The organism is Allomesorhizobium aridi, from assembly GCF_043769475.1.
Taxonomy (GTDB): domain Bacteria; phylum Pseudomonadota; class Alphaproteobacteria; order Rhizobiales; family Rhizobiaceae; genus Allomesorhizobium.
Map to the genome: position 1 here is coordinate 5493568 of NZ_CP171729.1, position 115343 is coordinate 5608910.

The 115343-nt window shown below is 63.6% G+C and carries 98 protein-coding genes, 1 tRNA gene, 6 pseudogenes and 1 riboswitch (1 of these 106 running past the window's edge); of the genes and pseudogenes, 59 read left to right on the forward strand and 46 right to left on the reverse strand.

From position 1 onward, the window contains the following. Positions 1-54: 54 nt before the first annotated feature. The gene (locus ACG873_RS29220) at positions 55-1053 is read left to right on the forward strand and encodes an ABC transporter ATP-binding protein (protein ID WP_394889325.1); all 999 of its coding nucleotides are present in this window, start codon (positions 55-57) and stop codon (positions 1051-1053) included. 155 nt (positions 1054-1208) lie between these two features. Here ACG873_RS29220 and ACG873_RS29225 read toward each other — a convergent pair whose 3' ends face one another. After that, positions 1209-2138 (reverse strand): IS110 family transposase, encoded by a 930-nt coding sequence (locus ACG873_RS29225; protein ID WP_394886544.1) that lies wholly within the window; start codon positions 2136-2138, stop codon positions 1209-1211. Between the two features lie 440 nt (positions 2139-2578). On the opposite strand from ACG873_RS29225, the gene ACG873_RS29230 reads away from it, so the two are divergent. The 4 genes from ACG873_RS29230 to ACG873_RS29245 all read left to right on the forward strand — a co-directional run bounded on the left by ACG873_RS29230 (position 2579) and on the right by ACG873_RS29245 (position 7176). Continuing rightward, positions 2579-3544 carry an ABC transporter permease gene (locus ACG873_RS29230; protein WP_394889326.1) on the forward strand — a complete coding sequence of 322 codons (966 nt, stop codon included), beginning with the start codon at positions 2579-2581 and terminating at the stop codon, positions 3542-3544. Positions 3545-3705: 161 nt separating this feature from the next. Next, positions 3706-4521, forward strand: a complete 816-nt coding sequence (locus tag ACG873_RS29235; RefSeq protein WP_394889327.1) for an ABC transporter permease — start codon at positions 3706-3708, stop codon at positions 4519-4521. A gap of 107 nt (positions 4522-4628) precedes the next feature. Next, entirely contained in the window at positions 4629-6056 is a 1428-nt protein-coding gene (locus ACG873_RS29240) for a gamma-aminobutyraldehyde dehydrogenase (protein WP_394889328.1), read from the forward strand. Positions 6057-6324: 268 nt separating this feature from the next. After that, complete coding sequence (locus tag ACG873_RS29245) at positions 6325-7176, forward strand: sugar phosphate isomerase/epimerase family protein (RefSeq protein WP_394889329.1); 852 nt, start codon at positions 6325-6327, stop codon at positions 7174-7176. Positions 7177-7203: 27 nt separating this feature from the next. On the opposite strand, the gene ACG873_RS29250 is transcribed toward ACG873_RS29245, so the two are convergent. From ACG873_RS29250 to ACG873_RS29275, 6 genes and pseudogenes are all read right to left on the reverse strand, one after another. Then, a complete protein-coding gene (locus tag ACG873_RS29250) occupies positions 7204-7497 on the reverse strand; it encodes a formate dehydrogenase subunit delta (protein ID WP_394889330.1) in 294 nt (97 codons plus the stop codon). Then, positions 7487-8323: a formate dehydrogenase accessory sulfurtransferase FdhD gene (gene fdhD / locus ACG873_RS29255; protein ID WP_394889331.1), complete on the reverse strand. Its 837-nt coding sequence runs from the start codon at positions 8321-8323 to the stop codon at positions 7487-7489. The genes ACG873_RS29250 and fdhD overlap by 11 nt, the downstream gene beginning before the upstream one ends. 3 nt (positions 8324-8326) lie before the next feature. After that, a complete protein-coding gene (gene fdhF / locus ACG873_RS29260) occupies positions 8327-11215 on the reverse strand; it encodes a formate dehydrogenase subunit alpha (protein ID WP_394893762.1) in 2889 nt (962 codons plus the stop codon). 18 nt (positions 11216-11233) lie between these two features. Beyond that, complete coding sequence (locus ACG873_RS29265) at positions 11234-12790, reverse strand: formate dehydrogenase beta subunit (protein ID WP_394889332.1); 1557 nt, start codon at positions 12788-12790, stop codon at positions 11234-11236. Further along, positions 12787-13266, reverse strand: coding sequence for a formate dehydrogenase subunit gamma (locus ACG873_RS29270; protein WP_394889333.1), 480 nt, complete (start codon positions 13264-13266; stop codon positions 12787-12789). The genes ACG873_RS29265 and ACG873_RS29270 overlap by 4 nt, the downstream gene beginning before the upstream one ends. Positions 13267-13404: 138 nt before the next feature. Next, positions 13405-14303, reverse strand: a pseudogene (locus ACG873_RS29275) (LysR family transcriptional regulator). 201 nt (positions 14304-14504) lie between these two features. Here ACG873_RS29275 and ACG873_RS29280 point away from each other — a divergent pair. Then, positions 14505-14795, forward strand: a complete 291-nt coding sequence (locus ACG873_RS29280) for a type II toxin-antitoxin system RelE/ParE family toxin (RefSeq protein ID WP_394889334.1) — start codon at positions 14505-14507, stop codon at positions 14793-14795. Then, positions 14792-15091, forward strand: coding sequence for a helix-turn-helix domain-containing protein (locus tag ACG873_RS29285; protein WP_394889335.1), 300 nt, complete (start codon positions 14792-14794; stop codon positions 15089-15091). Before ACG873_RS29280 ends, ACG873_RS29285 begins: the two co-directional genes overlap by 4 nt. A gap of 7 nt (positions 15092-15098) precedes the next feature. On the opposite strand, the gene ACG873_RS29290 is transcribed toward ACG873_RS29285, so the two are convergent. Both ACG873_RS29290 and ACG873_RS29295 read right to left on the reverse strand, forming a co-directional pair. After that, on the reverse strand, positions 15099-15476 hold the full coding sequence (locus tag ACG873_RS29290) for a VOC family protein (protein ID WP_394889336.1): 378 nt from the start codon (positions 15474-15476) through the stop codon (positions 15099-15101). Positions 15477-15583: 107 nt separating this feature from the next. Then, positions 15584-15829, reverse strand: coding sequence for a hypothetical protein (locus ACG873_RS29295; protein WP_394889337.1), 246 nt, complete (start codon positions 15827-15829; stop codon positions 15584-15586). Between the two features lie 185 nt (positions 15830-16014). Here ACG873_RS29295 and ACG873_RS29300 point away from each other — a divergent pair, with 185 nt between their 5' ends. After that, positions 16015-17205 carry an Mrp/NBP35 family ATP-binding protein gene (locus ACG873_RS29300; protein ID WP_394893763.1) on the forward strand — a complete coding sequence of 397 codons (1191 nt, stop codon included), beginning with the start codon at positions 16015-16017 and terminating at the stop codon, positions 17203-17205. Between the two features lie 36 nt (positions 17206-17241). On the opposite strand, the gene ACG873_RS29305 is transcribed toward ACG873_RS29300, so the two are convergent. Next, the gene (locus tag ACG873_RS29305) at positions 17242-17694 is read right to left on the reverse strand and encodes an SRPBCC family protein (RefSeq protein ID WP_394889338.1); all 453 of its coding nucleotides are present in this window, start codon (positions 17692-17694) and stop codon (positions 17242-17244) included. 146 nt (positions 17695-17840) lie between these two features. On the opposite strand from ACG873_RS29305, the gene ACG873_RS29310 reads away from it, so the two are divergent. Next, positions 17841-19643 (forward strand): IlvD/Edd family dehydratase, encoded by a 1803-nt coding sequence (locus ACG873_RS29310; RefSeq protein ID WP_394889339.1) that lies wholly within the window; start codon positions 17841-17843, stop codon positions 19641-19643. An 81-nt stretch (positions 19644-19724) separates the two neighbouring features. On the opposite strand, the gene ACG873_RS29315 is transcribed toward ACG873_RS29310, so the two are convergent. The 3 genes from ACG873_RS29315 to pgi form a co-directional block, all read right to left on the reverse strand. Beyond that, positions 19725-20087: an endonuclease domain-containing protein gene (locus ACG873_RS29315; RefSeq protein WP_394889340.1), complete on the reverse strand. Its 363-nt coding sequence runs from the start codon at positions 20085-20087 to the stop codon at positions 19725-19727. A gap of 767 nt (positions 20088-20854) precedes the next feature. Next, positions 20855-21571, reverse strand: a complete 717-nt coding sequence (locus ACG873_RS29320) for an HAD family hydrolase (protein WP_394889341.1) — start codon at positions 21569-21571, stop codon at positions 20855-20857. A gap of 6 nt (positions 21572-21577) precedes the next feature. Further along, on the reverse strand, positions 21578-23152 hold the full coding sequence (gene pgi, locus ACG873_RS29325) for a glucose-6-phosphate isomerase (protein WP_394893764.1): 1575 nt from the start codon (positions 23150-23152) through the stop codon (positions 21578-21580). 325 nt (positions 23153-23477) lie between these two features. On the opposite strand from pgi, the gene ACG873_RS29330 reads away from it, so the two are divergent. Both ACG873_RS29330 and ACG873_RS29335 read left to right on the forward strand, forming a co-directional pair. Next, positions 23478-24971: a PLP-dependent aminotransferase family protein gene (locus tag ACG873_RS29330; RefSeq protein WP_394889343.1), complete on the forward strand. Its 1494-nt coding sequence runs from the start codon at positions 23478-23480 to the stop codon at positions 24969-24971. 176 nt (positions 24972-25147) lie between these two features. After that, positions 25148-26749, forward strand: coding sequence for a trimethylamine methyltransferase family protein (locus ACG873_RS29335; RefSeq protein ID WP_394889344.1), 1602 nt, complete (start codon positions 25148-25150; stop codon positions 26747-26749). A 14-nt stretch (positions 26750-26763) separates the two neighbouring features. Here the strand turns inward: ACG873_RS29335 and ACG873_RS29340 are convergent, their stop codons facing one another. Next, positions 26764-27300, reverse strand: coding sequence for a winged helix-turn-helix transcriptional regulator (locus tag ACG873_RS29340; protein WP_394889345.1), 537 nt, complete (start codon positions 27298-27300; stop codon positions 26764-26766). Positions 27301-27497: 197 nt separating this feature from the next. On the opposite strand from ACG873_RS29340, the gene ACG873_RS29345 reads away from it, so the two are divergent. From ACG873_RS29345 to ACG873_RS29365, 5 genes are read left to right on the forward strand one after another with little or no spacing between them, the layout of a single operon-like run. Then, positions 27498-28157 carry a glutathione S-transferase family protein gene (locus ACG873_RS29345; protein WP_394889346.1) on the forward strand — a complete coding sequence of 220 codons (660 nt, stop codon included), beginning with the start codon at positions 27498-27500 and terminating at the stop codon, positions 28155-28157. 13 nt (positions 28158-28170) lie between these two features. Further along, a complete protein-coding gene (locus tag ACG873_RS29350) occupies positions 28171-28512 on the forward strand; it encodes an ArsR/SmtB family transcription factor (RefSeq protein WP_394889347.1) in 342 nt (113 codons plus the stop codon). Positions 28513-28523: 11 nt separating this feature from the next. After that, positions 28524-28994 carry an SRPBCC family protein gene (locus ACG873_RS29355; RefSeq protein ID WP_394889348.1) on the forward strand — a complete coding sequence of 157 codons (471 nt, stop codon included), beginning with the start codon at positions 28524-28526 and terminating at the stop codon, positions 28992-28994. Positions 28995-29009: 15 nt separating this feature from the next. After that, on the forward strand, positions 29010-29636 hold the full coding sequence (locus ACG873_RS29360; RefSeq protein WP_394889349.1) for a glutathione S-transferase family protein: 627 nt from the start codon (positions 29010-29012) through the stop codon (positions 29634-29636). Between the two features lie 51 nt (positions 29637-29687). Next, positions 29688-30170, forward strand: a complete 483-nt coding sequence (locus ACG873_RS29365; RefSeq protein ID WP_394889350.1) for an SRPBCC family protein — start codon at positions 29688-29690, stop codon at positions 30168-30170. An 834-nt stretch (positions 30171-31004) separates the two neighbouring features. On the opposite strand, the gene ACG873_RS29370 is transcribed toward ACG873_RS29365, so the two are convergent. After that, positions 31005-31589, reverse strand: coding sequence for a TetR/AcrR family transcriptional regulator (locus ACG873_RS29370; protein WP_394889351.1), 585 nt, complete (start codon positions 31587-31589; stop codon positions 31005-31007). A 103-nt stretch (positions 31590-31692) separates the two neighbouring features. Here ACG873_RS29370 and ACG873_RS29375 point away from each other — a divergent pair, with 103 nt between their 5' ends. From ACG873_RS29375 to ACG873_RS29385, 3 genes are all read left to right on the forward strand, one after another. Then, the gene (locus ACG873_RS29375; protein WP_394889353.1) at positions 31693-32508 is read left to right on the forward strand and encodes an oxidoreductase; all 816 of its coding nucleotides are present in this window, start codon (positions 31693-31695) and stop codon (positions 32506-32508) included. A gap of 82 nt (positions 32509-32590) precedes the next feature. Then, entirely contained in the window at positions 32591-33526 is a 936-nt protein-coding gene (locus ACG873_RS29380; RefSeq protein ID WP_394889354.1) for an alpha/beta fold hydrolase, read from the forward strand. Positions 33527-33538: 12 nt separating this feature from the next. Next, positions 33539-34540 carry an NADP-dependent oxidoreductase gene (locus tag ACG873_RS29385; protein ID WP_394889356.1) on the forward strand — a complete coding sequence of 334 codons (1002 nt, stop codon included), beginning with the start codon at positions 33539-33541 and terminating at the stop codon, positions 34538-34540. Between the two features lie 197 nt (positions 34541-34737). Here the strand turns inward: ACG873_RS29385 and ACG873_RS29390 are convergent, their stop codons facing one another. Both ACG873_RS29390 and ACG873_RS29395 read right to left on the reverse strand, forming a co-directional pair. Further along, positions 34738-34956 carry a DUF6500 family protein gene (locus ACG873_RS29390; RefSeq protein WP_394889357.1) on the reverse strand — a complete coding sequence of 73 codons (219 nt, stop codon included), beginning with the start codon at positions 34954-34956 and terminating at the stop codon, positions 34738-34740. Positions 34957-35066: 110 nt separating this feature from the next. Then, complete coding sequence (locus tag ACG873_RS29395; protein WP_394889358.1) at positions 35067-36839, reverse strand: long-chain fatty acid--CoA ligase; 1773 nt, start codon at positions 36837-36839, stop codon at positions 35067-35069. On the opposite strand from ACG873_RS29395, the gene ACG873_RS29400 reads away from it, so the two are divergent. The 6 genes from ACG873_RS29400 to ACG873_RS29425 all read left to right on the forward strand — a co-directional run bounded on the left by ACG873_RS29400 (position 36799) and on the right by ACG873_RS29425 (position 43093). Continuing rightward, on the forward strand, positions 36799-37467 hold the full coding sequence (locus ACG873_RS29400; protein WP_394889359.1) for a hypothetical protein: 669 nt from the start codon (positions 36799-36801) through the stop codon (positions 37465-37467). The two genes, ACG873_RS29395 and ACG873_RS29400, sit on opposite strands and share 41 nt — an antisense overlap. A gap of 351 nt (positions 37468-37818) precedes the next feature. Further along, positions 37819-39381 carry an ABC transporter substrate-binding protein gene (locus ACG873_RS29405; RefSeq protein WP_394889361.1) on the forward strand — a complete coding sequence of 521 codons (1563 nt, stop codon included), beginning with the start codon at positions 37819-37821 and terminating at the stop codon, positions 39379-39381. A 106-nt stretch (positions 39382-39487) separates the two neighbouring features. Continuing rightward, positions 39488-40492 carry an ABC transporter permease subunit gene (locus tag ACG873_RS29410; protein ID WP_008840656.1) on the forward strand — a complete coding sequence of 335 codons (1005 nt, stop codon included), beginning with the start codon at positions 39488-39490 and terminating at the stop codon, positions 40490-40492. A gap of 13 nt (positions 40493-40505) precedes the next feature. Beyond that, on the forward strand, positions 40506-41414 hold the full coding sequence (locus tag ACG873_RS29415) for an ABC transporter permease subunit (protein WP_394889362.1): 909 nt from the start codon (positions 40506-40508) through the stop codon (positions 41412-41414). Positions 41415-41417: 3 nt separating this feature from the next. Continuing rightward, positions 41418-42269, forward strand: a complete 852-nt coding sequence (locus tag ACG873_RS29420; RefSeq protein ID WP_394889364.1) for an ABC transporter ATP-binding protein — start codon at positions 41418-41420, stop codon at positions 42267-42269. After that, the gene (locus tag ACG873_RS29425; RefSeq protein ID WP_394889365.1) at positions 42266-43093 is read left to right on the forward strand and encodes an ABC transporter ATP-binding protein; all 828 of its coding nucleotides are present in this window, start codon (positions 42266-42268) and stop codon (positions 43091-43093) included. Before ACG873_RS29420 ends, ACG873_RS29425 begins: the two co-directional genes overlap by 4 nt. A gap of 27 nt (positions 43094-43120) precedes the next feature. On the opposite strand, the gene ACG873_RS29430 is transcribed toward ACG873_RS29425, so the two are convergent. The 3 genes from ACG873_RS29430 to ACG873_RS29440 form a co-directional block, all read right to left on the reverse strand. After that, entirely contained in the window at positions 43121-44755 is a 1635-nt protein-coding gene (locus ACG873_RS29430; protein ID WP_394889366.1) for an MFS transporter, read from the reverse strand. A 193-nt stretch (positions 44756-44948) separates the two neighbouring features. Further along, positions 44949-45233, reverse strand: coding sequence for a hypothetical protein (locus tag ACG873_RS29435; protein WP_394889367.1), 285 nt, complete (start codon positions 45231-45233; stop codon positions 44949-44951). Between the two features lie 286 nt (positions 45234-45519). Beyond that, a tRNA-Thr gene (locus tag ACG873_RS29440) sits at positions 45520-45595 on the reverse strand. Positions 45596-45809: 214 nt separating this feature from the next. On the opposite strand from ACG873_RS29440, the gene ACG873_RS29445 reads away from it, so the two are divergent. Further along, positions 45810-47051, forward strand: a complete 1242-nt coding sequence (locus ACG873_RS29445) for a hypothetical protein (protein WP_394889368.1) — start codon at positions 45810-45812, stop codon at positions 47049-47051. Positions 47052-47404: 353 nt separating this feature from the next. Here the strand turns inward: ACG873_RS29445 and ACG873_RS29450 are convergent, their stop codons facing one another. Together ACG873_RS29450 and ACG873_RS29455 are read right to left on the reverse strand one after the other, a co-directional pair. Then, positions 47405-49006, reverse strand: a complete 1602-nt coding sequence (locus ACG873_RS29450) for a cisplatin damage response ATP-dependent DNA ligase (protein WP_394889369.1) — start codon at positions 49004-49006, stop codon at positions 47405-47407. Beyond that, positions 49006-50016, reverse strand: coding sequence for a ligase-associated DNA damage response exonuclease (locus ACG873_RS29455; protein WP_394889370.1), 1011 nt, complete (start codon positions 50014-50016; stop codon positions 49006-49008). The genes ACG873_RS29450 and ACG873_RS29455 overlap by 1 nt, the downstream gene beginning before the upstream one ends. A gap of 114 nt (positions 50017-50130) precedes the next feature. Between ACG873_RS29455 and ACG873_RS29460 the strand changes: the two genes are divergently transcribed. From ACG873_RS29460 to pdeM, 4 genes are all read left to right on the forward strand, one after another. Continuing rightward, positions 50131-50685, forward strand: a complete 555-nt coding sequence (locus ACG873_RS29460; RefSeq protein WP_394889372.1) for a hypothetical protein — start codon at positions 50131-50133, stop codon at positions 50683-50685. Between the two features lie 19 nt (positions 50686-50704). Continuing rightward, positions 50705-51637 carry a methyltransferase domain-containing protein gene (locus ACG873_RS29465; protein WP_394889373.1) on the forward strand — a complete coding sequence of 311 codons (933 nt, stop codon included), beginning with the start codon at positions 50705-50707 and terminating at the stop codon, positions 51635-51637. Between the two features lie 82 nt (positions 51638-51719). After that, positions 51720-54215, forward strand: a complete 2496-nt coding sequence (locus tag ACG873_RS29470) for a ligase-associated DNA damage response DEXH box helicase (protein ID WP_394893765.1) — start codon at positions 51720-51722, stop codon at positions 54213-54215. 1 nt (position 54216) lies between these two features. Continuing rightward, complete coding sequence (pdeM, locus tag ACG873_RS29475) at positions 54217-54930, forward strand: ligase-associated DNA damage response endonuclease PdeM (RefSeq protein ID WP_394889374.1); 714 nt, start codon at positions 54217-54219, stop codon at positions 54928-54930. On the opposite strand, the gene ACG873_RS29480 is transcribed toward pdeM, so the two are convergent. The 3 genes from ACG873_RS29480 to ACG873_RS29490 form a co-directional block, all read right to left on the reverse strand. After that, positions 54927-55715, reverse strand: coding sequence for a TIGR02186 family protein (locus ACG873_RS29480; protein WP_394889375.1), 789 nt, complete (start codon positions 55713-55715; stop codon positions 54927-54929). The genes pdeM and ACG873_RS29480 overlap by 4 nt on opposite strands. Next, a complete protein-coding gene (locus ACG873_RS29485) occupies positions 55712-56638 on the reverse strand; it encodes a sulfite exporter TauE/SafE family protein (RefSeq protein ID WP_394889376.1) in 927 nt (308 codons plus the stop codon). The genes ACG873_RS29480 and ACG873_RS29485 overlap by 4 nt, the downstream gene beginning before the upstream one ends. A gap of 179 nt (positions 56639-56817) precedes the next feature. Continuing rightward, positions 56818-60603, reverse strand: a complete 3786-nt coding sequence (locus ACG873_RS29490; RefSeq protein WP_394893766.1) for a peptidoglycan-binding protein — start codon at positions 60601-60603, stop codon at positions 56818-56820. A gap of 446 nt (positions 60604-61049) precedes the next feature. Between ACG873_RS29490 and ACG873_RS29495 the strand changes: the two genes are divergently transcribed. From ACG873_RS29495 to ACG873_RS29520, 6 genes and pseudogenes are all read left to right on the forward strand, one after another. Further along, positions 61050-61523, forward strand: a complete 474-nt coding sequence (locus ACG873_RS29495) for a MerR family transcriptional regulator (RefSeq protein ID WP_394889377.1) — start codon at positions 61050-61052, stop codon at positions 61521-61523. 304 nt (positions 61524-61827) lie between these two features. Then, complete coding sequence (locus ACG873_RS29500; protein WP_394889378.1) at positions 61828-63621, forward strand: acyl-CoA dehydrogenase C-terminal domain-containing protein; 1794 nt, start codon at positions 61828-61830, stop codon at positions 63619-63621. A 124-nt stretch (positions 63622-63745) separates the two neighbouring features. Then, positions 63746-64851: pseudogene (locus tag ACG873_RS29505) on the forward strand (acyl-CoA dehydrogenase family protein). Positions 64852-64883: 32 nt separating this feature from the next. Further along, positions 64884-66092 (forward strand): acetyl-CoA C-acetyltransferase, encoded by a 1209-nt coding sequence (locus ACG873_RS29510; protein WP_394889379.1) that lies wholly within the window; start codon positions 64884-64886, stop codon positions 66090-66092. A gap of 16 nt (positions 66093-66108) precedes the next feature. Next, entirely contained in the window at positions 66109-68328 is a 2220-nt protein-coding gene (locus ACG873_RS29515; protein ID WP_394889380.1) for a 3-hydroxyacyl-CoA dehydrogenase NAD-binding domain-containing protein, read from the forward strand. Positions 68329-68342: 14 nt separating this feature from the next. Further along, entirely contained in the window at positions 68343-68894 is a 552-nt protein-coding gene (locus ACG873_RS29520) for a thioesterase family protein (protein WP_394889381.1), read from the forward strand. A 154-nt stretch (positions 68895-69048) separates the two neighbouring features. Here ACG873_RS29520 and ACG873_RS29525 read toward each other — a convergent pair whose 3' ends face one another. Both ACG873_RS29525 and ACG873_RS29530 read right to left on the reverse strand, forming a co-directional pair. Further along, a complete protein-coding gene (locus ACG873_RS29525) occupies positions 69049-69444 on the reverse strand; it encodes a DUF2019 domain-containing protein (RefSeq protein ID WP_394889382.1) in 396 nt (131 codons plus the stop codon). Next, positions 69441-70115 (reverse strand): hypothetical protein, encoded by a 675-nt coding sequence (locus tag ACG873_RS29530; RefSeq protein WP_394889383.1) that lies wholly within the window; start codon positions 70113-70115, stop codon positions 69441-69443. The genes ACG873_RS29525 and ACG873_RS29530 overlap by 4 nt, the downstream gene beginning before the upstream one ends. 281 nt (positions 70116-70396) lie before the next feature. Here ACG873_RS29530 and ACG873_RS29535 point away from each other — a divergent pair. Both ACG873_RS29535 and ACG873_RS29540 read left to right on the forward strand, forming a co-directional pair. Further along, positions 70397-71048 (forward strand): annotated as a pseudogene (locus ACG873_RS29535) (S24 family peptidase). Between the two features lie 8 nt (positions 71049-71056). After that, positions 71057-71827, forward strand: a complete 771-nt coding sequence (locus ACG873_RS29540; protein WP_394889384.1) for a thermonuclease family protein — start codon at positions 71057-71059, stop codon at positions 71825-71827. Here ACG873_RS29540 and ACG873_RS29545 read toward each other — a convergent pair. After that, positions 71790-73442 (reverse strand): lysine--tRNA ligase, encoded by a 1653-nt coding sequence (locus ACG873_RS29545; protein WP_394893767.1) that lies wholly within the window; start codon positions 73440-73442, stop codon positions 71790-71792. The two genes, ACG873_RS29540 and ACG873_RS29545, sit on opposite strands and share 38 nt — an antisense overlap. A gap of 226 nt (positions 73443-73668) precedes the next feature. Between ACG873_RS29545 and ACG873_RS29550 the strand changes: the two genes are divergently transcribed. After that, positions 73669-74082, forward strand: a complete 414-nt coding sequence (locus ACG873_RS29550; protein ID WP_394889385.1) for a tellurite resistance TerB family protein — start codon at positions 73669-73671, stop codon at positions 74080-74082. 7 nt (positions 74083-74089) lie between these two features. Next, a complete protein-coding gene (locus ACG873_RS29555; protein ID WP_394889386.1) occupies positions 74090-74932 on the forward strand; it encodes a sterol desaturase family protein in 843 nt (280 codons plus the stop codon). Here ACG873_RS29555 and ACG873_RS29560 read toward each other — a convergent pair. Then, on the reverse strand, positions 74919-75755 hold the full coding sequence (locus tag ACG873_RS29560) for a transporter substrate-binding domain-containing protein (protein WP_394889387.1): 837 nt from the start codon (positions 75753-75755) through the stop codon (positions 74919-74921). The two genes, ACG873_RS29555 and ACG873_RS29560, sit on opposite strands and share 14 nt — an antisense overlap. Before the next feature lie 390 nt (positions 75756-76145). Between ACG873_RS29560 and ACG873_RS29565 the strand changes: the two genes are divergently transcribed. Then, positions 76146-78137, forward strand: coding sequence for a glycosyltransferase family 2 protein (locus tag ACG873_RS29565; protein ID WP_394889388.1), 1992 nt, complete (start codon positions 76146-76148; stop codon positions 78135-78137). Here ACG873_RS29565 and ACG873_RS29570 read toward each other — a convergent pair. The 3 genes from ACG873_RS29570 to ACG873_RS29580 all read right to left on the reverse strand — a co-directional run bounded on the left by ACG873_RS29570 (position 78134) and on the right by ACG873_RS29580 (position 80313). Then, positions 78134-78565, reverse strand: a complete 432-nt coding sequence (locus ACG873_RS29570; protein ID WP_394889389.1) for a VOC family protein — start codon at positions 78563-78565, stop codon at positions 78134-78136. The two genes, ACG873_RS29565 and ACG873_RS29570, sit on opposite strands and share 4 nt — an antisense overlap. A 105-nt stretch (positions 78566-78670) precedes the next feature. Next, positions 78671-79942, reverse strand: coding sequence for an RNA polymerase sigma factor (locus tag ACG873_RS29575; RefSeq protein WP_394893768.1), 1272 nt, complete (start codon positions 79940-79942; stop codon positions 78671-78673). Positions 79943-79947: 5 nt separating this feature from the next. Continuing rightward, on the reverse strand, positions 79948-80313 hold the full coding sequence (locus ACG873_RS29580) for a YciI family protein (protein WP_394889390.1): 366 nt from the start codon (positions 80311-80313) through the stop codon (positions 79948-79950). Between the two features lie 386 nt (positions 80314-80699). Here ACG873_RS29580 and ACG873_RS29585 point away from each other — a divergent pair, with 386 nt between their 5' ends. Further along, the gene (locus ACG873_RS29585; RefSeq protein WP_394889391.1) at positions 80700-81506 is read left to right on the forward strand and encodes a class I SAM-dependent methyltransferase; all 807 of its coding nucleotides are present in this window, start codon (positions 80700-80702) and stop codon (positions 81504-81506) included. A gap of 107 nt (positions 81507-81613) precedes the next feature. Here the strand turns inward: ACG873_RS29585 and ppk2 are convergent, their stop codons facing one another. Then, a complete protein-coding gene (ppk2, locus tag ACG873_RS29590) occupies positions 81614-82540 on the reverse strand; it encodes a polyphosphate kinase 2 (protein WP_394889392.1) in 927 nt (308 codons plus the stop codon). 84 nt (positions 82541-82624) lie between these two features. On the opposite strand from ppk2, the pseudogene ACG873_RS29595 reads away from it, so the two are divergent. The 3 genes and pseudogenes from ACG873_RS29595 to phoU all read left to right on the forward strand — a co-directional run bounded on the left by ACG873_RS29595 (position 82625) and on the right by phoU (position 86765). Then, positions 82625-83904 (forward strand): annotated as a pseudogene (locus ACG873_RS29595) (sensor histidine kinase). A 163-nt stretch (positions 83905-84067) separates the two neighbouring features. Then, positions 84068-85831, forward strand: coding sequence for an adenylate/guanylate cyclase domain-containing protein (locus ACG873_RS29600; protein WP_394889393.1), 1764 nt, complete (start codon positions 84068-84070; stop codon positions 85829-85831). Between the two features lie 208 nt (positions 85832-86039). After that, the gene (gene phoU, locus ACG873_RS29605) at positions 86040-86765 is read left to right on the forward strand and encodes a phosphate signaling complex protein PhoU (protein ID WP_394889394.1); all 726 of its coding nucleotides are present in this window, start codon (positions 86040-86042) and stop codon (positions 86763-86765) included. A 140-nt stretch (positions 86766-86905) separates the two neighbouring features. On the opposite strand, the gene ACG873_RS29610 is transcribed toward phoU, so the two are convergent. Further along, complete coding sequence (locus tag ACG873_RS29610) at positions 86906-87424, reverse strand: GcrA family cell cycle regulator (protein ID WP_394889396.1); 519 nt, start codon at positions 87422-87424, stop codon at positions 86906-86908. A 344-nt stretch (positions 87425-87768) separates the two neighbouring features. Between ACG873_RS29610 and ACG873_RS29615 the strand changes: the two genes are divergently transcribed. The 3 genes and pseudogenes from ACG873_RS29615 to ACG873_RS29625 all read left to right on the forward strand — a co-directional run bounded on the left by ACG873_RS29615 (position 87769) and on the right by ACG873_RS29625 (position 90997). Beyond that, the gene (locus ACG873_RS29615; protein WP_394889397.1) at positions 87769-88959 is read left to right on the forward strand and encodes an aspartate aminotransferase family protein; all 1191 of its coding nucleotides are present in this window, start codon (positions 87769-87771) and stop codon (positions 88957-88959) included. A gap of 17 nt (positions 88960-88976) precedes the next feature. Then, complete coding sequence (gene argF, locus ACG873_RS29620) at positions 88977-89888, forward strand: ornithine carbamoyltransferase (protein ID WP_394889398.1); 912 nt, start codon at positions 88977-88979, stop codon at positions 89886-89888. A gap of 115 nt (positions 89889-90003) precedes the next feature. Next, positions 90004-90997, forward strand: a pseudogene (locus ACG873_RS29625) (Hsp33 family molecular chaperone). Positions 90998-91325: 328 nt separating this feature from the next. Here the strand turns inward: ACG873_RS29625 and apaG are convergent. Beyond that, the gene (gene apaG / locus ACG873_RS29630) at positions 91326-91715 is read right to left on the reverse strand and encodes a Co2+/Mg2+ efflux protein ApaG (RefSeq protein ID WP_394889400.1); all 390 of its coding nucleotides are present in this window, start codon (positions 91713-91715) and stop codon (positions 91326-91328) included. Between the two features lie 140 nt (positions 91716-91855). Here apaG and ACG873_RS29635 point away from each other — a divergent pair, with 140 nt between their 5' ends. Continuing rightward, positions 91856-92461 carry a CDP-alcohol phosphatidyltransferase family protein gene (locus tag ACG873_RS29635; RefSeq protein WP_394889401.1) on the forward strand — a complete coding sequence of 202 codons (606 nt, stop codon included), beginning with the start codon at positions 91856-91858 and terminating at the stop codon, positions 92459-92461. A gap of 49 nt (positions 92462-92510) precedes the next feature. Here ACG873_RS29635 and ACG873_RS29640 read toward each other — a convergent pair whose 3' ends face one another. Continuing rightward, positions 92511-93950, reverse strand: a complete 1440-nt coding sequence (locus tag ACG873_RS29640; protein WP_394889402.1) for a hypothetical protein — start codon at positions 93948-93950, stop codon at positions 92511-92513. A 163-nt stretch (positions 93951-94113) separates the two neighbouring features. Here ACG873_RS29640 and ACG873_RS29645 point away from each other — a divergent pair, with 163 nt between their 5' ends. Continuing rightward, on the forward strand, positions 94114-94437 hold the full coding sequence (locus tag ACG873_RS29645; protein ID WP_394889403.1) for an MmcQ/YjbR family DNA-binding protein: 324 nt from the start codon (positions 94114-94116) through the stop codon (positions 94435-94437). 965 nt (positions 94438-95402) lie between these two features. On the opposite strand, the gene ACG873_RS29650 is transcribed toward ACG873_RS29645, so the two are convergent. Beyond that, positions 95403-96596, reverse strand: coding sequence for an O-succinylhomoserine sulfhydrylase (locus tag ACG873_RS29650; RefSeq protein ID WP_394889404.1), 1194 nt, complete (start codon positions 96594-96596; stop codon positions 95403-95405). A gap of 58 nt (positions 96597-96654) precedes the next feature. After that, a riboswitch (SAM riboswitch) is annotated at positions 96655-96732 on the reverse strand. A 73-nt stretch (positions 96733-96805) separates the two neighbouring features. Between ACG873_RS29650 and ACG873_RS29655 the strand changes: the two genes are divergently transcribed. Then, entirely contained in the window at positions 96806-97909 is a 1104-nt protein-coding gene (locus tag ACG873_RS29655) for a 2'-deoxycytidine 5'-triphosphate deaminase (RefSeq protein ID WP_394889405.1), read from the forward strand. Between the two features lie 6 nt (positions 97910-97915). Here ACG873_RS29655 and ACG873_RS29660 read toward each other — a convergent pair whose 3' ends face one another. Further along, the gene (locus tag ACG873_RS29660) at positions 97916-98611 is read right to left on the reverse strand and encodes a GntR family transcriptional regulator (RefSeq protein WP_394889406.1); all 696 of its coding nucleotides are present in this window, start codon (positions 98609-98611) and stop codon (positions 97916-97918) included. Positions 98612-98771: 160 nt separating this feature from the next. On the opposite strand from ACG873_RS29660, the gene ACG873_RS29665 reads away from it, so the two are divergent. Genes ACG873_RS29665 through ACG873_RS29700 form a run of 8 tightly spaced genes read left to right on the forward strand, consistent with a single transcriptional unit; the run spans position 98772 to position 105747 of the window. Then, positions 98772-99581 carry an FAD binding domain-containing protein gene (locus ACG873_RS29665; protein WP_394889408.1) on the forward strand — a complete coding sequence of 270 codons (810 nt, stop codon included), beginning with the start codon at positions 98772-98774 and terminating at the stop codon, positions 99579-99581. A 33-nt stretch (positions 99582-99614) separates the two neighbouring features. Then, entirely contained in the window at positions 99615-100109 is a 495-nt protein-coding gene (locus ACG873_RS29670; protein WP_394889409.1) for a (2Fe-2S)-binding protein, read from the forward strand. 9 nt (positions 100110-100118) lie between these two features. Then, positions 100119-101495, forward strand: coding sequence for a xanthine dehydrogenase family protein molybdopterin-binding subunit (locus ACG873_RS29675; RefSeq protein WP_394889411.1), 1377 nt, complete (start codon positions 100119-100121; stop codon positions 101493-101495). Next, positions 101482-102492: a xanthine dehydrogenase family protein molybdopterin-binding subunit gene (locus tag ACG873_RS29680; RefSeq protein ID WP_394889413.1), complete on the forward strand. Its 1011-nt coding sequence runs from the start codon at positions 101482-101484 to the stop codon at positions 102490-102492. The genes ACG873_RS29675 and ACG873_RS29680 overlap by 14 nt, the downstream gene beginning before the upstream one ends. A 20-nt stretch (positions 102493-102512) precedes the next feature. Continuing rightward, positions 102513-102821 (forward strand): EthD family reductase, encoded by a 309-nt coding sequence (locus ACG873_RS29685; RefSeq protein WP_165028342.1) that lies wholly within the window; start codon positions 102513-102515, stop codon positions 102819-102821. A gap of 12 nt (positions 102822-102833) precedes the next feature. Next, positions 102834-103688, forward strand: a complete 855-nt coding sequence (locus ACG873_RS29690) for an AAA family ATPase (protein WP_394889414.1) — start codon at positions 102834-102836, stop codon at positions 103686-103688. Then, entirely contained in the window at positions 103685-104866 is a 1182-nt protein-coding gene (locus ACG873_RS29695; protein WP_394889415.1) for a vWA domain-containing protein, read from the forward strand. Before ACG873_RS29690 ends, ACG873_RS29695 begins: the two co-directional genes overlap by 4 nt. Next, complete coding sequence (locus ACG873_RS29700; protein WP_394889416.1) at positions 104863-105747, forward strand: amidohydrolase family protein; 885 nt, start codon at positions 104863-104865, stop codon at positions 105745-105747. Before ACG873_RS29695 ends, ACG873_RS29700 begins: the two co-directional genes overlap by 4 nt. 137 nt (positions 105748-105884) lie before the next feature. Here ACG873_RS29700 and ACG873_RS29705 read toward each other — a convergent pair whose 3' ends face one another. From ACG873_RS29705 to ACG873_RS29740, 8 genes and pseudogenes are all read right to left on the reverse strand, one after another. Then, a complete protein-coding gene (locus ACG873_RS29705; RefSeq protein WP_394889417.1) occupies positions 105885-107531 on the reverse strand; it encodes a GMC family oxidoreductase in 1647 nt (548 codons plus the stop codon). Then, the gene (locus tag ACG873_RS29710; RefSeq protein WP_394889418.1) at positions 107528-109042 is read right to left on the reverse strand and encodes an FGGY-family carbohydrate kinase; all 1515 of its coding nucleotides are present in this window, start codon (positions 109040-109042) and stop codon (positions 107528-107530) included. The genes ACG873_RS29705 and ACG873_RS29710 overlap by 4 nt, the downstream gene beginning before the upstream one ends. A gap of 26 nt (positions 109043-109068) precedes the next feature. Then, entirely contained in the window at positions 109069-109911 is an 843-nt protein-coding gene (locus ACG873_RS29715; RefSeq protein ID WP_394889419.1) for a class I fructose-bisphosphate aldolase, read from the reverse strand. After that, complete coding sequence (locus ACG873_RS29720) at positions 109884-111620, reverse strand: glycerol-3-phosphate dehydrogenase/oxidase (protein WP_394889420.1); 1737 nt, start codon at positions 111618-111620, stop codon at positions 109884-109886. Before ACG873_RS29720 ends, ACG873_RS29715 begins: the two co-directional genes overlap by 28 nt. A gap of 18 nt (positions 111621-111638) precedes the next feature. Continuing rightward, positions 111639-112634: an aldo/keto reductase gene (locus ACG873_RS29725; protein WP_394889421.1), complete on the reverse strand. Its 996-nt coding sequence runs from the start codon at positions 112632-112634 to the stop codon at positions 111639-111641. After that, complete coding sequence (locus tag ACG873_RS29730) at positions 112631-113611, reverse strand: sugar-binding transcriptional regulator (RefSeq protein WP_394889422.1); 981 nt, start codon at positions 113609-113611, stop codon at positions 112631-112633. The genes ACG873_RS29725 and ACG873_RS29730 overlap by 4 nt, the downstream gene beginning before the upstream one ends. Before the next feature lie 28 nt (positions 113612-113639). Beyond that, positions 113640-114628: pseudogene (locus tag ACG873_RS29735) on the reverse strand (ABC transporter permease). A gap of 19 nt (positions 114629-114647) precedes the next feature. After that, positions 114648-115343, reverse strand: partial view of a sugar ABC transporter ATP-binding protein gene (locus ACG873_RS29740; RefSeq protein ID WP_394889423.1) — the end only. It continues 846 nt past the right edge of the window; the window shows 696 of its 1542 coding nt (coding positions 847-1542); its start codon lies off the right edge, out of view — the gene reads right to left on this strand; the stop codon is at positions 114648-114650.

The window sequence follows — 115343 nt, forward strand, 5'->3', positions numbered from 1 at the left end:
TGAGGGGCAGCGCTAATAGTTCAAGGTAGCGAACTTGAAATTCCGAGACCGCCAATGACCACCGCCGTCTCCTTCCGACAAGTTTCCCGCCACTTCGGCTCCGTGAAGGCCGTCGATGCGGTCGATCTCGACATCAGGCCGGGCGAATTCTTCGCCATGCTCGGCCCGTCCGGTTCGGGCAAGACCACCTGCCTTCGCCTCATCGCCGGCTTCGAGCAGCCGACCTCGGGCAGCATCGAGATTTTCGGCGAGCGGGCCGAAGGCGTCCCGCCCTATCGCCGCAACGTCAACACCGTGTTCCAGGACTACGCGCTGTTTCCGCATCTGAACGTGCTGGACAATGTCGCCTATGGGCTGATGGTCCGCGGAGTCGGCAAGGCCGAGCGTGCATCCGCCGCCGAGGATGCGCTGCGGCTGGTACAACTCCCCGGCTATGGCGGCCGCCGTCCGGGCCAGCTCTCCGGCGGCCAGCGCCAGCGCGTCGCGCTCGCCCGTGCGCTGGTCAACAAGCCCAAGGTGCTGCTGCTGGACGAACCGCTCGGAGCGCTCGATCTGAAGCTGCGCGAAAACATGCAGGAAGAGCTGAAATCCCTGCAGAAGGCGCTCGGCATTACCTTCGTCTTCGTCACTCATGACCAGGGCGAGGCGCTGTCAATGGCCGACCGCGTCGCCGTCTTCCACGAGGGCGGCATCAGGCAGATCGGCACGCCGCAGGAAATCTACGAGCGGCCGCACTCCCGCTTCGTCGCCGATTTCGTCGGCTCGTCCAACGTGCTGCCGCCCGATTTCGTCAAGCTGCATGGCGGCCAGCCGCGCTGGGCGAGCCTGCGCCCGGAAAAGATCCGCATCGACAACGGCGAAGCCGGGCAGGGGGTCGCCGGCTCCGTCCTGTCGCGCAGCTTTCTCGGCGCCACCAACCGCGTCACCGTCGAGGCCGACGGACTGCGCCTCCAAATCGTCACGCCCGCCGGCCAGCCGCTGCCCGAGGACGGCGCAGCCGTCTCGCTGCACTGGCTGCCATCCGACCTGCACCTGATGGAAGGCCCGCAATGAGCGCCGAGGCCATGCATATCCTGCACAGCGGGGCGGAAAGCACCCCTCAAAGGGCAGGGCGGTCGCATTCTGAAAATGGCCGTCGGCGAGGAAGAGTTGCCACCTGTTCTGTACCGCTTTTGACTTCCAATACGTCGCGGCATGGCAACTGTGTTTCAGGCATATGCTTTCTGGTCGCGTTGCATGGCGTTGAGGATGGTGAGGAGCTTTCTGGCTGCGGCGATGACGGCGAGTTTCCTGGAGCCGGAGCGGGCGGCGATGGCGCTGTAGAAGGCCTTGAAGCGCGGCGCAGCGCGGATGGCGCCGAGCGCCGCCATATAGAGCGCCTTGCGCACGCGCGGCCGGCCGCCGCGGATGGGGCGCCGGCCGCGCCGCGTTCCCGAATCGTTGTTGCGCGGCGCCAGCCCGGCCAGGCTGGCGATGGTTTTGGGCGAACGGCCTCCGAGCTCGGGCAAATGGGCGATGAGGGTGAGCGCGGTGACGGGTCCGACGCCGGGGGCCGAGCGCAGGATGGCGAACGTGGCGGCGGTGGCGGCGTCGGCTTCGGCGATGGCGCTTGCGATGACCGCCTCGATGGTCGCGATGCGCTTGGCGAGGCAGGCGACGGCCGCCTCGATGTCGGCGATGACGTCGGGATCGAAGGCTTCGCCGAGATGCCTGGCCTCGCGGGCGCGGGCCTCGACGAGCTGGTCGCGGCGGCGCGCCAAGGCGGCGATGCGCTCGCGCTGGCGGCACGGCGGCTGGTCGGGCGCCGGGGTGAAGCGGCGGCCGTAGTCGGACAGCATGCGGGCGTCGAGCTTGTCGGTCTTAGCCAGAAGCCCGCCGGCCTCGGCGAAGCGGCGGGTCTGGACGGGGTTGCGCCTGGTGCTGGCGATGCCGGCCTCGGCCAGGGCGTGGCGCAACAGCCGGTCGTGGACGCCGGTCGCCTCGAAGACGACGAAATCGCGCCCCGGCGCAAGTCCGGCCGCGAAAGCCTCGATCGGCCCGGCCCGGTTGGCGAGCCGCCGGAAGCTGCGGCTGGACGGATCGAACACGTCGAGCATGTCCTTGCAGATGTCGCAACCGATGTAGTTATGCTGTATCATCACCGTGCCTCTTCCTGTGGTGCGAGGTCTGTGCAGCAGCCTCGTGCAACTGTTCAGGTTGATGGTTTCGAAGCGGGAGGGGAGCCGAGCCATGCCGCGGCCTGTCGGGCAAAACCCGACGACCAGGATTCCCACGGCCTCCTTCCCGCGCTCACCATACGCCAAAACAAACACACAGGATTCCCGACACTCTCCGCTCGTTCCTCGCTCACGAGGTCGGGAATGACGGGCTTCGTTTTCCGCTTCGGCCAGTCGCCGGCGCTGGAGATTGGCGGAGGCGAAAGTGAAATCCGTCATTCCCGATCTCGTGAGCGAGGAACGAGCGGAGAGTGTCGGGAATCCATGCCTCGACCTGGCGGGCACCAGAATCCTCTCCGGTATAGACATCCAGCGAAACGTTCGCAGATTGCCCTGCCGGGACGGAAGGCGCGGTGCATATCATGACCACCGCTACGCTCTCGACACGCGTACCCTCCGCCATTTTGCCGAGCCGCGGCGGCATAATCGGCGCGCTTTCCGACCTGTTCTGGCGCAGGCCGGGCGTGCTGCTCTTCCTGATGCTGGCGCCGCCGGTGCTGTGGCTCGGCATCGTCTATCTCGGCTCGCTGTTCGCGCTGCTTTTGCAGAGCTTCTTCTCGATCGACGAGTTTTCCGGCCTGATCAACCGCGAGCTCACGCTGAAGACCTATGGCGAGCTGTTCCTGCCCGCCAATCTCGACATCATCATCCGCACCGTCACCATGGCGGCGGCGGTCACCATCGCGTCGGCCATTATCGCCTTCCCGATCGCCTATTACGCGGCCCGCTATGCGCGCGGCAAATGGAAGGCGCTGTTCTATCTCGGCATCATGCTGCCGCTGTGGTCCAGCTATCTGGTCAAAATCTACGCCTGGAAGCTGATTCTGGCCAAGGAAGGCATCCTCACCTGGCTGTTCGAAAAGCTGCATTTGATGTGGCTGATCGACGCCTGGCTTTCCATTCCCGTCGTCGGCGGCAACTCGCTCTCCGTCTCGGCCACCGGCACCTTCATCGTCTTCGTCTATGTCTGGCTGCCCTTCATGGTGCTGCCCATCCAGGCTGCCTTGGAGCGCGTGCCGGGAAGCCTTATCGAGGCGTCCTCCGACCTCGGCGCCTCTCCGGCGCAGACATTTCGCAACGTGCTGTTCCCGCTAGCGCTGCCGGGCATCGTCGCCGGCTCGATCTTCACCTTTTCACTGACCTTGGGCGACTACATCATCCCGCAGATCATAGGCACGTCGCGCCTCTTCATCGGCCAGGCCGTCTATGCGCACCAGGGAACGGCCGGCAACATCCCGCTCGCCGCAGCCTTCACCGTCGTTCCGATCGTGGTCATGGGTTTTTACCTGTGGGGCGCCAAGCGCATGGGAGCGTTCGATGCGCTGTGAGCTTTCCAGGTTGCGCTGCCCCTCACCCTTACCCTCTCCCCGCAAGAACGGGGATAGGGGGTCGCCGGCGCTGCGGCCATCTCTCCTCTCCCCGTTCTTACGGGGAGAGGATGCCGGCAGGCAGGTGAGGGGCAGCGCCAATCTCCGATCAGGAGCCGCCCATGCGCTCTGACCGCCGGCAATCCGCTCCTCTCGGCCTGAAGATCGCCGCCGCCGCCGGCCTCCTGTTCCTGCATCTGCCGCTGCTCCTGATCTTCGTCTATGCCTTCACCACCGAGGAAAAGTCCTATCAATGGCCGCCGCCCGGCCTCACCACGCAATGGTTCGCGGTGGCGTGGAACCGGCCCGACGTGTGGCAGGCGCTGACGCTGTCGGTGCAGGTCGCCGCCATCTCGACGGCCATCGCCCTGGTGCTCGGCACGCTGTGCGCGGCGGCTGTTTCCGGGACTAAATTCTTCGGCCGCGAGACGATCTCGCTGCTGGTCATCCTGCCGATCGCGCTGCCCGGCATCATCACCGGCATCGCACTGCGCTCGGCCTTCAACCTCGCCGAAATCCCCTTCTCGTTCTGGACGATCATTCTCGGCCACGCCACCTTCTGCGTGGTCGTGGTCTACAACAACGCCGTCGCGCGCTTCCGCCGCATGTCCGGGTCGCTGATCGAGGCGTCGATGGACTTGGGCGCCGATGGCTTCCAGACGTTCCGCCATGTCATCCTGCCCAATATCGGCACCGCGCTGCTCGCAGGCGGCATGCTCGCCTTCGCGCTGTCCTTCGACGAGGTCATCGTCACCACTTTCACCGCCGGCCAGCAGCAGACGCTGCCGATCTGGATGCTCGAGGAACTGGTGCGGCCGCGCCAGCGCCCGGTCACCAACGTCGTCGCCATGGTCGTCGTCCTGGTGACGCTGCTGCCCATCCTCGCCGCGTATTACCTCACCCGCGACGGCGACCAGATCGCGGGAGGTGGGAAATGAACAGGGCAACAGGCAGTAGGCAATCGGCAGTAGGGAACAGACGGTCGGTGTTCCGACTGCCTACTGCCTATTGCCGACTGCCTCTCTGAAACAAAGGGAGAAGAACAATGTACACCGAGATGCTGATCGGATCGCGCTTCGAAAAAGGCACCGAGACCGAAGAGCCGATCCTGAACCCGAAGACCGGCGAGACCGTGCTCGGCCTGCCCGAGGCGTCGCAGGCCCAGATCGAGGCGGCGGTGGCCGCGGCCGAAAAGGCGTTCACGACATGGTCGCGCACCACGCCGGCGCAACGCTCCGGTTATCTCCTCAAGATCGCCGACCGTATTGAGGCCGAGGCGCAGGAGTTCGCCCAGCTCGAGGCGCTGAACTGCGGCAAGCCCATAAACGCCGTGCTCAACGACGAGATTCCTGCCATCGTCGACTGCTGGCGCTTCTTCGCCGGCGCGGTGCGGTCCATGCCTGGCGTCGTCGCGGGCGAATATCTGACCGGCCACACCTCGATGGTCCGCCGCGACCCGATCGGCGTCGTGGCTTCCATTGCGCCGTGGAACTACCCGCTGATGATGATGGCCTGGAAGCTCGCGCCGGCCATCGGCGGCGGCAACACGGTAGTGTTCAAGCCGTCCGAGCAGACGCCGCTAACGGCGCTGAAGCTGGCGAGGATCCTTGCCGAGATCCTGCCCGAAGGCGTGGTCAATGTCGTTCTGGGACGCGGCGAAAGCGTCGGCAACGCGCTGATCAACCATCCGAAGATCAACATGATCTCGATCACCGGCGACGTCGCCACCGGCAAGAAGGTGCTGCAGGCCGCCGCCAAATCGGTCAAGCGCACCCATCTCGAACTCGGCGGCAAGGCGCCGGTCATCGTGTTCGACGACGCCGATCTCGACGCTGTGGTCAACGGCCTGCGCGCCTTCGGCTACTACAATGCCGGGCAGGACTGCACGGCCGCTTGCCGCATCTATGCCGGCGCGAAAATCTATGACCGGCTCGTCGCCGATCTCTCCTCCGCCGTCTCGACGATTAAATTCAACCAGCCCGACGACACCGAAAACGAGATCGGGCCGCTGATCTCGCAGCGCCAGCGCGACCGCGTCGCGAGCTTCGTCGAGCGCGCCTCCGAGCTGAAGCATATCGAAATCACCACCGGCGGCCGGCCGGGCGAGGGCGGCGGTTTCTTCTATCAGCCGACGGTCGTCGCCGGCGCTTTGCAGGAGGACGAGATCGTGCGTCGCGAAGTTTTCGGGCCGGTGGTTTCGGTGACGCGCTTTTCCGATGTCGACCAGGCGGTCGACTGGGCCAATGACAGCGACTACGGCCTCGCCTCATCGGTCTGGACGAAGGACGTGTCGCGAGCCATGGCGACGGCCGCCCGCCTGCAATATGGCTGCACCTGGATCAACACGCATTTCATGCTGACCAACGAGATGCCGCATGGCGGCCTGAAGCAGTCCGGCTACGGCAAGGACATGTCGCTCTACGCACTGGAGGACTACACCGCCGTCCGTCACGTCATGATCGCGCACGGGTGATACGGCAGGCCTCACACGCCCGTTTTCATGTGAGATAGCGCCGTTTCGCAATGTCAGGCCGGCTCGTGTACAAATTCCGGCCTATTTCGCTCCAGCTTCCGGGCAAGCTATTGTTCTTGCTTGCCGTTTTCGGTGCGCGCGTGGCGCGCCGGGAAGGTTTTGTCCACGGGGTGTTTTGCAGAGCGGGTGAAGCATCCCCGCTTGGCCTCTTGCGCGGTTGTCGAAAACTCGCGTATCTGGTCGGACCAGATCACGCGGCGAGGGCTCAATGAAAATCGGCTTCTGCATGTTGCTGTGGACGACAAACGTCACCGGCAAGCACGAGAAATTGCTGAAGGATATCAAGGCGACCGGCTATGACGGCGTCGAGATTCCGATTTTCGAAGGTTCGCCCGACGACTACAAGCGCCTTGGCGGCATGCTCGACCGCATCGGTCTGGCGCGCACCGCCGTCTCGGCGATGGGCGATCCGGCGATGAACCTGATCGGCGACGCCGCCGCCCGCAAGGCGGGCATAAATTACATGAAATGGGCGATCGACTCCGCTTCCGCGCTCGGTGCCAACAGGCTTTCAGGCCCGCTGCATTCAACGCTCGGGCAATTCTCGGGCACTGGTCCGACCACAGCCGAGAAAAACCGTTCCGTCTCCTCCCAGCGTGCCATCGGCGATCACGCCGCGAAAAAGGGCGTCGTCATCGGCCTCGAGGCGCTCAACCGCTTCGAATGTTATCTGGTCAACACGATGGACGACCTCTGCGCCCATCTCGACGAGATCGGCCACAACAACATCGAGGCGATGTACGACACATTCCACTGCAACATCGAGGAAGCCGATCCTATCGGCGCTTTCACGAAGCACACGAAGCACATTGTCCATGTGCACATATCGGAAAACGACCGCGGCGTGCCCGGCCGAGGTAACATACCGTGGAAAAAGACTTTTTCGGCGATCCGCGGCAGCGGCTATGATGGTTGGCTGACGATTGAATCCTTCGGCCGCGGCCTGAAGGACCTAGCCGCCGCCACCAAAGTCTGGCGCGATTTCGCCGAAAGCCCCGAAGCGGTCTACCGCGATGGCTTCCGGCATATCAAAGACCACTGGAAGCGGGCAGGGCGCTGATCGCGAGTGCAACGCTAGCCCTATCCTTTAGCCACTCACATCGGCATCGGCTTCAGCGGCCTGCTCGGGCGTCACAGGCTCGCTCGGCCTTCTGACCTTGGCCGATGCCTCCAGCACCAGCGGCAAAAGCCCTTCGCCGCCTGTCTCGATGATCTCGAACAGATGCCGGCGCATGCGCGGTTCCCAGAATTTGTTGATATGCTCGGCAACGCCTGCCACGCCTTCCTCATGCGGCTTCGATTTGAAGAAGGTCGCGATCTGGTTGGCCATGCGCACGAGCTTTGCCTTGACGGCTGCGCTGTGGTTTTCGTCATGCGACATTTTTGGCGGCTCCGGGCGTGATGCGGTGAGGGTGGGTAAAAATGTCGAAATCGTCGCCGCGCACCAGCGCGATCAAGGTCATGCCAGCTTCCTCGGCCGTGCGGATGGCGAGCGCCGTCGGGGCCGAAACCGCGACTATGAACGCCGCGCCGATCGCCGCCGTCTTCTGCACCATCTCGACCGAAACCCGGCTGGTCACGATCACCGCGCCCGATGAGCCGGCGACGCCCTTTCGCGCCAGCGCCCCCGCCAGTTTGTCCAGCGCATTGTGCCGGCCGACATCTTCGCGCGCGGCGACAATGCCCTGGCCGGGAATGTAGAACCCGGCCGCATGCACCGCGCCGGTCTCGGCATGCAGCGGCTGCATCTTCGACAAGAGCCGCACCGACTGGACAATGTCGGCAGCGGTGAGGTCAAGCGACGTCGCGCCGACTTCCGGCACCGACCGCATCGCTTCCTCGATCGATTCGATACCGCATAGCCCGCAGCCCACCGGTCCGGCAAGCCGGCGCCGCCGCGCCTGGAAGCGCGTGTTCGCCTGGTCCTTCAGCCTGATCTGGATATCGATGCCCGCGCCATGGTCCTCGACCTCGATCGCGTCGATCTCGTCAGGCGACGCGATGATGCCTTCGGTCAGCGAGAAACCGAGCGCAAAATCCTCGAAATCCGCCGGGCTGGCCATCATCACCGCATGCGTGGTGCCGGCATAGGACAGCGCGATCGGCGTCTCCTCCGGCACCATGCGGGCAGCGGCGCTGATGCCGTTCGCCCGGCGCGCCAGGCGGGAGATTTGCGTAAGGGCGGGGCGCTGCTGCCGCCTAACCATCTCCTACTCCGCCGCTTCCAGCGCCGGCCGGATGCGGCGGCTCTGGCGCGCCTGCTCGTCATATTCGATCTGCCAGTCCGACGGCCCGTTGGACGGCGCGACCTGCACGGCGGTCACCTTGTATTCCGGGCAGTTGGTAGCCCAGTCCGAGAAGTCGGTGGTGATGACGTTGGCCTGCGTCGTCGGGTGGTGGAAGGTCGTATAAACCACGCCCGGCGACACGCGCTCGGTAACCAGCGCGCGCAATGTCGTCTCGCCGGCGCGGCTTTGCACGCGAACCCAGTCCTCGTCGCGGATGCCGCGATTTTCGGCATCGTGCGGATGGATTTCCAGCCGGTCCTCCGGGTGCCAGACGACATTGTCGGTGCGCCGCGTCTGCGCCCCGACATTGTAGTGCGAAAGGATACGCCCGGTGGTTAGCAGCAGCGGAAAGCGCGGTCCGCTCTTTTCATCCGTCGCCACATATTCCGTGCGGATGAACTTTCCTTTGCCGCGCACAAAGCCGTCGATATGCATCACGGGCGTTCCGAGCGGCGCCTTCTCGTTGCACGGCCACTGTACGGAGCCGACCTTGTCAAGATAATCGTAGGATACCTTGGCAAAGCTCGGCGTCGTCGCCGCGATCTCGTCCATGATCTCGGAAGGATGCTGGTAATTCCACGCCAGTCCCATCGCCTGCGCCAGCTTCTGCGTCACCTCCCAGTCGCCAAGGCCATTCTTCGGGGCCATCACCTTGCGCACGCGGTTGATGCGGCGCTCTGCGTTGGTGAACGTGCCGTCCTTCTCGAGGAAGGTAGAGCCCGGCAGGAAGACATGCGCATAGTTGGCCGTCTCGTTGAGGAACAGGTCGTGCACGACGACGCATTCCATCGCAGCGAGACCGGCGGCGACATGCTTGGTGTCCGGGTCGGACTGCAATATGTCCTCGCCCTGCACGTACAGCGCCTTGAAAGTGCCTTCCACGGCCGCGTCCAGCATATTGGGAATGCGCAGGCCCGGTTCGTTGTCGAGTTTCACGCCCCACAGCGTCTCGTAGATTTCGCGCGTCGCGTCGCCGGAGATGTGGCGGTAGCCCGGCAGTTCGTGCGGGAACGAGCCCATGTCGCAGGCGCCTTGCACGTTGTTCTGGCCGCGCAGCGGGTTCACGCCGACGCCCGGCCGGCCGATATTGCCGGTCGCCATTGCGAGGTTGGCGATGGCCATGACCGTTGTCGATCCCTGGCTGTGCTCGGTAACGCCCAGGCCGTAATAGATCGCGCCATTTCCGCCCGTTGCGTAAAGCCGTGCCGCCCCGCGGATTTCCTCCGGGTCGACGCCGGCAAGCTGGCCGACGACTTCCGGGCTGTTTTCAGGCAGCGCCACGAAAGACGCCCAGTCCTGGAACTCGTCCCAGTCGCAGCGCTCCCGGATGAATTTCTCGTCGAACAGGCCCTCGGTCACGATGACATGCGCCAGCGACGTGATCACCGCGACATTGGTGCCAGGCTTCAGCGGCAGATGATGCTGCGCCTCCACATGGGCCGAGCGAACGATATCGGTGCGGCGCGGGTCGAGAACGATCAGCTTGGCGCCCTTGCGCAGCCGCTTTTTCAGCCTCGATGCGAACACCGGGTGGCCGTCGGTCGGATTGGCGCCGATGATCATGACGACATCGGTCTTTTCGACCGAGTCGAAATCCTGCGTTCCGGCCGAGGTGCCGTAGGTCTGGCCGAGGCCATAACCCGTCGGGGAGTGGCAGACGCGCGCGCAGGTATCGACGTTGTTGTTGAGGAAGCCCTGCCGGACCAGCTTCTGGACGAGATAGGTTTCCTCATTGGTGCAGCGCGACGAGGTGATGCCGCCGACGGAGCCTCGGCCGTACTGATACTGGATGCGGCGGAATTCGCTCGCCGTATGCGCCAGCGCTTCCTCCCACGAAACCTCGCGCCACGGATCGGTCACCTTCTCCCGGATCATCGGCTTCAGGATGCGGTCCTTGTGGTTCGAATAGCCATAGGCGAAGCGGCCCTTGACGCAGGAGTGGCCGCGATTGGCCTTGCCGTCCTTGTAGGGCACCATGCGGACGAGTTCCTCGCCCTTCATTTCCGCCTTGAACGAGCAGCCGACGCCGCAATAGGCGCAGGTCGTGACCACCGAATGCTCGGGCCGGCCCATCTTCAGCACCGACTTTTCACGCAGCGCGTCGGTCGGGCAGGCCTGCACGCAGGCGCCACAGGACACGCATTCCGATTCGATGAAGTTTTCCGACATGCCCGCCGAAATGCGGGATTCGAAGCCCCTGCCGCTGACCGTCAGCGCGAAGGTGCCCTGCACCTCCTCGCAAGCCCGCACGCAACGCGAGCAGACGATGCATTGCGACGCGTCATAGGTGAAATAGGGATTGGATTCGTCCCGAGCGATGTAGTCGATGTTCAGCGATCCGTTGCCGGGCGCGACATGGTTGCGGCCGTCCACGCCGTAGCGGTTCTCGGCCAGCCCGACCGAGGCGGCGACCTTGTCGAACTCGCTGCCTTTCAGGCCGGCATCCGGATCCCAGCCCATAGGGTGGTCGGAGATGTAGAGTTCCATCACGCCGCGGCGGATGTTGTTCAGCCGCTCGGTCTGCGTCTTGACCACCATGCCTTCAGCGACGGGCGTCGTACAGGAGGCCGGCGTGCCGCCGCGACCTTCGATCTCCACCAGGCAAACCCGGCATGAGCCGAACGAGTCCAGCATGTCGGTCGCGCAGAGCTTGGGAATCTCGACGCCGAGTTCCATTCCGGCCCGCATGATCGAGGTTCCCTCGGGAACCGTCACGTCGCGGCCGTCGATGTTCAGCGTAACCGTCTTCTCGGACTGAGAAGCTGGCGTGCCGTAGTCGATTTCTTCAATCAGCGATTTGAACTCGGGCATGGCGTTCATGGTCCGCTCCTATTCCGCGGCTTCGGCGATGGGCGAGGGGCGAAAATCTTCCGGAAAATGGTTCAGCGCGCTCATCACCGGATATGGGGTAAAACCCCCAAGGGCGCAAAGCGATCCAAATTTCATGGTGTTGCAGAGGTCGGTGACGAGTTCGATCTGCTTCTCCGGCTCGATGTTCCTTGCGAGTTTGTCGAGTGTCTCGACGCCGCGCGTCGAACCAAGGCGGCAGGGGGTACACTTGCCGCAGCTTTCGATCGCGCAGAACTCCATTGCGAACCGCGCCTGTTTCAGCATGTCGGCTGTGTCGTCGAACACCACGATACCGGCATGGCCGATCAGCCCGTCCTTGGCGGCGAAGGCCTCGTAATCGAAAGGCGTGTCGAACAGGGAACGCGGGAAATAGGCGCCCAGCGGTCCGCCTACCTGCACTGCCTTGACCGGCCGGCCGCTCTTCGTGCCGCCGCCGATATCGTCGACGATCTCGCCGAGCGTCAAGCCGAACGCGGCCTCGAACAGACCGCCATATTTGCTATTGCCGGCGATCTGGATCGGGATGGTGCCGCGCGAGCGGCCCATGCCGAAATCCTTGTAGAACTGGGCGCCGCGATCCATGATGATCGGTACGGAAGCCAGCGAGATCACGTTGTTGATCACGGTCGGCTTTCCGAAAAGGCCCTTGTGCGCCGGCAGCGGCGGCTTGGCGCGGACCAGGCCGCGCTTGCCTTCCAACGATTCCAGCAGCGACGTTTCCTCGCCGCAGACATAGGCGCCCGCGCCGACGCGGATTTCCATGTCGAAGGCATGGGGCGAGCCGAGCACGTTGACGCCGAGCACGCCGGCCTTCCGGGCGATTTCCACCGCCGCGTTCATGGCTGTTGCCGCATGCGGATATTCGGAGCGGAGATAGACGAAGCCCTTGGTCGCGCCTGTCGCGATGCCGGCGATCGCCATGCCTTCGATCAGCACGAAGGGATCGCCCTCCATGATCATGCGATCGGAGAAGGTGCCCGAATCGCCTTCGTCGGCGTTGCAGACGATGTATTTGCGGTCGCCCGCTGTATCGAGCACCGTCTTCCACTTGATGCCTGTCGGGAAGCCCGCGCCGCCGCGCCCGCGCAGGCCCGATTCCGTGACCTGGGCGACGATGTCGGCAGGCGCCATCTTGACCGCATTTTCCAGGCCTTTCAGCCCGCCATGCGCCCTGTAGTCGTCGAGCGACAGCGGATCTGTGATGCCGCAGCGCGCGAAGGTGAGGCGGGTCTGCCTCACCAGGAAGGGGATTCGTTCCGGGTCGCCGAGCGAGAGCGGATGCTGCCCGCCCGAAACCAGCCCGGCGTCGAACAGCGAAGACACGTCTTTCGCAGAGACGGGGCCGTAGGCGACGCGTCCTGCCGGCGTCTCGACCTCGACCATCGGCTCCAGCCAATAGAGGCCGCGCGAGCCGTTGCGGACGATTTTCACATCGAGCGCGCGGACCGCGATTTCCTGCTCGATCGCCTTGGCGACCTTTTCGGCGCCGAGCGCCAGCGAGCCGGAATCGCGAGGAATGTAGATTGAGACCGTCACGAGCGCACCTCCTGGACGATCTCGTCGATCTTGTCGGCGTCGAGCCGCCCGATCGGTTCGCCGTCGAGCATCGCCGATGGCGCGCAGGCGCACAGGCCGAGGCAATAGATCGGCTCCAGCGTGACGGAGCCGTCCTTGGCCGTTTCGTGAAAGCCGATGCCGAGCGCTTGCTGCACCTGCGCCGCTATGGCGTCGCCGCCCATCGACTGGCACGCCTCGGCGCGGCAGAGCTTCAGCACATGCCGTCCAGCCGGATGATTGCGGTAGTCATGATAGAAGGTGACGACACCATACACTTCGGCGCGTGAAATGTTCAGCGCCTCTGCAATGACCGGCAGCGTCTCGGCCGGAACATGGCCGAACTCTTCCTGGATGCCGTGGAGGATGGGCAGCAGCGGCCCTTCGAGCGCCCGATGCTCGTCTATGACCGAACGCGTCCGGGCGAGAATGTCGGTACCTGCAAGCTGCATCGTCACGCAGCGCCCTCCCTGGCTGGCGCCCCTTGCCGAGCGCTAAGTAATTACGAAACCAAACGAAACGCATGAAATCAATAGCGCTGTTTCGTTGGTTGATAGAAAAAATCTATCAAGCTTTCCGCCTGCAGAGGATTTAACCTAGAGCCGCTTCTTCAAATCGTCAGCCAGCGTCATGGCTTCGTCCAGAAGCGCCGCGACCAGCGGCGTGTGCGGTTCGCGCGGCGCCGCGACAAGGCCGACCAGGTGGCTGGCGTCCGGTTGGACGATCGGTATGGCGCGGATCGGTTCGGAAAAACCGAATGTCTCGGCCAGGTTCAGCGGCATGATCGACGACCATTTGCCGGTCTTGATATGCGAGAAAAGCACGATCATCGAGTTGGATTCGAGCGTGGGCCGCACCTGCGTGCCGGATTCCGCCAGGTGCTGGTCGATGATCCGGCGGTTCTGCATGTCGGGGTCAGCAGGCAGAGCGGCAGCCCGCTCACCTCCGACCATGTCACCTGGCTCCGCTCGGAAAGGGCGGTGCCGCTGGCGGTGATGAGCTGGTAGCGTTCCGAATAGAGCGGCACCGATGTGACACGCCCCAGCGGCTCGTTGTCGAGATAGGTTATGCCGGCGTCGATCTCGAAATTGCCGAGCAGCGTCAGCACCTCGATCGAGGTCCGCGACAGGATCTGGAAGGTCACGCCCGGGTGCTTCTCGCGAAACGGCGTCGTCAGCCGCTGCACCATGGCGAGCGCGGTCGGCACCGCGGCGATCCGGATGCGGCCGGAGAGACCGTGGCGTGCGGCGCGCATTTCCTCGCGCATGGTGCGCGCGTCGCCCACGATGCGCCGTGCCCATTCCAGCACCTGCGCGCCTTCCGGCGTCAGCCCCTGGAACCGTGAGCCGCGCTTGACCAGCATCACGCCCAGTGTGTCCTCGAGTTGCTTGATCGCGGCCGATAGCGTCGGTTGCGTCACGCCGCATTCCTCAGCCGCCCGGCCGAAGTGCTGCGCCTTGGCGAGTGCGATGAAGAATTCGAGTTTGTCGATCATGGGACAACGCTAACCGGCAAAACGCGATCGCGCTAGGCCGCTCCATCTGACGGTGCTTACGGGTCCGACTTATATGAAAATCCCCTATGAAAATCCCCGAACAACATCCCCGACCAACCGAATAACTACATTGACGTACTTCTAAAATGTAGTAAGTTCACGGAGATGAAAGTTGTTCGGCTCAGGCCCTATCTGCGCGCGATGGAGCATATGGGCTTTGATGACGAGGCTATGCGACGGGTCGAAGCCGAACTGATTTTTGCGCCCGAGGCCCATCCGATCATCAAAGGTCTGCGCGGCGTCCGGAAGGCGCGGTTTGCGCTTCCGGGAAGGGGCAAGAGCGGCGGTGGACGTGTGATCTACTATGTCGCCGTCGAGGAAGCGATCTACATGATGACTGCATATCCGAAGAATGAACGTGATGATCTGTCGCCTGATCAACGAAAGGCAATTCTGGCGGCGATCGACAGCCTCAAAGGAGACAGGAGATGAGCCGCATAGGAGCCGATCTTGTGGAGGCGTTCGAGGAGATGGCGGCGCATCTTCGCGGCGAGATCCAAGTGGAGAGCTACGAAGTGCCCGCCGATGTCCTTACCCCGGAGAAGATCCGGAATATTCGGCGCAAGGTGGCCAGGAGCACGAAGGCTTTCGAAGCGGAATTCCAGATTTCCGCGCGCACTATGGAATCATACGAGCAGGGCCGCAGAAAGCCGGACGCCGCGATGACGGCGCTTCTTCGCATCATCGACAAGGAGCCGGAGGCAGTGCGCCGCGCGCTCACCTCCTGATCTGCGCCTACTGGTTGATCAGGTTCAAAATATTACCGTCGGGATCCTTGAACCAGGCGACCTTCATGTCGCCCATGACGTGGATGTGGCCGTCCATGGTGACGCCTGGCCACTCGTAGTGCTCGAAGGGCACGCCTTTGTCTTCCAATGCCTTGACCAGCTTGCCGATGTCGTCACCGACGGTCCAGGTCACCGCCGTCGCCTTGTTGGTGCCGGCGAATTCGGAGCGGTAGACGTTGATCAGCGTATCGCCGCTGGCGAATACGATCACCTCCTCGCCTTCCCGGCCGACCGGCTTCAGTCCGAGCGTGTTCTCGTAGAAGGCGCCGGCCTTCGCCAGATCCTTCACCGCGATGTTGGCCGTCGCATTTCTGTTTCCGAGCATGATCGCCTCCTCTGATAACGGGCTGCTACGTCCAAGGACGTTTCACACAACTCTATTCCGACACCTGAATGTCATTTTTTCCAGCCTCACCAGGAATCGGCGCCGGCTCAATCGTCCGCGCGCTCCTTGTGGTGCTCGCTTTCCTGGTGCTCGCCGCGCAGCATGTTGCGGTCGTCGGGATCGACGAGGTTAGGCGCATCGGTCCGCAAATTGGAGCCCTTGCGGTAGGCCTCGCGCTCCTGCTTCGATTTCTTCAGCTCGGCTTTGGCATCGAAATCCTTGCCGGCGTTTTTGGTGTTTTCGCGTTCCTCGATGATCCGCACCTGCTGCTCATGCGTTTTCCTGCCGGTCATGATTGTTCTCCTGTCCGTGATTGGCTGAAGCGCGAAGCCGCGCCTGGGTCGCAGTTCCAACGGACGCCGCCCGCGAAATGTTCCTTCGACGGAGGCCCAGGGAGAAGTAGTCGGCCATGCCGCTTGGTTCTGACCCCGAACTGCATTATCTGAAGCCCAACCGCGAACAGGAAGAACCCGAGAGAATGTCCGTCACCAAGGAAGCCGTCATCGAGCGCCTCAGGACCGTCAACGGGCCTGACTTCACCGGCAACATCGTCGAGCTCGGCCTCGTCTCCGACATTTTTATCGCTGATTCCAAGGTCTTCTTCTCGATCACCGTGCCGGCCGAGCGCGCCAGGGAGATGGAGCCGCTTCGCGCCGCCGCCGAGCGCGTGGTCAAGGCGATGCCGGGCGTCGTCGGCGCCATGGTCGCGCTGACGGCCGAAAAGAAGGGCGGCGGCATGGAGGCGCCGGTGCCGCCCCGTCGCGACGCGCCGAGGCCGGCCGCACCTGCTCCGCGTCATTCCGCAGCCGCGGCTCCAAGGCCCGCTCCGCATGCGCCGCCTTCGCACGGCACCGGCAAACGTGGCGTGCCGGGCATAGCAGCCATCATTGCCGTCGCTTCGGGCAAGGGCGGCGTCGGCAAGTCGACCACCGCCGTCAACATCGCGCTCGGGCTTTTGGCCAACGGCCTCAAGGTGGGCGTGCTCGACGCCGACATATACGGCCCGTCCATGCCGCGGCTTCTCGACATCCACGGCCGGCCGCAGACCGTCGACGGCAAGGTCCTGAAGCCGATGGAGAAATACGGCCTGAGGGTGATGTCGATGGGCTTCCTCGTCGACGAGGAGACGCCGATGATCTGGCGCGGGCCGATGGTCATGTCGGCGCTGACGCAGATGCTGCGCGAGGTCGAGTGGGGAGAGCTGGACGTGCTCGTCGTCGACATGCCGCCCGGCACCGGCGACGCCCAGCTCACCATGGCCCAGCAGGTGCCGCTGGCCGGCGCCGTCATCGTCTCTACGCCGCAGGACCTCGCCCTGATCGACGCCCGCAAGGGGCTGAACATGTTCAAGAAGGTCGACGTGCCGCTGCTCGGCATCGTCGAGAACATGAGCTATTTCATCGCTCCCGACACCGGCAAGCGCTACGACATTTTTGGCCATGGTGGCGCGCGGAAGGAGGCCGAGCGTCTCGGCGTCACCTTCCTCGGCGAGGTGCCGCTGCAGATGGAGATTCGCGAGACCTCCGATTCCGGTTCTCCGGTCGTCGTCTCCAACCCGCAAGGCCCCGAAGCCAAAATCTACCGCGACATCGCCAGCAAGGTTTGGGAGCGGGTGACCGAGGAACGCGCCGCTGCCCAGGCTTCCGTGCCGAGCATCGTGTTCGAATAGCGCCCTTACCCTTCCTCTTGCAGCGAGGAAACGTGCCTACGCCCCGCTCACCTTCTCGTTGAAGGTGGAAAAAAACTGCCCGGCCAGTTTCTTCGAAGTCGATTGTATTAGCCGGCTGCCCAGCTGCGCGATCTTGCCGCCGACATCGGCCTTGGCCTCATAGGTCAGCACCGTTGTGCCCGGCCCGTCCTCGGCTAGCCTGACGTCTGCCCCGCCCTTGGCGAAGCCGGCGACGCCCCCCTTGCCCTCGCCGGAAATCGTGTAGGAGTGCGGCGGGTTGAGGTTGGCGAGCGTAACCTCGCCGGCGAAGGTCGCCTTGATCGGCCCGATCTTCAGCACCACGGTCGCCGTAAGTTCGCTGTCGGATTTCTTTTCAAGACTTTGGCATCCAGGGATGCTGGCCCTCAGCACGTCCGGATCGTTGAGCGCTTCCCAGACCCGTCCGATCGGAGCGGAAATCCGCTCCTCGCCTTCGATAATCAAAGCCATGCTCAACCCTCCGGATGTCCTCCGCAAAATGCCTATCGCAGGGTTTCGGCCTTGTCCATCGCACCAAAGTGCGATGCGGCGCGTTCGGCTCTTGCGATGCTACTTGTCATACAATATCGATGCGGGACGTATTTCCGGAGAACGTCATGGCAGGCCCGTCCACGAAGAAAAAATTCCGCTCGAAGGAGTGGTTCGACAACCCCGACAATCCGGGAATGACCGCGCTCTACCTGGAGCGCTACCTCAACTACGGCCTGACGCGGGCCGAGTTGCAGTCCGGCAAGCCGCTGATCGGCATCGCCCAGACCGGCTCCGACCTGTCGCCCTGCAACCGTCACCATCTCGAACTCGCCAAGCGGGTCCGCGAAGGCATTGTCGCGGCTGGCGGCATCCCGTTCGAGTTTCCCTGCCACCCGATTCAGGAAACCGGCAAGCGCCCGACCGCGGCGCTCGACCGCAATCTCGCTTATCTGTCGCTGGTCGAGGTGCTCTACGGCTATCCGCTCGACGGCGTCGTGCTGACCATCGGCTGCGACAAGACCACGCCGGCCATGCTCATGGCCGCCGCTACCGTCAACATCCCGGCGATAGCGCTGTCCGTCGGGCCGATGCTCAATGGCTGGCACAAGGGCAAGCGCACCGGCTCCGGCACGATCGTCTGGGAATCGCGCCAGCGCCTCTCGGCCGGCGAGATCGGCTATGACGAGTTCATGGACATCGTCGCTTCCTCGGCCCCCTCGGTCGGCTACTGCAATACGATGGGCACCGCCACGACGATGAACTCGCTGGCCGAGGCGCTCGGTATGCAGCTTCCCGGCTCCGCCGCCATCCCCGCCCCGTACCGCGAACGCGGCCAGGTCGCCTACGAGACCGGAAAACGCATCGTCGACATGGTGCATGAGGATCTGAAGCCGTCGGATATCATGACGCGCGAAGCGTTCGAAAACGCCATCGTCGTCAATTCGGCGATCGGCGGCTCCACCAACGCGCCGATCCATTTGAACGCCATCGCCCGCCATTTGGGTGTCAAGCTCGACAATGACGACTGGCAGGCGATCGGCCACAAGATTCCGCTGCTGGTTAATCTGCAGCCGGCCGGCGAATATCTCGGTGAGGACTATCACCATGCCGGCGGCGTGCCGGCCGTGGTGATGGAACTGATGAAGGCCGGCCTGCTGCCGCATCCCGCCGCGCTCACCGCCAACGGCGCCTCGATCGGCGACAATTGCCGCGACGTCGAAAACCTCGACCAGCAGGTCATCCGCACCGCCGCCGATCCGCTGCGCCAGGATGCCGGCTTCATCAATCTGAAGGGCAATCTCTTCGACAGCGCGATCATGAAGACCAGCGTCATCTCGAAAGAATTCCGCGACCGCTACCTCTCCAACCCCAGCGACCCGGAGGCGTTCGAGGGCAAGGCGATGGTGTTCGACGGGCCGGAGGACTACCACGCCCGCATCGACGATCCGGCGGAGAACATAGATGAGCACACCGTGCTGTTCATGCGCGGGGCAGGGCCGGTCGGCTATCCCGGCGGCGCCGAGGTCGTCAACATGCAGCCGCCCGCCTACCTCATCAAGAAGGGCATCCATTCGCTGCCCTGCATTGGAGACGGCCGCCAGTCGGGAACTTCCGGCACGCCGTCCATCCTCAATGCGTCGCCCGAGGCGGCGATCGGCGGCGGGCTCGCGCTGCTGCGCACCGGCGACCGCGTCCGTATCGATCTGAAGAAGGGGTCAGCCGACATACTGATCAGCAGCGAGGAACTGGCGGCGCGCCGCGCCGCTCTTGCCAGAGACGGCGGCTACCATTTCCCAGGCCACCAGACGCCGTGGCAGGAAATCCAGCGCGGCATGGTCGGCCAGATGGCCGAGGGCATGGTGCTGGAGCCGGCCGTCGCATACCAGCGCATCGCGCAGACGAAAGGCGTGCCCAGGGATAATCATTGAACTGAGGAGCGCTGATCCTCCCCCGTTTACGGGGGAGGGGGACCGCCGAAGGCGGTGGAGGGGGCAGGCCCCTGCCCTGACTTACCCATCCGACTTTCCCGCCTCCGCAATCATCACCAGCACACCCTCCAGCGCCTGATCCTCGAGCACGTCGCTCGCGGCGATCCGCAGCGTCCTGATGCCCCGGCCCGCCAGCCACGCGTCCCGACAAATGTCGTGGTGCGTCTGTCCAAGCAGGTCGTGCACGGCCCCATCGACCTCGACCGCCAGTCGCGAAGCCGCGCAATAGAAATCCAGCACGTAGGGACCGACAGGGTGCTGGCGCCGGAAGCGCATCCCGTCCAACCCGCCCCGGCGCAACTGCTCCCAAAGGATCACCTCGGGCAGGCTCATGTCCCGCCGCAACTTCGTGGCCCGCTTGAACGTCAGCACCGGCGCGCGCATCGCTCCCCCGATCGTGCCCCCTCCACCATGCTTCGCATGGTCCCCTCCCCCGTAAACGGGTGAGGATCAGCGGAGACGCCGGTTCCTGCTTTGGAAAGCCGAGGCGGAGAGTTGATCCTCCCTGCGAAGCGGGGGAGGGGACCGCCGAAGGCGGTGGAGGGGGGCGCTGCGAACCTCAAACGTGGATAGAATTCACCCTCTTTCCGGCCAAATCAAAGAAATCTGCCTTTCAGATCAATGGCATAACAGCCGGCGAGAAGATTCTTCGCGCCTTCGTTTATCCACACCCTCCGTCGCTCCCTCATAATCTCCTCACCGTTCTGACGGGACCTGGTGCGCACCGGGTATCAGGCAGAACGGCGGTGACCTCCCGGCGTGGGTTCGGTATCCACGTCTCCGAGGGCGTCCGACGGGCCGGCATTCCGAGCGAAGCGTCAAGGCTTCGTGAACGGAAGGCGGATCATCCGCGCGTCATTGTCCATGGAAAGAACATGGAGCGGGGCGCGTGACCGGTCGACTGGGGCGACAGACACCGGACGGGCGGGCATGGGAGTGCCTGTTCTTTTTTACGAATTCGTGCGGCGCTTTCCTGCCCGCCCATCTTCCCGACTCCTGAGCCTGTCGAAGGGCTCGCAAATGGCCAGGGCCGAAAGGCAGCGTGGCGATGATGCGGTGCGCCTCTCCCTTCTCCCCTTGTGGGAGAAAGTGCCTGAACGAAGTGAAGGCGGATGAGGGGTGTTGGAAGAAATGAGACGGAGAAGATGGGCTCAAGCAACATTCCGCGCCGCCAGAAACCCGGGCAGATCGGCGATCGAATCCAGCACCACGTCGGCCATCGGCGCCAGCGTCTCGCGCGTGCCGGTGCCGGAAAGCACGGCGATCGCGAGCCCCACCCCGCCCGCGCGGGCCATCTCCATATCATGACGGTTGTCGCCCACCATGGCGATCTCCGATGGCTTCAAGCCGGTCAAATCGGAGAAGGCGTAAACAGCATCCGGCGCGGGCTTGGGATTGGCGACCGCGTCGTAGCCGTAGGCTGCGTCGAACATCTGCGCCACGCCGAGCGCCAGCAGCGTCTTTTCCGCGCCGCCGGTGGAATCGTTCGTGGCGACGCCGAGCCGGAAGCCGGAGCTGTGCAGTCGGGCGATCGCGTCCTGGCTGCCGGGCAGCGGCACGGACTGCCTGGCGCCCTCATCCGCCGTGAAGCGGTCGAAGCCGATGGTCATCTTCCGCCGTTCCTCGGCAGCGGCTTGCGGATACCACAGCGCCACGATGTCGGCATTGGTGCCGGCGGCGAACACCGAATCGGCCTTGAAGCACTTTTTTGCGAAATCGTAGCCGGCGGCCGCCATCAGCGCGTCGGCCTTGCCGCGGTCGCCGCCCGCCGCCTGCAACGCCAAAAGGTCGCCGATCGCGAACCAGGTCGCCTGGAAATCGACGAGTGTCCCGTCCTTGTCGAACAGGATGCCTTTGATGCTGCTCAAGATCACCTACTCCGCCCCTCGCAGATGGTGGATATGACGCACGAGCCCGGCTGTCGAGGCGTCGCTTCTCGCGGCATCCTCTGTACCCTCCACGACAGGCAGCAGGCCAGTGGCCAATTCCTTGCCGAGTTCGACGCCCCATTGATCGAACGCGTTGATGCCGAAAAGCTGCGCCTCGACGAAGACGCGGTGCTCGTAGAGCGCGATCAGCCGACCGAGCGTATGCGGGTCGAGTTTTTTGTAGAGGATCGTCACCGACGGCCGGTTGCCGGGAAATACCCGGTGCGGCGCGATCTTCTCGACCTCCTCCGCCGTCATGCCCTTGGCCCGCATCTGCTCTTTCGCTTCCTCCAGCGTACGCCCCTTCATCAGCGCCTCCGACTGGGCAAGGCAGTTCGCCAGAAGCAGATCGTGGTGATGGCGAAGTTCCGGCTCGTGGCCCTCAGCCGCGGCCAGAAACTCGACGGGAATGATGTCCGTGCCCTGATGCAGCAGTTGGAAAAACGCATGCTGGCCGTTGGTGCCGGGTTCGCCCCAGACCACCGGTCCGGTCGGCGTCGTGACAGCGCCGCCATCGATCGTCACCCGCTTGCCGTTCGATTCCATGTCGAGCTGCTGCAGATAGGCCGGCAGCCGCGACAAGCGCTGGTCGTATGGGATCACCGCGCGGGTCGGATAGTCGCAGATGACCCGGTGCCAATACCCGATCAGGCCCATAACCACGGGGATGTTCTTCAACAGCGGCGCGGTGGCGAAATGCCGGTCCATTTCATGCGCGCCGGCCAGGAACTCGCGGAAATGTTTCGCTCCGACCGCGATCATAACCGGCAGGCCGATCGCCGACCACAGCGAGTAGCGGCCGCCGACCCAGTCCCAGAAGCCGAAGACGCGGTCGGGCGCTATGCCAAAGCTCGCCACCTTGTCCAGCGCGGTCGAGACGGCCGCGAAATGTTTTGCCACGGCGGCGGCGCCCAGCGCCTGTTCAATCCATTTACGCGCTGTCGCCGCGTTGGTCATGGTCTCGATGGTAGTGAAGGTCTTGGAAGCGACGATGAACAGAGTCGTCTCCGGGTCGAGCCCCTTCAGCGTATCGTGGATATGCGCGCCGTCGACGTTGGAGACGTAATGCGCGCGCGGCCCGTCGTGATATGGCGCGAGCGCCAGCGTCGCCATGGCTGGCCCGAGATCGGAGCCGCCGATGCCGATATTGACGATATCGGTAATCTTGCGGCCGGTTGCCCCCGATGCGGCGCCGGAGCGCACCGCGTCCGAAAACTTCTCCATGGCGTCGAGAACGGTGCGCACGCCGCCCATGATTTCCGCACCGTCGAGCACGATCTTCGCATCAGGCCCGGCGCGCAGCGCCGTGTGCAGCACGGCGCGGTCCTCGGTGATGTTGATCCTCTCGCCCGAAAACATGGCCTTGCGCCGTTCGGCAAGGCCCGCGGCTTCCGCAAGCCTTTCGAGCAGGTTCATGGTTGCGGGCGTGACGGCGCATTTCGACCAATCGAGCAGCAGGTCGCCCTCGAGCAAAGAAAATTTAGCAAAACGCTGGGGATCGGAAGCGAACGCATCGCGCATGTTCTTCGGCGCAACCGCGCGGTTGTCGCGGAGCGCTGCCAGCTCCGCCTTCAGAAAATCTCTCACTGCACTCTCCAGAATGAACCGGTCCGGACGGTACCCTACCAGACCTTGCCTCGGTTTGAGAACGTTCGCGAGTGCGAAAGCGAATTCAATCGCGCCGGAAAGCAAGCCCTGAACTGGCCGGTCCCGCCCTGAGCCATCGCGCGATGCATCACTGGCATAAATCCTTGCAATCAGAAATTTTGATTGGCGCAAGCGATTGGCCCAACGCTACCATCAACTGGTCCAGATTCTGATGAATCCGTCCGACGAGGAGCCTACGATGCCACAGAGAAACGACACCGCGATCTGGTCCGGGCTGTTCCGTATCTCCGCTGAGTCGGGCCAAACCCTGCAGGCGCAAATCCGCCAGGCTATCGTCGCCGCCATTCTCGACCGGCAGATCGCGGCCTCGATGCCGCTGCCATCATGCCGGATTCTCGCCGAAAAGCTGGGCGTGGCGCGCGGCACCGTGGTGCTGGCCTTCCAGCAGCTGGTCGACCAGGGCTTTCTGGTGGCGCGCGAGCGGCGCGGCCATTTCGTCAATCCGGAAGTGCTGGCCACTCCCGCCAAGCCGCACCAGAAGACGCCGGACAACGCCAACGAGATCGACTGGAAGGCGCGCCGGAAAATCGCGGCCAGCGATATGCCGCGCCCGGCCAAGCTCGATAACTGGATCAAGTCGTCCTACCCGTTTGTCTACGGCCAGTTCGACCCGGCGCTGTTTCCGACCGCGGAATGGCGCGAGTGCAACCGCATGGCGCTGGCGGTGCTGGAAATCCGCAACTGGGCGGCCGACATGGTCGATCGCGACGATCCGCTTTTGATCGAGCAGATCCAGGCCCGGCTGCTGCCGCGCCGCGGCATCTTCGCCAATCCGGACGAGATCATCATCACGCTCGGCGCGCAGAACGCGCTCTATATGCTCGCCAACCTGTTGATGAGCAAGGGTTCCAAAGTGGCGATGGAAGATCCGGGCTATCCGGACGCACGCAGCATCTTCAGGCTTGCCGGCGCCGATATAGCTCCGACACCGGTCGATGCGTCGGGCATCGTCACTTCGGCGATCCCGTCCGATGCCGGCTTCGTCTTCGTGACGCCGAGCCATCATTGCCCGACCATGGTGCCGCTCTCGGCGGAACGGCGGCAGGATATGCTCGCCCGCGCCAGCCGGCATAACCAGATCATCATCGAGGACGGCTACGACAGCCAATTGCTGGACGAGGCGCCGCAGCAGGCGCTGAAGAGCCTGGATCGCTCCGGCCGCGTCATCTATGTCGGCTCGATGTCGAAGACCCTGGCGCCGGGCCTGAGGCTTGGCTACATCGTCGCCTCGGCAGGCCTGATCTCCGAGTTGCGGGCGCTGCGTCGCTTCATGCTGCGCCATCCGCCCGCCAACAATCAGCGCGCGGTCGCCCTGTTCCTGTCGCTCGGCCACCATGAAGCCCTGGTGCGGCGGCTTTCGGCTGCCTTCGACGAACGCCGCAAGCGGCTGGTTCATGCGATTTCGGCGTTCCTGCCGGAATGGCGCTCGACGGATTCAGCCGGCGGCACGTCGCTCTGGCTTGAAGGTCCGCGCGGCACCGACTCGCGCAGCCTTGCCGAAGCGGCTGCATCACGCAGCGTGATCATCGAGCCGGGCGACCGCTTCTTCGACCAGGCCGACAAGCCGTCGCGCTTCATGCGGCTCGGCATCTCGTCGATCTCGCTTCAGCATATCGAGCCGGGCATACGCGAGCTTGCCACGGCCGCCGGAAGGCGTCCCGCCGCGGCCTGATTCCCGAACGCAAAGCTCCTGCTGCCACACCTTTCCGCTGGCATATCCGGCGGGAAGGCGTGGCCCATACACGCCGGCAACGGCCGCTGCATAGTCTCGCGAAAGTGGGGAACCGAAGCGGTCAAATCGGCGGGATTGAACCAGCCGTACCTGCTTCGCAAATGTGGAGCATCGGCATGTCGAGCGCCGTGGAAAAGCAGGATATCAGCCAGGATACGGGCGGCCAGGACAGCCGTTCCCGGCGCTCCGGGGGCCGGGAGGCGCGGCGCGCCATGCGGGCGGCTCCTCTGGCCGACGACGTGCGGCCGATCCGGCCAGGGTTGGAGGGCGGCAGGTACAAGCCATTGGGCCAGAATGATCTTGAGCGTATCCATGAGGCCGTGCTGACGCTGCTTGAAACCGTGGGTTTCGCAAACGCAATTCCAAGCTGCATCGAAGCCTGCACCCGGGTCGGGGTGATACTCGGCGAAGACCGCCTGCGCTTTCCGCGCGAACTCGTAATGTCGACGATCCGAAATGCGGCGCGCAACTTCACGCTGTGCGGACAGGATCCCCGGCACGATATGGTGATCCAGGGCAAGCGCGTGCATTACGGCACGGCGGGCGCGGCGGTGCATCTCGTCGACGTCGAAAAACGCGAATACCGCGAATCGCTGCTGCAGGATATTTACGACGCAGCGCGCATCGTGGATGGGCTGGACAACATCCATTTCTTCCAGCGGCCGATGGTGCCGCGCGATGTTCCCGACCCGCTCGATATGGATTTCAACACGCTCTACGCCTGCGTGATGGGCACGTCGAAACATGTCGGCACGTCCTTCACTGTCCGCGAGAACGTCGCGCCAGCATTGGAAATGCTTTATGCCATCGCAGGCGGCGAGGAGAATTTCCGCGCCCGGCCATTCGTTTCCAATTCGAACTGCTTCGTCGTGCCGCCGATGAAATTCGCCGAGGATGCCTGCGGCGTTCTCGAAGCCTGCGTGGAAGGCGGCATCCCGATCCTGCTGCTTTCCGCCGGCCAGGCCGGCGCCACGGCGCCGGCGGCGATCGCCGGCGCTGTGGTGCAGGCGGTAGCCGAAGTGCTGGCGGGCCTGGTCTATGTCAACGCGCTGAAACCCGGCCATCCGGCGATCTTCGGCACGTGGCCGTTCGTGTCCGACCTGCGCACCGGCGCGATGTCTGGCGGTTCGGCGGAGCAGGCGCTGCTGACCGCCGCCTGCGCGCAGATGGCGCAATTCTACGACCTGCCCGGCGGTTCGGCAGCCGGCATGGCGGATTCGAAGCTGCCAGACATCCAGTCGGGCTACGAAAAAGGCATTACCAACGTCATGGCCGGCCTTTCCGGCCTGAACCTCGTCTATGAATCGGCCGGCATGCATGCCTCGCTGCTCGGTTTCTGCCTGGAAAGCCTGATCATCGACAATGACATGCTGGGCCACTGCCAGCGCTGTGTGCGCGGCATCGAGGTGACGGACGCGGCGCTGTCGATCGACACGATCGCCGAAGTCTGCCTCAACGGCCCCGGCCACTATCTCGGCAACGAGCAAACGCTGCGATTGATGCAGACGGAATATTTCTATCCCGCCATAGGCGACCGCTTTTCCCCGAAGGAATGGAACGAGAAGGGCAAGCCCGACATCCTCAGCAGAGCCATTGCCGAGAAGAAGCGCATCCTCGCCGAACGTTTTCCGCGTCATGTACCGAAGGCGATCGACGACCGCCTGCGGGTCAAGTTCGGCGAAATGATCAAATTGCCGCGGAGCGGCATGGGCTGCTGAAACCGGCGATTATCTCACTGTATGTGCTCTGACTTTGGCTGCGATCCGCGGGCCTTGCGCCTGACGACTTCCTCATAGGCGGCCTGCAATTTCGCGCGGACCGGGGTCGCCCCGGCATATTCGGGGGCAGGCGGCTGCCCGAGGTGCTCCTCGCGCAGTTCCGACATGAACTGCTCCCACATAGCCGGCCCGCCTTCCTCCAACAATTTCGCGCGGATGCTCAGTTCCTCGCTGACGGGCAGCCATCTGCTGCCCCAGGCGCCGAGATTCGCCATGATCGGCACCAGCGAGATGGACATCTCGGTCAGGCTGTAGATCGCCTTCTGCTTGTGGGTAGGGTCGTCAGCCTTGGTCAGCATTCCCTGCTCGACGAGCATTTTCAGGCGGTCGGCCAGGATATTGGACGAGATCGCCTCCTCCGAGCGCAACATCTCGCGAAAATGCCTTTTTCCGCCAAAAATCATGTCGCGAAGGATGAGCAGGGACCATTTGTCGCCGAACACTTCGACCGAGAGATTGATCGGGCACCCCGACCGGTGATCCGCATCCATTTTCACACCCGCAAAAACCAGTTGCATTGTCGAACCAGTTTTAATATAGTGCAGCTGCTTGCAAAACACAAGCGCTTAACGGCGCTGCCAGACACGTAAGGCGGAACTTGCCGTTGACATCCACGACTCAATGGTTAAGCAATGACTTTACTATCGGGTTGGTGCGGACAAATCGAAACCAGGAAAACAGGCATCCGATGGCTCTCAAACTTTACTACCACCCTCTCGCCTCCTTCTGCTGGAAGGCGCTGATCGCGCTTTATGAGACCGGCACGCCGTTCGAGCCGCGCCTGGTCGATCTCGGCGATCCGGATGCCCGCGCGCAATTCCTGAAGCTTTGGCCGATCGGCAAGTTTCCCGTGCTGCGCGACGAGGCGAAGGGCCTCACGATTCCGGAATCGACGATCATCATCGAGTATCTGGCGCGGCATCATCCCGGCGAGGCGACGCTGCTGCCTATGGATCACGAGCTTGCCTGGCGCACGCGCCTCAAGGACCGGTTCTATGACCTCTACGTACACGAGCCGATGCAGAAGATCGTGACCGACAGGCTGCGCCCGGCCGGAAGAAACGATCCGCACGGCGTCGAACTTGCGCGCGCTCAGCTTACGACCTCCTACGCCATGATTGAGCGCGAGATGGCGGAGCGGAACTGGGCCGTGGGCGACAACTTCGGCATGGCCGATTGCGCGGCCGCGCCGGCGCTGTTCTACGCCAATAAGGTTGCGCCTTTCGGCGGCGGCCATCCGCACGTGGCGCGCTATCTGGGCCGGCTGAAAGAGCGGCTCTCCTTTGCCCGGGTGCTGGAGGAAGCAAAACCCTATTTCAAGATGTTCCCCGAACAGAACGCCAGCTGAGAGAATCAGGGCCATGCTCCATCAGCCCGACCAGCTTGACCTGATGTTCCAGGCGCTCGCCGATCCCGGCCGGCGGCTGATGGTGGAGCGGCTGTCCAAAGGGCCGGCATCGGTGAGCCAGCTTGCCGAACCGCTGGACATGTCGCTCTCGGCAGTCGTTCAGCACCTGCAGGTTCTCGAGGCAAGCGGGCTGGTTCGCACCGAAAAGGTGGGGCGAGTACGCACCTGCACGATCGAGCCGAAGGCGCTCGGCCAGGCCGAGAAATGGATCACAGACCGGCGGACCCAATGGGAGCGCCGCCTCGACCGGCTCGGCGAATACCTCGCCGGGCAATCCGACAAACCAACCAGATGAGAGAGAAAATCATGACAGAACGTTCCGTAACGCACGCCACCTTCGTCATCGAACGCGTCTACGACGCCGCACCGGAAAAGGTATTCGCCGCCTGCGCCGATCCGGTCGCAAAGCGCCGCTGGTTCGTGGAAGGCGAAGGCTGGCACATCGACAAGTTCGAGATGGATTTCCGGCCTGGCGGTATCGAGACCAGCGTGTTCCGTTTCGGCGACGGCCCAGCCGGGCGCAACGACACGGTCTACCTGGATATTGTGGAAAACCGTCGCATCGTCAGCGCCTACACCATGACCATCGGCGGCAACCGCATCTCGGCCTCGCTCGCCACGATCGAGTTCGAACCCGCCGGCGCCGACACACGCCTGACCTACACCGAGCAGGGCGCGTTCCTCGACGGCCACGACAACGCCGCGCAGCGCGAGGCGGGCTGCCGTGAACTTTTCGAAGCGCTTGCGGCCGAGCTCGGCCGGCAGGCAGTGGCCTGAACGGGAGGACTGACAATGCAGAAACTGACGGGAATGAAACTCCACCAGGGCGACGGCCCGAACTCCTACCGGGTACGCATCTTCCTGGCCGAAAAGGGCATCGAGGTTCCGATGGTCCGGGTCGATTTCGAAAAGATGGAGCACCGCTCTCCGGAATTCCTCAAACTGAACTCGCTCGGCCAGATCCCGGTGCTCGAACTCGACGACGGCACGGTGATCACCGAGAGCGTCGCCATCTGCCGCTATTTCGAGGCGCTCCATCCAACCCCGCCGCTGTTTGGCGCGAGCGCCGTCGAACAGGGCAAGGTCGAGATGTGGAACCGGCGCGTGGAGATCGAGATCTTCGGCACGATCGGCAATGTGGCGCTCCACACCCTGGAGTTCTTCAAGCATCGGCTGACGCAGTTTCCTGCCTTCGCCGAAACCCAGCGCGAGCTGCTGCCGCACAAATGGGAATGGCTCGACCGCGAAATGGCCGATGGCCGTCCCTTCATCGCCGGCGACAAATTTTCCGTGGCCGACATCACCGGCATGACGGTCTCCTGGTTGGGCGAAGTCTTCGGCATGCCTGTGCCGGAGGGCCTGCCCAATGTCGGACCTTGGCATGAGCGCGTCCGGGCGCGGCCGAGCTGGAACGCGTAGCCTGGGCTGCAACCTCGCCGTCTTCGCCGCCAACATCCGAGGAGAAAAGCCATGACCGAACGCTCTGTGAACCACGCCACCATCGTCATCGAGCGCGTTTACGACGCCACGCCGGCCCAGGTGTTCGCCGCCTGGTCCGATCCTGAGGCCCTGCTGCGCTGGGGCAATCCGGGCGGCGACTGGGATGTCGCCTATGACCGGTTCGACTTTCGGGTGGGCGGCGGCGACGTCAGCCGTTTCGGCCCGAAAGGCACGGAGGCCTATGTCAACGAAACCCAATATCTGGATATCGTGCCGGACGAGCGGATCATCTCCGCCGGTTCGATGACCCACGGCGAAAACCGACTTTTCGCTGGAATTTTGACCGTAGAGTTCTTCGCAGCAGGCGCCGGATGCCGAATGGTGATCACCGAACAGGGCGCGTTCCTCGACGGCCACGATCTGCCGGAAAACCATGAAGCGGGCTGGAACACCATGCTCGATAACCTCGCCGAAGAACTCCGCCGCGACGCGCCGCCGCCTGATCGGAGATAGGGCGTCGGCGCATTGCCACGAGGGACAGTCTCTTTTCCGCCCACGCAAAACCCTTCACTGCCGCGGCCTTTCCGCGGAAAAGTAAACTGTCCACATCTCTCCTTTGCCACGCCCCGTTGCCGGTCTGGCCATTGTCCTTCGAGGCTCGCTTCGCTCGCACCTTGGGGTGAGGGCGGCGAAGGTCGGGAAGCGGGGCGCTTGGCCGAGCCTTCCGAAACTAAAATACGTGGCGCGACTTCCGCGCCCCGCCGGCGATTTCTGTCCCCGCCCGTTCCGCTGCGCGCGACCGGCTGTGACGACGCTTCAGCCCTTGCGGGCTTGGCGCCATCGCGGCGATGGCTCTTCACCATCGCCTTCACCGGTCCCGCCTCCGTGCTCGTCCAGCACGCCGGGACCGTAGTGTCCCGAGGGGAACCCTTGGACGGAGCCTCTCCGGCCCCATGGCTTCGTCGGCCATGGAACGGAAGCGCCGGTCCTTCCCCGCTTTCGAACGACTCCGGAGCGTTCCCGGCAGGAAGGACGATGCGGATTATGCAGGAGGAAAAAAGGGTGTGGACAAGAATATTTTGCGAACGGAAGCCGAGCCATCGAAAGATTACCGAACCACGTCACGGCGCGGCGGGTTCAATTTCATCAATGCCGAGCGGCAGGCGAACGCAAGGCAATGAGTTCAGCTCAAGCGAGGCCGTATCAAAGCACTTTGATCAGCGCAGCCTTCCATTTTCTAAGCCCGCGGGAACGAGAAGGATTGACCCTGCGGAAATTCGTTTGGGCCCGTCGAATTCACGCCCATGACCCAAAGCAGACTTATCGCTGGCAGTCCGCCCCTACACGTCAGGTCGCCACTTCGTCCTGACCCAGCTGGATCAGCGCCCTCGCCGCAGCTTTCCCCGCCGCGAGCATGCGATCCGATAATTCCGTCCCTTTCACTGCGCGGGCCAGTTGCAGCGAGCCGATGAGCGTCGCAAAGACACCCAGTGCCACGCCGTCCGGATCCTTGGCCTGGGGAAGTGCGGCAGACAACTGGCGCACCAAAGACAGTAAGTGGTCGGTGTAGACTTCGCGCGTTTCGGATGGCTGGCGCGCGAGCTCCGGCAGCAGCGCGGCAGACGCGCAGCCCTTTCCCGGATTGTCCCGGTGCTCGGCTGACAGATACGCCTCTATAGCCATCTCCGGTCCACCGGAGCCCAGTGCTTCCGCAAGTTGCTGCGACTGGAGCTCCATAGCTGCCACCACGCTTTCACGCACAAGCTCCGCCTTTGAGTGAAAGTGCGGATAGAACGCCCCGTTCGTAAGTCCGGCGTCGCCCATGATGGTTGCCAGTCCGGACGCAGCTATGCCGTCACTCCGAAAACGGTCGGCGGCAACCTCCATGATCCGGCCGCGTGACGCGTCCTTTCGGCCCTTTTCGTAGCGCATGGCTGCTATTCCTTTCTGCTATTGCATTATGAGCATAATGTGATATTATCATCATAATTCAATAACTGGAAAAAAGCTAGCCCTCACGATTTTGGAGCACGAAATGAAGACGCATTCAGGAAAGACCGCGCTCGTGACCGGAGCCTCCTCCGGCATCGGCCGAGCCAGCGCCGAGGCACTGGCGCGGGCAGGGTTTACGGTATTCGGGACAAGTCGCCGCGCGGTCGGCAACGACCCAGACGGAGTGACTATGCTGGTTTGCGACGTAACCGACGGCGCGGCCGTCGCTGCGCTCGTTTCGACGGTGCTCTCGCAGACCGGCCGGATCGATCTGCTGGTCAACAATGCCGGTATCGGCATGCTTGGAGGCGCCGAGGAATCCTCGGTCGCGCAGGTGCAAGCCCTGTTCGACGTCAATCTGTTCGGCGTCATGCGGATGACCAATGCCGTGTTGCCTTCGATGCGAAGGCACGGCGAAGGGCGCATCATCAACATCGGCTCGATTCTGGGATTGGTGCCCGCGCCGTATTCCGCTCACTATTCGGCGGTCAAGCACGCGCTCGAGGGCTACTCGGAATCGCTCGACCACGAGGTGCGTGCCTTCAACATTCGCGTTTCCGTCATCGAGCCGGCATACGTCCGCACCGTCTTCGACCAGAACGGGATTGAGCCGGATTCCCTGTTGAAAGAATACGATCGGGCACGAGCCGGGGTCGGCGCGCTCCTTCGCGATGTGATGCCCAAAGCCGATCGGCCCGAAGTGGTGGCGGAAGTGGTCGTCAAGGCCGCGACCGATGCCCGTCCGCGACGGCGCTACACCGCCGGCAAGGCTGCGCGGCAGGTCAGCCTCCTGCGCCGCTTTGCCCCCGCCGAGATGTTCGACAAGAGTTTGCGCAAGCAGTTCCGCCTGCCGGCCTGAACAACAGCGAGGCAGATTTCACGCACATGCGACTAGCAACCACAAAACAATTGGCCAAGCCCTACAGGACGGAGTGCCAAGCATGACGTTCAATCAGTCGCCCCGTTCACGGGCATTGTTCCAGGACGCGCCAACTCGCTCTGTCGATGTCGGCGGCACGGCATTTGTCTACCGGGACGTCGGGCCCAAGACGGGCGTGCCGGTGATCCTGCTCAACCATCTCGCTGCTCAGCTGGACAATTTTGATCCGCGCATCGTCGATGGCCTAGCTGCGACCCGGCGGGTGATTGCCTTCGACAATCGCGGCATCGGTGCTTCGGGTGGCAAAACTCCGTCGACCATTCCCGAGATGGCGCGGGATGCGGTCGCCTTTGTCCGGGCGCTGGGGTTCGAGGAAGTCGACCTCTTCGGCTTCTCGCTCGGCGGCTTCGTGGCGCAGGAAATTGTGCTGACCGAGCCTAAGCTTGTGCGCAAACTCATCCTGGCTGGAACGGGGCCCGCCGGTGGGGAAGGCATCGACAAGGTGACGCCGCTGACGATCGTGGATATGATCAAGGGCGCGCTGACTTTTCGGGATCCGAAATATTATCTCTTCTTCACAAGGACGCCGAACGGCCGCCGTGCCGCGAAGGCATTTTTGGAACGGCTGAAAGAGCGCCGGACCAACCGGGACAAGGCGATATCGCTGAGCGCGTTCCGCGCGCAACTCAAAGCGATCAAGGCCTACGGACTGCAGGCGCCGCAAGATCTGAGCGCCATCCGCGTTCCTACTTTGGTTGCGAATGGCGACCAGGACAGGATGGTGCCGAGCAGCAATACCTACGATCTCGCCCGGCGTATCCCGGCGGCGCATCTGGTTATCTACCCGGATGCCGGGCATGGCGGGGTATTTCAGAACTTCGCCGATTTCGTCCCGAAAGCTCTGTCCTTCCTCGAGGCTGAGGCCTTCCCGCAGGGCGGCTATGCAGCTGAAAACGTTCGGCTTGTTTCGTCCCGAAACACCAACAGACATTCTTAGAAAGTAACTGCCATGAAGGCATTCGTTGTCGATAAGTATAATAAAAAGGGCATTCTGCGGCTGGCCGAGATGCCGGAACCGGAGCTTCAGGACCACGATGTCTTGGTCGAGGTCCATGCTGCAGGGGTGAATCTGCTGGATTCGAAGATCAGAACAGGCGAATTTAAACTCATCCTTCCCTATCGCCGCCCCTTCATCCTGGGCCACGATGTGGCCGGGATGGTGATCCGGGTTGGATCAAAAGTCCGCAAATTCAAGCCCGGTGACGAAGTCTACGCGCGGCCGCGCGATGGCCGGATAGGAACGTTCGCCGAATTCATCGCCATCAATGAAGCCGACGTCGCCCTGAAGCCCAAGAACCTCAGCATGGAAGAGGCGGCCTCGATCCCGCTGGTCGGTCTGACTGCCTGGCAGACGCTCGTCGAAAGGGCAAAGCTGAAGAAGGGACAGAAGGTCTTCATTCAGGCTGGCTCCGGCGGCGTGGGAACATTCGCCATCCAACTGGCAAAGCAGCTCGGCGCGACCGTTGCGACAACAGCGAGCGCAGCGAGTGCCGATCTGGTCAAGGGTCTCGGCGCCGACGTCGTCGTAGACTACAGGAAAGATGACTTCGAGAAAGTCCTGTCGGGCTACGATGTCGTCTTGAACAGCCAGGACGCCAGAACGCTTGAAAAATCCCTGAAGGTGCTGAAACCGGGTGGGAAGCTCATCTCCATTTCAGGTCCGCCGGATCCTGAATTTGCCCGGGAAAAGCGACTGAACCTGGTGCTGAGGTTGATACTGCGCCTATTGAGCCGCGGTATTCGGAGCAAGGCCAAGCGCACGGGTGTCAGCTATTCGTTCCTTTTCATGTGGGCGCAGGGTGATCAGCTGAGCAAAATCACGTCCCTCATGGAATCCGGAGCGATCCGCCCGGTTGTCGATCGGGTCTTTCCATTTGAAGCGACCAATGAGGCTCTGGCTTACGTCGAAACAGGACGTGCCAAGGGCAAGGTCGTCATCAAGGTCAGATAGCAATTTCCTTGCCTTTACAGGAAAGCAAGACGGCCTCGCTCGATGTCGCCCATGGCGCGACCAAGCCGGTCGGCGCTTCGGCTCGAATTTGTACAGTCAAGGAGCGCCCTAGTTCGCAATCGGGTGGAAAGTTCACGTTGCCGCCGCCGATTTGAGCGCGCAGAAAGCGGTACAAAGCGGTACAAAGCCGAACTTGCTCATTGCCCGGATTTGATCATTTCACGCACTTTGGTGGCCTTCTCGAAGTGATTCAGAGCATGAGTCTTGATCCACCATTCTGCGGCTTCCATCAGCAGATCAGGATCATCATTCCTGTTCGCGAAAAACGCATAGAATGAAAGGCCGACGCCTTCGCCCTTCTTCGCGATTTTCTCATCGCAGACGGAAATAGCTTTTGCGCTCAGGGCCGGTCTCATAGCTGCCTCCTATCGTATGAGCGCAGTCGGGTAGCATGTCTTGTTCGCTATAGGAATTGACCGTAATGGGCTCAATCGGGCTGTTTGTTGTGCTTGGCAGAGTCCCACACTCATACCTGTCGTCCAGGTCGGCGACCTGGGCGTCCAGCCTTGGTCCACGCATCGCCGTTCCCGTCCCGCTCTACCCCCCTCAGTTCCCTGCGCAGGATCTTGCCCACCGGCGTCTTCGGCAGTTCGGTGCGGAACTCGATGAATTTCGGCCGCTTGTAGCCGGTCAGGTTCTGCTTGCAGTAGGCGAGCAGGATCTCCTCGGTCAGGCCGGCGTCCTTCTTGACGACGAACAGTTTCGGCACCTCGCCGGAATGCTCGTCTGGCACGCCGATCGCCGCGACCTCCAGCACGCCCGGATGCGCCGCCACCACCTCTTCCAGCTCGTTCGGATAGACGTTGAAGCCGGAAACCAGGATCATATCCTTCTTGCGGTCGACAACTTTCACATAGCCGTTCTCGTCCATGAAGCCCATGTCGCCGGATTTGAAGAAGCCGTCGGGCGTCATCACCTTGGCGGTCTCGTCCGGACGATTCCAGTATCCGGCCATGACCTGCGGGCCCTTGATGCAGATCTCGCCGACCTCGCCGAGCGGCAGGTCGTTGCCGTCATCGTCGCGTATGGCGATCTCGGTCGAGGGCAGCGGCAGGCCGATCGTGCCGGTGAACTGGATGCTGCTGACCTTGTTGGCGGTCGCCACCGGCGAGGTTTCCGAAAGGCCGTAGCCTTCAGTGATGTTGCAGCCGGTGAGCTTCTGCCATCGCTCGGCGACTGACTTCTGCACCGCCATGCCGCCGCCCAGCGTCAGGATCAGCGGCTTGAAGTCGAGCTTGCGGAAATCCTCGTTGTTCAAGAGCGCGTTGAACAGCGTGTTCAGGCCGGGGAAGATGTGGAAGGGCTTCTTCTGCAGTTCCTTGACGAAGGCCGGAATGTCGCGCGGGTTGGGGATGAGGAGGTTGTGGCCACCTTGCTGGATGCCCATCAGCGCGTTCACGGTGAGCGCGAAGATATGGTAGAGCGGCAGCGCGCAAACATAGTTGAGATTGGCCGGCCGCGGCTTCACCGTGTAGGCGTCCTCCACCCACAAGGCCATCTGCGCGACATTGGCGAGGACATTGCCGTGGGTGAGGGTCGCGCCCTTGGAGACGCCGGTCGTGCCGCCCGTGTATTGCAGGAAGGCGATGTCGCTCGCCTCGACCTTGGCGGGCTTGAAGGTCATGGCGGCGCCCGCTTTCAGCGCGGTGTTGAACGGCGTGTGGCCGGGCAGCGACCAGGCCGGCACCATCTTCTTCACCCGGCGCACGACCAGATTGACGATCATGCCTTTCAGCCCGCCGAGCAGGTCGCCCATCGTCGCGACCACCACATGCTTGACCTTGGTCTTGGCGATCACCGCCTGCAGCGTGGTGGCGAAGTTCTCCAGGATGACGATCGCCTCGGCGCCCGAATCCTTGAGCTGATGCTCGAGCTCGCGCGGTGTGTAGAGCGGGTTGATGTTGACCACCGTGTAGCCGGCGCGAAGGATGCCGATCATCGCCACCGGATATTGCAGCACGTTCGGCATCATGATGGCGACGCGCGCGCCCTTGGCGAGGCCCTTCGACTGCAGCCACGCGCCGAACTGGTTCGACAGGCCCTCCAGATCGGCATAGGTGATGGTCTTGCCCATGCAGGTGAAGGCCGGCCGGCCGGCGTATTTCCTTGCGGCTTCGGTGGCGAGATCGCCGATCGAGGCGACGGCGAGCGGCGCGATCTCGGCCGGAATGTCCTTCGGGTAGCTTTTGAGCCACGGCTTGCTGGCGCCGGTAGGCAGGGCCGACGTCGCCTTCGGCATTGCGGGCGCAGGCTTTGCGGCAGCCGACTTACCAGCGGTTTTGGCGGGCGCAGATTTTACCGCGGCGGTCTTCGCCGCTGATTTCGCGGGCGCAGCTTTTGCCGCGGCGGCGGGTTTCGCGGGCGCAGCCTTTACAGCCGGCTTGGATGCAGCGGCCTTGGCAGCCGGCTGCTTGGATGCGGCAGGCTTCGTGGTTGATTTCGCAGCCGCGGACTTCGACGGCTTGGCTGTTGCAGATTTTGCTGCCGGCTTGGCTACATTCTTGGCGGTCGACTTCGTTGCCGGCTTCGATGCGGCGGGCTTCGAGGCCTTGGCTGCCGCTGGTTTTGCGGTTGCGCTTTTCGCTCCGGCGACAGCCGGTTTGGCAGTTGCTTTTGCCTGCTCGGCAGGAGCCGCCTTGGCTGGCTTTGTCGTGCCGGTCTTTGTTGGCGTTGCCGGGCTGGATGACGCCTCTGCCGGTTTCGCTTTCGGCGCTGCCGTCTTGTTCGTTGTCTTAGCCAATTGTGCCTCCCTCGTGTTTCCGTCGCCGGATTTTATCGTCTGCAGCCGCCCCCTCGCAGCTGTTTTGCCCGCCGGGCGAATGCCGCCAAATCGAGCCAAAAGCGATTGTGCCGACTATGTATTGTGACAATGCGGCGGCGCGCAAGCCTTGCCTCTGCGTCAGCTTCGGGATGATTTTTCTTGTGGAGCGGCGTCTGAACAGCCGCAGCCAAGTATCGCTGTCGCCCCAGCGAAAATAAGCGCCTGCGCAAAGCCTTGGCGTCTCCAACCAGTCTGCAAAGGACCAACCAGAAAGAAAATCCGGAAATTCACTATCCGGAGGCAAAAAAATCTCGTTACCAAGCGGAATGCAAACGGGGAGTTCCAAAGCCCGATAAACGGTGCTTATATGCGCCCTCACGAGCCCGCCTGAAAAGGGCTTGGAACAATCTCAGGGGAGTAATCATGAAAAAGAAAACTGATCTTCGCGGCCGCGCTTATGGCTGCGACCGTGCTGAGCGGCGCGGCGAGCGCAAAGACGTTCGTCTATTGCTCGGAAGGATCGCCGGAAGGCTTCGATCCCGGGCTCTACACGGCCGGCACCACTTTCGACGCTGCTGCGCATACCGTTTACAATCGACTGCTCGAATTCAAGCCCGGGACGACCGAAGCCGTTCCCGGCCTGGCGGAAAGCTGGGAGATTTCCGACGACGGCCTGCAATACACCTTCAAGCTGCGTCCGGGCGTCAAGTTCCAGACCACCGAATTCTTCACGCCGACCCGTGATTTGAACGCCGACGACGTGGTGTTCTCCTATGAGCGCCAGCTCAAGGCGGACCATCCGTGGAACAAATACGTCCCCGGCACTGCCTGGGAATATTTCAGCGGCATGGGCTTTCCCGACCTGATCGCCTCGATCGAGAAGGTCGACGACATGACGGTGAAGTTCACGCTGAAGCAGAAGGAGGCGCCGTTCCTCGCCAATGTGGCAATGCCCTTCGCCTCCATCATGTCGAAGGAATATGCCGACAAGCTCGAAGCCGACGGCAAGATGAACCAGTTGAACCAGATGCCGCTCGGCACCGGCCCGTTCGCCTTCGTCGCCTACCAGCAGGATGCGGCGATCCGCTACAAGGCCCATCCGGACTACTGGAACGGCAAGCAGAAGATCGACGATCTGGTGTTTGCCATCACCACCGACGCTGCCGTGCGCTACCAGAAGCTGAAGGCCGGCGAATGCCACCTGATGCCCTACCCGAACGCGGCCGACGTCGAAGCCATGAAGGCCGACCCGGCGCTTAAGGTGATGGAGCAGGAAGGCCTGAACGTCGCCTACCTCGCCTACAACTCCACGCAGGCCCCGTTCGACAAGCCGGAGGTCCGCAAGGCGCTGAATATGGCGATCAACAAGCAGGCGATCGTCGATTCCGTCTTCCAGGGGCAGGCGACGCCGGCCAAGAACCCGATCCCGCCAACGATGTGGTCGTACAACGACGCGGTCGAGGACGACAAATACGATCCGGAAGCGGCCAAGAAGATGCTCGAGGATGCCGGCGTCAAGGATCTGTCGATGAAGGTCTGGGCGATGCCCGTCGCCCGTCCCTACATGCTGAACGCACGCCGCGCCGCCGAGCTCATCCAGTCGGATTTCGCAAAGGTCGGCGTCAAGGTCGAGATCGTCTCCTATGAATGGGCCGAATATCTCGAGCGCTCCAAGGCCAAGGACCGCGACGGGGCGGTGATCCTCGGCTGGACCGGCGACAACGGCGATCCGGACAACTTCCTGCACACGCTGCTCGGCTGTGCTGCCGTCGGCGGCAACAACCGCGCCCAGTGGTGCAACGAGGAGTTCGACAAATTGGTGAACCAGGCCAAGACCACGACGGACCAGGCCGAGCGCACCAAGCTTTACGAAGAGGCGCAGGTCGTCTTCAAGCGCGAAGCTCCGTGGGCGACGCTGGACCATTCGCTGTCGGTCGTGCCGATGCGCAAGGAAGTTCAGGGCTTTGTACAGAGCCCGCTTGGCGATTTCGCCTTCGACGGTGTTGACCTCGCCGAGTAACACCAACTAGAAGACCCGGAATTGGGGGCGCTTGTCATGCAAGCGCCCCCAAGCACATTTTGTGCTATCTTCCCCGTGGTCTCGGAAAACCCACCGAAGGTCTGATATGCTCCGGTTTCTTCTGGGGCGGCTCGCCGTCCTGATCCCGACATTCATCGGGGTCTCCATCATCGCATTTTCCTTCATCAGGTTGCTGCCCGGCGATCCGGTGGCGCTGCTGTCGGGCGAGCGGGTGATGTCGCCCGAGCGCCATGCCCAGATCACGCACGAACTCGGCTACGACCGGCCTATCGTCATCCAGTATCTCGACTATTTGTGGGGCGTGCTGACCGGCGACATGGGCACCTCGATCGTCACCAAGCAGCCGGTGCTCGAGCAATTCCTGACGCTGTTTCCGGCGACGCTGGAACTCTCCATCTGCGCCATCATCGTGGCCGTCGTGCTCGGCATTCCGGCGGGCATATTCGCTGCTCTCAAGCGCGGGACTTTCTTCGACCAGAGCATCATGGGGACCGCACTTGTCGGCTATTCCATGCCTATCTTCTGGTGGGGCCTGCTGCTGATCATTTTGTTTTCCGGCATATTGCAGTGGACGCCGGTGTCCGGCCGTATCTCGCTGCTCTATTATTTTCCGTCGGTCACCGGCTTCATGCTGATAGACTCGCTGCTTTCCGGACAGGAAGGCGCATTCAAGTCGGCGCTCAGCCACCTGATCCTGCCGACAATCGTGCTCGCTACCATTCCGCTCGCCGTCATCGCCCGCCAGACCCGTTCAGCGATGCTCGAAGTTCTCGGTGAGGATTATGTGCGCACGGCCCGCGCCAAGGGACTGCCGCCGTTCCGCGTCATCGGCGTGCATGCGCTGCGCAACGCAATGATCCCGGTCATCACCACGATCGGCCTGCAGGTCGGCGTGCTGCTTGCCGGCGCGATCCTGACGGAAACCATCTTCTCCTGGCCGGGTATCGGCAAATGGATGGTGGATTCGGTGTTCCGGCGCGACTATCCGGTCATCCAGGCGGGCCTGCTGATGATCGCGGGCATCATCATGATCGTCAATCTCATCGTTGATCTGCTCTACGGCCTGATCAACCCGCGCATCCGGCACTGAGGAGGAGCGGACCATGGCAGACACAACGGCCATCGAGAACATCTCGCTCGACCCATCCCGCCGCGCCCGGCTCGCGGAATTCTGGTACTATTTCTCCGAAAACCGCGGCGCCGTGATCGGACTGTGGATCTTCGTAGCCCTGGTCGTCATCGCGCTTCTGGCGCCGCTCATCGCGCCGCATCTGCCCTATGCGCAGTATCGCGACGCGACGCTGTTACCGCCATTCTGGCAGGAAGGCGGCCGCGCCGCCTTTCCGCTCGGCACCGACGCGGTCGGCCGCGACATGCTTTCGCGGCTGCTGTTCGGCGCGCGCTATTCGCTTTTCATCGGCGTCTTCGTCACAACCATCGCGCTGGTGGGCGGCATCATAATCGGAGTCGTCGCCGGCTATTTCGGCGGCTGGATCGACACCGTGATCATGCGCATCATGGACATCATCCTGGCGTTTCCGTCGCTGCTGCTCGCGCTGGTGCTGGTGGCCGTGCTCGGGCCCGGGCTGACCAACGCCATGATCGCCATCGCGCTGGTGCTGCAGCCGCATTTCGTGCGCCTGACGCGTGCGGCCGTGATGTCGGAAAAGGGCCGTGAATACGTCACCGCGGCAAGGGTGGCCGGCGCCGGCCCGCTGCGCCTGATGTTCAGGACCATCCTGCCCAACTGCATGGCGCCGCTGATCGTGCAGGCGACGCTATCGTTCTCCAACGCTATCCTCGACGCGGCCGCCCTCGGCTTCCTCGGCATGGGCGCACAGCCGCCGACGCCTGAATGGGGCACGATGCTTGCCGAAGCGCGTGAGTTCATCCTGCGCGCATGGTGGGTCGTCACCTTCCCGGGCCTTGCGATCCTGATCACCGTGCTGGCGATCAACCTGATGGGCGATGGCCTGCGCGACGCGCTCGATCCGAAACTGAAGAGGTCGTGAGCGATGGCTTTGCTTGAAATAGAAAACCTCGTCGTCGAATTCGCCACGGCCAGCGGGCCGTTCCGGGCCGTCGACGGCGTGTCGCTGTCGGTGGAGCAGCGCGAGGTGCTGGCGATCGTGGGCGAGAGCGGTTCCGGCAAATCCGTCTCCATGCTCGCCGTCATGGGCCTGCTGCCGTGGACGGCCAAGGTGACGGCCGACCGCATGATCTTCGCCGGCACCGATCTGCTGAAGCTCAGCGACGCCGAGCGCCGCAAGATGGTCGGCAAGGACATGGCGATGATTTTCCAGGAGCCGATGGCGAGCCTGAATCCCTGCTTCACCGTGGGCTTCCAGATCGAGGAGGTGCTGCGCGTCCATATGGGCATGGACCGCGCCCGGCGCCGCGCCCGCGCCATCGAACTGCTCAAGCAGGTCGGCATTCCCGACCCCGAGGACCGGCTCGGCCATTTTCCTCACCAGATGTCGGGCGGCCAGTGCCAGCGCGTCATGATCGCGATCGCGATTGCCTGCAACCCGAAGCTCCTGATCGCCGATGAGCCGACCACGGCCCTCGACGTGACCATCCAGAAGCAGATCCTCGACCTCCTGATGCGGCTGCAGGCCGAGCACGGCATGGGCCTGATCATGATCACCCACAATATGGGCGTCGTGGCCGAGACCGCAGACCGCGTCATCGTCCAGTACAAGGGCAGGAAGATGGAGGAGGCGGACGTGCTGTCGCTGTTCGAGAGGCCGAAGAGCAACTACACCAAGGCGCTGCTTTCGGCGCTGCCGGAAAACGCCACCGGCGACCGGCTGCCGACCATCGCCGACTATGTCGCCGAAGAAGCCCCCGCGGGAGCTATCCAATGACCGAGAAAGTTTTGGAAGCCCGAAACATAGTCCGCGACTACCATGTCGGCGGCGGTATTTTCGGCAAGTCGCGCACCCTTCGCGCGGTCAAGGGCGTCAGCTTCTCGGTGGAGAAGGGCAAGACGCTGGCGATCGTCGGCGAGAGCGGCTGCGGCAAGTCCACGCTGGCCCGCATCATCACGCTGATCGACGCGCCGACCGAGGGCGAACTCTTCATCGAGGGCAAGAAGGTCGATATCGCCAGGCATGGCCTCACGCCTGAAATGCGCAGGAAGGTGCAGATCATCTTCCAGAACCCCTACGGCTCGCTCAACCCGCGCCAGAAGATCGGCGACGTCCTCGGTGAGCCGCTGCTGATCAACACCAGCAAATCCGCCGCCGAACGGCGCGACCTCGCCATGAACATGCTGTTGAAGGTCGGGCTGGAGGCAAAGCACTTCAACCGCTACCCCCATATGTTTTCCGGTGGCCAGCGCCAGCGCATCGCCATCGCCCGCGCGCTGATGCTCAATCCGAGCCTGCTTGTGCTGGACGAGCCGGTCTCGGCGCTCGACCTTTCGGTGCAGGCGCAGGTGCTGAACCTGCTAGCCGACCTGCAGGACGAGTTCCAACTGACCTACGTGTTCATCAGCCACGACCTCTCGGTGGTGAAGTACATCGCCGACGACGTGATGGTGATGTATTACGGCGAAGCGGTCGAATATGGCAGCCGCGACGCGGTGTTTTCGAACCCGCAGCACGACTACACCAAGACGCTGTTCGCCGCGACGCCGCGCGCCGACGTGGCAAGCATCAAGGCAAGGCTGGCGAAGAAGGCGGCCTGAGCCACGCCAAAGTGATGCCAGCCGTTGCTAATGGTGCAGATCGATCATGTGCTTCGGTTCCGGCAGGACCGCTGACCGAATTGTCGGGCGCTCGATCATCCGGTGCACCCGAGGCGGCTCGGCCCCGCTGTGCAGCCGCCTGATACGGTCGGTGACAATGGCATCGGCATGGGTCATCCGGCGGTTGTGGCGCACATATTCGAGCCAGGTCGGCGTGTGGTAGGTCTCCATCCAGCTTTCCGGGTTCTCCAGATCGCGCGCCAGCGTCCATTGCCGCGCGCCGTCGCGGCGGCGAATGCGCCTGCGTTCCGTCATCACTTCGAGGAATTCGGCCGTGTCCTCGTCCTTAATGATGTATTCAATCATAACCACGATCGGGCCGCTGCGTGGCTGCACGTCGAGAGCAAGAGGTGGCTCCTTGAAGCGGTTGAGCGGGTCGAGGTTGAGTGACGTCTGGTCGGGCAAGGTGAACCGCCAGAGCCCGAGCGCCGCGCCTGCGACCATCAGAACGGCTGACGCGAGCAGCGCATTGCCGGGGCCGTACTCGTCCGCCGCCACGCCCCAGATCCAGCTGCCCAGCGCCATGCCGCCGAAGGTGGCCGTCTGGTAGAGCGACAGCGCGCGCCCAACCACCCAGCGCGGCGTCGACAATTGCACCGTGACATTGAAGAGCGACAGCGCGATCACCCAGTTTGCCCCGCCGATCGCCAGCGCGGCCGAAGTAAGCCACGGATAGGTGCTGAGGCCCGCGGTTGCGGCGCAGACGGCAAAGCCGATGAATGCGACGCGGACGCACCATTCCGTCGAAAGCACCTGCCTCAGCCGCGCACTGACCAGCGCGCCGCCGACAGCTCCGGCGCCGAATGCCCCGAGCAGAATGCCGTAGAGCAGGGGGCCGCCATCGATCAGATCGCGCGCGACGAGCGGCAGCAGCGCCAGAACCGAGATCGCCGTGAAGCCGAAGACGAAGCCGCGCAGCAGCACTTTTTCGATATTGGGCGACATCGCGACGTAGCGCAGGCCCGCCGCCATTGCCGGCCCTATCGTCTCGCGCGGCAGCGCATTCGGCGGGATCGCCGCCTTCCAGCGGCCAAGAACGAACAGCAGCGCCAGATAGCTGAACGCATTGACCGCGAATGCCGCGGCCGCGCCGGCCGCAGCCACGATTGCGCCGCCGATCGCCGGGCCGACGCTGCGCGTCAGGTTGAAGCCCATGCTGTTCAAGGCGACGGCCGAGGGCAGGTCGGTGCGCGGCACCATGTCGCCCACCGAGGCCTGCCACGACGGATTGTTGAGCGCCGTTCCACAGCCGATGAGAAACGTGAAGGTGAGCAGCACCCAAGGCGTGAGCAGCCCGAGATAGGCGGCGACGGTAAGGGCGATTGATATGACGAGCATAAAGCTCTGCGCCACCAGCATCACCCTTCGCCGGTCGAAATTGTCGGCGATCGCGCCCGACGGCAGGGACAGAAGCATGATGGGCAGCGCCGTCGACGCCTGCACCAGCGCCACCATGTTGGCCGAGTCCGAGATGGCGGTCATCATCCAGGCGGCACCAACGCCCTGGATCAATGATCCGAAATTCGACGCCAGGCTCGCGACCCACACGTAGCGGAAGATGTCGTGCCGGAACGGGGCCAATGGCGAGATGCGTTCAGTCACGGGACCAGACTTTCATCGACTTGAACGAGCCTGCGTGTCCGGTTGCCTCGGCGGCACCATCGCCTCTACCTGTGCGGAGATGGCAGCCACGATGACGACCTGATTGACATCAAGGGATGGCACATCGAAGGTGAGGTGTACAGGCGAAGCGGGCAGGCGGTTTGCCTGACTTTCATCGGCCTCGATGTAGGAATTATACGCCTCCGGAGGGCAGGAACCTGCGCCCGCCCGCCACAAATGCATTGACCTCCACCTTGAATGGAACGGTGTCTTGGTAAGGCGAGATCTCGAATGCGCCGTTCTTGGGAATTATTTCTTGCCAACCCTCACGCGCATCCTCGCAGATGACGCGCTTTGTTCCATACATGGTGCTGCAGTGCTGAAAAACCTCGTGAGCGGCATCGATCACCGGCGTATCCGTTCCAATCGGCACACAAATCGACGAGGAAAACGCGGTGCTGGTAAACTCCAATGACATCGAAGGAAACAGCTCGATGCTGTCCGGTTTTACAGGGAAGCGTGACGATGCTCATTACCGTCCTCCTTGCAAAGTGTCGCGGCGGTTGCACTACAACCTTCGGTTCAGAGGGGCGAAATAGCAACAGATTTACGAAAAGCTTACGCCCACTTCCATCCGGAGGCGGCACAAAATCGGCTTTGCGTTCGATTGCGCCACCTCGGTACCATATTGGTACCACGAACTGCCGACGCGTCTATTGCGACCATCTTCGCCAGAGGTAACGAGTTGTTTTTGCTTAGATTCTTGGTGCCGCTTAGGTGACTCGAACACCTGACCCCATCATTACGAATGATGTGCTCTACCAACTGAGCTAAAGCGGCAGCCGTGGTCGCGACGTGGCGGCGCGGCCGGATGTGCGCCTGATAGCTTCATTGCGCGGCGAATTCAAGCGGCGTCGCACGCAAATCGCAGGCATGGTCCGGAAGTGGCGGACGCGCAATGCTGGCGCGCCGAATGTCGGATGCTTTAGGTTGATTGATTGCGCCGCTGCGGCTAACGATCATGGAGAGCCGGCCGCATCGTGGGGATAACGGATTGGACGCGATTGAAAAGGCGATCCGTAACGCCTTCGAGAAGGGAAATGCCGACGACCGGGCGTTCCGCGAAAAGGTCTATCGTTCGGCCTTTGCCGCGCTCGATCGCGCCCTGCAGGCAAATCCCAGCCTGACGGTGGAGGTGGCGATCAACCGCCGCAAGTCGCTGCAGGCCAAGATTACCGAAATCGAATCCGAATTCCAGCCGGCGGCGCCCGCGGCAAGTGCTGCGCCTGAGCCTGTGGCGACAGTCGCGCCCGAGCCCGTCGCCGGCCCTGCTGCGGAACGCGCGGCGGCTGGCGATGTCGCGCCGGAGCCCAGGGTCGACAGCGCTCGGGAGCCTGCGGCGAGCGCCGCGCCGGAACCGACGGTTGCCGCTGGGACCGGCAGCGAGCCGACCTTTGACGTCAGCGTCGAGCCGGAGCGTCAAGAGGGGGCTGAGCCCTCGGCAAGAGCGCCCGAAGTGTCGCTCGATTGGCGCGTGGAGCCGCACGATGCCCCGCCGACACCCGACATCAGCGGCGCGCGCACTCCGACGCTCGCCGGCGATGCGGCCGGCGAGGTCGCGCCCGACCGCGACGAGCGCCGCGCCCGCCGCCGTCTGCCATTCGCGCAGATGTTCCTCGCCGCCACCGTGCTCGCCGCCATCGGCATAGGCGGCTGGTGGGCGTTCCAGACCGGCCTTCTGAAAACGCCGGCCGAACGCGACACGACCGTGCCCAACCCGCCGGCGACGGTCGAGAGCGAGGATTTCATTCCCGAGGCGGAAGCGCCGACGTTGCTGCCCGGCCAGGCCGACGCGGAGCGCAGCTGGATCACCGTGTTCTCGCCGGACAACGCCGCGCAGGTCGCCGCCCCTGCCGACACCAGCGCCGAAGTGATGGAAGACGATACCGGCAGCTTCCTGCGCATCCGCTCCGGCACCTCGGGTTCGGCGATCGTCTTCGATATCGGCCAGGGCGTCCTGGAACAGATCGCCGGGAAGAAGGCGACCTTCGACATCGTCGCCCGCGCCGAAGAGGGCCAGGAAACCGAAATGTCGGTCGACTGCAATTTCGGCGAGCTGGGCGATTGCGGCCGCAAACGCTACGCGGTCGGCTACCAGCGCGGCGACTATCTGTTCGAGCTCGATTTCCCGAACGCCAATCCGGGCTCTGGCGGCACCATCGCCATCAACTCCGACTTTTCGAACCAGGGCAAGGCCGTCGACATTTATGAGATCAGGGTGTCGGTGGCGGAGTAGGTGTGCGTCCTTCGACAGGCTCAGGATGAGGACCGTGGGTGCTGATCTCAGCCAGTTAAATTGGCGCTATTCTTAGCTTTGCTGCCCACAATGGTGGCGGAGTAGGTGTGCGTCCTTCGACAGGCTCAGGATGAGGACCGTGGGTGATGACATCAGCCGGTTGGCGCTGTCCGTGGCTTGCCGCCGCCCGTCAATAGTAAGGAGTAGGGGCGTGCGTCCTTCGACAGGCTCAGGATGAGGACCGCTTGTGCGGCCGCAATACCCAGAGGGTAGCGCCAACTTTACTGGCTGAAATCAGCACCCATCGTCCTCATCCTGAGCCTGTCGAAGGACGCACCAGATAACAGCAGCGCTCAGTCCAGCAGCGCCTGCAAGGTCTCGATCCGGTCGGCCTCATGCGTCGGCTTGTCCCAGCGCAGCCGCGAAATGCGCGGGAAACGCATCGCCACGCCGGATTTGTGCCGCGTCGAGCGGTTCAGCCCCTCGAAGGCGATTTCGAGCACCAGGCCGTGGCTGCGGTCGGCGCGCACCGAGCGCACCGGGCCGAAGCGCTCGATCGTGTTGTCGCGCACGAACTTGTCGATCTGGCGCAACTCCTCGTCGGTGAAGCCGAAATAGGCCTTGCCGACCGGCACCAGTTCCTCCGCGCCTTCCGGGCCGGACCAGACGCCGAACGTGTAGTCGGAATAGAAGCTCGAGCGCTTGCCGTGGCCGCGCTGTGCATACATCAGCACCGCGTCGACCGTGTGCGGGTCGCGCTTCCACTTGAACCATGGTCCCTTTGGCCGACCGGCTAGGTAGGGCGAATCCCGGCGCTTCAGCATCACCCCCTCGATCACCGGATGCGGCGGATGCCGGCGCATCTCCTCAAGTGCGGCCCAATTGGCGAAAGGCGCCAGCGGCGACAGGTCGAAGCGCGACGGGTCGAGCCGGGCGACGAAATTTTCCAGGTGGCCGCGGCGCTCGATGAAGGGCAGGGCGCGCCGGTCCTCCGCGCCTTCCTGCAGGATGTCGTAGCAGCGCACGAACACCGGATACTGCTCGCGGATCTTGGCCGAAACCGCCTTGCGGTTAAGCCGCTGCTGCAGCTCGGAGAAGGTGCCGGTCGCCTTCAGCGGGTCGCCGACCAGCAATTCGCCGTCGAGCGCGCCGTCGAAATTCATGGCGTCGACCAGATCGGGGAAGGCGCCGGAAACGTCGTCGCCGGTGCGCGAATAGAGCCGCCGGACGCCGCCCTCCGACACCGCCTGCACGCGGATGCCGTCCCACTTCCACTCGGCGGCGTAGTCGGCCGGGTCAAGCTTTTCGAGGTCGCCGTCGCCGACGGGATTGGACAGCATGACCGGGCGAAACAGCGCCTTGGCCGACTTTACCGGCTTGTCGGCCTTGCCCTCCAGCCAGGCGAACAGCTCGGTATAGGGCGGCGAATGCCCATGCCACAGTTCCTCGATTTCACTGACGTCGACCTTGCCGAAATCGGCGAGCGCCTGCTTGGCGAGCCGCGCCGAGACGCCGATGCGCAACCCGCCGGTGACCAGCTTGATGATGGCGTAGCGCGCCGAAATGCCGGCATTGTCGAGAAGCCGCGCCAGCACCTGCGGCCCGTCGGAGCGGCTGGCCGCCTGCAGCGCCGCCACCGTTTCGCCGAGCGTGAGGTGACGGTTGGGCTTCAGATGCGCGGGAGCGTCGGGCCAGACCAGCGACACCGTCTCGGCGAGGTCTCCGACATAGTCGTAGGAATAGCCGAACAGCACCGGGTCCATTCGCTCCATCACCAGCGTGCGCAGCATGGCCGGCTTGACCGCGGCGATGTTCAGGTCGCCGGTGATGGCGGCGAGCGCCAGCCCGCGGTCGGGGTCCTCGACATTGCGGAAATAATCGGTCAACAGCGTCAGCTTGCCGTTGCGCGACGGCGTCATGACGAGGCGGTCGAGCAGCTCGGCGAAGCGGTTCATCAGTCGCCTTCGTCCTCATAGCCCACCAGATGCAGCGGGCGCGCGGAAATGCCGGAAAGCTCGCACCAGCGCACCAGAGCCTCCTCGCGGCCATGCGTCACCCAGACCTCGCCGGCGCCGGTCTCGGTGATCGTCTCGGTGAGTTCGTCCCAGTCGGCGTGGTCGGAGATGATCAGCGGCAGCTCGACGCCGAGCTGCTTGGCGCGCTGGCGGATCCGCATCCAGCCAGACGCGTAGCAGGCGATCGGATCGGGGAAGCGACGCGCCCAGCGGTCGACGAAAGCCGACGGCGTGCCGACCACGATCGCGCCGGAGAAGTCGGCCTTCGAGCCGGTCTCGACTGTCGCCGGCTGCAGGTCGCCAAGCGCGACGCCCCGGCTCTCATAATACTCGCAGAGTTTCGCCAGTGCGCCGTGGATGTAGATGGTCTCGTGATAGCCGGCGTCGCGCAAAAGCCGGATGACGCGCTGCGCCTTGCCGAGCGCGTAGGCGCCGATCAGATGCGAACGCTCCGGAAACTGCCTGGCCGAGGTGAGGATGCGGGAGATCTCCTCGGTATCGGGCGGATGCCTGAACACAGGCAGGCCGAACGTCGCCTCGGTGATGAATACGTCGCAGGGGATAGGAACGAAGGCCGCGCAAGTAGCGTCCGGCTGGCGTTTGTAATCGCCCGAGGCGACGATGCGGATGCCGCCACATTCGACCGCGATCTGCGCCGAGCCGAGCACATGGCCGGCCGGGTGGAAGGTCACCGAAACGCCGTTGACGGTCAGTGTTTCGCCGAACCTCGCGGCTTGCGTGGACCCCGCAAAATCCTCACCGCAGCGGATCGCCATGATGTCCAGCGTTTCGCGCGTCGCCAGCACCGAGCCGTGGCCGGGGCGGGCATGGTCGGAATGGCCGTGCGTGATCAGCGCGCGCTTGACCTGGCGGACCGGATCGATGAAGAAATCGCCGGGGGCGCAATAGAGCCCTCCGGGTTTCGGGCAAAGCAGGTCGCGGGCGCGCATGCTGCAAACATAGGCATTTGCGTGGGCGTGGGAAGCCTGTTCACGTCAGTGGCGGATGGGTCACCTGTGTGTTAGGCCCCGTAAAGCCTGTATGAGGATTTAGGGACGTAATTGATGACGAAGATCATACATTTGGTGCCCATCCTCATGGGATCGATGATTTGGTCGACGCCGACGCCTGCTTCCGAGCCATACGACGAACTCGTACAAGCGCGGGCCAAGATCATTGGAACCTCAAAGCTGGTGCCTGGCCAACAGGTTTGGAGGCAACAAAATCATGAGAAATTCATGTCTCAGATTGAGGGCATTTGGATCAGTGCGAATGAAATCGACCTCTCGACCGAAAGCGTATTCCATCAAACATGCCGAGATTTGGGTTTCACATTTCACAAATTGAATGATTATTCCTTCGAAATGTTTCTACCGGCGAAACCTCCATTCCGAAAGGATGAAATACATTCAGAATACATTTTTAAGGATGGATTTTTGTACAATATCAGGAACGATATTGAGCAGCAGTTCAAAGTATTTGGAAAAACCCAAGGTCCAAAAGTTCTCCGAAACGCAAATTCGGTAAGTGCATTAATTGCGCTAGGCCCCAACACGATGCTCGAAATTGATTTTGACTACGGCACGCCAACTCTGTGGGGGCGTTGCCCATCCGGCTGATGCGCGATAAGCGCAGCCAATGACAGAAAAGCCTTTCCAGACCTCTTCCGGCGACCTTCTGGCCGACCGCCGCGCCGACTATGCCGAGATGCTGTTCGGTTCGGGCGATCATGCCGCCGCGGCCGAATTGATGCTCGGCGCGCTCGAACTCGCGCCCGGCTGGGCGATGGGCTGGTTCCGCCTCGGCGAGTTTCACGAGGCGGCGGGTGCGCTCGACCAGGCGGCGGAGGCCTGGCGCATGGCGCTGAAACTGGAGCCGGCGGACCGGCCGGGCGCGGCGCTGAAGCTCGCGCTGATCGGCGCGGCGCCGGCTGCGGATGCGCCGCCGAGCGCCTTTGTCGAGGCCCTGTTCGATCAGTATGCGGAGAAATTCGACGATGCGCTGGTGCGCGCGCTCGAATACCGCGTGCCGGACCTTCTCGCCGAGGCGATCCGCAGTTACGGCCGCGAACGTTTCGGGCTGGCGATCGACCTTGGATGCGGCACCGGCCTGATGGGTGAGCGGCTGCGGCCGGTCGCCGAGATTCTGGAGGGCCATGACATTTCCGCCGAGATGCTGAAGAAGGCGCGCGGCAAGGGCGTCTACGATAGGCTGGTGAAGTCGGACCTGCAGACGATCCAGCTTGCGCCGACCGGCGCCGATCTGGTCACGGCGGCCGACGTCTTCATGTATATTGGCGCGCTTGATGGCATTGTCGCCAAGGTCGCATCGGCCCTGCGTCGCGGCGGATTGTTCGCCTTCTCCGTCGAGCGCCATGCCGGCCCGGAAGATTTCGTCCTGCTCCCCTCTCGCCGCTACGCGCATTCCGAGACTTATGTGCGGGAGGTTCTGGCGCGATATGGAATGTCGGCCCTGTCTTTGGAGATGCACATTATCCGACAGGATCGGCGCGAGCCGGTGGAAGGCTTGATCGTGGTGGCGGAATGCCCGCTAGCCATTGATGGAACGTGATCACGGTTTGTTCACAAATTCGCTTGGCGGCGTGAGCCGTCCGCGCTAATTCTGGCGCGTGAACACGCTGACCCGCTCCCAGATGCAGCATGAAGCGGCCGCCCTGCTGCCGGAGCGGTTCGTAAAATGGTTTTACGAGCGCGGCTGGGCGCCCCGTCCGCATCAGCTCGAACTGCTTTCCCGAGCCCAGGCCGGATCGTCGGTGCTGCTGATCGCGCCGACCGGCGCCGGCAAGACGCTGGCCGGCTTCCTTCCGACGCTGACCGACCTGGAGAACCGGCCGAGGCGCAGGCCCGGCGAGGCGCGCCGCGGCATCCACACGCTTTACATCTCGCCGCTCAAGGCGCTCGCGGTCGACATCGAGCGCAACCTGACCAAGCCGGTCAGCGAGATCGGCCTGCCGGTCACGATGGAGACGCGCACCGGCGACACGCCCGGCCACAAGCGCCAGCGGCAAAAACTGGTTCCGCCCGACATTCTCATGACCACGCCGGAGCAACTGGCCTTGCTGATCGCTGCCTCGGACGCGCAGCGCTTTTTCGAGGATCTGCGCTATGTCGTGCTCGACGAACTGCATTCGCTGGTGACGTCGAAGCGCGGTCACCTGCTGTCGCTGGGGCTGGCGCGGCTGCGCCGTTACGTGCCGTCGCTGCAGGCGATCGGCCTGTCGGCAACCGTCGCCGAACCGGACGAGTTGTGCCGCTGGCTGGTAGGCCAGAACCCGCCCGGCGAGATGGCCGACCTGATCACCGTCGCCGGCGGCGCGAAACCCGAGATCACCATCCTCGATTCCGAGGAGCACGTTCCCTGGTCGGGCCATTCGGCGCGCTACGCTACGCCCGAAATCTACGACGCGGTGAAACGGCACAAGACCACTCTCCTCTTCGTCAACACCCGCAGCCAGGCCGAGCTGCTGTTCCAGGAACTCTGGCGCGTCAACGACGACAATCTGCCGATCGCGCTGCATCACGGCTCGCTGGATGTCGCCCAGCGTCGCCGCGTGGAAAAGGCGATGGAGACCAACAGCCTGCGCGCCATCGTCGCCACTTCGACGCTCGACCTCGGCATTGACTGGGGCGATGTCGACCTCGTCGTCCATGTCGGCGCGCCCAAGGGGGCGAGCCGGCTGGCGCAGCGTATTGGCCGCTCCAACCACCGCATGGACGAGCCGAGCCGGGCGATCCTCATTCCCGCCAACCGCTTCGAGGTGCTGGAATGCCGCGCCGCGCTCGATGCGAATTACCTCGGCGCGCAGGACACGCCGCCGCTGGTCGACGGCGGGTTCGACGTTCTGTCGCAGCACGTGCTGGGCTGCGCCTGCGGCGCGCCGTTCTATTCGGACGACCTGTTCGAGGAGGTGAGGAGTGCTGCGCCCTATGCCGATCTCGACCGCGCCACCTTCGACCGCGTCGTCGAATTCGTCGCCACCGGCGGCTATTCGCTGAAAAGCTACGAGCGCTACGCCCGCATCAGGCGCACCAAGGATGGCGCGTGGCGCGTCTCCAATCCGCGCGTCGCCCAGCAATACCGGCTGAATGTCGGCACCATCATCGAGGTTCCGGCGCTGAACGTGCGCTACGTCAAGGCTGGAAGCAAAGGTTCGGTCTCGCGCGGCGGGCCGGTGCTCGGCAAGATCGAGGAGGCATTCCTGGAGACGCTGACGCATGGCGACACCTTCATGTTCGCCGGCAAGGTGCTGCGCTTCGAGGGCATTCGCGAAAACGAATGCTTCGTCTCCAACGCAGCGGGCGCCGACGCCAAGGTGCCCTATTACGGCGGCGGCAAGTTCCCGCTCTCGACCTATCTCGCGGAGCAGGTGCGCGCCATGCTGGCCGATCCTTCCCGCTGGAAGAACCTGCCGAACCAGGTGGCGGACTGGCTGCGCATCCAGGCCGAAAAATCCGTCCTGCCGCGCCGTCAGGACCTGCTGATCGAGACCTTCCCGCGCGGCGAGCGCCATTACATGGTCGCCTATCCATTCGAGGGCCGGCTGGCGCACCAGACGTTGGGCATGCTGCTGACACGCCGGCTGGAGCGAGCCGGCGCGCGTCCGCTAGGCTTCGTGGCGACCGACTATGCGCTTGCCGTCTGGTCGCTCGGCGACATGGGGCACATGTTCAAACGCGGCATACCGAGCATTGGCCAGCTCTTCGATGAGGACATGCTGGGCGACGATCTGGAGGCTTGGCTAGCCGACAGCTGGCTCCTGAAGCGCACTTTCCGCAATTGCGCCCTTATTTCCGGGCTGATCGAGAAGCGCCATCCCGGCCAGGAAAAGAGCGGCCGGCAGGTGACGGTGTCTGCCGACCTGATCTACGACGTGCTGCGCAGTCACGAGCCGGACCACATTCTTTTGCAGGCGACGCGGGCCGATGCGGCGACCGGGCTCCTCGATGTCAGGAGACTAGCGGAGATGCTGTCGCGCATCCGCAGCCGAATCGTGCATAAGGATCTGGAGCGGATATCGCCGCTCGCCGTGCCGATCATGCTCGAAGTGGGCAAGATGCCGGTCCATGGCGAAGCCGGGGATTCGCTGCTTTCGGAGGCCGCCGATCTGGTCGAAGAGGCCATGGGTTAGAATGAACGTAGCGCTAAGGCCTTTTGTGGCCCGCAAAGACGGGGCGATCCTGATCGCGGGCGAGCGAGCCGTCTGCGACCAGCGCGGCGTGCTCCATTTCCCCGACTTTGGGCTGCTCGTCGTCTCCGACCTGCATCTGGAGAAAGGCTCGTCGCTGGCGCGGCGCGGCGTTTTGCTGCCGCCCTACGATACGGCCGCCACCCTCACGCGCCTGCAGGCGATCATTGCCGACTACAATCCGCGGATGGTGATCAGCCTCGGCGACAGTTTTCACGACGGCGAAGGTTCAGCACGGCTGCCTGATCCGTTCCGCGACCGGCTTTGCGCCATGATGGCAGGCCGCGATTGGTTCTGGGTGGCCGGCAACCACGATCCGAATGCGCCGGCGGGGCTGCCGGGCGAGACGGTGCGCGAACTCGCGATCGGCGGGCTGGTGTTCCGTCACGAGCCGTCGGCGGTTCCGGTCGCGGGCGAGATCGCCGGCCATCTCCACCCCTGCGCCCGCATCGTCCAGCGTGGGCGCTCGGTGCGCCGCCGCTGCTTCGCCAGCGATGGCGACAGGGTGGTCATGCCGGCCTTCGGCAGCTACACCGGATCGCTGAACGTGCTCGATCGCGCCTACGCCGGCCTGTTCCGCCGGGAAGCCTTCATTGCCTACATGCTCGGCACAAGCCGTATATTCGCCATCGCCGGTTCGATGCTGCGGCCGGGTTAATCCCTGCGGAAGATGAGGCGGCCGAGCCAGCCTGTCAGCATCGCCAGCCCCACCGCGACGAAGCCGTAGAACGTGCCGTGATTGCTCGAAAGGCGAAAGAGCATCTGCTCGAAGCCCGATTTCTGGATCGCGAGCTGCGCCGAGGTCTCCTTGACGAACACGCCGTTGCGGAACAGGAAGCCGCGCGCCTTGTGCGTGCCGACGGGAATGTTGGGCGCGAGCGAAACGGTGGCTCGGAACAGGTTCGCCGACAGGAACTGCACGCCGCCGACGCGTTCGTTGAACAGGCCTGTCGCTTTCTTGCGTTCGCGCAGCGCGGCCTCGAATTGCTGGATCGTCAAGGGATTTCCGTCGGGATCGGCAGGCTGGATATGAAGATTATCCGCGCCGAGGGCCAACTGCCGATAGTTGGTCGGGCCGGTGATATCCTGCATCGGGCGGGTCGTCGCCACCGAATATGACTGAGGCACGTTGAGAAAAGTTTCCGACTGCAGGTTGACCCAGACGCCAAGCACGCGGTCCTTGCGCCTGACCACGACGGGCCGCGCCGGTCCCTCCAGGACGACGATGACGTCGTAGCGGCCCTGCCGGTTTATCAGCGGGTCTGCATTGTCGACCGAGCCGAAGATTGTCAGGTCGGCGCCCGAGAAATCGGCGGTGATCTCGATCCTGTCGGTCGAAAGCCCGATCTGGACGCTTTCCGGGCCAGCCGTCTGGGCGAGCGCGGCGGCCGGCATGCAAAGCGCGGCCAACATCGTGGCGAGCAGCGTTCGCTTCCCGCTCATAGCTCCCCCGTCAGCCCGGTCAGGGAATAGAGGCTGGGTGGCGGCAGGAACAGCCCGAAGGCGAGGCGAACCGCAACCGCCAGCACGAGCAGCCCGAGAAGCGCCCGCAACTGCTCGCCGCGCAGTTTTTGGCCGGCCTTTGCGCCATACTGCGCGCCCGCGACGCCGCCCAGCATGAGCACGAAGGCGAGAACGATGTCGACCGTCTGGTTGGTGGTGGCATGGACGACCGTGCTGAAGGCGGCCACGAAGATGATCTGGAAGAGCGAGGTTCCCACCACGACGTTCGTCGGCACCTTCAAAAGATAGATCAGCGCCGGCACCATGATGAAGCCGCCGCCGACGCCCATGATCGACGACAGGAAGCCGATGCCGGCGCCGAGCCCGAGGACCGGGATGACGCTGACGAAGAGCTTCGAGGCGCGGAACCGCATCTTCAGCGGCAGCCGGTGGACCCAGTTGTGCTGGCCGGGCTTCTTGAGTGTCGGCGCCGCGCCGCCCTTGGATCGCCTGATGGCGTTGACGCTCTCCACAAGCATCAGCCCGCCCACCGCGCCGAGGAAAACCACGTAGAGCAGCGAAATGAACAGGTCGAGCTGGCCGAGGCTGCGCAGCAGCGAAAACACGTATATGCCGACCGTCGATCCGACTATGCCGCCGGCAAGCAGCACCGTGCCCAGCTTGAAGTCCAGCGTGCCGCGCTTGAAATGGGCGAGCGCACCCGAAAACGACGATGCGATGACCTGGTTTGCGCCGGTGGCGACGGCGATGGCCGGAGGGATGTTGTAGAAGATCAGGAGCGGCGTGATCAGGAAGCCGCCGCCGACCCCGAACATGCCCGACAAAAAGCCCACCGCCGCGCCCATGGCGAGCAGCACCAGCACATTAACGGACATTTCAGCGATCGGGAGATAAATGCCCACCCGTCAAAACTCGATTGCACGCCTGTTGGCGAAGACCGTCCCTTGTCTTCGGACTAAACGGCTCTTGCGCCGACAATGCGGCGAAGTCAAACCTCGCCGCACTGTCGAAACAAAAACCATCTCAACAGCTTAATATCGAGTCCGTAACCAAAGCGTTCCCGTAGCGACGCCGGTTGCGATCATTTGCGCGCAATCAGCGCACGAACCAGCTTTTCGTCGATCTCGCCGGTAGGCGCCAGTTCGTTGTCCTTCTGGAACGCGACGATGGCGGATTTGGTCTTCTCGCCCATGACGCCGTCTGCGTTGCCGGCTTCGTATCCGTTCTTGTTGAGGATGGCCTGGATGTTCTCGACCGCCTTCTTCATGTCGATGCTGGCGGTGGTGTCGGCGCTGCTTTCCTGCCAGGAATCGGGTATGTCGACGACGTTCGTTTCGGCGTTGAGCGGCTTGGCTTTCCACAGTTCCGCCGTGGAGCGGGCACGCTCCAGCTGCTCGGGCCGCAGCGCATTGGCGATCTCGTCGCGCTTGGCGGCGGCGTCGCGGTCGCCTGCCTTGGCGACCAGTGCGAACCATTTGTAGGATTCCTCGAGGTTCTGCGTCATGCCGACGCCCTTGGCCGCGAGGATGCCGAGATTGAACTGGCTGTCCTTGACGCCCAGTTCGGCGGCGTCGGCAAACCAGCGGGCCGCCGATTCATTGTCGGCGGCGCCGTCGGTGCCCATGGCGAACAGCACGGCCAGATTGTGCATCGCGCTTGCGTTCCCCTGCGCCGCAGCCAACTGATACCAGGTCTTCGCCTTCGGCACGTCGCGTTCGACGCCGATGCCCTTTTCGTAGAAATTGCCTATGCGGTATTGCGCAGGCGCGAAGCCGAGTTCGGCCGATTTCTCGTACCATTTCGCGGCTTCCTTCATGTCGGTCTTGACGCCGCGGCCTTCCGCGTAGCGTGCGGCGACCTCAAACAGCGCCTTGGCGTCGCCTGCGTCCGCCGCCTCGCGTAGCGCGACCGGCCCAGCTTCGACCGGCACGCTGAACGCAGGGGTCGCACCCACAGAGGCCGGCTCGGCAGCAGTGGGCACGGGTGCCGTCACCGGCTGAGGTACGGCCGCCGTTTCGGCCGCCGGGGTTTCATCCACGAAGACGGTCTCGTCGGCGGGCGGCGCCACGGTCGCCTGCGCGGGTTCGACGGGCGTCTCCGGCGAAATCACTGCCGACGGCGCGTCATCGACTGCCTCGACGGGTCCGGACGACGCCTCCTCGTCTATGTTGCGAACCTCGGCGCTTTCGGCCGGCGCGGCATCTTGCTGCACAGGCTGCGGCGCGGCGTTCTCCTGGACGGGCTCCGGCGTTGCGGCCGTCTCGATCTGCTGCTGGGCAACGAGCGGCACGGTCGAAACGTCAACCACCTCGACGCCGCCATCGGCCAGGAACGCCTTGCCGAGTTGCAGGCCGGCGAGCGCGACAACGATGCCGGCGCTGGCCATCAGGATCGTCTTGCGGCGCTTCTTGAGCAGGTCGCCGATGCGCAGCGCCCGCACGGGGCCGCCGAGATCGGCATTGCGCTTCAGCACCTCGGCTTCGGCCGCAGCCGCCTGCGCGGCGCGTCGCGCGGCGGCGATGAAATCGGACTTCGCGGCATCGGCCTCGGCCGGCTTGACGGGCTGTGCGCGTTCGTCGCGCACCCGCCTCATGATGGCATTGAGGTCCGGGCCACCCGAGCCGGGCTCCAGCGGACGGTTTGCGAGTTTCGGATCGAGCGGCTCGTCGAGATCGACGTTCGGCGCCTCTTCGCCCATGGTCGGGGAGGGGGCCGCCGACCCGGCGAGCGGCAGCGTCGCCTTGTCTTTCCTGCCAGTCAGCGCGCGCGCCAGGCCGCCGAGCATGGAGCGCCGCCCGGCTGGCTCGGCGTCGGCGATAGTGTCGGAGCCGAGTGCAGCTTCCGCCGCCGCCGCGGCGGCCTCGGCCGGGGTGCGTTGGCCGGGCGCGGTGTGGGGCGCCTGCGCCGCTTCCGGGTCCGTGACATGGAGCGACATGGCTTCGTCGAAATCGAGCGACGGGGCGTCCTGAAGCGAAAGCTTGCGCCGTGGGGCAGGCCGCGTATCCGCTTCGCCGTCGTCGGAGGTTTCGAGCGAGGCAAGGCGGTCGACGATCTTGATCAGCGTGTCGTGGATGGCTTCGAAAGTCTTGGTGTTGCGTTCGTCCGAGCGGCGTGTCAGCGCCTCCAGCGCCTTGAGATCCTGGGCGAGGCCGGTGACCGCCGCGGTGTGCGTCTGCGATCCATCGAGCGTGCGCACCGCATTCTCGGCTGCCTGGCGCGCCGCTTCGAGGATCGATTCGCGGCTGCCGGCGATCGATTTCTCGATATCGTCGAGACGCGGTCCGATGTTCTCCAGTTCGGGCAGCGGCGTTCCGGGTCGGGTGAGGTGGTTGGAAAGTCCCGCTACCTGCGCTTCCAGGCTGCGGATCAGCTCAGGATCGATGCCGGCAAACTGTACGGACGACGAATCGAGCCGGCTCGAAATGCTTTCCAGCCGCGCTTCCAGCCCGCGCATGGCGTCGTGGCCGGCATCGCCGGGCGCGCTCGCGCCGATCTTGTCGGCGAGGGCGGCAAAGCGCGCGTCGATGGCGTTCATGATCGCGGCATTGTCGAAGGCGGCGTCCGGAACCTTCTGGTCGAGCCGGTCGGCCACTTCGTCGAGGCGCCGTTCGAGGTCGCGAAACAGCATGTTGCCCTGTTCCAGCGCGTCGCCCTGCCGGCGCTCGATCATGCTGGACAAAAGGTCGAAGCGCTGCTCGATGCCCTGGAAAATGTAGTCGGCGTCCGGCGGCGTCGGGACGCGGTCGATCTTTTCGGCGATCGCGGCGATCTGCTTGGCCAGCCTTTCCATCGCATGGTCGGGCGCGTTGGCGTGCGCGGCGAGTTCGTCGACGCGCTGCGACAGGAAGTTGATGCGCTCGATCACCTCGTTGGTCGGCCGGTCCTCGGCGACCTCGTCGATCTGTCGCGCCAGCGCCGAGATCCTGGCCTCGATGCGCTCGAAGGGCTCCGGGTCGAAATTCGGCATCTGCGCGGCGGCCGTCGAGGCCACGATGGCGCGCGAGATTTCGTCGAGGCGTTCCTCGATCAGGCTGAACGTCTCCGACCCGCCATGCTCCTGCTGGCGGGCGAAATGGTCGACCGCGCCCGCGAGCGTGCGCACTTTCTCTTCGAACGAGCGCAACGACAGCGATTCGGGCAGGTTGTTGACGGCTTCGCTGATCTGCTCGAGCCGGGCGGTCAGTGCGGCGAGGCCCGGCGCTTCCGCCTTCTCGCGGGCGTCTGCGCGGTCCTCGAAAGCGCTCCAGCGCCGATCGAATTCGTCCCAGCGGCGGTCGACCGACAGCACCGTCTCCTCGCGGGCGAGCGTGTCGAGCGCGGACTTCACCTGCTCCAGTTCCAGCCGCAGCAGGTTGATGCCCTTGTCGTCGCTGCGCTCCGAAAGCGTCTGGATCGCCGCCGAGATGCGCTCGAACTCGCGGCCGAGTTCCTCGCCTGCCCGCGCCGTGGCGCCGGACGCGCAGGCCAGTTCGATATCCTTGCGCAGGCTTTCGAATTCGCGGCGTATCCCCGATGTCACCTGCTGGCGCAGTTCCTCGCGCAGCGCCTTCAATTCGCCGGCGATCTTGCCGGCGGCGGCCATGCCGTCCTCCTGGCCGCGCAGGCGGTCGAGATCGCGCGCCATCGACCGGTAGGGCTGCTCGCCGGCGGTATGCTGCGGGTAGGGCGGCTCCGCGTCGAAGCGTGTCTGCCGGCCCAAGCGATCGGGTTCGCCGCGGCCCGCGCCATTCAGGTCGTCCCGATCGGGCGTGCGGCCAAGCCGCTGCTCCAGCGTTTCCAGCGAACGGTTCAACTGCTCGAGCGTGGTGTGCGGCCTGCGCTGCCTTCCGGCGTTCAGTGTGTCGAGATATGACCGCTTGCTGTTCATAGAAACGCCCATCTGCCAGCTTCTCCGGCCCCGGCCGGATGCAACGAAACCCGTGCCGGATGCGACCGCGGCCAAACCGCGGACGTGGAGTTGCGGCTTGCGCCTCGCTCCGAAAACCGTGAAGAACCAAGATACTAAATAGCCACGGACGACCGACATGCGCACAATTCGCCCAACGTGGTAAATAAGGCGTTAACCAAGCTTAAGATCGCGCAAGGATTGCTGAAAAAGGATGACGCGGCTCGCACGCGGTGCGACACTCTTTCAGCCGGGCCGCACTTGCGCCGCTGTTGCCGCGCAGCTATAGCATTTACGTAAACGTAACAGGTGCGGAAACCGTGCCGCTACGGCAGTCCTTAGTAGAAACCACCGCTGGAAGCCAACGCCCCAATGCTTCCGCCCGGCGCAAGCGGAACCGACCGCGCGCCCCATGGGGAAAAAGCAAGATGACGATGAAACTTATGAAAGCCGGCGACGATGCCGGGGTCGCCGACAACATGTTTGTGGATCAGGGAGGGGCCGCCGACGGCTTCCTCAGGATCGGCGACATGGCCAAGAAGTTCGGCGTAACCCTGCGCACGCTTCGCTTCTACGAAGACAAGGGGCTTCTGCATCCGCAGCGCGATGGCAGCACCCGCCTCTACACCCGCCGCGATAAGGCCCGGCTGAAGCTGATCCTGCTCGGCCGCAAGGTCGGTTTCTCGCTGCGCGACGTGAAGCAGATGATGGATCTCTACGATCCGTCCGGAACCAACACCAAGCAGCTCCGCCTGGCGCTCGACAAGTCCGAGAAGCAACTCGCCCGCCTGCAGAAGCAGAAGCAGGTGATCGAGGATGCCATCGACGAGTTGAGCAACTCGATGTCGCTGGTGCGGAAGATGCTCGCCGAGCGCTCCTCGCAGACCAACAGCGCCGCCTGAACCGGGCGGTGCTCTAAGACTTCAAATCTGCGCATGGTAGTTCCGCGAACCGGTCCCGGTTTTCGGGATCATGCGCTATCCGGCTTGGCTGGAGAAAAAAGGGCGCGATGAGCGCCCTTTTTCTTGCGCGCCCCCGTGCTGGCGGTCGCCTGGCACGCTTCCGCGCGCGCTCAAATTTCCGACGGGTTCCGCTCCTCGCCAATTGACGTTTACGCAAACGTCAATTATTGCTGATGGCCATCGACTCGCGGCCGCTTGCGCTCGTCGCTTTCCTGGCCGACAAAATCGCATTGGAGGGAGTGAGATGCCGACATACAAAGCGCCGGTGCGGGACACGCTGTTCGTGCTCAACGAAGTGCTCGGCTACGAGCGCTACAGCAATCTTCCCGGCTTCTCCGACGCCACGCCCGATGTCCTCGAGGCTATTCTCGCCGAAGGCGCAAAACTCGCCGAAAACGTCATCCTGCCGACCAACCGCATCGGCGACATCGAAGGCTGTGTCCGCCGCGAGGACGGCTCCGTCGCCACGCCCAAGGGCTTCAGGGAAGCCTTCGACCAGTATCGCGAAGGCGGCTGGATGGGCCTTGCCGCTCCAGTGGAATATGGCGGCCAGGGCTTGCCCTATTCCGTCCACTCGGCGGTCGGCGAATACTTCTCCTCGGCCAACATGGCGCTGATGATGTATCCTGGCCTGACCCAGGGCGCGATGGCCGCCATCCTCGTCCACGGCACGGACGAGCAGAAGCAGAAGTTCCTGCCTAAAATGGTCACGGGCGTCTGGACCGGCACCATGAACCTGACGGAACCGCATTGCGGCACCGATCTGGGCCTGCTGCGCACCAGGGCGGTCCCCAATAGCGACGGCAGCTACAGGATTTCCGGCCAGAAGATTTTTATCTCCGCCGGCGAGCACGACATGGCCGAGAACATCGTCCACCTGGTGCTGGCCCGCATCGAGGGCGCACCGGAAGGCGTCAAGGGCATCTCGCTGTTCATCGTGCCCAAGTTCAAGCTGAACGGCGGCGAACCGGGCGAGCGCAACGCGGTGTCCTGCGGCTCCATCGAGGAGAAAATGGGCATCCACGGCAATTCGACCTGCGTCATGAACTATGACGAGGCCGAGGGCTATCTTCTCGGCGGGGCGAATGGCGGCCTGAAGGCGATGTTCACGATGATGAACGAGGCCCGCCTCGGCGTCGGCATGCAGGGGCTGGCCGTCTCCGAGATCGCCTACCAGAACGCCGTCGCCTATGCACGCGACCGCATCCAGGGGCGCTCGCTGACCGGCCCGAAAGCGCCGGACAAGAAGGCCGATCCGATCATAGTCCACCCCGACATCCGCCGCTCACTGATGACCATGAAGGCCTTCAACGAGGCCGGCCGCGCGCTGATCCTGTGGACCGCGATCAAGTCCGACGTCGCCCACCGCTCCGGCGACGATAAGGAGCGCCAGGCGGCCGACGATCATATGGGCCTGATGACGCCGATCATCAAAGGCGTGCTCACCGACAAGGGTTTCGACCATGCCGTGATGGCGCAGCAGGTTTTCGGCGGCCACGGCTACATTGAAGAGCACGGCATGAGCCAGTTCGTGCGCGATGCCCGCATCGCCATGATCTACGAAGGCGCCAACGGCATCCAGGCGCTCGATCTCGTCGGCCGCAAGCTCGCCCTGAACGGCGGCCGCGCCGTGCAGGCCTTCTTCAAGGAAGTCGGCGAATTCTGCGAGGAAAACCGCGCCGACGAAAAGATGGCGCCCTATACGAAGCAGTTGAAAAAAGGCCTCAACGACCTGCAGGCCGCGACCATGTGGCTGATGCAGAACGGCATGCAGAACCCGGACAATGCGGGCGCCGCCTCGACCGACTACCTGCATCTCTTCGGCCTGGTTTCGCTCGGCTACATGTGGGCGCAGATGGTCAAGGTCGCGCAGGGCAAGCTCACGGACGGGGCCGACGGCGCTGCCTCGTTCTACGAGAACAAGCTGGCCACCGGCCGCTTTTTCATGGATCGTGCCATGCCGGAAACATCTGCGCACCTTGCCCGCATCTCGAGCGGCGCGGGATCGACGATGGCGCTGCCGGCCGAAGCGTTCTGATTTCCGCGGGGCCGGCTCGACCCGGCCTCGCGTCAAAAAAGCCGAAGCGGAGGAAATTGTGGCCACTGTTCCTGCTGAAGTCCTGGGCCTGCCGAAGCCCGCCTGGGCCGGCGACGAAGTCGCCATGCTCTACGACATGGCGACGCGCTTCCTCTCGGAAGAAATCGCGCCGCGCTACGAGGAGTTCGAGAAGGCCGAGATGTTCGACCGCGAGAGCTGGACGAAGGCCGGCCAGGCAGGCCTGCTCTGCGCGTCGATGCCGGAGGAGTATGGCGGTTCGGGCGGCACCTTCGCGCATGAGAGCGCCATCATCGAGGCGATAAGCCATGTCGGCGTCGATGGCTTCGGCATCGGCCTCCACAACTCGATCGTCGCCCCTTATATCCTCCACTACGGTTCGGAAGAGCAGAAGAAAAAGTGGCTGCCGAAGATGGCGAGCGGCGAGCTGATCGGCGCCATCGCCATGACCGAGCCGGGGGCGGGTTCGGACCTGCAGGGGTAAAAACCTCGGCGAAGCGCGACGGCAACCACTATTCGATCAACGGCTCGAAGACCTTCATCACCAACGGCCAGCTCGCCAATCTGATCATCGTCGTCACCAAGACCGATCCGTCGAAGGGCGCCAAGGGCACATCGCTGATCGTAATCGAGACCAACGAGGTCGAGGGTTTCGAGCGCGGCCGCAACCTCGACAAGATCGGTCTGAAATCCAACGACACGTCCGAGCTTTTCTTCAACGACGTGCGCGTGCCGACTTCCAATCTGCTCGGCCACGAGGAAGGCCAGGGTTTTGTCCAGTTGATGCAGCAACTGCCGCAGGAGCGCCTGCAGATCGGCACCACCGCGATCGCCGCCGTCGAGCGCGCGCTGGCGCTGACCATCGACTACGTCAAGGAGCGCAAGGCTTTCGGCAAGGCGATCCTCGAGTTCCAGAACACGCAATTCAAGCTCGCAGAGCTCAAGACCGAAGCCACCATCGGCCGCGTCTTCTACAATGATTGCGTGACCCGTCACATCGATGGCGGACTGGATCCGGTAACCGCATCGATGGCCAAATACTGGCTGACCGACCTGCAGGGAAAAGTCATGGACGAATGTCTTCAACTGCACGGCGGCTATGGCTACATGAATGAGTATCCGATCGCCCGCATGTTCCGCGACGCCCGCGTCCAGCGCATTTATGGCGGCACCAACGAGATCATGAAACTGCTGATCGCGCGCTCGCTCTGAGAGACAGCGGTCCGGCATTCGAGGAGAAAAAAATGGCCGAAGCTTATGTCTATGACGCCGTGCGCACGCCGCGCGGCCGCGGCAAGAAGGACGGTGCGCTGCATGAGGTGCCGGCCGTGCGCCTCGGCGCTAAGGTGCTGGAGGCGCTGCGCGACCGCAACGGGCTCGACACCGGTCAGGTCGACGACATCATCTTCGGCTGCGTTGATCCGGTCGGCGAAGCCGGCTCTGTCATCCCGCGCTCCTCGGCCTTCGAGGCCGGCTACGCGACAACGGCGCCCGGCATCCAGATTTCGCGCTTCTGCGCCTCCGGTCTCGATGCGATCAATCTCGGCGCAGCCAAGATCGCCCAGGGTGGCGACGAGATCGTCATCGCCGGCGGCGTGGAATCCATGTCGCGCGTCGGCATGGGTATGTCGGGCGGCGCCTGGTTCATGGATCCGTCAGTCGGCATGCCGGCCTATTTCATGCCGCAGGGGGTCTCGGCGGACCTGATCGCCACCAAATACGGCTTTTCGCGCGATGATGTCGACGCCTACGCCGTCGAGAGCCAGAAGCGCGCGGCCAAAGCCTGGGAGAAGGGCTGGTTCAAGAAGTCGGTCGTGCCGGTGAAGGACCAGAACGGCCTGACAATCCTCGACCGTGACGAGCACATGCGGCCGACGACAGACATGCAGTCGCTGGCCTCGCTCAACCCGTCCTTCACCATGCCGGGCGAGATGGGCGGCTTCGGCGCGGTCGCCGTGCAGCGTTATCCGGAAATCGAGGAGGTCAACTACGTCCATCACGCCGGCAATTCGTCCGGCATCGTCGATGGCGCGGCAGCCGTCCTGCTCGGCTCGAAAAAGGCCGGCAAGACCATGGGAATGAAGCCGCGTGCGCGCATCCGCGCCGTCGCCAATATCGGCTCGGAACCGGCGATCATGCTGACGGGCCCGGTCGACGTGACCGAAAAGCTGCTCAAGCGCGCCAAGATGAAGCTGTCGGACATCGACCTGTTCGAGCTCAACGAGGCCTTTGCCGCGGTCGTGCTGCGCTACATGCAGGCTTTCGATATCCCGCACGACAAGATCAACGTCAATGGCGGCGCCATCGCCATGGGCCATCCGCTCGGCGCAACCGGCGCCATGATCCTGGGCACCGTGCTCGACGAACTGGAGCGCCGCGACCTGAACACCGCGCTGGTCACGCTCTGCATCGGCGCCGGCATGGGCACCGCCACGATCATCGAACGCGTCTGACCGGGGAGAAAAAGAAATGAGCTACAAGAATTTCACGGTCGAGACCGATGCCGACGGCATCGCGCTTGTCACCTGGAATATGCCGGATAAGTCGATGAACGTCTTCACCGAGGAGGTGATGAACGAACTCGACAGGATCGTCGACCAGGTCGCCGCCGACGCCGCCATCAAGGGAGCGGTGATCACCTCGGGCAAGGAGAGTTTCTCCGGCGGCGCAGACCTCACCATGCTGAAGCGCATGCTGACCCTGTTTCACGAGGAAGAGGCGAAGGATCACGACCGGGCGGTGAAAATGCTGTTCGACGGCGCCGGGCGCATGAGCGGCCTGTTCCGCAAGCTCGAAACCTCCGGCAAACCCTGGGTCTCGGCGATCAACGGCACCTGCATGGGCGGCGCGTTCGAGATGTCGCTGGCCTGTCATGGTCGCGTCGCGGCGGATTCGGACAAGGTCAAGATGGCGCTGCCCGAAGTGAAGGTCGGCATCTTCCCGGGCGCCGGCGGCACACAGCGCGTTCCCCGCCTGGCGCAGCCGCAGGAGGCGCTGCAGATGCTGACCTCCGGCCAGAATCTGACCCCGCAAAAAGCCAAGGCGATGGGCCTGATCCACGAGATCGCCGAGCCGAAGAAGCTGGTCGAGACCGCCAAGGCAATGATCAAAAACGGCCTGAAGCCGGTCCAGCCCTGGGACGAAAAAGGTTTCAAGCTGCCCGGCGGCCCGGTCTATTCGGCCGCGGGCGCCAACCTCTGGCCGCCGGCAATCGCCATCCTGCGTCGCGAGACCTACGGCAATTACCCGGCCGCGACCGCGATCCTCAAATGCGTCTATGAAGGCTTGCTGGTGCCGTTCGACACCGGGCTGCGCATAGAGCAGCGTTATTTCACCGAGATCATGAAGACCACTGAAGCGGCTATGATGATCCGCTCGCTGTTCGTCTCGCTGCAGGAACTGAACAAGGGCGCGCGCCGCCCGGCCGGCGTTCCCGACACCAAGTTCAAGAAGATCGGCGTGCTCGGCGCCGGTTTCATGGGCGCAGGCATCGCCTATGTGACCGCCAAGGCCGGCATTCCGGTGGTGCTGCTCGACCGCGACATGCCATCCGCCGAAAAGGGCAAGGTGCATTCCGAAAACCTGATTTCCGAGCAGGTCAAGAAGGGCCGCGCCAAGTCCGAAGAAAAGGAAAAGCTGCTCTCCCTGATCACGCCGACAGCCGACTACGCCGCGCTGGACGGTTGCGATCTCGTCATCGAAGCGGTGTTCGAGGATTCCGAGGTCAAGAAAGTCGCGATCGAAAAGGCGGAAGCCGTGCTCAAATCCTCGGCCGTCTTCGCCTCCAACACCTCGACCATCCCGATCACTGGGCTGGCGAGGAATTCGGCGCGGCCGAAGAACTTCATCGGCATCCACTTCTTCTCGCCGGTCGACAAGATGATGCTGGTTGAGATCATTCTCGGCAAGAAGACCGGCGACAAGGCGCTGGCGATGGCCATCGACTACGTGCGCGCGATCAAGAAGACGCCGATCGTCGTCAACGACACGCGCGGTTTCTACGTGAACCGCTGCGTGCTGCGCTACATGTCCGAATCTTACCGGATGCTGATCGAAGGCGTGCCCGCGCCGATGATTGAGAACGCCGCCAAGATGGCCGGCATGCCGGTCGGCCCGCTGGCGCTGACCGACGAAACCGCGATCGACCTCGCTCAGAAGATCATGAAGCAGACCATTCGCGATCTTGGCGACAAGGCGGTCGATCCCAACCAGATGAAGCTCATCGACACCATGGTCGACGCGCATGGCCGCCACGGCCGCAAGAACGGCAAGGGTTTTTACGATTATCCGGCCAAGCCCGCCAAGAAGAAGCTATGGCCCGGCCTGAAGGACCTCTATCCGCAGCTTGCGCCGGAAAAGGTCGACGTCGAGGAGTTGAAGCAGCGCTTCCTCGTCACCATCGCTCTGGAAGCGGCGCGCGTCATGGAGGAAGGCATCGTCACCGACCCGCGCGAGGCCGATGTCGGCTCGATCCTGGCCTTCGGCTTCGCGCCCTATACCGGCGGCGCGCTGTCCTACATCGACGGCATGGGCGCGAAGAAGTTCGTCAAGCTGGCGAAAAGCCTGCAGAAGAAATTCGGCGCGCAGTTCAAGGCGCCGAAGCTTCTGCTCGACATGGCCGACAAGGGCGAGACGTTCTACGAACGCTTCGACCCGTACAAGAAGGACGAAGTGCAGAAAGCGGCCTGACCGGACGCTCCCTGATGTATGTCTGGGCCCGCTTTGCTCGAATGGCCGCGACCGTAAAAAGCCGCGGCCCTTACCGGCCCGGCGGGACAAGCCGCCTGGCCTTCCGCTGCCTGCCGACCGATATCGATTTCAACGTCCACCTGAACAATGCCCGCTACCTCATGCTGGCCGATCTTGGCCGCATGGACATTTTTCTGCGCTCGGGCCTTCTGGCGTTGATGCGGGAGAAAAAATGGGCGCCGATGATGGGCGGCGTGCAGTCGGTGTTCGTCCGCGAGATCAGGCTGTGGCGGCGCTTCGATGTCGTCTCGTCGATCGAAACCTGGGACGGCACCCAAGTCATCGGCCGCCACCAGTTCATCCTCGACAATGGCGAGACCGCCGCGCTGGTTATGACCACGGCGGGCGTTTACGACCTTGCAAACCGCCGTTTCGTCGACATCGACGAGGTCCTTGCCGCGCTGGGCTTCGAGACAAGACCGCGGCAGCCGAGCGAAGCCGAACGGATCTTCATGGCCTCGCATTCCGGGCTCCGGGCGCTGGCGAAGGGGGACCGGTCCGATTGACCGCTCCCTTGCGAAATGCAGTTCCGAGCGAGAGCCAACTACTTGGCCAATGCCTCACGGACAGCCTTCGCCCTTTGCGACGCGCTCCTCCCACGGTCTGGCCACGCAGATAGTCGGGCGGCGACTTGCCGCCAAACAGTCGGTTTGATCGACCTCATTCCGGATCCATGGGAAGCTGCGAAGTTCCATTGGCTAAGGCAAAAAGCGACATGCCGGCGTCGCCTGCCCATGGCTGAAATCGCGAGGTGGCGATCTCCTCAATGATGGATTTCGCCCGCTCAGGATTAAGAGCGTAGGTCGATTCGGCCACATTCAGACGCACCTGCGGGTGGCGATGCGCATACAGGGCGAAAAGGGCTGTTCGAGTATCACCCGGCCGGTGCCGCATCTCCGAAAGCAATGCCCTGCGGCGCAGGATCAGGCGATTGGCGCGAGCAGATTGCAAACTTGCCGTAGCCTCGCCTTGCGCAAGACTTAGTTGCTCGAATAAATCCACCAGTTCGGTGTTCGACATTGACGCAAGAGATTTTGTACGACTTTTCGCTGTCATTTCAGTACCCCAAACAATCTCAGAGCCTCAAGGCCGACGGCATGTCTTTCCGACCACGACTTCCCACGCAGATAGTCACGTGGTGACATCCACCCGTACCTAGGATTCTTTGTCGCATACCATCCTGTGATCTGCCAATGTCGGTAGGTCGGGATGCGCACCAGATTTCGCCATCCCTGAATCCGTTCCGTCGCGTATCCATCCTGTCGCGCAGGAGTTTCGTAGCCTGGCTTGGGCTCTCCCGCCGCGCGGCGTAACTCGTCGAGGAATTTCGGCTCATCAAGATATGCAACGATGCGATCTCGCGCGTGCTCCCACACCCAACGACTGACTCTATCCGCCTGAACGGCGGAATTCGTCGCGAGCAGGAACGTTGCGATCCGCACCGCAATCGAGTTGCGTTCTCGCGTTGTTGGCGGCGGGTCTTCCGGAACTTCAGGAAATTCGTTCGGCTCGCCCTGCACGAGCAGCAGATCGGCATCGCCGTCTTCGTCGGCCCACTGGCTGCCGTCGGGGTTTCTTGCTGGGACGCGCGGTTGATCCGAACGAAAGCCCGCTTTCAGTTGCGTGACTTCCAGAAGCGCGGCTCCGACAAGAAGGGTAGCGCGTTTGATGCAATAAATCAGCGCTGCCCGATCTATGGATGGGCTTTTGTTTGTTGTGGTGGACATGTTCCGCTCCTGTTTCGAAGCGGATTGTCGCCTAGCTGCGCTGGTGGTGGATAAGAATGCCGAGGAAACATTCGGCCAATGCGCGGCTTCAAGCTAAAGCGCTGATAAGAAGCGACAATTTGAACACAACTGTGGCTTCACATTGGGAGCGCGAAGGAATTTCATCCTCATCGTTCGCGTGCGTATTTCTTCCGTTGTGCTCGCGTGTGGATGCTGGACAACCCTTCCCACCCGCGCTAAAAACAAAAAGGTATTTTTTCCTGTCTGGCACGGAGAACGCCATGCTCTCGCATGAGCGCGTTTGGGCCGCCATCGACGCACTTGCCGCGCGCTATTCGCTTTCGGCGTCCGGGCTTGCGAAGCGGGCTGGGCTCGATCTCGACGGCTTTCAACAAGTCGAAGCGGCTTTCGGCCGATGGCCGGCCGCGCTGGCCGTCGACGGAATCGCTGGCCAAGATCATCGAGGCGACGAACTCCTCGCTCGACGAATTCCTGGCGCTGATCGACGGCAAGCCCGGCGTCAAGGATCGGCCCCTTCCGGTGCAGGGCTCGTCTGTGCCACTGCTCGGTTTCGCCCAGGCGGGAGCCGGCGGCTTCTTCGACGACGCCGGTTTCCCCGTCGGCCAGGGTTTCGATCTGATCGAACTGCCGTCGCGGGCCGGCGACAATTCTTATGCGCTGAAAGTCCAGGGCGATTCCATGCTGCCGCTCTATCGCGATGGCGACGTGTTGATCGTCGAGCCAGGGGCAAGGGTCGCCAAAGGCGACCGCGTCGTGGTCAAGACCGGCAGCGGCGAGGTGATGGCAAAGGTCCTTGCGCGCCAAGGCACTAAGGAAATCGAGCTTCAGTCGATCAATCCCGACCATCCCGATCGCGTCATCCCGGCAAAAGACGTTGAGTGGCTGGCCCGTATCGTCTGGGCGAGCCAGTAGCCGCGCCGATGCGTGCGCTTCATTTCGTGGCGGCTGTGGCGGGGCTTGCTGGGGCAAGCATTGCCATTCTTGCCGGCGGGCGCGCGCTGATCCCGCATGAATCGCCTGACATCTCCAGCGTTGCATCGCCGGAAGGACCCGAAACTGCGGCTGTTCCAAAGGCTGATCCGCCGCGTCCGACCATTCGGTCGCGCACCGCACAGCCCGACGGCAAGGCGGGGCCGCCGTCCGTGCCCGAAGAGTTCGAACGCGTCTCCCCGCGCGCGCCGCTTGGCGAACTCGGCCTCGCGCTGCCGCCGAAGGCGCCGATATCCGACGATTGGGAAGGAACTCTTCTCCACCGTCCGGTCGTGCCGGCGGCAGGGATGATCGAGGCAATGGGCCATACGGTGGCGATCGCGGGGATAGATGCGGTCGCGCCCGACGAGACCTGCCTGTTCGAAGGCAAGGAATGGGCCTGCGGTGTCCGCGCCCGCACCATGTTCCGTGCCTTGTTGCGCGGACGGGCTGTCACCTGCGCCGTGCCGCTCGAACCTGACCGGAACGTCGTCACCGCTCCATGCCGGCTCGGAAGGCAGGATCTTGGCCGGTGGCTGGTTTTGTACGGTTGGGCGCGGGCCGACGCGGACGGCCCTTACGGCGACGACGCCGAAAAGGCCAAGCGCGCGAAGAAGGGCATATTTGGCCGGCCGCCCGACACTGACTCGCTTCCGCCGCCGTCTTCGACGACGAGCGCTCTGCCTAGGCCGCCAGCTGACCCGACAGCGCCTTCTGAATGAGGGCGCGGGTTTCCGCGATGCCGTAAAGCGCTGCGAATGAGCCGAAGCGCGGGCCGCGCTCCTGGCCGATCAGCACCTGGTAGATCATCTGGAAGAAGGCGACAGAAACGCCGGGTCCGCCTTCCGGGCTCTTCTTGGCGTGGTCCTGGTAGCGCTCGATCTTCCGCGCGACATTGAGCGAAATGTTCTGGATCGCCTCGCCGTCGGCGCCGGCCGGCAATTGCCCGAGCGCATCCGACAGCGCCTGGAGCGCCTCGGTTTCCACGGCGTCCGGCGACCGGTAGACCTTCGCGGGCTTCACGAAATCGTCGAAATAGCGGATGGCGTAGCCGGCGAGCCGGTCCAGCTCCGGATGCGACTGCGGCGTAACGCCCGCGACATGGCGCGAAATGAAACCCCACAGCACGCTCTTGTCATGCGCATTCGATGCGCTGACCAGATTGAGCAGCAGTGCGAACGGCACCGGCAGGTCGATCTGCGGCGGATTGCCGTCATGCATGTGCCAGACCGGATTGCCGAGGCGGGTCTTCCAGTCCTGCTTCTGATAGGCCGACAGGAAGGTGTAGTACTCGTCGACGGCCTTCGGGATCACGTCGAAATAGAGCCTCTTCGCAGTCCTCGGCTTCTGGTACATATAGAGGCTCAGGCTCTCGGTAGGCGCATAGGCGAGCCACTGGTCGATGGTGATGCCGTTGCCCTTCGACTTCGAGATCTTCTGCCCGTTCTCGTCGAGGAAGAGTTCGTAGACGAAGTGTTCCGGCGCGCGCCCGCCGAGCGCCTCGCAGATGCGGTCGTAGACGCCCATGTTCGGCCCGTGGTCCTTGCCGAACATCTCGAAGTCGACGCCGAGCGCGGCCCAGCGCGCTCCGAAATCCGGCTTCCATTGCAGCTTGACCCTGCCGCCGGTGACCGGCAGCGTGGTTTCCGTGCCGTCCTCGTCGTTGAAGGTGACGGTGCCGGCGGCGGCGTCGACATGCTTCATCGGCACGTAGAGTACCCGGCCGGACTGGGGCGAAATCGGCAGGAAGGGGCTGTAGGTCGCCTGCCGTTCTTCGCCCAGCGTCGGCAGCATGATCGCCATGATCGCGTCGTAGCGTTCGGCGACGCGCTTCAGGATCGTGTCGAAGCGGCCCGACTTGTAATAGTCGGTCGCGCTCGCGAATTCGTAGTCGAAGCCGAAGGTGTCGAGGAAGCGCCGCAGCATCGCGTTGTTGTGATGCCCGAAGCTTTCGTAATCGCCGGCGAACGGGTTCGGCACCGAGGTCAGCGGCATATGCAGATACGGTTCGAGGAACGCGCGGTCAGGCACGCTGTCGGGAATCTTGCGCATTCCGTCCATGTCGTCGGAAAAGCAGAGCAGCTTGGTCGCGACCTTGTCCTCGGTCAGGATGCGAAAGGCGTGGCGCACCATCGAGGTGCGCGCGACTTCGCCGAACGTGCCGATATGCGGCAGGCCAGACGGGCCGTAGCCGGTCTCGAACAGCACCGTTTCCGGAAAATCCCGGCCTTTGTAGCGAGCGACGATCTTTTTCGCCTCCTCGAAGGGCCACGCCTTGCTTTCGGCGGCGGCCTCGAGAATTTCGGGGTTGAGATCGATCAGGTTTGATCTCGCCATCATGCGTGTCCTGTATTCCTGCCGGCCGCTGCCGGTTGCGCGCCAATCGGGCTGTTCGGCAAGCCCGCTCGCCATCGATCGCGGCGCGAAGCGCCTGATCGGCGCCCCCTGGGTTTGCAGATGGTGTCTATGCGGGCCGGTCGGGGGCGTCAACATTGCCCCGTTTTTCCTTGCGGCGGCAGCGCCGCATTCCTACCTTCGCAGCAACGAAACAAAGGGGGCAGCAATGGCTTTGCCGACCGCGCATGAGGCGCTGATCTATCTGATGGTGGTGACTTCCGCCTCCGACCGCGACATGACCGATGTCGAACTCGCGCGCATCGGAAATGTGGTTCGCTCCTGGCCGATCTTCGAGGGTTTTGACGACGAGAAGCTGATCGGCATCGCCCAGGATTGCCAAAAACGGCTTCACCAGAATGGCGGAATGGCCGGCGTCCTGACCCTCGCGCGCAAAGCCATCCCCGAGCATCTTCACGACACCGCCTACGCCATGGCGTTTGAGGTCGCCACCGTGGATCTGGAAATGCGGATGGAAGAAGTTCGCGTGCTGCAACTTCTGCGCCAGCATCTCAACGTCGACGACGCTACCATCGCCGCCATCGAGCGGACGACCAAGGCTCGCCACCGGACGCTGACATGAGGGCGGTATGATGGGTGACGGCGCTGCATTTCCGGAAGCCTGGATCCGCGGCGCGGTATTCCTCGCCATATTCGGCTCGCTGGCGCTTCTGGAACTCTGGTCGCCGCGGCTCGAGCGCGACGAACTGCGCGGCGCGCTGAAATCTCGGCGCTGGTTCACCAACATCGCGATGGTCGTCCTGTCGTCGCTGGTCTTGCGGCTGGTCTTTCCAGCCGCCGCCGTCGGCGCCGCGCTCTGGGCGGAGGCGCGCGGTTGGGGCGTGCTGCGGCTCGCCGGCCTCGACGGCATTGCCGGCGGCGTGATCGCGTTCGTGGCGCTCGACTTCGCGGTCTGGGCCGAGCACGTCGCCAGCCACAAGATACCGCTTCTGTGGCGCATCCACAGGATGCACCACGCCGACACCGGTTTCGACGTCACCACCGGGCTGAGGTTCCATCCGCTGGAGATCGTGCTGTCCATGGTTTGGAAGGCCGCGGTCGTGGTCGCGCTTGGCGCGCCGGTGCTCGCCGTGCTTGTTTTCGAGATCGTGCTGAACTCCGGCTCCATGTTCAGTCACTCCAATTTGCGCCTCGACCTTCGCGTCGACCGCTGGCTCCGCCGCATCATCGTCACGCCCGACATGCACCGCGTTCACCATTCGACGGATATTGCCGAGACGGACTCCAACTATGGATTCAATCTGTCGTTGTGGGACAGACTGTTTGGAACCTATGTCGGCCAGCCGAAACGGGGTCACGAAGCCATGGAAATCGGGCTTTCAGGCTATTCAGCCAGCGAGGCGGCCGGGCTTGCACGTTCGCTTGCCCTGCCGTTTGCGTCACGGCCGACGGCCTATATCAGAAGAAGCTGACCGGAAAATAGCGCAGGTAAAGCTCGGCGAACACGCCCTTCACCGCGATCTGGTGCAGCGCGGCGTCGAATGCGGCGGCCAGCGCCGGTTCGCTCGTGGCGATGGCTAGGCCGGAGCCGAGATATTCCGGCGCAAGATAGGGACCGCCTGCAAAGCGGCAGCACCCGCCTGCCTCGGTTCCCTGCAGCCAGAATCCCAGGCGCATGCCGTCGCCGAAAGCCGCTGCTATTCTTGCGGCTTTCAAATCCTCCAGCATCCAGTCCTGCCTGGAATAGGTGACGACTTTCACGCCGGTAAAATAGGCGCGCAGAACGAGTTCGTGTGCTGAGCCCGCGATGACGCCGACGCGCTTGCCCTGCAATTTGTCGAAGACCGGCTCGGCCACGGCGGTAGTCTTCGGCATGACGAAGCGGGCGGGAAACCGCAGATAAGGGCGGGAAAACGCATATTTCAGCCGCGTTTCCCCCGTCACGGCTATCCCGGCTAGGATAGCCTCGCCCTGTCGGCTCCGCAGCAGCCCGTCCAGTTCCGCCCAGGGCGCCGCCTGGATCTGGCATTTGTCGGCGATGTCGAGTTCGGCGCAGATGGCGCGCGCCAGGTCGACATGGAACCCCGACAGGCGTCCCTCGCGATCGAGGAAATTGAAGGGCGGAAAATCAGTCGTGGTCAGGAAGCGCAGCCTGGCCAGCCCGGAAAGATTTGGCTTCGGCAGCCGTTCGTTGCCGTCCCAGAACATCGGGACCTGCGGTTCGGCAGCGCGTGCCGAGCCGCAGGCGAAAGCCAACGCGCAAAATGCGGCGGACAGAGCAGCGCGAAGCTTCATTCGAATACCTTGGCAACGAAACGGTCAGCTTGTTCTAGCGCCGGTTGGATACGATTCCCAGCCATGCGCCGTCTGGCAAGTTTCCGGGGCGACTCAAATCGTGTCGCAACCGGCGGTCGCGGCCGATAGGTGGCATCATGGTTACCAAATCCCTGCCAAGACCTGACAAATTTTACCCATGCAACCCAAGGTTAATAGCGGCGATCCGATTGCGCGCATAACATCGTTCAATCGGAGGTGGCAACGGGGGTTGCCGGTGGGGTGCGGTCTCTTGCGGCTGCCGCTTTCGCGCGGTGGCGTCCGGGCGAGTATTGTCCTGCGTTTCGGTGTGCCGGCGGTCGATCGCGCCGGCTCGCGCCGCGCCGGCCGTCTCTCCTCTGAAGGCCCGCCATGGGCATTCTAGACCCTGGATTTCCAGCCCGTATTTTCGACCTGAATGGAAGCGGGGCTGACGCCGACTTGCCGCCGCCGCCCGGCGAGAGCGGCATCAGCGTCTTCGCTGCTCTTCTCCTTCCCGAGCTTGCCGACTGGCAGCCGGTCCTCGACCGTGCCGGCGTGCCGTTCCAGTCAGCCGTGCGGGTCGCGTCCAGCGCCGGCTCCCACGGGACCACTTTCCTCGGCGAATTGCTGGCCTCAGGCGCGGTCGAGGAAGTCGCGTTCTACCGGGCCATCGCGCAGGAACTCGGCGTTTCCTTTCAGCCGACGGTCGACGCCGGCAGGCTGCTCATCCGCGATGCCGATTGCCTGGCCGCACTGCGCCGGCCAATTCCAAAGCTTCTCATGGCGCGGATGGAGGAAAAAGCCGGAGCGACGACGCTTCTTGTTGCGCCCGATAGGGCGAGCTTCTCCACCCTCCGCCGACTGTGCGGCAGGGATGCCGAACTCAGGCGTCGGCTCCGCATCGTCGCACCGTCGGCTCTGCGCAGGGCCATGCTGGAGCGCGCCGCGCCGCTTCTCGCCCGCTCCGCCGTGACTGAACTTTTCGACCGCCGGCCCGATTGTTCGGCGCGAACGGTGCTGACTGGATCGCAGGGCTATGTGCTCGGCGCGATTTCAGTCGCGCTGCCATGGGCGTTTGCGGAGTTCCCGTCCGGCGCCTTCCTGGCGTTTCACATTTTCTTCTCGCTGCTGTTTCTGGCCTGCGTCGGCCTCAGGGTCATGGCGCTATCCTGGACCCCGCCGCCGCCGCGTGGCCATCAGGAATGCACCTCGCCCGACTGCCCGGTCTATTCGGTGCTCGTCGCGCTTCATCGCGAGGCCAATGTGGTGCCTGATCTTCTTGTGGCGCTGAGCAGGCTGCGATGGCCGCGCAGCAAGCTCGAGATCAAGCTGGTCTGCGAGGCAGACGACCTGGAGACAATCGCTGCGATCAACGCGCATCCGCTTAGGTCCTATGTCGAAGTGGTGGCGGTATCGCCCGGAGAACCGCGCACCAAGCCGAAGGCCTTGGCCTTCGCATTGCCGCTGGTCTCGGGAGAGTTCGTGGTGCTTTACGACGCCGAGGACCGTCCCCATCCGCTGCAATTGATGGAAGCCTGGCAGAAGTTTCGCGCCTCCGGCCCCGAACTCGCCTGCCTGCAGGCCCCGCTCGAAGTGTCGAACCGCACCGAAACCATCGTCTCGCGCATGTTCGCCTTCGAATACACGGCGCTCTTCCGCCGTCTGCTGCCGTGGCTCGCGGCAAAAGGCGTGATGTTTCCGCTCGGCGGCACCTCCAACCATTTCCGCCTCTCGGCGCTCGCCGAAGTCGGCGGCTGGGATCCGTACAATGTGACGGAGGACGCCGATCTGGGCCTGCGCCTTGCGCGCTTCGGCTACCGCGCCGACATGATCTCGTGTCCTACGCTGGAAGACGGCCCGGAGGAGTTCAAGATCTGGCGGCCGCAGCGCACGAGATGGTTCAAGGGCTGGATGCAGACCTGGCTCGTCCATATGCGCAATCCGCGGCGGCTGGCTGGCGATCTCGATCCAATGTCCTTCTGGGTCGGGCAAATTCTTTTCGCCGGGATGGCGGTGTCGGCGCTCGTCCATCCGATCCTGATCGTCACGCTGGCATGGCTGACATTGCACATCGCCGCCGGCGTGCCGCTGAGCACCTGGCAATCGAGCCTGCTCTGGATCGATTCCGGCAACATCGCGCTCGGATACGCGTCGTTCATGGCGCTCGGCTCGACGGGCCTGAAGCGTCAAGAAAAGGAGGGGCTCTGGAAGGTGTGCCTGTTCACGCCGGTCTACTGGGCGATGATGTCGGTCGCGGCCTGGTGTGCACTTTTCCAGCTGATCCGTCGGCCGCATCACTGGGACAAGACGCCCCATCGCAGCGCGCGGCCGAAGATCGTGGTGAGGAGCCGGCCTGCCAGCGGACCGGCCGGCACGGCCTAGACCTTCCCGACCATCGCCCAATTGACGCCGAACGGATCGCGAAGCTGCCCGTAGCGGTCGCCCCAGAACATCACCTGCACCGGCAGGGTCACTTCCGCACCTGCTTTCACCGCACGATCGAACCACGCGTCGATGTCGTCGACCATCAGATGCATCGTAAAACCCTGCGGTTCGGTCAGCGGGTGGCCGTATTCAGGATAGGCGTCGCAGAGCATCACCGAGCTGCCGTTGATGTAGAGGTGGAGATGCATGGTGCGACCCTGCTCGTCGACCGGGTGCCGCCCAACCTCCTTCGCGCCGAAGGCGCGCTCGTAGAACTCGGCGGCCTTGGTGGCGCCGCCGACCGTGAGATAAGCCACGACGCCGCCGTGGACGGCCGGAGTTTCCTGCTTTTCGGGGGCTGCGGTTGCTGCTGCTGTCGTCGCCATATCGTTCCTCCTGTTTCTTCGAAGCCCCGCAAAATGCGGCCGGCTGTTCGAAGGACGAACGGAAGAATGAAGAGCCGACAGCGCGCTCGAAAATTTTTGAGCGGTTCAGGCGCCTGATTTGACGAGCGTGGTCTTGGCCGCGTCGCTATCCTTCATCAGGCGGTCGAGATGCATCCTGATATGGGCAGCCTCCGCCGCCGTATTGGCCTTCGCGATCGCCTGGCCGAATGCCTCGCGAGCCTCGTCCGCCCGGCCGAGCTGCATGAGCAGCGCGCCCTTGACGCCGAAGAAGTGGAAATAGCCCGAAAGCCTCGGCGCCAGCGGCTCGATCATCTCCAGCGCTGCCGCCGGCCCACGCACCTTGGCGACGGCGACGGCGCGATTGAGCGTCACAACCGGCGACGGCTGCAATTCCTCGAGCGCGGCATAGAGCAGGTCGATCTGCGCCCAGTCGGTATCCTCGGGGCGGGCGGCCCGCGCATGCAGCGCCGCTATCGCCGCCTGCACTTGATAAGGTCCACGCTGCCGGTGGCGTATCGCCTTGTCGATCAGCGCCAGACCCTCGGCGATCAGCTTGCGGTTCCACAGCCCGCGATCCTGATCTTCGAGCAGCACGACCGCGCCGTCGGCGTCGAAGCGGGCAGGAGTGCGCGAATACTGCAAGAGCAGCAGTGCGGTCAGCCCCATGATCTCCGGCTCGGTCTGGAACAAGCGGAGCAGCAGCCGCGCCAGCCTTATCGCCTCGTCGCAGAGCGGCGCGCGCATCGGCGCGGAATCGCCGCTGGCCGAATAGCCCTCGTTGAAGACCAGGTAGATCATGGCCGCCACCGCCGCGAGCCGCTCTGCCCGCTCCGGCGCGCCGGGCGTCTCGAAAGGAACGTCGGCCTGCGCGATGCGCGCCTTGGCCCGGGTGATGCGCTGCTCCATCGCGCTTTCGCCGACCAGGAAGGCCCGAGCGATCTGCTTGACCGAAAGACCCGAGACGATGCGCAGCGCCAGCGCGATCTGCTGCGTCTGCGGCAGTTCGGGATGGCAGCAGATGAACAAGAGGCGCAGCACGTCGTCGCGGTAGTCGGAGCCGTCGAGCCGCTCAGCCAGGTCGCTCTCCGCGTCGTTCAGGTCCGAAACCAGTTCCTCGGCGGGCAGCGGCTCCTGCTTGCTCCGCTTCCTGACGGAATCGATCGCGGCATTGCGCCCGACGAAGATCAGCCAGGCGGTCGGGTCGCGCGGCGGGCCGTTCTTGGGCCAGGCCTTCAGCGCCCGGAGGCACGCGTCCTGAAACGCCTCTTCGGCGGTATCGAGATCGCGAAAATAGCGCAGCAGCGCGCCGATCGCTTGCGGGCGCGCGGCCGTCAGCGCCGCGTTTATCCAGACCATGTCGCTCACGTAACCCCGCTTCCCGGCAGGAACAGCGAGATCGGCCGCAATTCGTAGGCGCCGCCGGGATTGGCGCGCGCCAGATCACGGGCGACTTCCAGCCCTGCCTCGAGCCCGTCGACGTCGACCACGTAGAAGCCGAGCAGCTGTTCCTTGGTTTCCGCGTAGGGTCCGTCGATCACCAGATCCTGGTTCTTGACCAGCGTGGTCGCGGCCGTCGTCGGCAGCAGGCGCAGTGAAGGGCCGAGCCGCTTTTCCTTCAACAGCTTCTGATGGACGACATCCAGCTTGGCCATCACCGCGTCATCCTCCTCCTTGGTCCAGGAGCAGACGACATCTTCGGAATTGTAGCAGAGGATCGCGTAGAGCATGTTTCTGTTCCTGTCTTGTCAAGGACGAACGGGATCGCCCGATCCCGACATGTGGGCCTAACATATCGGGCGAATTTTTGCGCGGGGTCGGGACACTGGCGGTCCGGCCGCGCCGCCCGCGAGGTGAGGTCACGCTGCAGACTTCCGCAATGGGTGGGAGGCAGCCGTTGCCGCGAGGGCGAAGGTTCGGCCGTATTGCGCGCATACTCGCTGTTCGACCTACGCGCATCGAACTGGTCAACCGACCAAAGCGGACCCTGGGAAGGTCAGTGCGGTTTCAGGGGTTGCCACTGCGTCATGTTTCTTGGGAAGCGCAAACAAGGTTCCGTTGGATTGCCCGGTGACCGTGTTAAGGTCCGCCCGTGATAGAGGGAGGATGGCAAGTCATGGAAACTGCACAACTGCGGTATAATTGGGCTGATTCCGACGTCTACGAGGCTTTCATGGGGCGCTGGAGCGAACATCTGGCAAGCCCATTTCTCGCCCGTGTCAATGTCGCTCCCGGCGGTCGCGTACTCGATGTAGCCTGTGGGACAGGTGTGTTGACGAAAGCACTGGCCGAGGCGGGCGCGCATGTGATTGGTGTTGATGCATCGGAGGGATACCTGGAAGGAGCCCGCCTTCGTCGATCCCACCCCAACATCGCATATGAACACGGCGATGTCCGGCACATGCGGTTCGACAATAACGTATTCGATGCGGCCGTTTCCACGCTGGCCCTGGACGTTATCCCGGAAATTGAACAGGTAGTTGCCGAAATGAAGCGCGTGACCCGTCCGGGCGGCGTGGTCGCGTCCGCTGTTACTCAGTTCTTTGGTGGCATGCCCGCCTTCGACCTCGTCTATAACACCGGTGCTGTGCTTGAGACCGACGTCGCCAGGATGAGATCCATGCGGGCGGGGCGCAAGGACTTCTGGCCTAACGGTCAGGCGGCGTTGTGGCGGAAGATCGGCCTCGCCGACGTGACGGAGGATCCCGTTGTCGTGGATTGCGAGTATCAGTCCTTCGCGGATTATTGGGCTACGTTCACCGACGGCCCGGGCAGCGTCACGGGCATGTTGATGGCACTTTCGGATGACGCCCGCGGTTCGATCGAGCAGCATGTTCGTGCCGGATATCTGGTTGGCCTGCCGGATGGACCCCGATCATTTCCCATGACGTTCCGTGTGGTGCGCGGCTTGGTCCCAGCCTGATCCTGGAGGGCATGCAATGGGGCCTGCAAGGACTGCGGCCAACCGCGGTCGCTTAATGGCGGCCCGCACGATGTCCGACTTGGGTCGAAAACGGTCGGAATTAACCATCACCCCTTCAAAAAATCCGGACCCTCGCCGATGATCTTCGCATCCGCCTTGCCGATGGCGGCGAGGTCGCGGCCGGTATAGGGCAGGTTGGCCAGCACCCGCCTTATCGCGGCGATGCGCGCGCGCCGCTTGTCGTTCGAGCGCACGACAATCCAGGGCGCGTGGGCAGTGTGGGTCCGCTCCAGCATCAGGTCGCGCATTTCGCCATAGGCATCCCATTTCGTCATGCCGGCAACATCCATCGGCGAGAACTTCCAGCAGGTCAGCGGGCTGTGGCGGCGGTCGTGGAATCGCTTCAGCTGCATCTCGCGGCCGAGATCGAGCCAGAATTTGAAGAGATGGATACCCTCGTTGACGATCATGCGTTCGAAGCCCGGCGTCTCGTCCAGGAAATGCGCGTGCTGTTCGGGCGTGCAAAACCCCATGACCGGTTCCACGCCGGCGCGGTTATACCAGGAGCGGTCGAAGGTCACGAGTTCGCCGGCCGTCGGAAACTGCGCGACATAGCGCTGGTAGTACCATTGGCCCTGTTCGGTCTCGGTCGGCTTGGGCAGCGCGACGTTGCGGGCGGTGCGGGGGTTCATGTATTCGCGGATCGCCTTGATCACGCCGCCCTTGCCGGCCGCGTCGCGGCCCTCGAGCAGGATGAGCACGCGCCTGCCGGTGGCCTGCATCCAGGATTGCAGCTTCACAAGCTCTACCTGCAGCCGCTCCAGCGTCTCGTCATACTCTTCGCGCGGCATCTTCTCGTCGTAGGGGTAGCCGCCGGAGGTCAGGGTCCGTTTCGTCAGCCAGTCCGGAAGCTCGGGATTGTCGATGTCGAACGTCCGTTCCGAACCGCCGGACTGGAACTTCAGGAGCGGCGGCGCGGCCGCCGGTTCGACGGACGGGGACTGTTCAATCTTGCGGGCCTTGCCATTTTTCATCGCCACACCTTCCTCGTTGAGCGGCGCATGCTATTGGGTGGTTATTGGCCGGTCAAACGGCTGGCGGCGGCTCGGGAATTGCGGATGACCGAAGCGAAAAGAGAACGTCAGGGGCGGCGGTGGGGCCGGCTCGTCGCCGGCCGGCTCAGCCAGAACCGGTGGATGCTCGCCGCCGGCATTCTTGCAGTGCTGGCGGTCTACACCATTGCCGAGGAATCGACGTTTTTCGTTCTCGTCTGCGTCGCGGCGCTGTTCGTGGCGGCCGCGATCGCGCCGCGGCGCGCACCGCCCGCCAGCGTCGCGCCGAGGCGGCCGTGGCCCGCGAGCGGTCGGCGCTAGAAAGGCTTTCGGGCGAAAACCTGGCGGCGGCGGTGGCCGACCCACTGGTCCTGTTCGACGGCGCGGGCACCGTCGTTCACGCCAACGATGCGGCGCTCACCGCCTTCGCCGCCGTCGGTCCGGGCATATCGCTGCAGTTGAAATTCCGGGCGCCCGAAATGCAGGAACTGATCGCCGCGACGCTTGCCGGCAACGGCTCGCCGCAGGTCGCCGACTATGTCGAGCGTGTTCCGATCGAGCGCGTCTACCGCGTCACCGGATCGGCGATCGGCCGGGGGACGGGACTGTTCGTGCTGGTGTTCAAGGACCAGAGCGAAGCCCGGCGCATCGACCGCATGCGCGCCGACTTCATCGCCAACGCCAGCCACGAACTGCGCACGCCGCTCGCCTCGATCGCCGGCTTCGTCGAAACCCTGCGCGGCCCGGCCAGGAACGATGCCGCCGCGCGCGACCATTTTCTCCAGATCATGCAAAACCAGACCTCGCGCATGGCGCGGCTGATCGACGATCTGTTGTCGCTGTCGCGGCTGGAGATGAAGCCCTATCTCAAGCCGGGGACCAGGGTCGATCTCCGCGCCGTGGTCGAGGGCGTGATCGATTCCCTGAGCCCGCTGGCCCGCGAATCGGGCGTAGCGATCGAAACCGACATTCCCGACGGCCCCTTGGAAGTGCCGGGCGATCGCGACGAACTGTTCCAGGTGTTCGAGAACCTGCTCGAAAACGCCTGCAAATACGGCCAGTCGGGCGGCCGCGTCGCCGTGTCGGTCGAACACGTGCGGACCGGGCCGACCCCCGAGGTCGCCGTCACCATCCGCGACTTCGGACCGGGCATCCCGGAAGAGCACATCCCCCGCATCACCGAGCGCTTCTACAGGGTCGATGTCGAGACAAGCCGTGCGCAGAAGGGCACCGGCCTTGGCCTTTCCATCGTCAAGCACATCCTCACCCGCCACAATGGCCGCCTGTCGATCAAGTCGAAGGTCGGGGAGGGCGCGGCGTTCACCGTGCATCTGCCGGCCGGCTGAACGCCAGCGGAGAGTGTCCGATTGGCATTGATTAAGCCGCGCCGATCACCACATTTCGCGTCAAAGCCACGTTGCATTTTCGCGCGGTCCACCGCCACGAATGGACTTGCAACCGGAGCGTCATTAGAATCTACCAGTGCGTTTCCACAAGGCGCCTTCCCATATGGCCAACGATCCCATCAGACGCCGGCTCGCAGCCATCCTGGCTGCCGACGTGGTCGGCTACAGCCGGCTCATGGAGCGGGACGAAACGGCCACGCACATGCAGCTTACGGCGCGCTGGAGGGAGGTTCTGGATCCGCTTGTCGAACGCCATCAGGGCCGCGTGTTCAAGCGGATGGGCGACGGCGTGTTCATCGAATTCGGCAGCGCCGTCAACGCTGTCGAATGCGCCGTGGCGCTTCAGCAGGCCATGAAAGCCGCGAATGACGACGTGCCGGAAGATCAGGCGATCGTGCTGCGCGTCGGCGTCAACATCGGCGACATCATGGTCGATGACAGCGATCTGTTCGGCGACGGCGTGAATGTCGCTGCCCGCATCGAAACCCTTGCCGCTCCCGGAGGCGTGGCGATTTCGGACAGCGTTCACGAATATGTGCACGGCCGTATCGGCATCGAATTCGTCGACGGTGGCCGCCATGAGGTCAAGAACATAGCGCGCCCAGTGCATATCTGGACATGGTCGCCGGACGGCACGGCCGCCAATGTCTCCGAGGTCGTCGCCGATGCGCCGCCGCAGCTTCCGGAAAAGCCGTCTATAGCGGTCCTGCCATTCGACAACATGTCCGGCGACCCGGAGCAGGGCTATTTCGCCGACGGCATCACCGAGGATATCATCACCGACCTGTCAAAAGTCTCGGGCCTGTTCGTCATCGCCCGGAATTCCTCCTTTGCATACAAGGGCAAGTCGCCGGATGTCCGCAAGGTGAGCCGGGAACTCGGCGTCCGCTACGTGCTCGAAGGGAGCGTGCGCAGGGCCGCCAATCGGGTCCGCATCAACGCCCAGATGATCGACGGCACGACCGGCGGACACCTGTGGGCCGAGCGCTACGATCACGGTCTTGAAGACATTTTCGCCGTCCAGGACGAAGTTACCCGCACCATCGTCAGCGCGCTCAGGGTGAAGCTGACTGCCGGCGAGGAGGCGCGCCGCGAGAGCCGCGGCAAGGTCGATCCGGAAGCCTACGATCTGCTCATCCGCTCGCGCCAGACCATGCTGCAACTCAGCGCCATGTCGTCCATGGAGGCGCGCAGGATGCTGGAGCGCGTCATCGCCATCGAGCCGGAGCTTGCCGCCGCTTATGCCCGACTGTCGATCATTGCGTTTGCGGAATACGTCAACCGGTGGAACGACGCGACACCGGAAGATCTTACGCGGGCGCTGGAATTGGCGCACAAGGCGATCGAGATGGACGAAGCCGAGCCACAGGGCCATATCTCGCTTTCGATCGCCCTTGCCTGGACACGGCATCTGGACGAGGCGGAAGTCTCCGCGGAGCGGGCGGTGACGCTCGATCCCAATTCGGCCGACGCCCATACGGCCATCGGCAACATAACGGAATTCCAGGGCCGGTTAGAAGAGGCCGTGGCGCATTATACGCGGGCCCACCGGCTCGATCCGCAATTCGACATGTCGCTGCACTTCCTCGGCAGGGCCCTTCTGGTCCTCGGGCGGTATGACGAGGCCGAGATCGCCTTCAAGAAGCGGCTGACGCTTGCGCCGCGTTCCGACATGACGCGCTTTTATCTCGCCTGCCTCTATGGCCTGACCGGGCGCCACGACGAAGCCCGGCGCTATTGGCGCGAGACGCTGGAGGTTAATCCCAACTTTTCCTTCGATCACTTGAAGAAGGCACTGCCTTACCGGGATCCGGGCGTGCCCGACCGGCTGGTCAGGGGACTGCGTGAAGCCGGGATTTCGCTCTGACGCGCCGGTAATCGCGAACCTTCGGGTGCGGGAATTCACTGTTCGCTGCCGGCGAGCACACCGCCTTCCGGTCGGCCGGCCGTCGGCGATCCCCGCCAAATCATATAGAAGCCGGCAAATCGAAGCCGGTTTCTTTTTTCCGTCATGTCGCTAGCGTATCCGTCGGGATTCAGGGCGGCGATTCACGCCCGGCGGAGCGGTAACGGCCATGCAGTCGCATCACATCGTCAGCGCCTATGACGAGGAGCTGAAATTCCTCACCCGCAAGATCGCGGCCATGGGCGGCCATGCCGAGCGCATGGTCGACCAGTCGATCGCGGCTCTGGTCAATTCCGATATCGCTCTTGCGCAGAAGGTGATCCGTGACGATGCCGTTCTCGACGAGGGCCAGCGCGAGGTCGACGACAAGTCGATCCTGATCATCACCCGGCGCCAGCCGGTCGCCGGCGATCTGCGCGAGATCATCGGCGCGATCCGCATCTCTGCCGACCTGGAGCGCGTCGGCGACCTGGGCAAGAACGTCGCCAAGCGGGTCGTGGCAGTCGCCGAGGGACGCCATCCCGTCAGCCTGTTCCGTGGCCTGCAGGCGCTGGCCGAACTGGCGCTGACGCAGCTCAAGGAAGTGCTCGACGTCTACGCGTCGCGCTCGGTCGAGCGCATCGCCTTCATGCGCGACCGCGACGACCAGATCGACGCCATGTACACGTCGCTGTTCCGCGAGCTCCTGACCTACATGATGGAAGATCCGCGCAACATCACGCCCTGCACGCATCTTCTGTTCTGCGCCAAGAACATCGAGCGCATCGGCGACCACGCCACCAACATCGCCGAAACCATCTATTACATCGTCACCGGCGAGCAGATGCCGCCCGACCGGCCCAAGGAAGACAAGAGCCACCGCGTGACGCTTGTCAGGCCCGACGATGGGCAGTGAAGTCCTTTAAGAATTCGCTCCGGCGAGGCAAATGGCGTGGTTTTCGAGAACCGGAGCGCAGCGGACATTCGGGTCCGTGAGCACAGGAAGCGGAGAAAACCGCGTCAGCTGCCAGCCGGAGTAGAATTATCAAAGGGCTTTTACCGGCTCCTGCGCCGCTCGGACGCCGGCTGGAACGCGATCTTGGCGTGATAGGTGCAATATGGCCCGGACTCGGCGGAGTCGTTGCCGCAGAAGTGGAAGTCCTCCGACAGCGGGTCGCCGTTCGGCCATTTGCAGGTCCGCTCGTTGAGCTGGACGAGCTGCAGGCGCCGCGAGATCGGCACCACCACGTTTTCCACCGGGCGCAGATAATGCCGCGCCACCGGCTCGGCGTCGAACTGCTGCTGCAGCGCGGTGGCTCCGATCGAGGTGGTGACGCTGCGCGACACGCTCGCGGCCCGCGACACACTCTTGCCGCCGCCCGAAGCCGGCGTCGCCTTCTTCTGGCGGGCAGGCGCCGCCGTGGCGCGGCCGCGGCTCGACAGCTTCAGGCGATGCACCTTGCCGATCACGGCGTTGCGGCTGACCCCGCCCAGCTGCGCCGCGATCTGGCTGGCGCTCAGACCTTCGGCCCACAGTTTGCGGAGGGTTTCAACGCGCTCGTCGGTCCAGTTCATGAGTTCATGCTCCTGATCAGCGTGCGGGACTCAGAATCCATTCCCGTCCCGGCGCTGCCGGGTTCGACACCACATGTATTCGGTTGATTATGGCCGCCGCACGAAATCTAGTTATTTCTTACCTGCAAACTACTCTATCCGGTGACTCGGTGACAAGAGTCCGGAATGCAACACGAATCGGATTTTTCGGTTTTCCCCAACTTGCCCGCGAAAAAACCCTTTGGTCGCGGAACGGGGTCGCCGGGCGACGTTTCCGTTGACTTCACGGCCGAAAAATCCAATATGCCCGCATGGCCGCCGCTTTGGCGGCTTTTTTGATTTTTCCGGTACCGGAGACGCATATAATGAGCGGTTCGGCGCTTTTCGAGACCTTCGCCCGTGTCCCCCTGTCGTTCGACCGGGGCGAGGGGACCTGGCTGATCACCGAAGACGGCCAGCGCTATCTCGATTTCGCCGGCGGCATCGCCGTCAACTCGCTCGGCCACGGCCATCCGAAGCTGGTCGCCGCGCTCACCGAGCAGGCCGGCAAGCTGTGGCACACCTCCAACCTCTACCAGATTCCCGGCCAGACCCGGCTTGCCGAGCGGCTGGTCGAAAACACCTTCGCCGACAAGGTGTTCTTCACCAATTCCGGCGCCGAGGCGCTGGAATGCGCGATCAAGACCGCGCGCCGCTATCATTATGTAAACGGCCGCCCCGAGCGCTTCCGCACCATCACCTTCGAGGGCGCCTTCCACGGTCGCACGCTGGCTACGATCGCTGCCGGCGGCCAGCAGAAATACCTCGAAGGCTACGGCCCCAAGGTCGAGGGCTTCGACCAGGTGCCCTTCGACGACATCGACGCCGCCGAGAAGGCGATCACCGGCGAGACGGCCGGCATACTGATCGAGCCGGTGCAGGGCGAAGGCGGCATCCGCGAGGTGCCGGCGCAATCGCTGAAGCGCCTGCGCGAGCTCTGCGACGAGCACGGCCTGCTCCTGATCTTCGACGAAGTGCAATGCGGCATCGGCCGCACCGGCAAGCTGTTCGCCCATGAATGGGCCGGCGTGACGCCCGACCTGATGGCGATTGCCAAGGGCATAGGCGGCGGCTTCCCGATGGGCGCGTGCCTTGCGACCGACGAGGCGGCGGCCGCCATGACGCCCGGCGTGCACGGCACCACCTTCGGCGGCAATCCGCTCGCCATGGCGGTCGGCAACGCCGTGCTCGACGTGGTGCTGGAGGAAGGCTTCCTCGACGAAGTCCGCCGCAAGGGCCTGCTGATGAAGCAGGGGCTCGCCGCGATTGCGGACGAATTTCCCGAAGTGATCGAGGCGATCCGCGGCTCGGGCCTGATGCTCGGCGTCAAGTGCAAGGCGCCCAACGCCAAGGTCGCGGCCGCTCTGCGTGACCAGAAGCTGCTTTCGGTCCCGGCCGGCGACAACGTCCTGCGCCTGCTGCCGCCGCTGACCGTCACCGACGCGGAAATCCGCGAGGCGCTGGCTCGTATCCGGGCGGGCGCCATGAGCCTTGCGCCTGCCGCCGCCGCGACCTGATCGCCGGAGTTTCCGACATGACAATCCGCCATTTCACCGATCTTTCAGCCGTTCCGGCGACCGAGCTTCGCGGCATGCTCGACGACGCCGCCCGCCGCAAGGCGCGGCTGAAGGCCGGCGAACGCTCGCGCCCGCTCGAAGGCAAGGTCCTGGCGATGATCTTCGACAAGCCGTCGACCAGGACGCGCGTTTCCTTCGATGTCGGCATGCGCCAGCTCGGCGGCGAGACCATCATGCTGACGGGCGCGGAAATGCAGCTCGGCCGCTCCGAAACCATCGCCGACACGGCGAAGGTGCTGTCGCGCTATGTCGACGCGATCATGATCCGCACGACCTCGCACGAGCGCCTGCTGGAGCTGACCGAAAACGCCGGCGTGCCGGTGATAAACGGCCTCACCGACGACACCCACCCCTGCCAGCTCATGGCCGACATCATGACCTTCGAGGAGCATCGCGGCAGCGTCGCCGGCAAGACTTTCGCCTGGGTCGGCGACGGCAACAACGTACTCCACTCCCTGCTCGAAGCCTCGGCCCGCTTCAGCTTCAACCTGAAGGTCGGCGTGCCCGAAGGCTCGGCGCCCGAGCAGAAATATGTCGACTGGGCGAGGAACAATGGCGGCTCCGTGAGCTTCACCAAGTCGGCCGAGGAAGCGGCCGACGGCGCCGACTGCGTCGTCACCGACTGCTGGGTCTCGATGGGCCAGGAACACCGCGCCCGCGGCCACAATGTCTTTCTGCCCTACCAGGTCAACGCGGCCCTGATGAAGCACGCGCAGCCCGACGCGCTTTTCATGCATTGCCTGCCCGCCCATCGCGGCGAAGAGGTCACCGACGAGGTTATCGACGGTCCGCATTCGGTGGTGTTCGACGAGGCCGAAAACCGGCTGCACGCCCAGAAGGCGGTGCTTGCGTGGTGCCTGGGCGCTTGAAGCAGGCTGCCCGAACGCCTATCTCGTCGGATCACACCCTCTTTTTGATTGAATACGGCTTTTCGCCGGGCGTTCTTTGCGCGCGTCCCGGACAAGCCATGAAGGATTTGGCCCGGTGACCGACAAGGAACGCAAGCTTGGTGAATTCGGCTTTGCCGGCGACGACGATGTCGTGCCGTTCGAGGTCGGCGCGCTCGACGTGCGCGGGCGCATGGTCCAGCTTGGGCCGCTGCTCGACCAGATTCTCGCCCGCCACGACTATCCCGATCCGGTCGCCAGGCTCCTGGCCGAGGCAACGCTCGTGGCGGTGCTGCTCGGCACTTCGCTGAAGTTCGAGGGCAAGTTCATCCTGCAGACCCGCACCGATGGTCCGGTCGACATGCTGGTGGCCGACTTCTCGACGCCGAAATCGCTGCGCGCCTATGCGCGTTTCGATGCCGACAAGCTCGCCGCGGCCGTCGAGGCGGGCGAGGCTGCGCCGGAAAAGCTTCTCGGCAACGGCATACTGGCGCTCACCATCGACCAGGGCGGCGACATGCAGCGCTACCAGGGCATCGTCGCGCTCGACGGCGAGACGGCTCGAGGAGGCGGCCAAGACCTACTTCCGCCAGTCCGAGCAGATCCCGACCGATATCCGGCTGTCCGTGGGCAAGCTCATCCTGCCCGCGGCCGGCGGCAGCCGGGAGCACTGGCGCGCCGGCGGCCTGCTCGCGCAGTTCCTGCCCAAGGCGCCGGAGCGCTTGCGCATGCCCGACCTGCATGGCGGCGACGGCGATCCCGGCCAGCCGCCGCACGAAGTCGCCGACGATTCCTGGCGCGAACTGCAGGCGCTCATGGCGACGGTCGAGCACAACGAGCTGCTCGACCCCTCGGTCGGCTCGGAAAGGCTGCTCTACCGGCTGTTCAACGAGCATGGCGTGCGCGTCTTCGAAGGAACCCATGTCGAGGACGAATGCTCCTGCTCGCGAGCCAAGATCCGCGGCATCCTCGAAGGCTTTTCCGCCGAGGAGATCGAGGAAAGTACGGAAGACGGCATCATCCGCGTCAACTGCGAATTCTGCTCGAAAGCCTACGAATTCGAGCCGGCGGAATTTTCAGCGGAAGCGTGATTGGGCGAAGCGGCTCCTCCCCGTGAACGGCAATCGCATATGGTTGCAAAAATCAGGTGCAGTGAACGTTTCGCCGGGTGTCCGTACCTGAGAAGATCCTGGCGGCCTCGCCCTACCGGAAATCAAAAGCGGTGCAGAACAGACAGGCCACCGCGCCTCGCCTGCAAGCCGTATGCGATCACCCTGCGAAGCGGGGGGTGAGAAGCCGGTTTGCCGAAGGCAAATCCGTCGTGCCGGTGGCACGATGGAAGGCAAGCGAACGCCGGGACGCTGCGCAGCAGCGGGGACCCGGCCAGCAAGGACCGCCGAAGTCGGTTGAGGGCAGCCCTCAATTCACCCGCCGCTTCCCCGGCAGGTCCAGCGAGAACGCCGGGATATCGACTTCGAACGTTTCACCCCGGCGGTTTCGCATCGTGTAGCGCCCGACCATGATGCCGGACGGTGTCGAAAGCGGGCAGCCCGACATGTACTGATAGCTGTCGCCGGGGTTGAGCCCCGGCTGCTCGCCGATCACGCCGGGGCCGCGCACTTCCTCGACACGGCCGGCGCCGTCGGTGATGTGCCAGTAGCGCGACATGAGCTGCACGAACTCGTTCGACTGGTTGGCGATCGTCACCCGATAGGCCCACATATAGCGGTTCTCCGCGGGATCGGATCGGTCCTCGAGATAGAACGGTTCGACATTCACTTCGATGTCGCGCGTGACGGCGCTGTACATTGGCGCGCTCCTTCGGAGCTAGAATCTGCCTGCCGGGCCGACAGGTCAACCTCGTTCGGCCGGTGCAAACCGGATTGTGATTTCCGCTTTACGGGATTTTTCGTTTACTGCGGACTATAGACAGGCCCGGGAGGCAACAAATGATGGACGGCTGGGCGCGCCGCCGCCTCGATCCACCACTCGATATCATCGGCGCACGGCTTGCCGGCGCCGGCGTCTCCGCCAATGCCGTCACCGTCGCGGCCTGCACTGTCGGGCTGGCAGCGACGGTCGCGATCGCGTGCGGCCTCTTCTGGCTCGGCCTCGTCCTGCTGCTGGCCAGCCGGCTCGGCGACGGGCTCGACGGCGCGGTCGCCAAGGTCAACGGCAGGACCGATCTTGGCGGCTATCTCGATATCGTGCTCGATTTCGTCTTCTACGGCGCCATTCCCATCGGCTTCGTGCTGGCCGATCCGGCGGCCAATGCGGTGGCGGGCGCGGTGCTCGTTTTTTCCTTCTATGTCAACGGATCGAGCTTCCTCGCCTATGCCGTGATGGCCGAGAAGCGCAAGCTCGCGACCGAGGCGCGCGGCGCCAAATCGCTGTTCTTCACCACCGGGCTGGCCGAGGCCAGCGAGACAATCGCCGTCTTCGCGGCCTTCTGCCTGTTTCCGGCCTGGTTTCCGCCGCTGGCCTACGCGTTTGCCGGCTTGACGCTCTACACCGCCGTGTCGAGGATCGTGCTGGCCTGGCGGACCTTCGGCTGAGAAGCGACGGACGAATTCTGAACTTTGCCTGGCCTTGGCCGGCGCAATTTCATTGCGGCGCCGGCGCGGGATCGACCTTTTTCAGCATGACGTTGTTGAGGCTGACGGATCCGTCTGCGTGCAAATTGACTTTCCACAACAGGTGCCCGCCCGGCATGGTGTTGGCGTATCCTTTGAGCAGGCGCGCCATGGGCAGGATTTCAGCCGACTGAGGATCCGACGTCGCCTGGAGCGCGTCCAGAACCCTGTCATAGCCGGTTGCGTCAAACGTCATGTTGATGACGGGCTTACCTTCGGCGAACGTCATTTCGCCCTCGGCGACGATCTCGGTATCCGCGTTCCTGATTGTGCTTTTCGCAAACACGATTTTCGGCGGATTGGCCTTGAATTCCGCGGCAATCTCCTCTGTCACGGTGGCCGGTATGGGAGGGTCCCGATTGAGATCCAGAGTGTCGATTACCTTCCTCGCCGGCGCGTCCAGATTCAAGTTCGTGCCGCTGAAGTTTACGTCCACGTCGGTCGGGATAAGAACTGAGGCCCAGGCGGGCAGGAACAGCGAGGCGACCTCCATCTTCGAGAGTTGAAAGCCGTAGCTCAGCTTTGCGTTCTGGCGGATGCCATCCATGGCGACCGAAGCGTTCACCTTTCCGGCACGCAGTATGCCAACCGGGCTGGTCACCGACAGGTCGGCAAGTGCATAAGTTCCGCTCATATGTTCCCAACCGGGTAGCGCCGCCAGCATTAGCGACTTCATCTCCGCCTGATTGACCTTCATTTTCTCTGGATCAGCATTGGCCACTCCGAAGGCCAGCAGATCGAGGAACGGCTTTGTCTTCATCCCGGTACCGGCGCCCTCTACCGAGAGCGAGGCGGCTTTCATCGCGACGGAAAAATTGGTGTTGCTATCGGGCAGGATGACGTTGCTGGTTTGGGAATAATCGGCCATCGTCTGCCTGGAGGAGAAATCGACCCCGCCATATGCGGATCGGGTCGCGGTCATGGCCACGGTGCCCGCGCCGTAGCTGTTTTCGCCCTCGCTGGCGGCGTCCTTCGACATCAGCTTGATGCCGGCGTACGACCCGGTAGCGCTGGAGAATGCACCTAGTTCAGGGTCGTAGACGCCGGTCATGCTTCCGTCGGCCGTCTTCCATTCCGTTCGCTGCAGGTCTGGCTTCTCGCCCGCTTCGACCCATCCATCGGGCCACAGGTCGCCGTTGACCTGCCACGTTCCGTCGGCTTGTGGTTTCACACGCAACGCGTAAGGCGCGACGTGGAATTTCAAGGGGGACTCGGCAGGGACAAGCGTGCCGAGGGCATTGAAATCGATGTCGATCCTATAGGCATCGCCGTCGGCGACGACATTGACGATGCCGTTGTCGAAAGCGGCTTGGCTTACGTACTGCGCGAGGGAGTGCGAGAGTTGAGCAGCACCTTGCCCGTCGATGGTCTGGGCCGAGGCTGTCGTACTCAGAGCGGCGATCGACAGCATTGGAAGCAAGTGACGCACGGAGATCTCCTCGACGACTTGGAACATATTCCTTTCCAGAAGTGGTAGGAAATCTCCACACCAACTGCAAATTGTTTCACGGTCAGTGTATTCAAGTCAGGTTGCGTTCGACAGCGATTGCAGTGCGAACATTCGGAGGGACCCAATGACGGCTGAAGAGTTCCGGGCGTTGGCGCTGACCTTTCCGGGGGCGGTCGAAGGCAGCCATTTCGACATCGCCGATTTTCGCGTAGGCAAGAAGATCTTCGCGACTTTGCGCGAAAGCGACGGCCGCGCGGTGCTGAAGCTTTCCCCGGACGAGCAGCACCTTCTTGTCGAGACGGGGCGCGGCGTTTTCGTCCCGATCAAGGGTTCATGGGGCTTCAAGGGCTGGACTCAGGTCATGCTCGGGCAGGCGGACAAAGAAACCGTCCGCCACGCTATGTCCTTCGCCTGGAGAACCGTCGCACCGAAGAGGCTCGGTCGCTGACGCCCCCTCCGCCATCCCCGTAAACCGGGGAGGATCAGGTTTCTCCCCTGCGAAGCGGGGGTGAGCAGCCGGTTTGCCGAAGGCAAATCCGTCGTGCCGGTGGCACGATGGAAGGCCAGCGAACGCCGGGACGCTGCGCAGCAGCGGGGACCCGGCCGGCAAGGACCGCCGGAGGCGGTGGAGGGGGCGAGCCGCGCTCCAGCAGCGCCGCCCATGCAATGTGTGGATAGAATCCATGTCCCCTTCCAGCCCGATCGAAGAAAGATCCATTGCGGATCAATGGCATAACAGCCGGCGAGAAGAATTTTCGCACCTGCATTTGTGCACACATCCCGCCCCACCCGCATAATCCGTGGCATCGCCCTTGCGGGAACCGGTTCCGGACCGGGGATCGGTAGGGCGGCGGTGACCTCTCCCCGTGGATTCGGTTCCCACGGGCCTGAGGGCGTCCGACGGGCCGGCATTCCGAGCGAAGCGTCAATGCTTCGTGAACGGAAGGCGGATCATCCGCGCGTCATTGTCCATGGAAAGAACATGGAGCGGGGCGCGTGACCGGTCGACCGGGGCGACAGACACCGGCGGGGCGCGGAAGCTGCGCCACGTATTCAATTTCGGTAGGCAAGGCCAAGCGCCCCGCTTCCCGACTCCTCCCTGCAAAGGGAGCGTTCTTTGACAGAGGCCAGACGGTGAAAACCGGGCGTGGCGATGATGAAACGCGCCTCTCCCTTCTCCCCCTGTGGGAGAAGGTGGATTGGCGCGAAGCGCCAAGACGGATGAGGGGTGTTGGAAGGAATGATGCGGAGAAGGTGGAGCTCAAACAATGTCGAAGAGCAGACAATCGTCGGCGGTGGCGCTCCGTCCAGCACCCCTCATCCGGCCTCCTCTTCGACAAGCTCAGGGTCGGCCACCTTCTCCCACAAGGAGAGAAGGGAAATCAACACACCCCGCTGCCGGTCAAGGCGATCTCACCCCGCGATCTTCAGCGCCTGCTCGATGTCCTCCAGCAGGTCGCCGGCATCCTCCAGTCCGACCGAAAGGCGCAGCGTCCCAGGCCCGATGCCGAGTTCGGCGCGCGCCTCGTCGGAGAGGTTCTTGTGCGTGGTGGTCGCCGGATGGGTGATCAGGCTCTTGGAATCGCCGAGATTGTTGGAGATCAGCACCACGTCCAGCGCGTTCTGGAAGGCGAAGGCCGATTTCTTGCCGCCCTTCAAATCGAGGCAGATCAGCGTAGAGCCGCCGAGCATCTGCTTCTTCACGATATCGGCCTGCGGATGATCACTGCGCCCCGGATAAATCACACGCGCCACCTCCGGCCGCTCGGCCAGGAAGTCGGCGATCTTGCCGGCGCTCTCCGTCTGCTGGCGCACGCGCACGGGCAGCGTTTCCAGCCCCTTGAGCAGCGTCCAGGCGTTGAACGGCGACAGGCTCGGGCCGGTATGGCGGAAATAATCGTGCAGATTCTCGTCGATCCATTTCTTGTCCGACAGGATGACCCCGCCGAGGCATCGTCCCTGGCCGTCGATGTGCTTGGTCGCGGAGTAGACGACGACATGTGCGCCGAGCGTGAGCGGCTTCTGCTGCAGCGGTGTGGCGAACACGTTGTCGACCACCAGCCGGCCGCCGATCGAATTCGCCAACCTTGCCACCGCCTCGATGTCGATGACTTCGAGCGTCGGGTTGGTCGGGCTTTCGAGGAAGAAAAGCTTGGTGTTGGGGCGAACCGCCCGCTCCCAGTTTTCGATCTTCGTGCCGTCGACCAGCGTCGTCTCGATGCCGTATCTCGGCGCCAGCGTCTCGACCACCCACCGGCAAGAGCCGAACAGCGCACGCGCCGCCACGATATGGTCGCCGGCTTTGAGGGAGCACAGGATGGCCGCCGTCACGGCCGCCATGCCGGACGCGGTGGCGCGCGCATCCTCGGCGCCTTCCAGCGCGCACATGCGCTTTTCGAACATGTCGACGGTCGGGTTGGCGTAGCGCGAATAGATGAAACCGGGCTCCTCGCCCTTGAAGCGGGCCTCGGCGGCCTCGGCCGTGTCGTAGACATAGCCCTGCGTCAGGTAGATCGCCTCGGAGGTCTCGCCGAAGCCGGAACGCATCGTTCCCGAATGCACGAGCTGGGTCGCGGGTTTCCAGTTGCGCTTCTTTTCGATGGTCATTGCGCTGTCCCCAAAATACAAAAAAACCGGCGGCGAAAATCGCAACCGGTCCATATGGCCTCGCGGCCCGACGGTCCTTTAGCGATTTATTTAACGTGGCTGCAAGCCGACCGGCCAAATCACCACGGGATAAATGTCCATTAGACCCGCGGCCGGCTTGCGTCAATTGCCGGCTTCATTAAACCTCGCCGGACGTTTTTAAGGAACAGATGCACTTGCGGCAGACGGGCATTCTTCCGGACCAGGACATTGCGGGGCTGTTTCAGTCCGGCGCGCTGGCGTCTGCCAAGAAGCTCGATGCGGACCAGATCCAGCCGGCCAGCCTCGACCTGCGGCTCGGCGAAAAAGCCTGGCGGGTGCGCGCCAGCTTCCTGCCGGGCCCCAACCACCGCGTTTCGGAAAAGCTCGACCGCCTGAAGCTGCACGAGATCGACCTGACCGACGGCGCGGTGCTTGAAACCGGCTGCGTCTACATCGTGCCGCTTCTGGAAAGCCTTAACCTTCCGGCTGGCGTCTCGGCCTCGGCCAATCCGAAAAGTTCGACCGGCCGGCTCGATATCTTCACCCGCGTCATGACCGATCGCGGCCAGGAATTCGACAAGATCCAGGCCGGCTATTCCGGCCCGCTCTATCTGGAGGTCAGCCCGCGCACCTTCCCGATCATCGCGCGGACAGGGTCGCGGCTCTCGCAGATCCGCTTCCGCATCGGCAATGCGCTGTTGTCCGAGGCAGAACTTCACAAGCTGCATGCGAGCGAGACGCTGGTCGCGTCGGAAATGCCGAACATTTCGGGCGGCGGCATAGCGCTGTCGATCGACTTGAGCGGCGACGACAAGGGCCTCATCGGCTATCGCGGCAAGCACCACACCAGCCTGATCGACGTCGACAAGCGCGCCGCCCACGGCGTCTACGATTTCTGGGAGCCGCTCTACAATCGCGGCGGCGCGGGCGAACTCATCCTCGATCCCGACGAGTTCTACATACTGGTGTCGCGCGAGGCGGTGCACGTGCCGCCGCTTTATGCCGCCGAAATGACCCCGTTCGACCCGCTGGTAGGCGAATTCCGCGTCCACTATGCCGGTTTCTTCGATCCCGGCTTCGGCCATTCCGCCGCCGGCGGCACCGGCAGCCGCGCGGTGCTGGAGGTGCGCAGCCACGAAGTGCCGTTCATCCTCGAGCACGGCCAGATCGTCGGCCGCCTTGTCTACGAGCACATGCTGTCGCGGCCGAAAGCGCTCTACGGGACCGATCTCGGCTCCAACTATCAGGCGCAGGGCCTGAAGCTGTCGAAGCATTTCCGCCCGGCGGACTGAAGCAGCCTACGATCCGGTGCGGGTCGGCACCGGCAGGCGTTCGAAATATTCCTGATGCTCGCGCGCCACGCACGCCGCCCGCTCGGCGTTGCCGCTGGCGATCGCGTCTACGATCGGCTGGTGGCTGTCGGCTATCTCGACGAGGTCGAGCCCTTCGACCAGCATGGTGATCGTCGTGCGCGTCTCGATCTGCAGCGACTGCCAGATATTGAGCAGCAGTCGGTTGCCGGCGGCCTGCATGATGGCGCGGTGGAACTTCACCGAATGCTCGACCACGCCATGCGTATCGGTCGCGAGCGCGGCCGCATGCATCATGTCGACCTCGCGCTGCAACAGCGCCAGGTCGCAGCTCCGCTTCGCTGTCGCGGTCCGGGTCGCCTGCTCCTCGAGCGCGCCGCGCACCGCATAGATTTCGCGCAGGCCGTCGCCCATCACCTCGGCGACATAGGTGCCGCGCCGCGGCAGGTTGGTGACGAGCCCGGTCGCCTCGAGCTCCCGCAGCGCCTCGCGCACCGGCCCCTGGCTGGTCCCGAATTCCTCCGCAATGCGCAGTTCGACCAGGCGCTCGCCGGGATGGTAATGGCCGCCCAGTATGCGGCGCAGCAGCGCCTCCTTGAGCCGCTGGCGCAAAGGTATGTTGACGAACGCCGCCTCATGCCGGTCGGCCGCGACGTCTGATCCGATCTTGCGCAGTTGGTTCATGCCCGCCGCCCGCCGTTCCGCCTTCAAAGGTTGCCGATTCGCCGCTTGCCGCAATGCAGCATCTTATTTTTCGCCGCCGCGGTTGACAAAACAATTCTCATTTATCGATAATAGATAATCAAGAGGCTGAAAAGCCCATCGTCGTCTGGGAGGACATCCGATGTTGCAGGCGGTAATCGTGCCGGGTTCGCTTCCCCTCGCGCAGGAGGCGCTGGCCAGGCATCCCGGTGCGGCGCTGATGGCCGGTGGCACGGTGGTCATGCCGGTGCTGAATTACGGCACGGACAGCTTCGACACGCTGGTAAGCCTCCGCAACGCGGGTCTCTCCGGAATTTTTATCAGCGACGGCAAGGTCTCTGTCGGCGCTGCCACCTCACTTAGCGAATTGCAGGAAAGGCCGGAACTCGCCTTCCTGGGGCCGGCGATCGACACGATCGCATCCCCGACCATCCGCAACATGGCCACCGTCGGCGGCAACCTTTTCGTCGAGCAGCCCTATGGCGATCTTGCCGTCTGCCTCATCGCGCTCGGCGCCACCGCCGCCGTCGCGGACGGCGGCGCGGCGCGCTTCGAGCCTGTCGAAAGCATTGTCCGGCGTGGCGTCGCGAAAGGCGAAATCGTAACCAAGATTTCCTTCACGCTGCCTGCCCCGGGGACCTTCAAATTTACCAAGGCTACCCGCCGCGCCTTCAATTCCGCCGCCATCGTGACCGTCGCCGCCGTGATCGGGCTCGAAGACGGCAAGGTTGCCGAATGCCGCGTCGCGCTCGGCGGCGTCGCCAGGCATCCGCTCCGGGCCAAGTCGGTAGAGGAAAAGCTGCTCGGGCAGATCTTCGACCGGGCGAGCGTCATGACTGCGGCCGAGGCGGCCGGCAGCGACATCGAGCCCTTCGACGACGCCTATGCCAGCGCCTGGTACCGCAGGCGCGTAACGCCGGTTCACATCAGGCGCGCGCTGATCGGCGAATAGCTGCAACCGAAACAGAGCCACCAGGAGGGAGCCATGAAGCACGCAGTCGTATCGCTGACCGTCAACGGCGCGGAGCGGCAGATGCTGGTGGCGCCGGGAACCACGCTGCTTGAAGCGTTGCGCGAAAACCAAGGACTCACCGGCACGCGCCGCGGCTGCGACCAGGGCGCCTGCGGCGCTTGCACGGTGCTGCTCGACGGCAGGACGGTGATGTCCTGCATGGTTCCGGTCGAGACCATCGACGAGGCGCGGGTCGACACGATCGAGGGGCTGACCCCGCCACAGGGACTGCACCCGATCCAGGAGGCGTTCCTGGAAGGCTTCGCCACCCAATGCGGCTTCTGCACCTCAGGCATGATCATGGCCACCGCCGGCCTGCTGGCTAAAAATCCCGATCCGACGCGGGAAGACGCCGTCCGCGCCATCTCCGGCAATATCTGCCGCTGCACCGGCTACGAGGCGATCATCGACGCCGTTCTCGACGCAGCTAAACGCGTGGGCGCCGCCCGCTCCGCACAGGCAGCCTGAGGAAGTACCGTGGAAAAGATCGACACCAGTTTCTTTTCAGCCGAGCGCGAAGCCAAACTCGACGTGGTCGGAACCAGCGTTCAGCGGGCAGACGCGCGCAGCCACGTCACCGGCCGGACCCAATTCTACGAGGATGTCAGCTTTCCCGGCATGCTGCACCTGAAGATGGTGCGCTCGACGCGCCATCACGCATTGATAAAGAAGCTCGATACCGAGCCGGCAATGCAAGTGCCGGGCGTGATGCGCGTGCTGACCTACAAGGACGTGCCGAACAACTGGTACACGATCCTGAAGCTGATCGGCGTCGAACCGGACGACGAGCCGGTGCTGCCGGAAGACCGTGTGCTGTTCATGGGCGAGCAGATCTGCGCCGTGCTGGCCGAGACGCCGCAGGCCGCGCTCGAAGGCGCGCGCAGGGTGGTGGTCGACTACGAAGACCTGCCGGCGGTGTTCGATGTCGAGGAGGCGATGATCTCGACGCCCTTCAAGAAACAGGGCACGAACCATTTCGTCTATGAAGGCCACAATTGCCGCCGCATCCGCTTCGGCGATGTCGAAAAGGCGTTCGCCGGGGCCGACCACATCATCGAGCACCGCTACGAATCCTCGCCGATCGAGCACGCGCCGACCGAAACGACGGGATGCATCGCCAAGCCGGAAGGCAATGGCCGTGTCACCGTCTATTCGAACACGCAGGCGCTCTATTTCACGCTGGACAATATGGCGCTGATCCTCGGCGTGCCGTTCAACAAGCTCAGGCTGGTCGGCGGAACCGTCGGCGGCGGCTTCGGCGGCAAGGTCGATGTCATGGTCGAGCCGATCGCGGCGCTGGGCGCGATGCTCACCAACCGCCCGGTCAAATATGCCTACAGCCGCGCTGAGGAGATGCAGGTGTCGTCGCCGCGCGCCGCCGAGCGCATCTACATCAAGGATGGCGTGATGAAGGATGGGCGCATCGTTGCCCGCAAGGTCACGCTCTATGTCGACGCCGGCGCCTATTGCCGCCATTCGACCTACGGCACTACCAAGGCCGCCGCCCATATGCCGGGGCCGTACACGATCCCGAACGTCCATGTCGACGCCTATTGCGTCTACACCAACCGCACGCCGTCATCCGCCATGCGCGGCTTCGGCGTCACGATCGGCGACTTCGCGCTGGAATCGCAGATGGATCAGGTCGCCCGCTTCCTCGGCATGGACCCGATGCAACTTCGGCTCATCAACGCCTATCGCGACGGCGACATGAAGGCGCATCGCAAGAAGGTGGAAGGGGCCGCACTCGTCGAGGTGATCCAGGCCGCCGCGAAGCAGACCGGGCATTCGCTTCCGCCGCAATTCGCATCGATGTCGTCGCTGAAGCGGGAGGTGGGCCATGGCCAGGCTTAGGGGACGCGGTGTGGCCGCGGTGAACTATCCGACCGGCATGAACCTCGGCGGCGATCCGAGCCAGGCGCTGGTCCACGCCACCACCACGGGCAGCTTCGTCATCACCCTGTCAAGCGTCGATCTTGGCCAGGGCATCAAGACGGTCGCGGCGCAGATCTGCGCCGAGGCGCTGGGCGTGCCCTACGACACCGTCATGGTCGACACAGCCGACACCGACACGGGGCCGCATTGCATGGGCACCTTCGCCTCGCGCGGCACCCATCGCATCGGCAACGCCGTCATCATGGCCGCGCGGGAAGCCCGTGAAGTGATGCTCAATGTCGCCGCCACCGAGCTCGAGGTCGACGCGGGAGACCTCGTCACCGACGGCAAGGGCCGCATCCATGTGAACGGCGCGCCGGACAAGGGCATCGCGGTGCTTGATGTCGCGCTTGCCGCCCACTTCAAGCATGGCAAGACCATTTCGGGACGCGGTATCTTCCTGAAGCCGAAGAGCGAAGTTGTTGCTGAGACTGGCGAAATGGACCCGGATTCCTGCCAGGCGCATGCCTGCACAGTCGCCGAGGTCGAAGTGGACGACGAAACCGGCGAGGTTGCCGTCCTCAAAATGACCAATGCCTACGAGATCGGCCGCGCCGTCAACCCGGCGCTGGCGCACCAGCAGATCGTCGGCGGGGCGTGGATGGGCATCAGCCACGCGCTCTACGAGACCACCGAACCCTATTACCCCGACCGCTCGCACGGAGCGCTCGACTTCTCCGAATATCTGATGCCGGGACCGGGCGATCTCGCCGAGATGAACTCGGTGATCATTGAGCGGCCGGCCTCGAACGGGCCTTACGGCGCCAAGGGCATCGGCGAGATGACCGCCAATTCGCCGATACCGGCGATCGCCAACGCGATCTTCGACGCCTGCGGCGTGCGCGTCACCTCAATGCCGATCACGCCGGAAAAGATATTGCGCGGGCTCGATGTCCTGCGCGGCCGGACAAATTGAACCCAGCGAAGGACAAAAAGATGATCAAGGTAATGGCCCTGATGAAGCGCAAGGACGGGATGAGCTTCGAGGATTTCAGGAAATGGATCCTCGAGGACCACGTCGCGTTTGCGCGCAATCTGCCGGGTCTGAGGAAATACACCTCCAATGTGCTGCGCGCCGAGAATGCTGACGCGCCGTTCGATGGCGTGTCCGAAATGTACTTCGACGACGAAGCCGCCATGGCCGCGGCGTTCGGCACGGAAGCGGGCAAGGCTGCCGGCGGCGACGCCGCCGCCCACTGCTCCAACCGCTTCCGGATGGTGTGCGACGAGAAGCAGCAGTTCTAGCGGATCAAAGGCTTGCCCTCGCCCCTGACCCAGGACCAACTCGACGCCGAGCTTGCCGCCGCCGGCTATCTTGCCGACGAAACGCTGGTGACGGCGCTCTATCTCGCGCTTGAACTCGGCAAACCGCTGCTTCTCGAAGGCATGCCCGGCGTCGGCAAGACCGAGGTGGCCAAGACGCTCGCCGTCATTCTCGGCCGCGAATGCCTCCGGCTGCAATGTTATGAGGGCATCGATTCGACCAAGGCGCTCTACGACTGGGACCATGCCCGGCAATTGCTGCATGTTCGGGTCGCGGAGCGCTCCGGCAAGGTCGAGACATCCGATCTCTACGCGGAAAAGTTCCTGATCGAAATGCCGCTGCTGAAGGCGCTGCGCAATGCCTCGACGACGGTGCTTCTGATCGACGAAATCGACCGGGCCGACGATGCCTTCGAAGCCTTCCTGCTCGAATTCCTGTCCGACTTCCAGATTTCCATCCCCGAGATCGGGACCGTGCGGGCCGCCCAGCCGGTGGTGGCGATACTGACCTCCAACCGGACGCGGGAACTGCACGATGCGCTGCGCCGGCGGTGCCTCTATCACTGGATCGATTATCCCGAGCGGGCGCGCGAGCGCGCGATCATCGAGCGCCACGCGCCGGGCGTCGCCGCGGAGGCGGCGGAAATACTGGTCGACGCTGTGGCGGGCATCAGGCGGCTGCCGCTGATCAAGCGGCCCGGCATCTCGGAAAGCATCGACTGGGCGCGCGCGGCGGAAGTACTCCACCGCGACGGCGCCGCCTGGCCCGAAGCATTGCAGCGGTCGCTCGGCCTGCTGGTCAAGGATCAGGAGGATTTCGCCGCTATCCAGAAGGCGGGCGTGCTGTGAAAGCGCCCGCCGCCGCGCGATCCCGACCGGCGCTCATCGCTGCCGAACTGCTCGCGGGCTTTCCGGGGGCGCTGCGCGAGGCCGGCCTGGCGATCGATCCTGGCCGGGCGGTTTGCTTTCTCCAGGCGGCGCGCATAGCTCCCCTGCGCCGTATATCCGACCTTGCCCGAATCGGCCGCGTCACCCTCACCGGTTCGCCGGCGGATTTCCCGATCTACGATGCTGTGTTCGAGGCCTGGTTCGGCCAATCGCCCATGATTGCGGCCGCGCCGGACGAAGAGGACGAAGCACCGAAACCGTCCTCCCCGCGCGGCGACCAATCTCGCACTGATCCGCTGGAAGGTGACGCCGCCGGCAAGGCCGCGACCGATGATCTTGTGCGCGGACGCAAGAATTTCGGACGCGTGAGCGATGCCGATGCCGAAACGCTGGCGCGCATAAGGCGCAAGGTCGCCCGCCTGCCGCATATGCAAAGCCGGAACTGGACGCCGTCGCCGCGCGGTCCGCGGATCGATCTTGCCCGGACCTGCAGGGCAGCGCGCGCCACGTTCGGCGAGACGCTGCGCATGACGCGGATGTCGCGGCCGGAACGCCCGCGCAAGCTGCTGCTCCTGATCGACGTCTCGGGTTCGATGAAGGCGCAGTCGGAAGCCTATCTGCGTTTCGCGCACCTGCTGATACGCGAGCGCCGCCGGGTAGAGTGTTTCTGTTTCGGCACCAGCCTCAGCCGGGTCACGGCCATGCTCAGGCATCGCGATCCGGAAGAGGCGCTCGCCCGGCTGGCCAGCATCGTGTTCGATTTCGATGGGGGAACCCGCATCGGCTCGTCGCTCGATGAATTCCTGTCGGTGTCGCGCTATGCAGCGCTGGTCCGGGGCGCCGTGACGGTGATCCTGTCCGACGGGCTCGAACGCGGCGACCCGGCGGAGATGGTCCACGCGGTCGAACGGATGGCGCGGCTCAGCCATCGTCTCGTCTGGGCGACGCCATTGGCCGCCGATCCGCGCTACCAGCCGCTTACGCGCGCCATGGCCGGCGCGCTGCCGCATCTGGACGACCTCTGCGATGCAGGCAGTCTCGGCGCGCTGGACCGGCTGATCTTCCGACTGGACGCAGCCGAACACGGGCCGCGCGGCCAGGCGGCGCGGCGGTTTTCCATCGCGGAGATTGCGGCATGATCGGTATCGTCGACGCACACCACCATGTCTGGCGGCAGGCCGACCTGCCCTGGCTGCAGGGGCCGATGATGCCGCGCATTTTCGGTCCCTACGAGCCCATCCGCCGGGATTATCCGATAGAAGAATTCCTGGCAGACATCGCCGGATCGGATATCGAAAAATCGGTTTACGTGCAGACGAACTGGGCGAAGGCGCAAGCGGTCGAGGAAGTCGCCTGGGTACAAGGCATTGCCGATCGACATGGCTGGCCGCATGGCATCGTCGGCTATGCCGACCTTCTCTCGGACGACGCGCCCGAAACCATGAGGCACCAGTCAATCCACCCGCTGATGCGCGGCATCCGCATGCAGCTTCACTGGCACGAAAACGAGATGTACCGCTTCGCTACCTCGCCGGACCTGATGAACGACGCGCGATTGCGGAAAAATATCCGCTTCCTCGCCGAGCATGGCTGGTCGTTCGACCTGCAAGTATTCACTTCGCAGATGGCCGATGCGGCAAGGCTGGCGGCCGACAATCGCGATATCGTTTTCGTCCTCCAGCATGCAGGCATGCTGGAGGACCTGTCGCCGGCCGGGCGGGAGGCATGGCGCGAAGGCATGAGACGGCTGGCCGGCGAGGAAAATATCGTCAGCAAATTGTCGGGGCTGGGAACCTTCATCCATCGCAACGACGCGGCTCACGTCGCCGATGTCGTTGCCGAAACAATCGCCATTTTCGGGCCCGAACGCTGCCTGTTCGGAAGCAATTTTCCGATCGAAAAGCTGTGGACGAGCTATGCCGATCTTGTCGCGGCGCATCGCGCCGCGCTGGCGCCGTATCCGGATGAGGTGCAGAGAACGGTCCTGCGCGACACTGCCATCAGGATTTACCGGCTCTGATCTCTAGCCTGGAACGACGGCTGGGCTGGAGCGGGTAGCGGGAATCGAACCCGCGCGTTCAGCTTGGGAATCCTAGCTAGGAGCACGATTGGCCGCATAAGCGACATCGGCTCGCCGTATATTTCAGGCTGTATAGTTCAGGTCGAAGCTGCCATCGAGAATTTTTCTGGTGATTTTGCGTCGAGCAAAATCATGTCCGACGCTTTCTCCGCAATCATCACCACTGGAGAGTTGGTATTTCCTGAAACGATTGTCGGCATGATCGAAGCGTCTACGATCCGCAGGCCGGCGAGGCCGCTCACCCGTAGCCGGCTGTCGACCACCGCCGTGGAATCGGAACCCATCTTGCAAGTGCCTACTGGGTGGAAAATGGTCGTGCCGATGTCCCCGGCTTTGCGGACTAGATCCTCGTCGCTCTCATATTGTGCACCAGGCAGCATCTCCTCCGGCGAAAAACGGGAAACCGCGCGCGTTTTCATCAGGCGGCGGACATGGCGAAGCGAGGCTACTGCTACGCCCCTGTCGCCCTCTGTCGAAAGATAATTTGGCCGGATCTTGGGTGCGGTCTGCGGATCGGATGCGGCCATGTGGACAGTGCCTCGACTTTCCGGCCGGAGATTGCACACCGAAACGGTGACCGCCGGGAAGCGATGCAGCGGCTCGCCTAGCCGGTCGGTGCTCAGCGGCTGAACGTGGTATTCAATGTCTGGTGTCTCCAGGCGCGGGTCGCTTCTGGCAAAGATGCCGAGTTGGCTCGGCGCCATGGACAGCGGCCCGGTGCGGCGGAATGCATATTCCAGGCCCATCGCCGCTCGGCTGAACAGATTATGGTAGCGCTGGTTAAGCGTCGAGGCATTGGCGACCTTGAAGATGGTGCGGATCTGCAGATGATCCTGCAAGTTCTCGCCGACGCCATGCAGTGCGTGGCGAACCGGAATTCCCACGGCGCCAAGCACATCCGGGTGGCCAACGCCGGAAAGCTCGAGCAGTTTCGGCGAATTGATCGCACCCGCCGCGAGTATCGTCTCGCTTGCTCGCGCCCGATGCAATTGGCCGCCCATGCGGAAGAGAACGCCGGTTACGCAAGCCCCATCGAAGTCGAGGCGCTCGGTCTCGGCGCCGGTGACTACGCGCAAATTCGGCCGGCCGAGCACGTTGCGCAGGAACGCCTTGGACGTGTTCCAGCGCACGCCCTTCTTCTGGTTGACTTCGAAATAGCCCGACCCCTCATTGGTGCCGCGGTTGAAATCCTCGGTGCGAGGAATGCCGAGTTCCTCGGCGGCATCGCGGAAAGCGTCGAGGATGGGCCAGGACAGGCGCTGGCGCTCCACGCGCCATTCGCCACCAGCGCCGTGAAGATCGTTTGCGCCGCCAAAATGGTCCTCGGACTTGCGGAAGTAGGGCAGCACGTCGTCCCAGCCCCAGCCGAGATTTCCCGCTTGTCGCCAGCCGTCATAATCGGCCGCCTGGCCGCGCATGTAGATCATGCCGTTGATCGACGAACAGCCGCCCAGAAGCTTACCGCGCGGATAGTTGAGCGCGCGGCCATTCAACCCGGCCTCCGGCTCGGTCTTCATCAGCCAGTCTGTTCGCGGATTGCCCATGCAGTAGAGATAACCGATTGGGATGCTGACCCAGTGGTAGCGATCGCTCCCACCGGCTTCGAGCAGCAGCACTCGGTTGCGGGAATCGGCCGACAGCCGGTTGGCAAGCACGCAGCCGGCTGACCCTGCTCCGACGATGATGAAGTCGTATTGGCCAAAATCGGCAGCGATCTGTGTCAATTGGGCGCCCGTTCGCTGGCTATCCTGTCCCATAGCGGACCCATGGCCCCGTTGATCTCGCCATACAGTCGATAGCGCTGCTCATAGGCCGGCGCAATCTCGCGATTGGGCAGATAGTGCCGGTCGGGCGCGGTCATAGCCGCTGCGCCAGCGGAGAAGTCGGTAAAGAGACCGACGCCCGTTCCGGCCGCGATCGCAGCGCCCAATGCACCGGTTTCGCGGCTGCGCGCTACGGTTACCGGCACATCCAGCACATCCGCGAAGATCTGTGGCCACACGGCGCTGCGCGAACCTCCACCTGAAAGGACCACCTGGCTGACCGTCGCTCCCGCTCGACGCAGTGTCTCGACATGGCGCCGATGTTCGAAGACGACGCCCTCGAACAATGCCCGCAGCATGTGCGCCCGCGTATGCCAGCCGGCAATGCCATAAAACCCGGCGCGCGCCTTGCCGTTCTGCTGCGATCCGTAAAGGAACGGATGATAGATCGGCACGTCTCCAGCGGGATCGATCAAAGCAACAAGTTCGCTGCACATCTCGAACGGCGATACACCTGCCGGCGTCGCATGCTCGAAGAATTCACGGACGATCCACTCGAGATTTGCGGCCGACGTCGCGCTCGATTCGATGGCGAGATAGCGCGTCGGATCGAAGGTCGACAGCATGAAGATGGATGGATCGCGGATAGGTTCGTCGGTGATCACCTGATTGATGCTCCAGGTGCCGGCAATGATTGAGGCGGCGCCGGTGCTGGTGACACCCGAACCGATGGCGCTGGCGACGACGTCGAACAGACCCGCCACGACAGGTGTGCCGGCCAGAAGCCCGGTGGCGGAGGCGACATCGCGGGTGATGTGGCCGGCGATGTCGGCCGCTTCCAGCACGTTGGGCATCAGTTCCATACAATCTTCGAGTCCATAGGCGGCCAACAATTCACGCTCGTAGCGTCGGCCAGGCATATGCAGCAGCCCGCAGCCCGACATATCCGAGGTCTCGGTCGAGCGCGCACCGGTGAGCCGGTTGACGACAAAATCCTTGCATAGGAAGACCGTGCCTATCCTAGCAAAGAGTGCCGGATTATGGCGTTTGAGCCAGGCGAGCAGTGTCGGCGTCTGCGCCGCCCATGGCCGCTGCAGGCAATGGACATAGGTCCGATCGCCAACGCCTGCGGCGGCCCAGTCGCCGACGATGTCGACCGCGCGCGTGTCGAGCGACTGGATGCCAAGCAGCGGGTCGCCGCCGCGATCAAGCGCATAGAGGCCGTTTCCATGGCCGGCACAGCCGATAACCGCGATATCGCGGGGGTCTATGCTCGACTGGTCGAGGCACTGGCGGATCACCTCGACAGCGTTGCGCCATAACTCGCCGAGGTCGCGCTCGACATGGCCGGGCTTGGGCATGCAGGAGCGTCCATCCCTCGCTGCGAGCGCGAGCTCGCGGCCGGCAGTGTCGAAGATGATGGCCTTGATGACCGTGTTTCCCGCATCAAGACCCAGAATATATTTTTGCATTGAAGCTCCTCCCAAACCGTCAAAGACTATCCTTGCTGGTAGAGCTCCCAGGCTGCCGCGCCGTCGGCATTCTCGTGAATGATCGCCATCAACCCTTTCACGACTGCACGGGGGTTTGAGTGCTGGTAAATGTTGCGGCCATAGACCATGCCTGCCGCTCCCTGCGCCATCAGGGCCACCGACTTGTCGAAGACGGCGCGCAGATCCTCCCTGCCTCCGCCTCGCACCAGGACGGGACAGCGCGCCGCTGCCACCACTCGATGGAAATCGTCTGGATCGGTGGTCGGGTCCGCCTTGATGATGTCGGCGCCCATCTCGCTGGCGAGCCGGGTCAGGGTGACGATCTTTTCGGGGTCGCCGTCGACCATGTAGCCTCCGCGTTCCGAATTGGGCAGCATCGCCAGCGGCTCTATCATCAGCGGCAGGCCGTATTTTTCGCACTCGGCGCGAACGCGAGCAATGTTCTGGACGCATTGCCGAAACAGGTCCGGCTCGTCGGGCAACATGAACAGATTGACGACGACGCAAGCCGCATCCATTTCCAGCGCGCCGATCAGGGGCTCCGCCTCGTTCTGCAGGATGGCCCACATCGAGCGATGGCGTGTCTTGTTATACGGATTGCCCATGTCAATTCGCATAACCAATGCCGGCTTGTCTTTGCCAGGCAAGGACTGCAGCAGATCGGCTTGGCCATAGTTCATCTGGATGGCGTCAGGTCCCGCGGCGACCAACTGGGTAACCACGCCGGCCATGTCCTCGAGCCCTTCCAGAAACGACGGCTCGTTGCATACGCCATGGTCGATTGCGACGTCGAGACAGCGCCCTCCGCCGAACAGTCGGTTCATGCGGACTTTTTTGCTGATGCGCATTCGGCGCTCCTTCTTTCGTCTTTTTGGGACAGTTGATCGAGATCCACGCCATGCTGGCGTTTTAACAGGGCGAGAAAATCGGCGCGCTCGGACGCTTTGCGTGCGGCTCCCCAGTTCTTTTCTACAGCGAGAATATCGAGAACCGCGTCGAGAAGGTCAGTCGATAGAGTACCTGTGATGGCGATTGTCGTGCGGCGCAGCAGCAAGTCCGCCAGTCGCTCGACATACTCATTGGCGATAAGATAGCGGATCTCGCGGGCCGAGTAGTCGCCGCCGGGCAGGAGTTGATCATGTCCTGCTGCGGTGTGAGCCGCGATGGCGTCCGCTGCGGTGCCATAGCGCTCGAAAAGGCTCCGAATGCGTTCCACCGGCAGGCCGTGCGTCGCCGCGCGTTCGGCGCACCACTTTTCGGGCGCAGCGGGAAAATCCCGACCGCCGCCGATCGGCATGTTTTCGGTGCCAATGATCCGCTGCCGACCCAATCGATCGAGAACAATGTCGGCCGCCAGTTCGCCGAACGAGCGAAAGGTCGTCCATTTCCCGCCGATCATGCAGAGCGTCGGCGGTAGCGAGCCGGTCGCTTCGACGAGTTCGCAGAAATGATCGCGGGGAATACGTCCGGTAAAACTGTCTTCGCTTATCGGCAGCGGCCTGACCCCGGTGAACTGGAAGACGATATCTGCATCGGGGATCTCGATCTCGGGAAACACGAAAGCCAGGGACTGCAATATGTATTGCCGCTCGTCATCCACGCAGCGCACCTGGTCGGGATCGTCGACACGGATATCCGTCGAGCCGACAAGGACGTTGCCGAGATAGGGAAACAGGATACAGATGCGGCCATCCTCGTTCTCATAATAAATCATATGACCGTCGAGCGCGTCATGAAGCTCGCGATTGTCGACGATCAGATGCGAACCTTTGGTGCCGCCCACGAGCTTCGGAGCTACGGCTCCGATCGCCGAATTGGTCAGGTCGATCCAGCCGCCGGTGGCGTTGACGATGAGTCGCGGCTTTACGGCCACGGTTTCGCCAGACAGCTGATCGTTAAGCACCAGACTCGAGCCTTCGAGCGATACACGCGCATAGTTGAGCGCTCGAGCGGGCGGCTGTTCCTCCATGGTGTCGCGCAGCATCTCGGTGCCGACCCGCTCGGGGTGGCTGACCCAGGCGTCGTAGTATGTCGCTGAATTCCGGATCGCAGGATTTATTGCGGGCCAAACTTTGAGCGTTTCGGCGCGGCTTCTGAATTTGTGCGACGGCACGATACGCCGTGCGGCGGTGAAGAAATCATACATTGCAAGGCCGGCTTTGATGACCAATGCGCCGCGCCGGCCGGGGCGGCGGCTAAGTCCAAGGAAACGGACTGCGCCGTTTGCAATGCCTGAGAACAGGTCGAAGATCGGCACGGTGGTTGGCAATGGCGCTACGTAGTGCGGCGCGTTCTTCAGCAGCCGATCACGTTCGAGCAGCGACTCCCTGACAAGCTTGAACTCGCCATTTTCAAGATAGCGCAAGCCGCCGTGAACCATGCGCGAGAGGGCTGCACTGGCGCCTGAACAATAGTCGTCTTTTTCCGCGAGCAGCACGTCAACGCCCTGCAAAGCGAGTTCGCGAAACACGCTGATGCCGTTGATGCCTCCGCCTATGACGAGCACGTCAATGTCGGGGTTGTCGCGCAAGCCGGCGATCGTCTGGATGCGATTCATCTCTGGACGCGCTTTCTATCACGCATCCATCGCCACGAGATGCTCTCCCGCCGCTGCATCGATGGCCGACAGTTCCGCGGCGCTCAGCGAGATTTCCCCTGCCTTGGCGTTGTCGACCGCCTGCTTCGCGTTTCGCGCCCCACACAGTGCGAAGGTGATGCCGGGCTGCGCAAGGGTCCAGGCGATGACGATCTGCGCCATCGTCGCTTGATGGCCGTCGGCAACTGGCGCCAGGGCCCGCTTCAAAGCAGCTACCTTGCGCCGATTGGCCTGGGAGAAGCGCGGATTGTCTTTGCGCTGATCATCGCCGCTGAACTCACGCGCCGGATCGATCGCGCCCGAAAGCAGGCCGAGCGCGAGCGACGAGTAGCTGAGCGCGGAGACTTGATGCTGGCGTGCGATCGGCAGCAGGGTCTGCTCAATCTCGCGATCCAGCATCGAATGTCTTTCCTGGATCGCGTCGAGCTGACCGGCGGCTACATACTGCTGCAACTCGGCGGCGTTGAGATTGCTTGCGCCGATTGCGCGGATCTTGCCAGCTGATTTGAGGCGTTCGAGCGCTTCCACCGTCTCGGCGATGGAGGTCGTCGGGTCCTGCCAATGGGTGATGTAGAGATCGATGTAATCGGTTCCCAGCCGCCTCAGGCTTTGGTCCACTTCATAGGCAATGCCGTCGGCGCCCAGATACCGGTTCACGGGCTTTCCGTCCTGATCGAAGAAGTGGTTGCCCTTTTTTGAATGCCAGTTCAGGCCGCATTTGGTGGCGATGACCGTTCGGTCACGCCGGCCCTTGATGGCCTTGCCGACGATCTCCTCGCTACGGCCAAGGCCGTAAGCCGGAGCGGTGTCGATCAGCGAGATGCCGGCGTCGATAGACGCCTGGATCGCAGCGATCGACTCTGCTTCATCCGTGCCGCCCCACATCCACCCGCCTATGGCCCATGTGCCGAGCCCCACGGCCGAAGCGATAACGCCAGATTTGCCGATTGAGCGGGCTACTTGTCGAGAATTCATGCTGCATTTCCTTCGGCAAGTTCGAGGATCTTCAGGCCGGTGGTTTCGTCGGTTACGATGGTATCGAGGTGGGAGCCGCGCATGGCGCTGAGGATCGGGACTACCTTGCTTGCGCCGCTTGCGACGCCGATCGAGCGTGGGATTGTCGCGAACTCCTCGAGCGTCAGCGAAACGAGTGAGCGGTTGAGGCTGTAGTCCGCGACCTTGCCGTTGCTGTCGATGAGATGGGCGAGCAATTCGCCCGCTGCGCCCGAGCGTTCGATGGCCAGCCGATCGGCGCTCGGGGATGGGTGCAGATCGTAGTAGCTCGAATCATCGGTCAGAATGGAGCCGATGCCTACGACCGCGAGCGTGGCTTCCCGCGCCTTGCTGAAAACATCCGAAACGGCCCGGACGCCCATCAGCATGTTGCGTTGGGCCGGGGTGTCGGCAAACAGCGGCGCGTGGATCTGGTAGGCGCGCCCGCCGAGTTTGTCGGCCATCAGCGACGCGACATGATTGACGTCGGTGTAGTGCTTGCCTTGGACCAAGCCGGTCGCGGGAACGACCTCGACGTCGTAGCTGCGGTTCGGCATGAGGCCGGCGACGACGGCGCTCACGCCCTTGCCCCCCGTGATGGAAATCGTGTCGCCGTCCTTGATCGTCTCGAGCACCAGCCTGGCCGCAGCCTCGCCGACGCGCTGGAGCGCAGTCTGCGGATTGTCCGAAACGGAAGGGACGACGACGGCCCTTTGGATTCCACCTACCGCGACAAGTCGCGCCTCGATGTCGACCAGTTGCTCGACCGGCGACTTGATTTTGATCTCGACAAGTCCGAGTTGATGACCGCGTTTGATCAGGCGATTGACGGTCGCATGCGAGATGCCGAGCTCCTTGGCGATTTCAGCCTGCGTCTTGCCTTCCATGTAGTGAAGCACAAGCGCCTGATACATCTGGCGGACGATCGTGATGTCGTCCCGCGAATTGGTCGGTGCCATGATGGATGCTCAACTCTCGCGCTGCGGCTCAGGATTTCTTGCGGTGCAGGAAATGGTCGATCGATACGGCCGCAAGCAGGATGCACCCCTTGATCATGTCTTGCCAGTAGACCGAGACATCGAGCAGGATCAGCGAACTTGTGACGACCGAGAGCAGCGCCATGCCCAATATGGCGCCGAAAATGGTGCCCGAGCCGCCATTGAGCGACGCTCCCCCGATCACCGCCGCGGCGATGATGTTGAGCTCCATGCCAGCGCCGAAGGTTGGGGTCGCTGCACCGAAGCGCGACATGTAGATGACGCCTGCGAAGCCAGCGAGAGCGGAGCAGAGGACCGTCACCCAGAATTTGACCCGCTTGGTCTTGATGCCTGAGAACTGGGCCGCTTTCTCGTTGCTGCCGGTATAGAAGACCTTACGGAAGGCCGTGGCGCGCCGAAGCAGGAAATCGAAGATAGCCACGACCACGACAAAGATGATGATGACATAGGGCACGTTGCCGAAGCTTCCCTGGCCGATCGCCTTGAAGCCCGGCGGCAGAGTGAACAGCGACAGCGGGGTTCCCTTGGTGATGACAAGGCAAAGACCGCGCACGATCACCATCGCCGCCAGCGATGTGATGAAATGATTGAGGCCAATTACGGTTACGAAGAAGCCCATCGCCGCACCGATCAGAGCGCTGGCGCCTATCCCGACAAGGCTTGCGGTCCATGGGTCCAAACCCATCAAAAAGAGAGCGCCTGACACGACCATGGAGAAGCAAACCACCGAGCCGACGGAAAGGTCGATGCCGCCGACGATGAGGAGTATCGTCATGCCGACCACGACGATGCCCTCGATGGAGAAGCTCATCAGCATGGCCCGGAAATTTCCCCATGTCAGGAAGTGGGGGAGGCGAACGTCATCGCGATGCAGAGCGCAAGGATGATAAGGATCAGTCCGGCCTCGCGCATCGACCCCAAACGCAGCCAGTTGCGCCCACCAAGCCTTGGAGCGCTCGCTTTGATTTCGGCATCCATGAGGGTTCCTCCGGCTCGTTCAAGCGACATTCTGGGCCACCCTTGCGTTTGATGGTTGCTGCCGGACGCCAGAGGCGAGCATGATGATCGCCTCTTCAGTCAATTCGTCCGCCGGCAATTCACCGGCGATGACGCCTTCACGTATGACGAGCACGCGGTCGCTGAGCCCAATCAGCTCCGGTAGTTCGGATGAAATCACGATGACGCCGACGCCACGGTCGGCAAGGTCGCGAAGCAGGCGATGAATTTCCACCTTTGCGCCCACATCGACCCCGCGCGTGGGCTCGTCCAGAATGACCACCTTGGGATCTACCGAAAGAAGCCTGGCGATTGCTACCTTCTGCTGATTGCCGCCGCTGAGCTTCGACACCTCGGTCTCGATGCCACCCATGCGCACGCCGAGGCGCTCCGCCAGGTCGGCGGCTTGCCTCGCCTCGGCGCGGCGATCGAGCAGCCCAAGGGGCGTCGTTAGTTTCCGGAGGTCCAGTGCGGAGATATTGGACGCAATCGATAAGTCCAGGAACAGGCCGGACGCTTTGCGGTCCTCGGAAAGATAGACCAGGCCGGCGCTCACGGCGTCGCTGTAGGTCCCGATGCTGACCGGTTCGTCATTGAGTTTGATCGATCCCGACAGCTTTGGGCGCAAGCCGCAAACGGACTGCACAATCTCGCTGCGACCGGCTCCAATCAAGCCGCCGATGCCGAGAATCTCGCC

Bases quoted from the DNA above. Each gene is read 5' to 3' on its own strand.
- ACG873_RS29220 (WP_394889325.1), top strand. From the start codon at position 55: ATGACCACCGCCGTCTCCTTCCGACAAGTTTCCCGCCACTTCGGCTCC.
- ACG873_RS29225 (WP_394886544.1), bottom strand. From the start codon at position 2,138: ATGATACAGCATAACTACATCGGTTGCGACATCTGCAAGGACATGCTC.
- ACG873_RS29230 (WP_394889326.1), top strand. From the start codon at position 2,579: ATGACCACCGCTACGCTCTCGACACGCGTACCCTCCGCCATTTTGCCG.
- ACG873_RS29235 (WP_394889327.1), top strand. From the start codon at position 3,706: ATGCGCTCTGACCGCCGGCAATCCGCTCCTCTCGGCCTGAAGATCGCC.
- ACG873_RS29240 (WP_394889328.1), top strand. From the start codon at position 4,629: ATGTACACCGAGATGCTGATCGGATCGCGCTTCGAAAAAGGCACCGAG.
- ACG873_RS29245 (WP_394889329.1), top strand. From the start codon at position 6,325: ATGAAAATCGGCTTCTGCATGTTGCTGTGGACGACAAACGTCACCGGC.
- ACG873_RS29250 (WP_394889330.1), bottom strand. From the start codon at position 7,497: ATGTCGCATGACGAAAACCACAGCGCAGCCGTCAAGGCAAAGCTCGTG.
- fdhD (WP_394889331.1), bottom strand. From the start codon at position 8,323: ATGGTTAGGCGGCAGCAGCGCCCCGCCCTTACGCAAATCTCCCGCCTG.
- fdhF (WP_394893762.1), bottom strand. From the start codon at position 11,215: ATGCCCGAGTTCAAATCGCTGATTGAAGAAATCGACTACGGCACGCCA.
- ACG873_RS29280 (WP_394889334.1), top strand. From the start codon at position 14,505: ATGGAGCATATGGGCTTTGATGACGAGGCTATGCGACGGGTCGAAGCC.
- ACG873_RS29285 (WP_394889335.1), top strand. From the start codon at position 14,792: ATGAGCCGCATAGGAGCCGATCTTGTGGAGGCGTTCGAGGAGATGGCG.
- ACG873_RS29290 (WP_394889336.1), bottom strand. From the start codon at position 15,476: ATGCTCGGAAACAGAAATGCGACGGCCAACATCGCGGTGAAGGATCTG.
- ACG873_RS29295 (WP_394889337.1), bottom strand. From the start codon at position 15,829: ATGACCGGCAGGAAAACGCATGAGCAGCAGGTGCGGATCATCGAGGAA.
- ACG873_RS29300 (WP_394893763.1), top strand. From the start codon at position 16,015: ATGTCCGTCACCAAGGAAGCCGTCATCGAGCGCCTCAGGACCGTCAAC.
- ACG873_RS29305 (WP_394889338.1), bottom strand. From the start codon at position 17,694: ATGGCTTTGATTATCGAAGGCGAGGAGCGGATTTCCGCTCCGATCGGA.
- ACG873_RS29310 (WP_394889339.1), top strand. From the start codon at position 17,841: ATGGCAGGCCCGTCCACGAAGAAAAAATTCCGCTCGAAGGAGTGGTTC.
- ACG873_RS29315 (WP_394889340.1), bottom strand. From the start codon at position 20,087: ATGCGCGCGCCGGTGCTGACGTTCAAGCGGGCCACGAAGTTGCGGCGG.
- pgi (WP_394893764.1), bottom strand. From the start codon at position 23,152: ATGCGCGATGCGTTCGCTTCCGATCCCCAGCGTTTTGCTAAATTTTCT.
- ACG873_RS29330 (WP_394889343.1), top strand. From the start codon at position 23,478: ATGCCACAGAGAAACGACACCGCGATCTGGTCCGGGCTGTTCCGTATC.
- ACG873_RS29335 (WP_394889344.1), top strand. From the start codon at position 25,148: ATGTCGAGCGCCGTGGAAAAGCAGGATATCAGCCAGGATACGGGCGGC.
- ACG873_RS29340 (WP_394889345.1), bottom strand. From the start codon at position 27,300: ATGGATGCGGATCACCGGTCGGGGTGCCCGATCAATCTCTCGGTCGAA.
- ACG873_RS29345 (WP_394889346.1), top strand. From the start codon at position 27,498: ATGGCTCTCAAACTTTACTACCACCCTCTCGCCTCCTTCTGCTGGAAG.
- ACG873_RS29350 (WP_394889347.1), top strand. From the start codon at position 28,171: ATGCTCCATCAGCCCGACCAGCTTGACCTGATGTTCCAGGCGCTCGCC.
- ACG873_RS29355 (WP_394889348.1), top strand. From the start codon at position 28,524: ATGACAGAACGTTCCGTAACGCACGCCACCTTCGTCATCGAACGCGTC.
- ACG873_RS29360 (WP_394889349.1), top strand. From the start codon at position 29,010: ATGCAGAAACTGACGGGAATGAAACTCCACCAGGGCGACGGCCCGAAC.
- ACG873_RS29365 (WP_394889350.1), top strand. From the start codon at position 29,688: ATGACCGAACGCTCTGTGAACCACGCCACCATCGTCATCGAGCGCGTT.
- ACG873_RS29370 (WP_394889351.1), bottom strand. From the start codon at position 31,589: ATGCGCTACGAAAAGGGCCGAAAGGACGCGTCACGCGGCCGGATCATG.
- ACG873_RS29375 (WP_394889353.1), top strand. From the start codon at position 31,693: ATGAAGACGCATTCAGGAAAGACCGCGCTCGTGACCGGAGCCTCCTCC.
- ACG873_RS29380 (WP_394889354.1), top strand. From the start codon at position 32,591: ATGACGTTCAATCAGTCGCCCCGTTCACGGGCATTGTTCCAGGACGCG.
- ACG873_RS29385 (WP_394889356.1), top strand. From the start codon at position 33,539: ATGAAGGCATTCGTTGTCGATAAGTATAATAAAAAGGGCATTCTGCGG.
- ACG873_RS29390 (WP_394889357.1), bottom strand. From the start codon at position 34,956: ATGAGACCGGCCCTGAGCGCAAAAGCTATTTCCGTCTGCGATGAGAAA.
- ACG873_RS29395 (WP_394889358.1), bottom strand. From the start codon at position 36,839: ATGCCGAAGGCGACGTCGGCCCTGCCTACCGGCGCCAGCAAGCCGTGG.
- ACG873_RS29405 (WP_394889361.1), top strand. From the start codon at position 37,819: ATGGCTGCGACCGTGCTGAGCGGCGCGGCGAGCGCAAAGACGTTCGTC.
- ACG873_RS29410 (WP_008840656.1), top strand. From the start codon at position 39,488: ATGCTCCGGTTTCTTCTGGGGCGGCTCGCCGTCCTGATCCCGACATTC.
- ACG873_RS29415 (WP_394889362.1), top strand. From the start codon at position 40,506: ATGGCAGACACAACGGCCATCGAGAACATCTCGCTCGACCCATCCCGC.
- ACG873_RS29420 (WP_394889364.1), top strand. From the start codon at position 41,418: ATGGCTTTGCTTGAAATAGAAAACCTCGTCGTCGAATTCGCCACGGCC.
- ACG873_RS29425 (WP_394889365.1), top strand. From the start codon at position 42,266: ATGACCGAGAAAGTTTTGGAAGCCCGAAACATAGTCCGCGACTACCAT.
- ACG873_RS29435 (WP_394889367.1), bottom strand. From the start codon at position 45,233: ATGTCATTGGAGTTTACCAGCACCGCGTTTTCCTCGTCGATTTGTGTG.
- ACG873_RS29450 (WP_394889369.1), bottom strand. From the start codon at position 49,006: ATGAACCGCTTCGCCGAGCTGCTCGACCGCCTCGTCATGACGCCGTCG.
- ACG873_RS29455 (WP_394889370.1), bottom strand. From the start codon at position 50,016: ATGCGCGCCCGCGACCTGCTTTGCCCGAAACCCGGAGGGCTCTATTGC.
- ACG873_RS29460 (WP_394889372.1), top strand. From the start codon at position 50,131: ATGACGAAGATCATACATTTGGTGCCCATCCTCATGGGATCGATGATT.
- ACG873_RS29465 (WP_394889373.1), top strand. From the start codon at position 50,705: ATGACAGAAAAGCCTTTCCAGACCTCTTCCGGCGACCTTCTGGCCGAC.
- ACG873_RS29470 (WP_394893765.1), top strand. From the start codon at position 51,720: ATGCAGCATGAAGCGGCCGCCCTGCTGCCGGAGCGGTTCGTAAAATGG.
- pdeM (WP_394889374.1), top strand. From the start codon at position 54,217: ATGAACGTAGCGCTAAGGCCTTTTGTGGCCCGCAAAGACGGGGCGATC.
- ACG873_RS29480 (WP_394889375.1), bottom strand. From the start codon at position 55,715: ATGAGCGGGAAGCGAACGCTGCTCGCCACGATGTTGGCCGCGCTTTGC.
- ACG873_RS29490 (WP_394893766.1), bottom strand. From the start codon at position 60,603: ATGAACAGCAAGCGGTCATATCTCGACACACTGAACGCCGGAAGGCAG.
- ACG873_RS29495 (WP_394889377.1), top strand. From the start codon at position 61,050: ATGACGATGAAACTTATGAAAGCCGGCGACGATGCCGGGGTCGCCGAC.
- ACG873_RS29500 (WP_394889378.1), top strand. From the start codon at position 61,828: ATGCCGACATACAAAGCGCCGGTGCGGGACACGCTGTTCGTGCTCAAC.
- ACG873_RS29510 (WP_394889379.1), top strand. From the start codon at position 64,884: ATGGCCGAAGCTTATGTCTATGACGCCGTGCGCACGCCGCGCGGCCGC.
- ACG873_RS29515 (WP_394889380.1), top strand. From the start codon at position 66,109: ATGAGCTACAAGAATTTCACGGTCGAGACCGATGCCGACGGCATCGCG.
- ACG873_RS29520 (WP_394889381.1), top strand. From the start codon at position 68,343: ATGTATGTCTGGGCCCGCTTTGCTCGAATGGCCGCGACCGTAAAAAGC.
- ACG873_RS29525 (WP_394889382.1), bottom strand. From the start codon at position 69,444: ATGACAGCGAAAAGTCGTACAAAATCTCTTGCGTCAATGTCGAACACC.
- ACG873_RS29530 (WP_394889383.1), bottom strand. From the start codon at position 70,115: ATGTCCACCACAACAAACAAAAGCCCATCCATAGATCGGGCAGCGCTG.
- ACG873_RS29540 (WP_394889384.1), top strand. From the start codon at position 71,057: ATGCGTGCGCTTCATTTCGTGGCGGCTGTGGCGGGGCTTGCTGGGGCA.
- ACG873_RS29545 (WP_394893767.1), bottom strand. From the start codon at position 73,442: ATGGCGAGATCAAACCTGATCGATCTCAACCCCGAAATTCTCGAGGCC.
- ACG873_RS29550 (WP_394889385.1), top strand. From the start codon at position 73,669: ATGGCTTTGCCGACCGCGCATGAGGCGCTGATCTATCTGATGGTGGTG.
- ACG873_RS29555 (WP_394889386.1), top strand. From the start codon at position 74,090: ATGATGGGTGACGGCGCTGCATTTCCGGAAGCCTGGATCCGCGGCGCG.
- ACG873_RS29560 (WP_394889387.1), bottom strand. From the start codon at position 75,755: ATGAAGCTTCGCGCTGCTCTGTCCGCCGCATTTTGCGCGTTGGCTTTC.
- ACG873_RS29565 (WP_394889388.1), top strand. From the start codon at position 76,146: ATGGGCATTCTAGACCCTGGATTTCCAGCCCGTATTTTCGACCTGAAT.
- ACG873_RS29570 (WP_394889389.1), bottom strand. From the start codon at position 78,565: ATGGCGACGACAGCAGCAGCAACCGCAGCCCCCGAAAAGCAGGAAACT.
- ACG873_RS29575 (WP_394893768.1), bottom strand. From the start codon at position 79,942: ATGGTCTGGATAAACGCGGCGCTGACGGCCGCGCGCCCGCAAGCGATC.
- ACG873_RS29580 (WP_394889390.1), bottom strand. From the start codon at position 80,313: ATGCTCTACGCGATCCTCTGCTACAATTCCGAAGATGTCGTCTGCTCC.
- ACG873_RS29585 (WP_394889391.1), top strand. From the start codon at position 80,700: ATGGAAACTGCACAACTGCGGTATAATTGGGCTGATTCCGACGTCTAC.
- ppk2 (WP_394889392.1), bottom strand. From the start codon at position 82,540: ATGAAAAATGGCAAGGCCCGCAAGATTGAACAGTCCCCGTCCGTCGAA.
- ACG873_RS29600 (WP_394889393.1), top strand. From the start codon at position 84,068: ATGGCCAACGATCCCATCAGACGCCGGCTCGCAGCCATCCTGGCTGCC.
- phoU (WP_394889394.1), top strand. From the start codon at position 86,040: ATGCAGTCGCATCACATCGTCAGCGCCTATGACGAGGAGCTGAAATTC.
- ACG873_RS29610 (WP_394889396.1), bottom strand. From the start codon at position 87,424: ATGAACTGGACCGACGAGCGCGTTGAAACCCTCCGCAAACTGTGGGCC.
- ACG873_RS29615 (WP_394889397.1), top strand. From the start codon at position 87,769: ATGAGCGGTTCGGCGCTTTTCGAGACCTTCGCCCGTGTCCCCCTGTCG.
- argF (WP_394889398.1), top strand. From the start codon at position 88,977: ATGACAATCCGCCATTTCACCGATCTTTCAGCCGTTCCGGCGACCGAG.
- apaG (WP_394889400.1), bottom strand. From the start codon at position 91,715: ATGTACAGCGCCGTCACGCGCGACATCGAAGTGAATGTCGAACCGTTC.
- ACG873_RS29635 (WP_394889401.1), top strand. From the start codon at position 91,856: ATGATGGACGGCTGGGCGCGCCGCCGCCTCGATCCACCACTCGATATC.
- ACG873_RS29640 (WP_394889402.1), bottom strand. From the start codon at position 93,950: ATGCTGTCGATCGCCGCTCTGAGTACGACAGCCTCGGCCCAGACCATC.
- ACG873_RS29645 (WP_394889403.1), top strand. From the start codon at position 94,114: ATGACGGCTGAAGAGTTCCGGGCGTTGGCGCTGACCTTTCCGGGGGCG.
- ACG873_RS29650 (WP_394889404.1), bottom strand. From the start codon at position 96,596: ATGACCATCGAAAAGAAGCGCAACTGGAAACCCGCGACCCAGCTCGTG.
- ACG873_RS29655 (WP_394889405.1), top strand. From the start codon at position 96,806: ATGCACTTGCGGCAGACGGGCATTCTTCCGGACCAGGACATTGCGGGG.
- ACG873_RS29660 (WP_394889406.1), bottom strand. From the start codon at position 98,611: ATGAACCAACTGCGCAAGATCGGATCAGACGTCGCGGCCGACCGGCAT.
- ACG873_RS29665 (WP_394889408.1), top strand. From the start codon at position 98,772: ATGTTGCAGGCGGTAATCGTGCCGGGTTCGCTTCCCCTCGCGCAGGAG.
- ACG873_RS29670 (WP_394889409.1), top strand. From the start codon at position 99,615: ATGAAGCACGCAGTCGTATCGCTGACCGTCAACGGCGCGGAGCGGCAG.
- ACG873_RS29680 (WP_394889413.1), top strand. From the start codon at position 101,482: ATGGCCAGGCTTAGGGGACGCGGTGTGGCCGCGGTGAACTATCCGACC.
- ACG873_RS29685 (WP_165028342.1), top strand. From the start codon at position 102,513: ATGATCAAGGTAATGGCCCTGATGAAGCGCAAGGACGGGATGAGCTTC.
- ACG873_RS29700 (WP_394889416.1), top strand. From the start codon at position 104,863: ATGATCGGTATCGTCGACGCACACCACCATGTCTGGCGGCAGGCCGAC.
- ACG873_RS29710 (WP_394889418.1), bottom strand. From the start codon at position 109,042: ATGCAAAAATATATTCTGGGTCTTGATGCGGGAAACACGGTCATCAAG.
- ACG873_RS29715 (WP_394889419.1), bottom strand. From the start codon at position 109,911: ATGCGCATCAGCAAAAAAGTCCGCATGAACCGACTGTTCGGCGGAGGG.
- ACG873_RS29720 (WP_394889420.1), bottom strand. From the start codon at position 111,620: ATGAATCGCATCCAGACGATCGCCGGCTTGCGCGACAACCCCGACATT.
- ACG873_RS29725 (WP_394889421.1), bottom strand. From the start codon at position 112,634: ATGAATTCTCGACAAGTAGCCCGCTCAATCGGCAAATCTGGCGTTATC.
- ACG873_RS29730 (WP_394889422.1), bottom strand. From the start codon at position 113,611: ATGGCACCGACCAATTCGCGGGACGACATCACGATCGTCCGCCAGATG.